Below are 111,956 nucleotides of genomic sequence, written 5' to 3' on the forward strand. Positions count from 1 at the left end.
CTACTTCTTCGACTGGCTCCGGGCCTCGTACGCCGACGATCTGGTCGAGCTGCATCTCACCGCGAACTTTCGGGCCCGCACCGACGAGGCGCGCACCGCCCTCGGCCTCGGCCCGACGCTCCAACGGCTGCCGTCCGAGACCCAGGAGTCGGGCACCGCCGGCGAGGAACTGTACGGAAGACTGTCGGACCTGCTGCGCATGTGTCCTGACTTCGGCCCGCTCGACAGCGAGTTCACCGTCGGGTCACTCAGGGATTTCCCGGGGACGTGCGCGATCCTGTGTCGCGACAACCGGCAGGCCCTCGTCCTGTCGGACACGCTCCACTCCCTGCGGATTCCGCATCGGATGCGACGGTCCTTCCAGGACCGGTCCGTTCCACCGTGGGTGGCGTCCGTCCTACGAGCCACCGGCTCGGCCACCTTGACCGAGGAACGCTTTCTCAGATTGCTCGCCGCCGGTGGGTCGTTGCCCGCCGGGGACGATCCGACCAGGCTCTGGCGATCACTGCGCGACGCGGCGCGCGCGCCGCGTGGCCTCCTCGATGTCTCCGCCGTGCGCCGGCTGGTCACCGAGGGTCGTTTCCCGGACGACCTGGTCCTGGCGGAGCCGGGCGGTCTCGTGGTCTCCACCGTCCACCGCGCCAAGGGGCTCGAATTCGATCGGGTGATCGTGGTGGAGCCGCCGACGACGGCAGAGCTCCGCAGACAGCACACGCATGTCGATCCGGCAGCGGAGTCTCGCGCCTTCTACGTGGCGATGACACGCGCCAGGGACGATCTGTTCCGCATGACCGCGCCGGACACCACACTCATCCGCAAGGACAGGGCGAGCGACCGTTTCTACCTCGGTGGCTGGAAGGCCTACTACCGCGACGGGCTGGCGGCCACCGGTCAGGACGTGTCCACCGAACACCCGCCGGGTACGGACGGATTCGAGGCCGACCCCGTCCGGCTCCAGGACCATCTCGCGACGTCGGTCCGCCCCGGCGACGAACTGGTGCTCCGTCCGCAGCACGAGTTGCCCATGGCCGCCGATCAGAGCCCGCCGTACACCATCTTTCACCGAGACACCCCCGTCGCCGTGGTCTCGGAGGAGTTCCGTCGCGGCCTCCATTCGTCCCTGAAGGTCAACCGGACTTGGGAGATCAACTGGCCGGTGGAGATCGGCGGCTTCAGGGTGGACTGCCTGGAGAGCGTCGCCGGCAGCACGGCCTCGGGGGTGCGGGCCGGCCTCGGTGACCACGGGATCTGGACCGTGCCTCGTATGACGGGGTTGGGACGGTACAGGCGACATGGTACGAACCTTCAGGAGGGTCAGGGCAGATGACGAACGACAGCAGTCCTCACGCCGCGCACTACGCCATGCGCGACGAACTCGCCTCCCGACTGCGCGCCGACCTGCTGGGCCCGGAGGTCGAGGACGAGGTCCTGACCCAGGATCCGCCGATCACGGTGTACCCCGTCGGTGTGTTGTTCCCGCGACCCACGACCGAGGAGGCGGAGAAGGAACTGGCCGCCGCCGCAGCCGTGAACGACGGACCTGACGACGCCCCGATCCTTCGGGGCAGAGACATCGAGGACGCGGGTCCCGATCTCGGCGTCTCCCTCGCCAACGACCGGAGGCCGTCGTCCATGGGGCTGACGTTCGCGGTCGACCCCGCCGTGTCTCCGAGAATCGTCGTCACGACCGAGGCGGCCGTCTACGACCCCGTGGACCCCGAAGGTCGCCCGGTCTCGGCGAAACGAGCAGAAGCCCGAAGCACCTCCGAGCAGTCCGAGCACTGGCGCCGCCGCCCCCTGGAACTACGGCAGGTGACGGTCGACGTCACCCGGCCGGGCATGTACCGACCGGACCCCGTTCACGACGGGGTGGAGATCCGCGCGCTGGTCCGCCGTCCTGCGGGCCCCGAGCGCACCGTCACCGTCACCGTCACGCTGATCAACACCCGACGGGTGGGTGAACGGGAACTTCAGGACGCCTTCTCCCTCTATCAGCCTCGGCTCACCGTGACCGCGCCCGCCGGTGAGCAAGCATTCGTGGAGCGTCCGGCGGCGCACGGACCCGTGGACGCGGAGCAGGGCGCGAGCCGTTTGCTCCATCGGTACGCACCGACCTTCGCCGTGGGCCACGGCTGCGCGGCCGACTGGGACTGGACCCCGCCCCCCGTGGGTGCTCCCCCTCCCGGGCGGGCAGCGGTCTCCGAGGTACGCAGTGAATTCATCCCGACCCATGACGTGTTGTTGACGGATTCCAATCCGGAGATCGACGACTCCGCGCTCACGATGCACGGTTTGGCGACGAAGCGGGACGCCGAGGTGATAGCGGCCCTCGACGACCTGATGGCGGGATACGAGGAGTGGATCGAACGCAAACATGGCGAGGCCACGGATCTCGGCGGTACGACCTTCGAGGTTCCCGCCCTGGAACAGGTCGAGCAGTGTCGTGTCGCGTTGGGTCGTATGCGTGCCGGTATTCGCGTACTGGCCGACGACACGCATGCCATGAACGCCTTCCGCCTCGCCAACCTCGCCATGGCGCGACAACGGGCCAGGGGCGAGTGGATCAAACAGAACCGCGAGGGCAGCCCTGACGACACCGCCGGCCGCTGGCGTCCTTTCCAGGTCTCCTTCATGCTCCTGTGTCTGGAAGGGATCGTGGATCCGAGGCACAAGGACCATGAGGTCGCCGACCTCCTCTGGTTCCCCACGGGAGGCGGCAAGACCGAGGCCTATCTCGGCCTGATCGCCTTCACCACCTTCCTGCGCCGCATGCGACTGGGTGGCCGGGGAGGGGGTGTCACCGTTCTGATGCGCTACACCCTCCGTCTTCTCACACTCCAGCAGTTCGAGCGGGCGACCGCACTGATCTGCGCCATGGAACGCATCCGGCTGGAGGACGAGACGAACCTGGGAGTCGAGCCCATCTCCATCGGGATGTGGGTCGGCCAGTCGGCGACACCCAACACGCTCTCCGCCGCAGCCGCCGGACTCGCCGAGCTACGACGCGGCCGAGCCCTCCAGGAGAAGAACCCCGTCCAACTCCATTCCTGCCCCTGGTGCGGCACGCGCCTGGACGCCTGTCAGTACGAGGTGGACGAGCAGGCACGCCGGATGCTTGTCCGGTGCCCCGACACGAGTTGCGACTTCCAGGACGGTCTCCCTGTCCACCTCGTCGACGAGGCCGTCTACGACGCGCGACCGACGCTGGTGATCGCGACGGTGGACAAGTTCGCGGCGATGCCGTGGCGGGAGCGGACAGCCGCGCTGTTCAACCGCGATCGTTCGGACGGCACGCCGCCGCCCGAACTCATCGTCCAGGACGAACTGCATCTCATCTCGGGCCCCCTCGGCACCCTCACCGGCCTGTACGAGACGGCCGTGGACCTGTTGGCCGACCGCCCGAAGGTGATCGCTTCCACGGCCACGATCCGGCGTGCCGCAGCTCAGGGCAAGGCGTTGTTCGACCGCTCGGTGTCCCAGTTCCCACCGGCGGGACTTGATGCGCGCGACTCCTGGTTCGCGGTCGAGACCCCCGCCGAACGGAAGGCCAGTCGGCGGTATATCGGCCTCCTGACACCGAGCACGAGCCAGGCCACACTGCTGATCCGGACCTATGCGACGCTGCTCCACCAGGCGACACGTAGCGACACGACGCAGGAGGTTCGGGACGCCTACTGGACACTCGTGGGTTACTTCAACAGTCTGCGCCTGCTGGCCGCGGCCGAACTCCAGGTCCACGACGACGTGGAGGCGTATCTGGAGTACCTCGCCGAGAAGGACCACGTCGAGGGGCGGAAAATCAAGGAGCAGACCGAGCTGACAAGCCGCGCCAACTCCAGTGAGGTTCCGGCCCGTCTGAAGCAGGTCGAGCGGCGCCTCCCGCACGACGAGACCGTGGACGTCCTGCTCGCCACGAACATGATCTCCGTGGGCGTCGATGTGGACCGCCTCGGGCTGATGGCCGTGATGGGACAGCCACAGACGACCGCCGAGTACATCCAGGCCACGAGCCGGGTCGGTCGAAAACATCCCGGTCTGGTGGCCGTCATGCTCAACTCGGCCCGCTCCCGGGACCGTTCACACTACGAGAACTTTCGCCACTTCCACTCGGCGCTGTACCGCGAGGTGGAGTCGACCAGCGTCACGCCCTTCTCCGCCCGCGCTCGTGATCGTGGTCTGCACGCGGTGATCGTCGCACTGGCCCGCATCCTCATCCCCGCCGCTCGCTCCGACGAGAAGGCGGGCGACATCGACAGGTTCCGGGACGAGCTCGACCGGCTGGTGAGAACCCCTCTGCTCGCACGGGTCGAGCAAGTGGCCCCGGACGAGTACGGCGCGACGGTCGACTCGTTCGACGAGTTCGTCCAGTGGTGGGAGGAACAGGCCGAGATGCACGGAGCACTCACGTACGAACCCGGACGTGGCAGAAGGAACCCCTCGCTCCTCCGCTCGTACGACGACGAGAACAACGGGGGCGCGTGGCCGACCTTGTGGAGCCTGCGTGACGTCGATGCCGAATCCGCACTCTTCATGGAGGCGACCCGATGACCCCGCCCCCCGCCCGTCGTCGCCGAGGCGGCCCTCCGGAGCGGAGCTTCCCACGACGCGGTTCGGTCCGACGCTCCCAGATGATCACCACGTACGGCGCCGGCTCGCTCATCGCGGTCGACAACGAGTCGTTCATCGTGTCCGGCACCGATTCGTGGAACATGAGCGAGGCGCCGACGATCCACGAACACCGACTGGCACGGCTCCTGGGAGTCCGGTCCTTCCGCCTCCCACCCGCATCGGACGACAGGAGCAGGGACGGGGTCCACGTCAGGCGCTTCCCACTCTGGCACTCGTGCCCGGACTGCGAAACGTTGCAGCATGTACGTGCCTTCAACTCCTCTCCCGGCAAGAACGATTGCGGAATCTGCGGACAGGATCTCGTCCCCTCTCGCTTTGTCATGGCCTGTGCCCACGGGCACATCGACGACTTCCCCTACTGGAAGTGGGCACACCGCAGCAACCGACGAGAGGGAGAGACGGGGCTGTGCGGAGGCGAGATGCGGCTTCGTTCCAGCGGCAAGACCGCGTCGCTACGCTCCATCCTGATCTCGTGCACCTGCGGAATCCCCGAGGTGTCCCTGGAGGGCGCCTTTCGCGGCCGAGCGCTGTCGGACCTCAAGGTCCGCTGCGGCGGCAAGCGTCCCTGGCTGAAGGACGCCCCGACCGAGGACTGTTCCGAGGCTCCGCGGACTCTCCAGCGTGGTTCGTCCGTGGCCTGGCAGGCGATCGTGAAGACCTCGCTGTCGATCCCTCCCTGGAGCGGAGGGCTGGCGGCGCGTCTGGCAGAGCATTGGGACGACCTGCGCGCCATGGACCGCACCGGGATCGAGATGTTCCTCAAGATCCTCACGCTCAACGAGAAGTACACGTTCCCGCCGGACGCCGTCATCGCGCTCCTTGAGGCAGAGAGACACGAGGATGCCGGGCCGGACGACGAGGAGAACAAGGACAAGGCCTACGTCGCGCTACGCAAGCAGGAGTACGCGCGGTTGAGGGAGGGGCACCCGGAGAGCGAGGCCGATCACGAGGAGCAGTTCGTCTGCGAACCTCCCAGATCCTCCGCGGCGGAACTCATTCCGTACGGAGTGGCGACGCCCATGTTGGTCAAACGTCTTCGTGAGGTCCGCGCGCTCAAGGCGTTCTCCAGGGTGGACACACCGGACACGCAGGCCGACGTCCACGAGGCACCGTTGTCACTCACGCCCCTCACCTGGTTGCCGGCCATGGAGGTCCAGGGCGAGGGCGTCTTCCTCCGCCTCGACGAAGATCGACTCGACGCGTGGTCTCGGAGCACGTCCGTCGCCGCCCGGGTCGAGCGGATCCGGGCCAACCACCAGAGGCGGCTGCGCGAGCGCGCCAAGGACCCGGGGACAGTGCCGGAGTCACCGGCGACGCCGCGCATGGTGCTGCTCCACACATTGGCGCACGCGCTCATCAACGAATGGAGCTTGGACGGGGGATACCCGACGTCCGCACTGCGCGAAAGGCTCTACGCCGACGACACCATGGCCGGACTGCTCGTCTACACGGCCACCAGCGATTCCGCCGGCAGCCTGGGCGGCCTCGTGGCTCAGGGTGAACCGGAGCGCCTGACGCGTTCCCTTCCAGCAGCCCTGCGACGAGCGCAGTGGTGCTCGGCGGACCCTCTCTGCGTCGAGTCGGAGGCGAGCGGAGCCGGCAGCGTCAATCTCGCCGCCTGTCACGCCTGTGTCCTGCTGCCTGAGACAAGCTGCGAGGTGAACAACGGTCTGCTCGACCGGGCCCTGCTCGTCGGGACACCGGAGGATCCGACGATCGGCTTCTTCCACGACGCCATGCACCTCTGACACGGCACCGGGAAGGGTGGACGAGCTCCCCGGCGGGGCCCCGTCCGTACGAGCCGACCGCTCATGTCCACAAGCCCCAACAACCCATCTGATCACTCTTGTTCACCGGTACAGTCGAGCGATCGATTGAACTCTCTGGAGGTCGACAGACGTGCGGCGATTGCGGCGCCAGACCGCAGTAGGTGTGTGCGCTCTCGCACTTCTCGCATTGGCCGTCGTCCTCCCGGTCGAAAAGGACGACGCGGTCGACGCGACTCAGTTCACGGTCGCGTTCTTCGCCACCCTCCTCACCGGGGAGGCCGTCATCTTCGCGCTCACGTTCTCCGCGGCAAGTTCATGGCCCTCGCTACGTGCCATCGACAAACACATCGCGTTCCGCGAGTGGGTGCTGATCGGCTGGGTGGCCGCGATGTTCACCTCGTGCGGACTACTGGGAAAGAGCGACGTCAGCATCACCTACGGCGCCCTTCTCTTCATCCTCGCCAACTTCTTCGGTGTCTTCTCGTTCATCCGTCTCTTCGGGCTCGCGAGCATCGGCGGCCGCAACCGGTTGCTACGGAAGACTCTCGTCCGGGCGCTCGCCGATCTGCGCGGGCGCCCCCTGATCGACGACCCCGCCGTGGCGGCCTTTCTGGGAGCCCTCGACCAGGCCATCAGCACCAACGACCCCACGGGTGTTCGCAATCTGGTCGGCCAGCTCATCGGGCCGTCCACCCACTCCTTCGCCGGCGCCTCCTCCGTGGCACTCCATCTGGAGGTGCTGCACCGGCTGGCCCGCGCGGCGTTGGTGCGAGGGGCCGATCCCGTGGTCGTCATCGGCTGTGCGGAGTCCCTGATCAGCTCCTTGTTGCGTAGAGTGCGTGAATTGGACGACCCGGCGGTGGTGTTGGGTGCTCTCAGCCGAGATCTCGCGTGGCTCGGCAGCACAGCGAGGATCATGTCCGTACGTGGTATCGCTTCCAGCAGGGCCGCCCGGGAACTCGTCACGATGACCGTGGAATGTCGCATGCGCATTCTTCTCGCCGTCGATCCTGATCCCAAACAGTTCAACAGCCCCGACGAAGTCGGCTCCGTGATCACAGATCCGACCGGAGCACTTCTTTGGGCACGGGACTTCACCGAGTTCCATGGAGCACATCAGGCGAACGGTTTCTACAGCGTCTTCCAGATACTCACCGGATCAAAGTTCATGGGGAACTACTGGGACGGGGATTCCGTGCTCGGCAGGATGCGGCAGGTGCTCTTCGGAGACGATCCGGCCGCCGGCGCGGAGGCCGACGCCGCGCGTGAAGTCTTCGGCGACGTCGCCGGTTTCGACCGCTTCTGGGCCCTCGTCTCGGTCGGCGCGATCGGCACCTTGCGGGACGCCGTCGCCCCGCACCCGCCGGAGCTGGTCCATCCGGAGTTCACGGCGGACGGACAGCTGCTCGGTGCCTACCTGCGTACGTTCGCCACGCATCGCTGGTTCAGTACGGCCCACGAGGCGCACGAGGCTTTGCTCACTCTCGTCAGCCTCGCCGACAGCCCCGACGACCCCTGGGAGCTGATCAACCGTCGCACAGCCCGGTCGGCCTTGCGTACAGCGGTACCTCGGGCCGAGCCCAGGGACCGAGGGGCCGCCTTGATCCTCGCGATCGCCGGCCGACTGGCACCTCTCGAACCGAACGCGTCCGACTCCGAATTGCGAGACTTCCTCGCCGCTCTGCCTGAGCCCGCACTCGCCGAGGCCGGCAAACTCGCATGCCGGATCCTGCCCGGGGCGTCCGCATGTTCCGCCGATCCGGCGAATGCGATAGTCGTCGGCCTCGAAGTGATGCAACTGGTAGGCGCACACACACGCGAGGGACAACGGCATGGATGAACGCGACGATACCTACTGGCGCAGCCGTACAACGCGTCTGCTGGAGCCGTCCGTGCACGCCGCACTGATCGTCCAGTGCGGGCTCGACTGGCTACGTCCGGACAGACTGACGTTGCGCAACGACATCGACGAAGCATTGCTGAAAGCTCAGCTACGTCGCGGCCGTGCACTCCGAATCACACGACTCGTCCTGCACAATCTGCCCGTCTCCGTGAGCCGGGCGAATGACTTCAGGTCGGTGGCCGCGTCGTTCGACGAATGGCAGAACCGCCTGACAGTGGCCAATTGTCTGCTCCGTCGACCGACCCCCCTCATACATCGCTTGATCATCCGTGGTGAAGATCCCGTTACGCCGCCGGAAGATATGGTCGAGTTGCTCACCGACGGCGGATGGACCGACGACGACCGCGCCGAATCCGCCCTTCGGTTCGTCGATACGCCCGGCATCACAACGCCACTGACCAATTACGATGCCGACCTGGCCGGTCCGTTCAGCGACGCGGATCCGTCGGTCCACATGTGAGAAGAGGGAGATTCGGTGTCCTACGCCCAGGAGACCCCGGCAGATCAGCAATTTCTCGAGCAGGCCATCGCCGTTTCACGACACGCCTTGGACGACGAGGGCAAAACACCCTTCGGAGCCGTCGTCGTCGTCGACGGCGAGGTCGTGGGGATCGGTACCAGCTCGGTGATGGAACTCCACGATCCCACCGCTCACGCCGAGATGATGGCGCTGCGTGCCGCAGGGAGAACGCTTCGGCACCACATCATGGAGAACGGTGTCATGTACTCGAGCAGCGAGCCCTGCCCGATGTGCCTCGTCGCCTGCTACTGGGCGCGCATTCCTCGTCTCGTCTATGCCGCTACCAGCCACGATGTGGCGGTCAACGGCTTCGAGGATCTCCAGTTCTACCGGCAGCTGTCCAAGCCCAACAAGGAACGAACTCTTCTGGCCGAGGTGTCGGTGGAAGGCAAGCTCCGCGAAAGCGCGGCCGGCGCGCTGGCGGAGTGGTCATCGGCGCTGCCGTTCACCGTCGAACCGAAGCTCTGACGACTTGCCCGTCCACTCCGGAAATCCGTTCTGCTGCCTCATGGGCGGAGCACCACCGTTGGGCGGGTTGGGGGTGGGGTGGCGAGGTGGAGTTTGGTTTGGATCGCTGTGATCAGTTCCTCGGGGTGGTCGCGGACCAGGGATGGGGTCACGCTCAGGACCGAGACTCCGTGGGATTCCAGGCGGAGGCGGCGGCGGAGGGTGGCGCGGTATTCCGAGATGCCCAGGTGGTATTCCGCCGAGTCGACCTCCAGGGCGACGCCCTCGTCGGGCCAGTAGGCGTCCGGGCGGGCCAGGAAGGTGCCCGACGGGGTGCGGAGTGTGGGGTTCCAGAGGGGCTCCGGGAGGCCGGCGTTGAGGAGGGTGTCGCGGGTTTCGCCCTCGGCGATGGAGTGGACGCCGGCGCGGAGGTCGTCCAGCACCGCGCGGACCGCCGGGTTGCGCAGGGCGTGGGAGGCGTGGAGTTCGGCGCGGAGGTCGTCCGGGTGACAGCGGCCCCGCTGGACCGTGCTCACCAGCAGGGCGCGGACCCTGTCCGGTGAAGGCTCGTGGGCGGCGAAGTCGGAGGCCGCGCGGACCGCGCGGACGCAGGGGATGCCCTCGCCGCGGAGGGTGGGTGGCCAGCGGCGGGTGGGGTGGAGGTGGACGTAGCCGCGGTCGCGGAGTCGGCGGCCCGCGTGGACCAGGACGTCGGCCCGGTCGGCGCGGGCGCCTCGTACGCCGTAGATGGCCAGGACCGCCTCACCGGTCAGTACGGCGGTGGTGCCCGACATCGCGGGGGCGTTCCGGGCCGCCGCGAACAGGACGGCCGCCAGCAGTTGTTGCCAGACGTGCGGCTTGCCCGTCTGTATCAGGACCACCCCCGGCAGCAGCCGTTGCCAGGGGCCGCCCGGTGCGCAGCGGCGTGCGGCCGTGCCGGCGGCCAGGCCCGTGGCGCGCAGTTGGCCGGTGGTCGCCAGCCGCATCTGGGTGCGGGCGAGGCGGTCGATCGCCGTGGTGTCTGCTGTCGTGGGTCGCGGCATGGGTACGTTCTACCCATTCGTGACTCTGTGTAGTGGGCGTCACCGGATGCAGTTCTGGTGAGAACCGTGTCAATGACACGATCATGCCTGGTGGTTGTGATCCGCCCCGCCGTAGCGTGCCAGGACCGGGAGCACGCCGATCCGTTCTTGAAACGAGGGGCCCTTGAGACGCAAGCGGAAGTTGGCAGCGGCACTGACAGCGGTGACAGCCGTGGCGGCTGTGATCGCGGCCGGGGCCGGCGCGGGGGACGGTGGAGAGTTGGTGCCCGCGGCGGCAGCCGCCACGACCCTGAGGGTCCTCGACTGGAACATCCAGGGCGGGAACAGCTCGGACGGGGACGCCAACTGGGACAGCATCGTGAGCACGATCGCCGCCGAGGACCCGGACGTCGTCACCCTTCAGGAAGTGCACAACGACAAGGGGCAGATGGTCGACGGCCGCCCCGGCATCAACCAGTACCAGACCCTGCTGGACACCTTCCCGGCGTACGAAGGGCATTTCGCCAGGAGCGACACCAACGCCTACGGAGGGTCGGCCGGGCAGCTGATCCTCTCCAAGTACCCCATCAACGAGAAGGTCAGCTACATACTGCCGAACGACGACAGTGGTGCCGTCGACCGCAGCATGGGGGGCGTCAACATCGGCGTCGGTGGTACGGCCGTACGCGTCTACAGCACCCACCTCTCCGCCGGTGACGGCGCGGCGGCCGTCGCCCGTCGCGAGGCGCAGGCCAGATACATCCTCGGCAAGCTCCCCGCCGACAAGATGACCACCCCGATGCTGTTCACCGGGGACCTCAATGTGCGGCCGGACGCCCGCATCCGGTCCTGGATCGCCGGTGCGGGGTGGCTCGACACCTGGACGCAAGTGAAGGCCAACACCGGTGCCGACGTGGTCACCCACCCCGGCAGCGGCGACGACGCGCGTATCGACTACGTCTACGGCTCCGGCGCCATCGATGTGTCCGACGCCCGCACCCGCACCACGACCGCCTCCGACCACCGCCCGGTGGTGACCGACGTGACCATCCACAGCCCGTCCGTCGCCAGGTCCGGGTCGGTGCTCGCGGGCGCGGACTCGCTGGCCGGGTCGGCCAACGTCTCGGTGTACTCGGACGCCGCCGCCACTCTCCGGGTGTGCGACAACAAGGCGGACGGCTGGGGCGTACGCGCGTACGTCTACGGAAAGGCCGGCGGACCTGTCGTCGTGACGGGCCACGACGGGGCGTACGCGGATCGCTGCGGGACGTTCGACGCGGCCTCGGGCAGCGCCGGTTCGCCGGTGGTGAAGGTGTGCCTGTACAAGGGGGGCGAGGAGAAGGACTGCCGGCAGAAGACGATCACCTAGGAGCCGGTGTCGGGACGGCCGCCGGGACGGCCGAGCAGCGCCGGGAGCAGGTGTTCCTCCTCGTACGTGAAGTGGTCGTCCAGATCCTTCGCCAGCCGTTCCAGTTCCTCCCGCAGGGCGTCCGGCGTGGTCGGCGGGGCTTCCCGCAGCTTCGTCAACGCCGCCGAGACGGTGCGGTGTTCCGCGCGCAGGCGCTCCAACACCGGCGCCAGCTCGGGGAATTGCCGGTCGAAGGCCGAGAACGCGCCGTCCTCGGCGGTGTGGTGCATGCCCAGCGACTCGCAGAAGCTCAGACAGTGGAGCAGCAGCCCCTCGTGGAGAGAGGGGGCGGCCGAGGGGGTGGCGAGGAGACTCGCCAGCTCGGCCCGCAGATGGGCGTGGACGCGTACGAGCTCCTCGCCTATCGCCCGGTTCCGCGCCGGGTCGGTCAGGTCCAGGGCGTGCAGCGCGATCACCGGGATCGTACGGTCGGTGCCCGCCTGGTACGCGGCGAAGCCCGGGTTCCGGGCCGCCTGGAGGGCGTACTGGTGGTCGCGCTCCTCGCCCCGGAGCGGTTCGGCGCGGGCCGAGAAGGTGTGGACGGTGCCCTCTTCGGTGCCGATCTCGACGGTGACCCGATTGTCGGCGAGCAGGTTGAAGTACCAGCCCGGATGCGCCGGGCCGCCCGCGTTGGAGGCGAAGACCAGCAGGCGTTCGCCGTCACGCGCGTAGGCGGCGGGGGTCGTGCGCCGCTTGCCGGTCCGCGCGCCCAGCGTCGTCAGCAGCACGAGCGGGGCGCCCTCGAACATGCCGCCCACCCGGCCGCCGTTGGCCCGGAACTCCTCGATGATCAGCCGGTTGAATTCCTGGACCCTCTGCCGCTGTTCGGGTTCGGTCATGGGGTGGCCCTCTCCGGATACGCTCGATCAGAAGACGTATTCACTTTGCAAGCAAAGATACTTTGAACTCAAAGCTATTGAGAGGGCGGTACGGATGTCAACCGACGGCCGGCACGACGACGAGGCCGCCGGTCTCGGCGTCGAGGACGGAATCCGTACGTTGTTGCTGCTCATGCCCCGGATGGTCGGGCGCGCGAAGCGGATCAAAATCCCCGCGGAACTGGAGTCGTTCGACCTCGCCCCCCGCCATCTGTCGCTCTTCGCGTTCCTCCTCTTCGACGGCCCGATGACCGTCAACACGCTCGCGGCACGTCTGGAGGTCGCCCCGGCGACGGTGAGTCTGATGGTCGGCGAGCTGAGCCGGCAGGGCATCCTGCGGCGCGAGGCCGACGAGAGCGACCGGCGTCGCACGATCGTCAGCATCAGCGAGGCACACCGGCCCGCCATCGACGGCTGGCTGGCGCGCGGCGCCGGGGCCTGGCGCAGGGCGCTGGAGCCGCTGACACCCGAGCAGCGGCGGATGTTCGTCGACACCCTTGAGGCGTACGAACAGGGGCTGGAGTAGCGGCGGGGGATTCGGTGGCGCACACCGCCGCGCAGGGCGGTTCGGCGGACGTCGTCACGGCTTGAACGGTGATCCGCCGGAGGGCCCCCCGCCTCACGTCGGCGGCAGGAACTCCTTGATCAGCGCGCACAGTTCCGACGGAGCGTCGAGGTGTACGTCGTGACCTGCCCCCGGCACGGCCTCGACGCGCGTCCCCGCCGGGCGGCGTACGCGCATCTCGGTGGCCTCCGACGCCGGCATGGCACCCTTCCCGCCCCGCACCACGAGGGTGGGGCAGCGCACCCGGTCCCACTCCGCCCAGAACGAGCGGACGGCGCTCTCCGCCACGCAGGCCACCATGACGTCCCGGTCGACGCGCGGATACAGGCCGTCGGCGCGTACCTCCAGGCCCGCCGCCCAGGCCAGGCCCGCCGGGCCGCCGCCGAAGAAGTCGGCCGCCGCCTCGGCCGACTCGAACGGGACCGGCCACGAGTCCAGCCAGCGCCCGATCTTGCCGGGCAGTTCGGGGGCCGGGCCCCTCGGTCCGGCCTCCACCAGGACCAGCGCGCGGACGAGGTCGGGGTGTTCGGCCGCGGTAAGCAGGGCCGTGAGGCCGCCGAGGGACTGGCCGATCAGTACCGGGCGGGCCAGGGCCAGTTGCCCGGCGACGGCCACGGCGTCGCGTATGTGCGCCGCCCGCGAGACATCCTCGGGAAGGCGATCGCTCATGCCGTGGCCCCGCGCGTCGTAACCGACCAGGCGGTAGGCGGGGCCGAGCAGTTCCGCCAGGGCGTCCCACTCCCCCGTGTGGCCCGCCAGTCCGTGCGCCAGCAGGACCGGCACCGCCGACTCCCGGCCGGGCCCGGCGGGACCGTACTCCGTACAGGCCAGTCGTACGCCGTCGTCCGTCGTGATCGTGACGGTGGACTTGATCATGGGCATCCTCCCTCCGTCGAAGGTCCGTTGCACCTCCCTCGAACCTCCGCTGAACGCCTCCGTACTCCGGTACGTACCTACAGGCGCTCCCCCATGGTTGCTGAGCGGGTTGACCGGGCGGTCCGGTTCACCCGCTCAGCGCGTGGGAGATCGTGTAGATCAGCAGACCCGCCAGCGCGCCCACCACCGTGCCGTTGATCCGGATGAACTGGAGGTCGCGGCCGATGTGCGCCTCGATCTTCTTGGACGTGTGCTTGCCGTCCCAGCTCGCGACGGTGTCCGAGATCAGGGACGTGATCTCGCCCCGGTACGTCGTCACGACGTAGTCCGCCGCGTCCTCCACCCAGCCCTCCAGCTTCCGCTGGAGCCTGCCGTCGGTGGCCAGCCGGGCGCCGAGCGAGAGGAGGGAGGCGCGGGCGCGCAGACGCAGTTCGCTGCGGTCGTCCTCGGCCGCCGCGATGATCATCGCGCGTACGGAGGACCACGCCGACGCGATGATGTCCTGCACCTCGGGGCGCGCCAGCAGTTCGGACTTGAGGCGCTCGACGCGCGCCCGTGTCTCCGTGTCCGACTGGAGGTCGGAGGCGAAGTCCTTGAGGAAGCGGTCGATCGCGCCGCGCGCCGGGTGCGTCGGCATGTCGCGCATCTCCGTGACGAAGCGCAGCAGTTCCTTGTAGACGCGGTCGCCGATCCGGCGGTCGACGAAGCGCGGAGTCCAGCCGGGGGCGCCACCCTGCACCGCGTCCATGACCGAGTCGCCGTGCTCGACCAGCCAGTCGTGCGCGCGGGCGCAGATCAGGTCGACGGCGCGGTGGTGGGCGCCGTCCTCGACCACGCGCTCCAGCGTCTTCCCTATGCCGGGCGCGATCTCGACGGCGTCCGCGCGGCGGGTGATCGCCTCGCCCACGACCGCCTGGACGTCCCCGTCCCGCAGGACGGTCAGCGCGCCGCGCAGGGCCGTGGCCAGTTCGGCGGTGACCCGGTCGGCGTGGGCCGGTTCGGCGAGCCAGGCGCCGAGCCGGCCGCCGATGCCCAGTCCGCGCAGCCGGGTCCGTACGACGTCGCCGGAGAGGAAGTTCTCTCCTACGAACGAGCCCAGCGAGGCGCCGAGTTGGTCCTTCTTGTTCGGGATGATCGCGGTGTGCGGGATGGGGAGGCCGAGAGGGTGGCGGAAGAGCGCCGTCACCGCGAACCAGTCGGCGAGCGCGCCCACCATGCCGGCCTCGGCCGCCGCCGCGACATAGCCCGGCCAGCCGGTGACGCCGGAGTTCTCCGCCCAGGTGGCGAGGATGTAGATGACGGCGACGAAGAGCAGCAGGCCCGTGGCCGTGGTCTTCATACGGCGGACGCCCCGCCGCTTCTCCTCGTCGGCGGCGGTGAACCCGAGCCCGCCGAGCGGGGAGAACGGCGAGCGTTTGCCGCCCGCGCCTGCGCCCGCGCCGGCGGCTGCAGCGCCGGAGGCCGCGGTACTGCTGCGGGAGCCCGGCTCGGCCCGCGGACCGGCGGTGACGGCCGTCGCCGACTTGCCCGTGCGCCCTGCCGCCCGCGCGGGACCGGCCGCGCCACCGCGCCCGGCCGCGTCCGCCCCGGCCGCGTCCGTCCCGATCGTCTCCGACCCTTCGGCGTCCGACCCGGCCGTGTCCGCCCGTTCGGCGTCAGTCCCGGTGGCCTCCGCCCCTTCGGCGGAACGCCCTGCGGCGTCCCTCCCGGTCTCGTCGCCCCCGGGCACCGGCCCTCCTGCGTCCGGCCCGGAAGCCCCTGCCCTGTCCGGATCAGCCGGATCGCGTCGTTCCATTCACTCCACCCATCTCACTGCACCCAGAACCGGCCCGCCGACGGGATCCTCACCCACCTGTACGCAACCCACCTCTACGCATTGTCCCTACCTCTGGTACTCCCGGGGCGCATCCCGAGTTCCCGCGTCATGCCGGATGATGTCCTTTGTACGTAGGTGAGGGAGTCACGGGGGACATGACCAGACAACGGGGATTCGCCCTGCTCGCAGGTCTTCTGACGGTCGTGGCGCTGGTGTGCGCCACGATATTCGTCGGGGTCGGCACACTGGGCCGCGGTGCGGGCGGGAAAACAGGCAGTGACGAGGGCAGCGGTGATCAGGCCGCCGCGTCCGGGGGCGGTACGGGCGGGCGCGGGCGTACGCCGGTGGGATCCGCGGCCCCCGCCTCCGCCGAATCGTGGATCGGGACCTGGGCCGCCGCGCCGGCCGGGATCGAGCCAGGGGTGCCCAACGGCCACGTCGGACGTTCCATACGCAACGTCGTGCACACCAGCATCGGCGGCACCGCCGCCCGCATCACGCTCTCCAACCTCTTCAGCCGCGAAGCCCTGCTCATCGGGCATGCCTCGATCGCCGTCGCCGACAGCCACCAGGACGCGGGCGCCGTCCCCGGCACCATGCGATCCGTCACCTTCGGTAAGAGGACGTCCGTCGTCGTCCCGCCGGGCGGGCATGTCCTCAGCGATCCCGTACGGCTCCAGGTGCCGCAGGACGCGGACCTGCTGGTGACCGTGCACACGCCCGCGCCCGGCGGTCCGGTCACGTACCACCCGCGTGCGCTGCGGACCTCGTACACGGCCCTCGGCGACCGTACGCGGGACCTCGACGGCGACGCGTACATCGAACGCGCCCCCGTCTGGCGCTACCTCACCGCTGTCGACGTCCTCAACCGGCGGGCGCGGGGCTCGGTCGTCGTCATCGGCGACTCGATCACGGACGGCATCGGCTCCTCGTACGACGCGGACCGCCGCTGGACCGACACGCTGGCGGACCGGCTGCGCGGCAGTGGTCTCGGCGTACTCAACGCGGGCATCAGCGGCAATCGCGTACTGCGGCAGAGCCTGGCCGTCGGCAAGGGCCCCAGCGCCGTCTCCCGCTTCGGACGCGATGTCCTGGGGCAGTCGGGCACCGAGGTCGTCTTCGTCGAGCTGGGCATCAACGACATCATCCGCCGGCCGCAGGAGACCGATCCGGACCTGGTCGTCGCCGGTCTGCGGAATCTCACCCGGCAGGCGCACGCCCGGGGGCTGCGGGTCGTCGGCTCGACGCTGATGCCCTTCGGCGGCAACCCGCGCCACACCGAGCAGTTGGAAGCCGTACGGGACCGGGTCAACGACACCATCCGGTCGGGCGCCGTCTTCGACAGGACCGTCGACTTCGACCGGCTGCTGCGCGATCCGTACGCCCCCGACCGGCTGCGGCCCGACTACGACTCCGGCGACGGGCTGCACCCGAGCGACGCGGGCTACGTGGCCATGGGGCGCTTCGTGGACCTGGAGGACCTGGTGGGTACGGAACCGGCACGGCTCTGAGCATCGGCTCTGAACAGCGGCTCTCAGCAGCGGCGCAGGACAGCGGCTCCGAAGAGGCCGGGGAAGAGAGAAGGCCGGGGAAGTGAAGAGATCGGAGAAGCAGAGACCGGGGAAGGAGCGCGGTCGCCTCGGTCAGTCCAGTTCCTTGCGGAGCCTGTCCTTCTCGAGCTCCGCCTTCTTGCGCTCCTCCTTGAGACGGCGCTTGTCCGCCGTCCTCATCTTGCGCTCCACGCCCACGCCGCCCATCAGCGCGAACCCCGTGATGATCACCCGCGGCGATCCGGGGCTCACGTCCGTCGCCTCGCCGTCCTCCCCGAAGCCGCCCATCAGCCCGAAGCCCCGGACCGTGACGTCCATGTCCGGCGGTACGGACACATGGATGCCGCCCATCAGGACGAAGCAGCGGATGATCACGTCCCGCTGCTCGAACTGCGCCTCGCGCAGGTCGATGTCACCGCCGCCCTGGACGGTGCCCGCGAGGAAGCTCGGCCCCACGGTCCAGGTGCCCCTGCGGCTGAACCCTCCCCAGACGGCGAAGCCGCCCTTGGACGTCGCGCGGCCCCGGCCGATACGGGAGGCCCAACGACTGCCCACGGCGGCGGAATCGGTCGACGGGGCGAGATCAGCCGTCGTACCGGGCACGGGCAAGTCCCTGACCAGCGGCTGGAGTTCACCGTGCGTACGGGCCTTGTACGCCGCGTCGAGGCGGGTGTCGAACTCCTCCATGTCGATGCGCCCCTCGGCCACGGCCTCGCGCAGCAGTTCGGCAACGCGCTCGCGCTCGGAGTCCGAGGCGCGCATCTCAGGAAGTTCGTCGGTCATGTTGTCAGCCTAGTCAAAGGTGAGGCCGACGTCACAGCGGCGCTGCCCCGCAAATGCGGGGACCGCGTCGCGGCGGCGCCGTCCCCGCAACCGCGAGGACCGCGTCACAGCGGCGTGGGCTCCGCCGGCTCCGGGATCTGCCTCCTGGAGAGCATCCGCGCGATGACCGACTCGATGTCCGGCTCCCGCACCGACAGGTCCACCAGCGGATACTCCGCCGCGATCCGCGCCACCAGCGGCGCCGCCGACGCCGCCGCCGGGAAGGCCAGCCACTGCCGCGGCCCCTCCACCTTCACCACCCGCGCTCCCGGCAGTTCCACCGGCGGCAGCTCGCGTTCGAGGTCGACGACCAGGGTCCGCTCGCTCTCGCCCACCTCGTGCAGCCCGGCGAGCGCCCCGTCGTACACGAGCCGGCCGTGGTCGATCACCATGACCCGCCGGCAGAGCTGCTCGATGTCCGTGAGGTCGTGGGTGGTCAGCAGCACCGTCGTACGGCGCTCCGCGTTCAGATCCCGCAGGAACTCGCGGACCCTGGCCTTGGAGATCACGTCCAGGCCGATCGTCGGCTCGTCCAGGTACAGCACCTCGGGGTCGTGGAGCAGCGCCGCCGCGATGTCGCCGCGCATCCGCTGGCCGAGCGAGAGCTGTCGTACGGGGACGTCCAACAGCTCGCCCAGTTCGAGCAGTTCGACGCAGCGGTCCAGGTTCTCCCGGTACCGCTTGTCCGGGATGCGGTACATACGGTGCACCAGCCGGTACGAGTCGATCAGCGGCAGGTCCCACCACAGAGTGGTGCGCTGGCCGAAGACCACGCCGATCCGGCGCGCCAGTCTCGTACGCTCGCGCTGCGGGTCGATCCCGGCGACCCGTAGCCGGCCCGCGCTCGGGGTGAGGATGCCGGTGAGCATCTTGATGGTGGTGGACTTGCCCGCGCCGTTGGGGCCGATGTAGCCGACCATCTCGCCGCGCGCCACCCGGAAGGTGATGCCGTCGACGGCGCGGACCTGGTGCTTCTCGCGGCGCAGCAGGCCCGCCCTGCGCCGTACGTCGAAGACCTTCTCGATGCCGTCCAGTTCGATGAAGCCGGCGCTGTCGGATTCCATCGCGCGTTCCTCCGTCACTTGCCCCACTCCTGCCTCACTTCCCCCAATTACCTAACTCCCCCAATTGCCTAACTTCCCGTGCTCCGGTACCCCCGCAGTCCCGCCCGCCACGCCAGTCCCGCCGCCGCGCAGAACCCCACCGCCACCACCGGCGGCAGGAAGGCCACCCAGTCCGGCAGCCCCAGCGGATCGTCGCGGTCCATCACGTACAGCGCGGGCAGCCAGTTGACGAAGGCCAGCGGCACCACGAAGGTCACCCCGCGCACCAGGTCCTTCGCGAAGATCGTCGGCGGGTACTGGAGCAGGGTCGTGCCGCCGTACGTGAACGAGTTCTGCACCTCGGCGGCGTCCTGCGCCCAGAACTGGAACGCCGCGCCCGCCACGAACACCGCCGAGAAGATCACCGCGCCGCTGAGGACCATCATCGGGATCATCGCCACCTTCAGCGGCGTCCACGCGATGTCCACCGTCGCCAGCGCGTAGCCGAGCACCAGCAGGCCCTGGGTGATCCGGCCCAGCCGGCGCAGCGCGAAGCGGTCGGCCGCGACCTGGGCGAGCACCGGCGCCGGGCGCACCAGCAGGGTGTCCAGGGTGCCGTCCCTGATCCGGCGGCCCAGCCGGTCCGTGGAGCCCATCGCCAGGTCGGCGAGGCCGAAGGACGCGCCCGCCGCGCCGTACAGGAACGCGACCTCGGGCAGCGAGTAGCCACCCAGCCGGTCGACGTGCGAGAACATCATCAGGATCGCGAGGAAGTCGAACGCGGTCACCGCGAAGTTCCCGAAGGCCGTCATGGCGAACGACGCGCGGTAGGTCATCGTCGACCGCATCCACATGGCCACGATCAGGCCGTACGCGCGCAGCCCCTCGTAAAGAGGCGAGCGCCACCGCGCCTCCTCCACCGAGGTCGTGCCGCCGGTCGTGCCCGGTGCCGTATCCAGGTCCTCAGCCACCCTGCACCACGACCCGTCGCGTCGCCACGGACTGGAGCAGCCGCCCGAGCGCCAGCAGCGCCACCGCCCAGCCGGCCTGGAAGGCGAACGCCCCCACCAGCCCCCACCCGGTGTGCCGCCCGAGGAAGACGTCCGCCGGGACCTGGAGCAGCGACGACCACGGCAGTGCCCGCGCGATCTCGCCCAGCGCGCCGGGGAAGAGCGTCAGCGGCAGCAGCATCCCGGAGAAGAAGAGCCCCGCGAGGAAGGCGATCTGCCCCACGCCCGCGCCGTCCAGCAGCCAGAAGGCCGACAGGGCGACCAGATAGCGCACGGCGAAGCTCACCACTATCCCCAGGAACACGGAGAAGAGGAACGCGAGCCAGACCGCCGGCCGGGTGGGCAGCGCCAAGTCGAAGGCGAGCGCGCCGAACACCATCGGTACGATCCCGCGCCCCAGCAGATGGAACGCGGCGCGCCCCAAGTCGCTGGCCATCCACCACAGTTGGAGATCCGCCGGCCGGTAGAGATCGATCGCGACATCCCCGGTGCGGATGCGCTCCATCAGCTCGTCCTCGAAGCCGCCGCCCATCATGGCGCAGGCCATCAGCAGGGCCTGGCCGAGCCATACGTAGGTGAGGGCCTGCGAGAGGTCGTAGCCGCCGAGGTTGGGCCGCTGCTCCCAGAGGGCGATATAGGTGTACGCCCCGATGAAGCCGAAGACGGTGTTGGTGAACACCCCGGCGGCTGTGGCCGTCCGGTACGTCGCGTAGCGGCGGAACCCACCCGCCGCCACGGCCGCGTACAGACGCACGTCAGCACTCCCCCTCGGTCCCGTTACGTGTGGTCTCCCCGCGCCGTTCCCGCTGTACGGCACCAAAGCGCAGGAGCCTAGCCCAAGGGGGTAAGCCACCGCGAGCGGTTATCCGGTCGGCGGCCTCGCGCCCGTTCGACCGTGTTTCATAGTGCCGCACACCAATCACCCGGATAGCCCGTAACTCCCGATATGACCCGTAATACGACTCGCAGTACGACCGCGAAATGACCCGGCCGAGGAGCCTCCGTACACATGAGCGACGCGCAGCAGCAGGGCTGGGACCCGCGCGACCCGACGGACAACGGCGCCGGCGCCAGGAGCAAGGCCAAGAGCAAGGCCGAGGGCAACGCCAAAGGCGGAGCCAACGGCAGAGGCCGCAAGGGCCGGCGCAAGCGCACCGGCTGGCGCCGGATCCTCCCCACCTGGCGGATGATGCTCGGCGCGTTCCTGATCTGCGCGGTCCTCCTCATCGGGGGCTTCATCACCGGCTACACGCTCGTCAAGATCCCGGCCGCCAACGTCGCGGCCGTCGCCCAGTCCAACGTGTATCTGTACGCGGACGGCGGCCAGCTCGCCCGCGACGGCGAGGTCAACCGCGAGAACGTGCCCCTCAACCAGATCCCGCGCCCCGTCCGCCGCGCCGTACTGGCCGCCGAGGACCGGGACTTCTACAACGAGCCCGCCATCGACCCGCAGGGCATGGTCCGCGCCGCCTGGAACACCGTCACCGGCAAGGGCACCCAAGGCGGCTCGACGATCACCCAGCAGTACGTCAAGAACTACTACCTCGCGCAGGAGCGGACCGTCGTCCGCAAGGCGAAGGAGTTCTTCATCGCGATCAAGCTCAACCGGGAGGAGAGCAAGTCGCAGATCCTGGAGGGCTATCTCAACACCAGTTACTTCGGGCGCAACGCGTACGGCATCCAGGCCGCCGCACACGCCTACTACGGCAAGGACATCCAGCACGTCGACATCGCGGAGGGCGCCTTCCTGGCGGCGCTGCTCAACGCGCCCAGCGCGTACGACGTCGCCCTGCACCCGGAGAACAGACCGCAGGCGGAGGGCCGTTGGAACTATGTGCTCGACGGCATGGTCAAGGAGAAGTGGCTCTCCCCCGACGACCGGGCCGCCCTCGTCTTCCCGGTGCCCGGCAAGGCCAAGCCGTCCACCGGTCTCTCGGGGCAGCGCGGCTACATCGTCCAGGCGGTCGAGGACGACCTCGCCCGGAACAAGATCCTCGACGCCGGCACCCTCGCCACCGGCGGCTACCGGATCACCACCACCATCCAGCGCCCGAAACAGAACGCCCTCGTCGCCGCGGTCGACGAACAGGTGATGTCGAAGGTGGACGAGAAGCGCGCGGCCGACCGCAGCGTACGGGTCGGTGGCGCCTCCATCGATCCCGCCACCGGCGAGGTCGTCGCCATGTACGGCGGGGTCGACTACACCCGGCAGTTCGTCAACAACGCGACCCGCCAGGACTATCAGGTCGGCTCCACCTTCAAGCCGTTCGTGTTCGCCGCCGCCGTCGAGAACGACTCGCACACCCAGGACGGCGAGCGGATCACCCCCAACACCGAGTACGACGGCACCAATAAGCGCATGGTGGAAGGCCCGAACGGATCCACCGGCTACGACCCCGCCAACGAGGACGACGTCTCCTACGGCCAGGTCAGCGTCAGCGAGGCCACCGACAAGTCCATCAACGCCGTGTACGCGCAGATGGCGCAGGACGTCGGACCCGGCCGGGTCCGCGACACCGCTGTCCGCCTCGGCATCCCCGGCGACACCCCCGACCTCACCGCGTCGCCGTCCATCGCCCTCGGCCCGGCGACGGCGAGCGTGCTCGACATGACGGAGGCGTACGCGACGCTCGCCAACCACGGCCGGCACAGCGCGTCCACGATGGTCACGAAGATCACCAAGAACGGCGCGACCGTCCAACTCCCGCGCGGGCGGCCCGTACAGGCCGTCAGCCGCCAGGCCGCCGACACCACCACGGCGATCCTCCAGAGCGTCGTGGAGGACGGCACGGGCACCGCCGCCCAGTCCGCGGGCCGCCCCGCCGCGGGCAAGACCGGCACCGCCGAAGACGACAAGGCCGCCTGGTTCGCGGGCTACACACCCGACCTCGCGACCGTCGTGGCGATGATGGGCGCCGACCCGAAGACGGCTCAGCAGAAGCCGCTGTACGGGGCGCTCGGCCTGGCCCGCGTCAACGGCGGCGGGCCGCCCGCGCAGATCTGGGGCCAGTTCACGGCGGCGGCCCTGGAGGGCACCGACGCCACGGACTTCGAACTGACCCTGGAGGACGGCGTGGACGAGATCACCCCGCCGGACGAGGAGTCCGGCCGGCCCGACGACCCGTCGTCACCGGGGCAGTCGCGGAGCCCCGGCGCGTCGGACCGGCCCGACACACCGGACACCGGCACGGGACAGAGCGAGCGCGCCGACACGGGCGGGAACGGGAACCAGGGCCAGACACAGGGCCGGACGCCCGGCGGGCCGGGCGGCGGTACGGGCGGCGGCGGTACGGACGGCGGCCGGTCCGACGGCGGGACGCAAGGCCGGAGCCAGGGACAGTCGGACGGCCTCACCGACGGCCTCATCGGAGGCGGTGGCGGCGGTGACGGGGGCGGTGGCGGGGGCGGTGGCGGCGCCGCGGACGGAGGTACGGGCAACGGACCGCCCCGCACCTCACGTCCCGGGCAGCAGACGTAGGCGTCGGTCAGTGGCCGGACGTCGCCTTCAGACCCACCACGGCCACCAGCAGCAGACAGACGAAGAAGATCCGGGCGGCGGTCGTCGGCTCGCCCAGCGCCACCATCCCGACGACGGCCGCGCCGGCCGCGCCGATCCCGACCCACACGCCGTACGCCGTACCGATCGGCAGAGTCTTGGCGGCCTGCGAGAGCAGCACCATGCTGACGACGATCCCGGCACCGGTGAACACGCTCGGCCACAGCCGGGTGAAACCTTCGGTGTACTTCATCCCGATCGACCAGCCGACTTCGAGCAGACCAGCGATGATCAGCAGGACCCAGGCCATGACAGCACCTCCGAGCGAAAACGCGGACAAGGGGTGCGTCGTCTTTCACTTGACCCGGTACGGCGCGTCTCGTCGGGGTGTCCCCCCAACGTAGCAAAGAGCGCGCGGAAGGGCCCGGTGACGATGGTCACCGGGCCCTTCCGCGCTGTGCCGCTGGAGACGCCGCTAGAGATAGAGCCCCGTGGAGTCCTCCGACCCCTCGAACCGGTCGGCGGCCACCGCGTGCAGATCCCGTTCCCGCATCAGTACGTAGGCCACGCCCCGGACCTCGACCTCGGCCCGGTCCTCGGGGTCGTACAGCACCCGGTCCGCGGGCTCCACCGTCCGAACGCTCTGCCCGACGGCGACCACCTCGGCCCAGGCGAGACGCCGTCCGACGGCGGCGGTCGCCGGGATGACGATGCCACCGGACGAACGCCGCTCACCCTCCGGGATGTCGGTCCGGACCAGCACCCGGTCGTGCAGCATCCGGATGGGCAGCTTGTCATGGGAGGTGTCGAGGGAGTTGTCGCTCACCCCACGAATTTACCCGCCCGCGTCCGGGCCGTACGCCGGAGGGGTGAGCGATCCCCCGCCCTCAGCAGACCCGGCGGCGGCGCACCGACACCGTGAGCAGACCGACCACACCGACGGCGACCAGCGCCACCGGGACGAGCCGCTCCAGCCGCGGGGCGCCGTCGTCCGAGACGAACCCGCGCCTCACCCCCGACACCGCGCGGTTCACCGCGACAAACGCCTTGCCCGCGGTCTGGTCCACCCGGGAGACCATCCGGGCCTTCGCGTCGCCCACGATCGTCTGCGGGTGCACCCGCACCCCGATCTCGTCCAGCGTCTCGGCAAGCTGGTCGCGCCTGCGGACGATGTCCGCCTCGATCTGCGCAGGGGTCCTGGCATCCGACACCGCGCTGCCTCCGTCGTCGTGTCCGGTTGATTGTCCTTCGATCCTTCGCCTTCGCCGACAGTCTGTCAGCTCGGCGGCCGTCGCACCCCGCGGCGCCCCTACTACGCTCGGCCCGATACACCTGGGCGACCTGCCCGCCCCCGTACCGAGGAGAACCATGAGCGAGCGACTTCAGCCCGGCGACCCGGCCCCCGCCTTCACCCTGCCCGACGCGGACGGCAACGACGTCTCGCTCGCCGACCACAAGGGACGCAAGGTCATCGTCTACTTCTACCCGGCCGCCCTCACCCCCGGATGCACCAAGCAGGCCTGCGACTTCACCGACAACCTCGACGTGCTGGCCGGCGCCGGCTACGACGTCATCGGGGTCTCCCCCGACAAGCCGGAGAAGCTCGCCAAGTTCCGCGACAAGGAGAACCTGAAGGTCACGCTGGTCGGTGACACCGACAAGGCCGTCCTCACCGCGTACGGCGCCTTCGGCGAGAAGAAGCTCTACGGCAAAACGGTGACGGGCGTCATCCGCTCCACCGTCATCGTCGACGAGGAGGGCAAGGTCGAGCGCGCGCTGTACAACGTCCGGGCCACCGGCCACGTAGCGAAGATCATCAAGGATCTCGGCATCTGACAGCCGCGCGGCACCCGGGCCGGAGCCCCCGCCCCACCGCCCACCGGTGGTGGCTCCGGCTTGCGGGCCGCGCGGTGCGGTGCGGAGGCTTTCCCTGCGGACTCACGTCCCCGAGGAAAGGAGCCCGGACCATGGCGGCACCCGAGAGCGACCAGGTTCCCGACTCCCCCGCGGTCCGACGCCACCCGAAACTCTTCCGCGCGGTCCGGCGCCGCAAGAACCCCCCACTGCGCAGGTCGGACATCACCGTCACCGACGAGGCGGCGGTCAGACGGGCGGTGAAGGCGGCCTCGCTGGGCAATGCCATGGAGTGGTTCGACTTCGGCATCTACAGCTATCTCGCCCTCACCATCGGCCATGTCTTCTTCCCCACCGGCAACGACACCACCGAACTCCTCTCCTCCTTCGCGACCTTCGCGGTCGCCTTTCTCGTACGGCCACTCGGCGGCATGTTCTTCGGTCCTTTGGGTGACCGCATCGGCCGCAAAAAAGTCCTGGCCATGACCATGATCCTGATGGCGATCGGCACGGGCACGATCGGACTGCTCCCGTCGTACGCCGCGATCGGCTTCTGGTCCCCCGCGCTGCTGATCCTCTTCCGGCTGGTCCAGGGCTTCTCCACCGGCGGCGAGTACGGCGGGGCGTCCACCTTCATCGCCGAGTACGCCCCCGACAAACGGCGTGGCTTCTTCGGCAGCTTCCTCGAATTCGGCACCCTCGGCGGCTACGTCGGCGCCGCCGGACTCGTCACCGCGCTCACCGCGCTGCTCGGCACCGACGGCATGAACGACTGGGGCTGGCGCGTACCGTTCCTCGTCGCCGCGCCGCTGGGGCTCATCGGCCTCTATCTGCGGCTGAGACTGGACGAGACCCCCGCCTTCGCGAAGATGGAACAGGGCACGGTCCACGCGTCCGAGGCCGCCGATCTGGTCGAGACCAGCACCGCCTCCGACCTCGGCAAGATCTTCCGGGAGCACTGGCCCCGGCTGATCCTGTGCGTCTGCCTCGTCGGCGCGTACAACGTCACGGACTACATGCTGCTGTCCTACATGCCGACGTACCTCTCCGACCAGCTCGACTACAGCGACACCCACGGGCTGCTCATCCTGCTCGGCGTGATGGTCGCCCTGATGGGGATCATCAGCCAAGTGGGCCGCCTCAGCGACCACTTCGGCCGCAAGCCGCTGCTGATGACCGGCATGCTCGGCTTCCTGCTCCTCTCCCTTCCGGCGTTCCTGCTGATCCAGCAGGGCGGCTACCTCGCGATCATCGCCGGGATGGCGATGCTGGGGCTCTCCCTGGTCTGCCTCCTCGGCACCATGTCGGCGTCCCTGCCCGCGCTCTTCCCCACGAGCGTGCGCTACGGCTCCCTGTCGGTCGGCTACAACCTGTCCGCGTCCCTTTTCGGCGGCACGACCCCATTCGTGATCACCGGCCTGATCAGCCTCACCGGCGACAACCTGATGCCCGCGTACTACTCAATGCTCGCGGCCCTGATCGGAGTCGTCGCGGTGGCCTGCATGCGGGAGACGGCACGTCAGCCACTGGAGGGCTCACCCCCGTCGGTGGAGACGAAGGAGGAGGCGGCGGCGCTGGTCCTGGCGCTGGCGGCGGAGCGCCGGATCTGAGGTACGTGGCCCTGCTCTCGCTGGTCATGGGTCCGATCCTGCTCTGTCGCCGCGACGCGTGAGGCGAGCTGTCCACATTGCGGGCGTGACCATCCGATTAACGGCTCGTTGAGCCGTACGGGCCGCGAACGCGCGGCCGGATACGGAGTGGATCATGCCGCCGAGTCCCTACACACGACAGCTCCTCGCCGAAGCGGCAGCCTCGTCGCGGACATTGTCGGAGGCACTGGTCAAGTTGGGCGTGGATCCGAAGAGTTCGACACGGCGCTACATACAGGCGCGTATGAAGTCGATGGGTATCGCGACCTCCCACTTCCAGCGGGAGGGAACGCGGTGGACCAGGGACGTACTCGCGCCCGCCGTCGCAGCCTCGGCGACCATGTGCGAAGTGCTGCGACGTCTTGGACTCGACGTGGTCGGCGGCCATCACACCCACATCACCCGCCGCGTGCGAGCCCTCGGCATCGACACGTCGCACTTCGGTCGACCGTCCGGCACAGAGAGACCGAGGCGCCGGCGGACACCGCGAGAGCTGCTCGTGAAGCAGGAGGCCGCCACCGCGCGCCGTGTGCCAGGCAGCCGGCTGAAGGCGGCGATGGCCGCGCTGGGCGTCCCCGAGCGCTGCGCGTTGTGCGGTACGGACCCCGTCTGGCAGGGCCGACCGCTCCCGCTCGAAGTGGACCACATGGACGGAAACTGGCGCGACAACCGGTTGGAGAATCTCCGTCTCCTGTGCCCCAACTGCCATTCGACGACCGACACTTACCGACGGCGCGCGAAGGAACGCCAGGGAGCGGCAGCCCTTCCCGCACCGCGCGGGGCGGGGTGCCGATGAGCGGGAGTGGCCGCTACACACGCGAGCGGCTGGCCGAGGCGGCGGAGCGATGTGCGGACGTCGAAGAGGTCATAGCCTTCTTCGGCACGCGCCCCTACGGCCGGCTGCGCAGATATCTGCTCAGCCGCTTCGCCCACTTCGGCATCGATGTCTCGCATTTCCGCCGCTGCTCGGACAACAGGCGGGGAGACCCGCGACCGGACCCGGCCGAACTCGGCGAAGCCGTACGCCGGTCCCGGTCCGTCGCCGAGACTCTCCGACGCCTCGGGAGGCCGGACAACAGCCGTCAGCGAGCGCGGCTCCGCGGCTGGGTGGCCGATGACGGCCTCACCACGTCCCACTTCCTGGGGCAGGCGCACGGGCGCGGCAATCCGTCGCCGACCCCGACCGGAAAGCCCGAGGACATTCTCGTCAAGCACGAGCGGAAAACCCGCTCCAGAACCGTTCGTCTGCGCAAGGCACTCATCGACATCGGCGTTGAGATGCGGTGCGCGGGGTGCGGGACCGGGCCCGAGTGGAACGGACAGCCGATGACACTTGAGATAGACCATGTCAACGGCGATCGGAGCGACGACCGTGCCGAGAACCTGCGGCTGCTCTGCCCGAACTGCCACGCGGTGACAGCCACGTGGTGCCGGGGTGCCGGAAAGCGCTCCGGCGACGGCTCGACAGAGGGCGCACAAGGCGCATAGGGCGTTATCGCGTATCGGAACATTCGCAGGCCCGATAGCATGGCTGGCGACCAGCGGCCGTTGCTGAATTGGTATAAGCGCGACACTTAGGATGTCGTGGGAGAAATCCCATGTGGGTTCGAGTCCCACCGGCCGCACCGCACACACCAAGGGCCACCCCGATGGGGTGGCCCTTCGACGTGACCCCTCAGCCCAGCAGCTCCCGCACCACCGGCACCAGGGCCCGGAACGCCTTGCCGCGGTGGCTGATCGCGTTCTTCTCCGCCGGGGTCAGTTCCGCGCAGGTGCGGGTGTCGCCGTCCGGCTGGAGGATCGGGTCGTAGCCGAAGCCGCCCGTGCCCGACGGGGTGGGGCGCAGGGTGCCGTGGAGGCGGCCCTCGACCACTCGTTCCGTGCCGTCCGGGAGCGCCAGGGCCGCCGCGCAGGTGAAGTGGGCCGCGCGGTGCGGGGGTGCGATGTCGGAGAGTTGGGCCAGCAGGAGGTCGAGGTTGGCGCGGTCGTCGCCGTGGGTGCCCGACCAGCGGGCGGAGAAGATGCCGGGGGCGCCGCCGAGGACGTCGACGCAGAGGCCGGAGTCGTCGGCGACGGCCGGGTGGCCGGTCGCGCGGGCCAGGGCGTGCGCCTTGAGCAGAGCGTTCTCGGCGAAGGTGACGCCGGTCTCCTTGACGTCCGGGATGTCGGGGTAGGCATCCGCGCCGACGAGGTCGTGGGTCAGACCGGCGTCGGCGAGGATGGCCTTGAGTTCGGTGAGCTTCCCGGCGTTGCGGGTGGCGAGGATCAGGCGCGTCATGCGCCGATTATCCGCCCACGGCCGGGAGGGCCGTTACGGGGTGCAGACCTTGCCGATCTCGGTGGCCGCGTCCGTGACGGGTGTGAGGTCGGGGGTGGCGTCGCCGTTCTCGATGGACTCGCGGACGGTGCCGACGCCGCTGTTGAGGTCGTCGACCGCCTTGCTGAGGTCGGCGTCGTCGGTCTTGTCCTGGAGCTTCTCGAGCTCGGTGTCGATGTCGTTCAGGGCCTCTTCGGCCTGCGTCGGGTCGTCCGCCGCGGTGGATATCGCCTGTTGGAGCTTGTCCACGCTGGTGGCGATGGCGTCGGCGGTCTGGACGCAGTCGAGGGCCTTGTCGAGTGCGCCACAGCCGGCCGCCCCGGTGAACGTGAGCAGGACGGCGGCTATGGTCACCGCTGTGCGTCGGCGCGAGGCCATGGGTGGGTTCCCTCCCCTTTGGTGCGGAGGGGCGGTACGGGCAGGTCCGTACGCCCCTGAGAGTCGCGACTGTAACGACGCCGCACCAGGCCTCTTGGTTGCCTCTTTACCTGTCGAGGGTCTCTTCCAGGACCGCGGTCTGGAGGGCGGCGAGGTCCGCGCAGCCGGCGGTGGCGAGGTCGAGGAGCGTGCCGAGTTCCTTGCGGTCGAAGGGTTCGGCCTCGGCGGTGCCCTGGACTTCGACGAAGCGGCCGTCGCCGGTGCAGACGACGTTCATGTCGGTGTCGGCGCGCACGTCCTCCTCGTAGCGGAGGTCGAGCAGGGGCGTGCCGTCGACGATGCCGACGCTGACGGCGGAGACGGTTCCGGTCAGGGGCTTGCGGCCGGCCCGGACGATCTTCTTGGTCCTGGCCCACTCGACGGCGTCGGCGAGGGCGACGTACGCGCCGGTGATGGCGGCGGTGCGGGTGCCGCCGTCGGCCTGGAGGACGTCGCAGTCGAGGACGATGGTGTTCTCGCCGAGGGCCTTGTAGTCGATGACGGCGCGCAGTGAGCGGCCGATGAGGCGGGAGATCTCGTGGGTGCGCCCGCCGATCTTGCCGCGTACGGCTTCGCGGTCGCCGCGGGTGTTGGTGGAGCGGGGCAGCATCGAGTATTCGGCGGTGACCCAGCCTTCGCCGCTGCCCTTGCGCCAGCGCGGTACGCCTTCGGTGACGGAGGCGGTGCAGAAGACCTTGGTGTCGCCGAAGGAGATGAGTACGGATCCTTCGGCGTGCTTGCTCCATCCGCGTTCGATGGTGACGGGGCGGAGCTGTTCGGGGGTGCGGCCGTCGATTCGAGACATGGGTGTGAGCCTAGCGGGACATGACTGAGGGACTCGTTCCGGTTCTCCGTCGTACGTAGGGAGGTTGTCCGGATCGAGTCCCTCGGTGCGGGCCGCGCGGCAGTTACATCATGTCTTCGATGTCGGCGGCGATCGGGTCGGCGTCCGTACCGATGACGACCTGGATCGCGGTGCCCATCTTGACGACGCCGTGGGCGCCGGCGGCCTTCAGCGCGATCTCGTCGACCTTGTCCGGGTCCACGACCTCGGTACGGAGGCGGGTGATGCAGCCTTCGACCTCTTCGATGTTCTCGATGCCGCCGAGCCCGGCGACGATCTTCTCAGCCTTGCTGGCCATGTCTTGCTCCCTGCTGTTCAAGGGGTGTCAGGGGGGGGTCGGAGGGTGGTGTCCCGGTGCACCGACCCGGTTCACCGCGCGTGCACCGTGCGTCGGATTTTTCACGTTAACTCACGGTTGGCCCATCTTCGCGGGCGGGTGACCGACCCGTACCGAAAGATAACGGTCACCAGTGGTGTGCCGTCCGGGGCCTGATCTCCGAGCGTATCGCAACTGGTCTACACCACTGTGCCACGGGAGGACGCCGATGAGTTCAACGGGTGCCGACGCCCCGGTCGGTTCCCCGGCGCCCCGGCGACGCTGGTGGAACGGCCTCTTCCAGGGGCTCCAGAAGGTCGGCCGCAGCCTCCAACTGCCGGTGGCCGTGCTGCCCGCGGCGGGGCTGCTCGTCAGCCTGGGCAATCTGTTCGACGCGTATCTGCACGGCGCCTTCTGGGACAAGACGACCAAGGTCTTCCTCCAGGGCGGCAACGCGATCCTGGACGGGAGCTTCGGTCTGCCGCTGCTCTTCTGCATCGGGGTCGCGATCGGCTTCGCCAAGAAGGCGGACGGCTCGACCGCGCTCGCCGCCGTCGTGGGCTTTCTCGTCTACCACAACGTGCTGGTGGCGTTCCCCGCCGACGACACGGTCACCGAGGCGCTGCCGGAGGGCACTCCGCAGAATCCGGGGGTGCTCGGCGGCATCCTGATCGGTCTGCTGACGGCGGTCGTCTGGCAGAGATTCCACCGTACGAGACTGGTGGACTGGCTCGGCTTCTTCAACGGGCGCCGTCTGGTGCCGATCCTGATGGCGTTCCTGGGGGTGATCCTCGGGGTGCTGTTCGGGCTGCTGTGGCAGCCGGTGGGTGACGGGCTGACGTCGTTCGCCAAGTCGCTGATCGATCTGGGCGCGTGGGGCGCGGGCATCTTCGGTGTCGCGAACCGGCTGCTGATCCCGATCGGCATGCACCAGTTCCTGAACACCTTCTTCTGGTTCCAGGCGGGCGAGTTCACGACGAAGGACGGGACCGTCGTCCAGGGCGACCTGACGCGGTTCTTCGCGGGGGACCCGTCAGCCGGTCAGTTCATGTCGGGCTTCTTCCCGATCATGATGTTCGGCCTGCCGGCCGCCGCCCTCGCGATGGCGCACTGCGCGCGGCCGGAGCGGCGGAAGCAGGTGACGGGTCTGATGGTCTCGGTCGCGCTGACGTCGTTCGTGACGGGCGTGACGGATCCGCTGGAGTTCTCGTTCATGTTCGCCGCGCCGCTGCTGTACGGGCTGCACGCGCTGCTGACGGGTGCGTCGATGGCGATCACCTGGGCGCTGGGGGTGCACGCGGGCTTCAGCTTCTCGGCGGGCCTGATCGACTATGTCGTCAACTGGCATCTGGACACGAAACCTTGGCTGATCATTCCGATCGGGCTCTGCTTCGCGGTCGTGTACTACGTGACCTTCCGGTTCGCGATCACGAAGTTCAACATCCCGACGCCGGGGCGGGAGCCGGAGGAGCTGGAGGAGGAAGTGGAGAAGCAGAACATGGGGAAGTGACGCGAGCGGCGCGAAAGCCCCCGGAAGGCCGCCCGAACCCCCGCCGCCCCCGAACCCTGACGCCCGACCCCCGGACCCTCGGTCCGGGGGTCCTTTCGTGCGCCCGCCGCGGGCCGGCCCCGAGTCGGCCGCGAGCCCGCCGCACGCCCTGAGGCTTCGAGTCCGGATCGAGAGATTTAGAAGGTTCCTTATTCAACCCTCACCATGTTACAACTGGTCTACACCACTCAAAGGTGTAGACCACATGGCCGCGCGCCGTGTTCCCTGAGTCGCCGCCACTCCCCATCATCCCTGCTCATGGCGGTGCCTTGTCCTCTGGAGGAAGTTGATGTCCACGGCCAGCGCCGCCCCCGCGGCCAAGAAAAAAGGCTCCGGCGTGATGTCTGTCATGCAGCGCATCGGTCGCAGCCTCATGCTGCCGGTCGCCGTGCTGCCCGCGGGCGCCCTGCTGGTGCGCCTCGGCAACCCCGACATGCTCGGGCGTGAGTCGTTCCCCACCTTCATCACCAAGATCGCCGGATACATGGCGGCCGGCGGCGGCGCGATCCTCGACAACATGCCGCTGCTCTTCGCCGTGGGCATCGCCATCGGCTTCGCCAAGAAGTCGGACGGCTCGACCGCGCTCGCCGCCGTGACCGGCTATCTCGTCTTCCAGAAGGTCCTCGCGACGTTCACGGACGGAAATCTGCCGCAGGTCGCGAGCGTCGTCGACGGCAAGATAGTCATGTCGGACGCCCCGGTGAACGCGGGCGTCCTCGGCGGTGTCGTGATGGGCATCGTGGTCGCCCTGCTCTACCAGAAGTTCTACCGGACGAAGCTGCCCGACTGGGCGGGCTTCTTCGGCGGACGTCGTCTCGTCCCGATCCTCTCCGCCTTCGCGGGTCTGCTCATCGGCGTCGTCTTCGGTCTCATCTGGCCCGTCCTCGGCGCCGGTCTGCACAACTTCGGTGAGTGGCTGGTCGGCTCGGGCGCGGTCGGCGCCGGCATCTTCGGTGTCGCGAACCGCGCGCTGATCCCGATCGGCATGCACCACCTGCTGAACTCGTTCCCCTGGTTCCAGGCCGGTTCGTACGAGGGCAAGAACGGCGACATCGCGCGCTTCCTCGCCGGTGACCCGTCGGCCGGACAGTTCATGACCGGCTTCTTCCCGATCATGATGTTCGCGCTGCCCGCCGCCTGTCTCGCGATCGTCCACTGCGCCCGCCCGGAGCGCCGCAAGGTCGTCGGCGGCATGATGTTCTCCCTCGCGCTCACCGCCTTCGTCACCGGTGTGACCGAGCCGATCGAGTTCACCTTCATGTTCATCGCGCCGGTGCTGTACGCGATCCACGCCGTGCTGACCGGTGTGTCGATGGCACTGACCTGGGGTCTGGGGATGAAGGACGGCTTCGGCTTCTCGGCCGGCGCGGTCGACTTCTTCCTCAACCTGGGCATCGCGACCAACCCGTGGGGCCTGGCGCTGGTCGGGCTCTGCTTCGCGGCGGTCTACTACGTGGTCTTCCGCTTCGCCATCGTCAAGTTCAACCTGCCCACGCCGGGCCGGGAGTCGGACGAGGAACTGGCCGAACTCCAGAAGGCCGAGGCCAAGTAGCCCCCGTACACGCGGCGCGAACGACGGTGCCCCCGGCCTTCCCGGCCGGGGGCACTCCCGCGTTCAGACCTCGTACACCGCGCCGGGGCGGGCCAGTTCGGCCGGGCCGCCGTACACCGCGCGCGCGTCGTTCAGATTCCGCTCGGCGTCCGTCCACGGCGGGATGTGGGTGAGGACGAGCTTGCGCGCCCGCGCGCGGGCGGCGTGCTCGCCGGCCTCCCGGCCGTTGAGGTGCAGGCCCGGGATGTCCTCCTTGCCGTAGGTGAACGCGGCTTCGCAGAGGAACAGGTCCGTGTCCTCGGCCAGCTCCACCAGGGCCTCGCTGACGCCGGTGTCGCCGGAGTAGGTGAGCGCTCTGCCGTCGTGCTCGACGCGGATGCCGAAGGTGTCGACGGGGTGGGCGACCTTCTCCGTACGGACCGAGAAGGGCCCGATCTCGAAGGAGCCCGGCTTGAGCGTGTGGAAGTCGAAGACCTCGCTCATGGACTTGTCCGTCGGGGTGTCCGCGTGCGCGGTGGTGAGGCGCTGTTCGGTGCCGTCGGGGCCGTACACGGGGATGGTGTCGCAGCGTCCGCCGTCGTGGCGGTAGTAGCGGACGACGAAGTAGCCGCACATGTCGATGCAGTGGTCGGCGTGGAGATGGCTGAGGAAGATGGCGTCGAGGTCGTAGAGACCGCTGTGACGCTGCAACTCGCCGAGGGCACCGTTGCCCATGTCGAGGAGCAGCCGGAAGCCGTCGGCCTCTACGAGGTAGCTGGAGCAGGCCGATCCCACGGAGGGGAAGGAGCCCGAGCAGCCGACGACGGTGAGCTTCATGGAGCGTGAACCTCCGTGGCGTGGAAGGGGGGCGACGGGGGTCGTTCGGTCTGTCGAGCGTAAGGCGCTAAACGGCTGGTCGCTCCTCCACACCGGCCCGTTGTGGGGGAACTCACCTGCTCTGTCACCGGTTCGGGCGGACCCTGTCACCGCACGGCGGGCCCGAGATCGCACCGCGCGGGCTACGGTCTGGGGCATGGACACGACCTGGTGGGTGGCTCTGATCGTCGTGGTGGTGCTGGCGCTGGTCGCCACCCTCGTGGACGGGCGCGGTCGCAGCCCCCGTCCGCCTGACGCGCGCTTCCGGCGCTCCCGGTCACGGGCCGGGACGGACCGCAGGCCACGCGGACCGGCCGGGACGAAGCCGGGGGGCGGGGCCGGCGGGCGGAAGCCGAAGCCGGGTGAGATCTGGTGGGCCATGGTGCCGTTCGAGGACGGGGCCGGGGCGAAGGACCGGCCGTGTCTGGTGCTGTCGGTACGGGGCCGTACGGTGCTGGTCGCGAAGATCACCAGTAAGTTCCACGAGGCGCGCCCCGGCGTGATTCCGCTGCCGCCGGAGGCGGTCGGTGACGCGGACGGGCGCCGGAGCTTCCTGGAGACGGACGAGTTGCGGCGGGTGGACTCGCGGGCGTTCCGGCGCCGGGTGGGGCCCGCGGATCCGGAGCTGTGGCGGCAGGTCAGACATCTGGCGCGCTGAGCCGGTGTCCTCGGGCAGGGGGGCTCTCCGGACACGGTCTACGGCAGCGGCGCCGTCGGGTACGGCGGCGGGACATGGCGGCGTGGGGTGCGGCGGGTGAGGGTGATCGCCACCAGTGTGGCCGCCGCGACGGCGAAGGCGCTGGTGATGCTCCAGCCGGTGACGCTGTCCTTGTAGTAGTCGGGGAGCATGCCGTAGTCGATGCCCGCGAGGTCACGGAGTTGGATGTACGCGCTGATGCCGAGCAGCGCGAGCGCCGCGCCCCGGGCGGCCGGGGCGCTCCGCAGCAGCAGGACACCGACGACGAGGAACGCCGCGACGACCGCGCTGTGGTAATAGACGAAACCGGCCGAAGCGCCGTACCCGCCACGGGCGTTGATGTTGAGCGCTTCGTGCCACCACTCGGAGAAGGCCCCCCGGCCGTCGTCCGGTCCGACGACCTCGCTGAACTCCCGCAGGGTGCGCGCGTACCAGAATCCCTGCACCAGGCCGATGAGGATCAGCAGGATGCCCGCCGCGCGCCGGCCGCCGGTCAAGGGTTCGCGCGGCACCTCGTGTTCACGGGCCGTCAGCAGCAGGGTGATCACGGTGGCGGCGGCGAGGAAGGCGAAGACGTACGTGAGCACGATCAGCGTGCCGTGCTCGGAGTTGAACATGACGTCGCTGTAGTCGGTCCTGGTCAGGCCGTTGATCTGGCGGGCGCCGACGCCGAGCAGCAGGAACGCCAGGAGCAGCGCCGCGCCGCGTGCGGTACGGCGCCGGGTGAGGGCGGCGACGCCGACGACGAGCAGGGCGACGGCGAAGGCCCATTCGTACGCGGTGAACCCCGGCAGCATCAGACGCGGGTCGTTCTTGACGAGACCTTCGAGGAGCGCGTCCGTGTCGATACCGACGTTGATCAGCGTGTCGGTGATCCAGGCGGCGAGCGCGCAGGCGAAGACCAGGAGCAGGACGCCGGAGGTGACGTACGCGCCGAGGTGGCGGCGCGCGGCGCGCCCGTCGGGCTCGGGCTCGGGCGGCGGTGCGAAGCCCGGTGCGCCGAAGCCCGGTGCGCCGTAGCCGTATCCAGGGGCGTTTCCGGGGGCGGGGCCGGGGTCGTACGGGGAGCCGGGAGCCTGTCCTGGGACGCCCTGTGCGCCCTGACCGCCGGTGCCCGCCGTGCCCGCCGCGCCGCTCCAGCGGTCGTCCATCTCTGTCCCCCGTGTTCGGTGCGTACGTCGATCGACACCGATCGTCACTCTCGGGAGCGGTGGTGCAACAGCCCCGGGCGGGGACTGTTGCACCACTGTTGCGCCACAAGCGGCGGTGGGCTCAGGCCCAGAGCTGGCCCTGGAGGGTCTCAATGGCCTCTTCGTCCGTGGCCGCCGTGTAGACGCCCGTGGAGAGGTACTTCCAGCCGCCGTCGGCGACGACGAAGACGATGTCGGCGCTCTCGCCGGCCGTGACGGCCTTCTTGCCGAGGCCGATCGCCGCGTGCAGCGCGGCGCCGGTGGAGACTCCCGCGAAGATGCCTTCCTGCTGGAGGAGTTGGCGGGTGCGGGTGACGGCGTCGGCGGAGCCGACCGAGTAGCGGCTGGTGAGGACGGACTCGTCGTACAGCTCGGGTACGAAGCCCTCGTCGAGGTTCCGCAGGCCGTAGACCAGGTCGTCGTAGCGTGGCTCGGCCGCGACGATCCTGACGTCGGGCTTCTGCTCCCGCAAGTAGCGGCCGACTCCCATGAGCGTGCCCGTGGTGCCGAGGCCGGCCACGAAGTGGGTGACGGACGGCAGGTCGGCGAGGATCTCGGGGCCGGTGGTGGCGTAGTGGGCGCCCGCGTTGTCCGGGTTGCCGTACTGGTAGAGCATCACCCAGCTCGGGTTCTCGGCGGCCAGCTCCTTCGCCACGCGCACGGCGGTGTTGGAGCCGCCCGCCGCCGGGGACGGGATGATCTCGGCGCCCCACATGGCGAGCAGCTCGCGGCGTTCCCGCGAGGTGTTCTCGGGCATCACGCAGACGATTCGGTAGCCCTTGAGCTTCGCCGCCATGGCGAGCGAGATGCCGGTGTTGCCGCTGGTGGGCTCCAGGATGGTGCAGCCCGGGGTGAGCCGGCCGTCCTTCTCGGCCTGCTCGACCATGCGCAGCGCCGGGCGGTCCTTGATGGAGCCGGTCGGGTTGCGGTCCTCCAGCTTGGCCCAGAGCCGGACGTCGTCCGACGGGGACAGCCGGGGCAGCCCTACGAGGGGGGTGTCGCCGACGACGGCGAGCGGGGAGTCGTATCGCATCAGAGCGTGGCGGACGCGTCGGGCATGGGCATCCGCCCCGAGCCGCCGGCGACGGCGGGCAGGATGGTGACGCTGTCGCCGTCCGCGAGTTTGGTGGAGATGCCGTCCAGGAAGCGGACGTCCTCGTCGTTGAGGTAGACGTTCACGAAGCGGCGCAGCTGGTCGCCGTTGGCGCCGTCGACGATGCGTTCGCGGATGCCCGCGTGACGGCTTTCGAGGTCGGTGAGCAGCGCTGCGATGGTGTCACCGGTGCCCTCGACGGCCTTGGCTCCGTCTGTGTAGGTGCGGAGGATGGTCGGGATGCGGACCTCGATGGCCATGGCGTGGGCTCCTGTCGGAAAAGAGGCGTGACGGGCGCGCGGCTCTGCCCCCGCGCGGGGGGTGGTGCTCGGGAGGGGCGTACTGCCGCGACTCAGGCGGCAGCGCCGGCCGTACACATGGCGCTGGCGAGTCGGCACAGATCGACGTGCAGGCGCGCCACCAGGAGATCGCCTGGCGTCTTCTCGCTCACGTCGTGGGAAACCATGGGGTCATCGTATCGATTCCCGGTCCGCATCCCGGTATGCGATCTCACAGGATGGACGTTCGGTGTTCGTCAGGTGGACCGGGGCAGATAGACGACCGTCGGGGCACCGGTCCTGGGGTGCGGCGTGACCTCCGCCTCCACCTCGTAGACGGCGGCCAGCAGGGCGGGGGTCAGGACCTCCGCCGGGGTCCCCGAGGCGACGACCGTACCGGCTTTGAGCACGTACAGCCGGTCGCAGTAGTACGCGGCGAGATTCAGGTCGTGCAGGGCCAGCAGATTCGTCGTCCCCAACTCTCCTATGAGGGACAGGACTTCGAGCTGGTGGCGGATGTCGAGATGGTTGGTCGGTTCGTCCAGGACGAAGAGCGCGGGCCGTTGGACCAGGGCGCGGGCGACGAGGGCGCGCTGGCGTTCGCCGCCGGAGAGGGACGGGAAGGCGCGCTCCGCGAGCGGGGCGATGCCCAGGCGGTCCAGTGCGGCGTCGGCGAGCGCGGTGTCGGCCGCCGTGTCCGCCTCCCAGAAGCGCCGGTGCGGGGAGCGGCCCATGGCGACGACCTCGCGGACGGTCAGTTCGAAGTCGGTCTGCCCGTCCTGCGGGACGGTCGCCACGCGCCGGGCGCGCGCCTTGGCCGTCATGGTGTGCAGGTCGTCGCCGTCGAGCAGCGCCCGGCCGTGGGTGGGCCGCAGCGTGCCGTACACGCAGCGCAGCAGGGTGGTCTTGCCGCTGCCGTTGGGGCCGACGAGGCCGACGGTCTCGCCGGGGGCGGCGGTCAGATCGACGGCGTCGACGAGCGGGCGGCCGTCGCCGACCCCGTACGACAGCCCCTCGACGCGCAGAGTGGCGCTGCGGGCGCTCATACCGGGGCTCCTTCGGGGCGGCGGCGCATCAGCCACAGGAAGAACGGGCCGCCGACGAGCGCGGTGAGGACACCCACGGGGATGTCCTGCGGCGCGGCGACGGTCCGGGCGGCGAGGTCCGCGGCGACGAGCACGAGCGCGCCGCCGAGCGCGGCGACCGGCAGCAGCGGCCGGTGCGACGCCCCGACGGCCATCCGCGCCGCGTGCGGCACGAGCAGCCCGACGAAGCCGATGGCGCCGCTCGCGGCCACCATGACGCCGGTGACCAGCGAGGCGAGGACGAACACGGCGGCGCGGAAGCGCGCGGTGTCCAGTCCGAGTACGGTCGCGCCCTCCTCCCCCACCAGCAGCAGGTCCAGCGGCCGGGCGAGCGCCATGAGGACGGCGGTGCCCACGGCGAGGACGACGGCCGGCCCGGCGAGCGTGCTCCAGCGGGCGCTGCCGAGCCCGCCGAGCGACCAGAACAGGGCCTCCTGGAAGTGCTCGGGCCGGGCGGAGACCACCAGGACCAGCGTGGTGAGCGCGGACAGGATGTAGGAGACGGTCACCCCGGCCAGTACGAGCCGCCCGCCGGTCATGGTGGAGCCGCGCCGCGCCAGCGCGTAGACGAGGGTCATCGCGACGAGCGAGCCCGCGAAGGCGGCGGCCGGCATGGCGACGGTGCTGGTGATCCCGCCGGCGATGCCGCCGCCGATGCCGAAGACCAGGACGAGCACGGCGCCGGCGGACGCCCCGGAGGAGATGCCGAGCAGGAACGGATCGGCCAGCCGGTTGCGTACGAGGGCCTGGAGGACCGTACCCACGACGGCGAGTCCGGCACCGACGACCGCGCCGAGCAGCACGCGCGGCAGCCGTACGTCCAGGACGATCGTGCGGAAGGGACTGGGCTCCGCGCCGCCGGTGAGGATGGTGAGGACCTCGCCGGGCGGGATACGGACGGAGCCGAGCGCCAGTGCGGCGACGACGGCGCAGGCGAGCGCCACGGCGAGGCCGCCGAGCACGAGGGCGAGTCTCAGGCGCCGGGCCGGCGGGGTCTCGCGGCTCATCGCGGCGGCCCTACTCGCCCGCCTCCGGGTGGAGTTGGTCCGCGAGGCGCCCGACGGCGGCCGGGGCGCGGACGCCGAGGACGGCGTCGGACAGCGGCAGCACGGCGACGCGCTTGTTCCTGATCGCGGGGACGTCCTTCAGGACGGGGTCCTCAAGGAGCCGCTTCTTCTTCTGCGCGACGGTGGTGGCGCCGTAGTCGTAGATGACGATCATCTCGGGCTTACGGGCCACGACCTGCTCCCAGGTGGCGTCGCCGAAGGATTTGTCGAGGTCGGCGAAGACATTGCGCCCGCCGGCCCGTTCGATCATCTCGTTGCCGATGCCCTTGCCGCCGGCGGTGAACGCGGTCTTGTCGCCGCTGTCGTAGACGAAGACCGGGACCGGCCGCACGCCCGCCAGGCGGGTGGCGGTCGTGTCGAGGGCGGTGCGTGCCCCGGCGGTCCACTTCGCGGCGCGGTCGGGGACGCCGAAGGTGCGGGCGACCTCGGTGACCTCGCGGAAGACGTCGTCCATGGAGGTCTTGCCCTTGGCGCAGTTCTCCAGGTTGAGCCGGGTGTCGATGCCGGCGTCCTTGAGGTCGTCGCGGGTGCGGCCGTCCTTGGCGGCGAAGGCGCTGGCGTAGCCGCCGTAGACGAAGTCCGGATTGGCGGCGAGGAGTTTCTCCTTGGAGGGGTACTCGTCGGCGACGACCGGGACGCTGTCGTACGCCTTCTTGTACTCGGGCAGGACGGCGTCGTCCAGCCAGGCGGTGCCGACGAGCGACTTCGTCAGTCCCAGCTCGATCATGACCTCGGTGACGTGCTGGTTCATCGTGACCACGCGCTTCGGGGGTGCGTCGAAGGTGGTCCTCACACCGCAGTTGGTGACGGTGTACGGGAATCCGTCGGCCGCGGCTTTGGCCTCGCGGACGGGGTCCGGGGTGCTGCCGCACGCGGCGAGCGGGAGCAGCAGGGGAAGCAGGGCCGCCGGTATGAGGGCGTGGCGCCGCAAGGACATGACTGGGCCTCCTCCGGGGGATTTCCGCGTCCCCTGGCATGGTGGGAGAAGGGCGACAGGTCAGTTCCTGGCTTCCGGGGCATCGCTCGCGCGAAGGCCCTGGTCACAGTGGCGGGACCGTGCCGGATTCACACCGGCTTCCTGGGTCCTGCCGCCCTGGGCTGGGGTGCGCCGGAGAAGTGACGTCGTCCGCCCGCAGGCCGGGCGGGACTTCTCCGGGGCGCCCCAAGTGTGTCAGACGACTTCGACGTCTTCCTCGGTGACCTCGCCGTCGACGATGCGGTACGAGCGGAACTGGAACGGGCCCATCTCGTCGGTGTCGGCGGTGGAGACCAGGACGTAGTGCGCGAACGGTTCCATGGCCAGGTCGATGTCCCGGCGGGAGGGGTACGCCTCGGTCGCGGTGTGCGAGTGGTAGATGACCACCACGTCCTCGTCGCGCTCGCGCAGCTCGTTGTCGAGCTGCTTGTGCTCGGTCGAGTCGAACTCGTAGAACGTGGGCGAGCGCGCCGCGTTGAGCATGGGGATGAAGCGCTCGGGCCGGTCGCTGCCCTCGGGGCCCGCGATCACGCCGCACGCCTCGTCGGGGTGGTCGGCCCGTGCGTGGGCGACGATCTGGTCGTACAGCGCCTGGGTGATGGTCAGCATGGGGTGAAGGATAAGCGGGTGGCCTCCGCGAGTGAGATGCGGAGGCCACCTGGTGAGACGGTGCGTGAGACGGGGTGCCGACCTTGGACAGGGTGCGGCGTGGGACGGGGTGCCGGGGTCAGTCGGTCGCCTTGGCGTACTCCGGCTCGTACGGGCCCTCCGGCTCGCCCGGGTCACGCGCGCCGCGCGCCGCCAGCTCGGGGTTGCGGCGCTTGAGCAGCGCCCAGCCGCCGACCAGGAAGAGCGCCCAGACCGCGCCGACGTACAGCGACACCCGGGCCTCGGAGTCGTACGCGATCAGACAGGTCACGAACGACAGGAACACCAGCGCCACCCAGCTCAGCGCCGAGCCGCCCGGGGCCGGGAACGAGGACGCCGGCAGCCGCCCCGCGACCACGGCGGAGCGGTACTTGATATGGCTGATGAGGATCATCATCCAGGTCCAGACACCGGCGGCGGTGGCCACCGAGGTGACGTACAGGAACGCCTTCTCGGGGACGAGGTAGTTGAGGACGACGCCGATGCCCATCAGCGCGACGGACGCGGCGATGCCGAACGCGGGTGTCTTGCGGGAGTTGAGCCTGCCGAGGAGCTTCGGCGCCTCCTTGTTGGCGGAGAGGTCGCGCAGCATCCGGCCGGTGGAGTACATACCGGAGTTGCAGGACGACAGCGCCGCCGTCAGCACCACGAAGTTGACGATTCCGGCGCCGAGCGGGATGCCGATCCTGGCGAAGGCGTGCACGAACGGGCTCTCGCCCTCGCTGAACTCGGTCCACTTCACCACGGCGAGGATGACGGTGAGCGCGCCCACGTAGAAGACGATGATGCGCCAGGGCAGCGTGTTGATCGCCTTGGGGAGGGTCTTCTCCGGGTTCTCGGACTCGCCCGCCGTGACGCCGACGAGTTCGACGGCGAGGTAGGCGAACATCACGCCCTGGAGCGTCATCAGGCTGGAGCCGATGCCGTTGGGGAAGATGCCGCCGTGCTGCCAGAGGTTGCCGGTGGCCGCGGTCTCGCCCGCGTCGGAGAAGCCGAGGGTCAGTACGCCGAGGCCGATGACGATCATGCCGATGATCGCGGTGACCTTGACCATCGAGAACCAGAACTCGACCTCGCCGAAGATCTTGACGGAGATCAGGTTGACGCCGAAGAGCACCACGAGGAAGACCAGGGCGCTGACCCACTGCGGGATCGCGGGGAACCAGAAGTGGATGTAGATCGCGGCGGCCGTGAGTTCGGCCATGCCGGTCACGATCCACATGAGCCAGTACGTCCAGCCGGTGACGTAGCCGAAGAACGGGCCGAGGAATTCGCGGGCGTACTCGGCGAACGAGCCGGAGACCGGCCGGTAGAGCAGCAGTTCGCCCAGTGCCCGCATGATGAAGAAGATCACCACGCCGGCGAGGGCGTACATCAGGATGATGCTCGGCCCGGCCTTGGCGATGTTCGCGCCGGCGCCCATGAACAGGCCGACGCCGATGGCGCCGCCGATCGCGATCATCTGGACCTGGCGGCTGCCGAGTCCGCGCTCGTAGCCCTCCTCGCCCTGCTCCGCGGTCTTGCCGGAGGGGCCCTGCGGGGTGTTGTCGACCTGTGGGGAGGTCATGGTGATGCGCCCTTTCTCCCTGCCTGTGCCGGTGGTCGTGCAGATTTACCACGGGTGCGGCGGCGATCCACGGAGGTCGTTGTGGCGCGGCCCACAGGAAGAAGCGGACAAATCTCACCCCGGATCGCAAAGCATGCGGCGGCGGAGACGCGATCGTTATGCGGAGTTGAGCCTCCATTGAGGAAACGGAAGGTGTCCGTCCGAAGACGGTGTGAAGGCGTTACGCAGGCCCTGTGACGGGTCGCGCCATAGGGCCGGGCCGGGCGGGGACGGACACGTCAGGGCATCATCGTCTCGACGAGCGTCTCCTGGAGCGCCCCGAGCCACAGATACGCCATCACCATCGGCTTGCGCGGGTCGGAGTCCGGCAGCCGGTACAGGCTCTCGCCCTCGTCCTCGTCGGAGACGTCCAGCCTGTTGCCGATCGTCAGGCGCAGGTCGTTGAGCGCGCCGAGCCAGTGCCGGCAGTCGTCGGGGCCGAGTTTCAGTACGGCGCCGCCCTCGCCCGCCGCCGAGAGCGCGTCCAGGGTGCGGACGACGGCGAGGCCGTCCTCGCGCTTGCGGGTCCGCAGGTCGTTCTCGGTGAAGCGCCTGAACTCGGCCGCGTACTCCCGCAGTTCGTCGTCGGTGTCGTCGCCGAAGCCGTACGCGTCCGGGAAGAGCCGGGCGAGCGCGGGGTCGGACGGCGGCTTGCTGGGCCCCTCGGCGAAGAGCGCGGCCAGAGGGTCCTCGCCCTTGGCCGGTTCCTCGCCGGGGCCGATCAGCTCCAGGAGCTGGACGGCCAGGGAGCGCAGGATGGAGATCTCGACCTCGTCGAGCGCGACGGCGGCGCCACCGCCGGGGATCGCCTCGAACTGCCCGGCCATCAGCGGGCGTCCTGGGAGAGCGTGGCCCACAGGCCGTATCCGTGCATCGCCTGCACGTCGCGTTCCATCTCCTCGCGGCTGCCGCTGGAGACGATGGCGCGGCCCTTCTGGTGGACGTCGAGCATCAGCTTGTGCGCCTTGTCCTTGGAGTAGCCGAAGTACGTCTGGAAGACGTACGTCACATAACTCATGAGGTTGACCGGGTCGTTGTGGACGATCGTCATCCACGGCACGTCAGGTTCCGGGACGGTGAACGTCTCCTCGGCCGACTCGGGAAGTTCGATCTCTGTCGGGGCAACACTCACGGTTCGGGACGACCTTCTTCTCCGCCGGGGGTCCCGGGGGTACGCCCCGGGATGCACAGCCTCACAGGCCCCATGCTGCCACCAGGTGGGGCCTGTCGCACAAACGGCGGTCTGAGCGCCCGTTAGATCTCGTCAGTCTGACGAGATCTCCTGTAGCATCGTTGGCATGAACTCTGCGGACCTTGAGAAGGGCCTGGCGAAGGACGAGGGCGGTCGCCGGGTCGGCGTTCCGTCGACTGCGCTCTTCACCGACCAGTACGAGTTGACGATGCTCCGGGCGGCACTGCGGGCGGGCACGGCCGAGCGCCGTTCCGTCTTCGAGGTCTTCACCCGGCGCCTGCCCGAGGGACGGCGCTACGGGGTCGTCGCCGGCACCGGCCGGGTCCTGGACGCCGTCGAGAACTTCCGCTTCGACGCGGACGTCATCGGCTTCCTGCGCGAACGCGGCATCGTGGACGGGCCGACGCTCGACTGGCTCGCCGACTACCGCTTCCGGGGCGACATCTGGGGCTACCGGGAGGGCGAGGTGTACTTCCCCGGCTCGCCGATCCTGCGCGTCGAGGGCTCGTTCGCCGAGTGCGTGCTGCTGGAGACCGTGATCCTGTCGATCCTCAACCACGACTCGGCGATCGCCGCCGCCGCGTCCCGGATGTCGGCCGCCGCCGGAGGACGCCCGCTGATCGAGATGGGCGCGCGCCGTACGCACGAACTGGCCGCCGTCGCCGCGTCGCGCGCCGCGTACGTGGGCGGCTTCGACACCACCTCCGACCTGGCGGCCGGATTCCGCTACGACATCCCGACGGTGGGCACCAGCGCGCACGCCTTCACGCTGCTGCACGACAACGAACGGGACGCGTTCCAGGCACAGGTCGACGCGCTCGGCAGCGGTACGACGCTGCTCGTGGACACCTACGACGTGGCCGAGGCGGTCCGTACCGCCGTGGAGGTCGCCGGGCCCGAACTGGGCGCCGTCCGCATCGACTCCGGCGACCTGCTGCTCGTCGCGCACCGGGTGCGTCAGCAGCTGGACGAGCTGGGCGCGGTGAACACCCGGATCGTGGTCACGTCGGACCTGGACGAGTACGCGATCGCGTCGCTGGCCGCAGCACCCGTCGACGCGTACGGGGTCGGCACCCAGCTGGTCACCGGCAGCGGGCACCCCACCTGCTCGATGGTGTACAAACTCGTCGCCCGTGCCCACTCCGCCGACCCCAAGGCGCCGCTGCACGCGGTGGCGAAGAAGTCGCTCGGCGGCAAGACCTCGATCGGTGGCCGCAAGTGGGCGGCGCGACGGGTGGACGCCGAGGGATACGCGGAGGCCGAGGTCGTCGGCACCGGCCCCGTCCCCGCCGACCTGCTGGACCAGCAGCTGCTGGTGGAGCTGGTCAAGGGCGGCGAGGTCGTCGCACGCGAGCCGCTGGACGCGGTCCGGGAGCGGCACGTGGCGGCGCGGGCGGGACTGCCGATGTCGGCGATCCAGCTGTCGCGGGGCGAGCCGGTCATCCCGACCGTCTACATGTGATGTCCACGAGGCGGGGAAGAGGTGCGGCAGGCATGAACGCGGAGCGACCGGGAACGCCAGGCACCAAGAGGTCAACCGTGGGCGAACGCCTCAAGACACCCCCTAAGCTCAGTCGCCCGCGCCCGCTCCCCACCGAAGGACACCCGCCATGCACCGCGCTTTGATAGTCGTGGACGTTCAGAACGACTTCTGTGAGGGCGGCAGCCTCGCGGTGTCGGGCGGCGCCGACGTGGCCGCCGCCATCACCGACCTCATCGGGCAGACGACAGCCGGTTACCGCCACGTGGTCGCGACGCGTGACCACCACATCGATCCCGGTGACCACTTCTCGGCCCGGCCCGACTTCGTACGCTCGTGGCCGGTCCACTGCGTGGCGGGCACCGAGGGCGTGGGTTTCCACCCGAACTTCGCGCCGGCCGTCGCCTCGGGCTCGATCGACGCGGTCTTCGACAAGGGCGCCTACGCGGCGGCGTACAGCGGTTTCGAGGGCGCCGACGAGAACGGCGTGACACTCGCGGACTGGCTGCGGGCGCGCGAGGTGACGGAGGTCGACATCGTCGGAATCGCCACCGACCACTGCGTACGGGCGACGGCCCTGGACGCGGCACGGGCGGGCTTCACCACGCACGTACTGCTGGACCTGACGGCGGGAGTCGCCGAGGAAACGACATCCCGCGCCCTGGAGGAGCTCCGCACGGCGGGCGTACGCCTGACGGGCAAGCCGGTCGTGTAGGGCCCGGCGCTGTGGGGCCCACGGCGGGGCCTCACAGCCGGGCGCGTGGAGCCCGTCCCCGGCCGGGAGCGCTAGGCCGCGCTTTTGTCTGTGCCGGTCGGTCTGTGGAGCTCCGGGCGTGGGGGCGTGAACGGGTCCGGTGGTGGCGTGGGCAGGCCTGTGAGGGTGTGGCGGGGGTCGGGGGGCCCGTAGCGGCGCGCGGGGCGCAGCAGGGCCCGTATGGGCTGCCAGAGCTCTTGCGCGGCGGTCGGCGTGCCCCGCCAGAGCAGGCCGTCCGGATGGTGCAGGACCGCCGTGATCTCGTCCGGTGTGGGCGGTTCCGCGTTGCCTCGGAGATAGACGGCGCGCAGCCCGAGATTCCGCAGCCTGGTCAGGGCGCGGGCCCGGTTCATCGCGTGCACCAGAATCCGGACCGTACGGCCTTCGGAGACCGGGCTGGGCACGGTCAGTGCCACCACCACGGTGCCGTTCGGGAGCCTGCTGAAGCCTCCACCTGCCATGTGTCCTCAATCCCCCCGTAAGACGTCGTGTCAATAAGAGTCGGTAGGACGCACCTAAACACGATCGGCCGCCGCCCCGCTAGGGGGCGACGGCCGATCATGGCTTGACCTGCGACGATGCCGTTTACTTGGTCGAGCGATCCACCTTCACCGTCATCGTGGAACCGCTGAGCGGCTCGTTCACGATGGAGATCTTGGTGTTGGTGTCAGGAACGTCGACACCGCCGGTGGCGTTCTCCTCGTACCAGTACGTGCCCTTGCGGTCGTCGAAGACCGGCTTGCCCGCCTGCGGCTTGATCCACTGCGCCTTGTCGGCGTTGTGGAGCCGGAACAGGTCGGTCGGGTACTTGCTGAACGACGAGTCGAACGTCTGGATCTTGTTGCGCATCACCGTGCCGTCGGCCCACTTCATGGGCTTGGCGTGCGCGTCGACCGGCAGGATCAGACCCTTGCCGGGGTGGACGCTGGTGTTGTTGTCCTTCTGCGAGGTGTCCCAGAGCCAGACCATGAGGCCGTTCTGGTACGCGTAGTGCTCGACCCAGCCGTCCTTCGGCGCCTTGAAGCCGAAGTTGTACGGGCCCGACTTGAGGGTCTTGTCGTAGCTGACGTACTGCCGGTTCTCCGCGATGTAGAACTGGTCGTAGTCCTGGGTGAACGACTCACCGATGCGCGAGAAGCCCTTCGCGGTCCAGCCCGCGTCGTCCGCCTCGGCGTTGTCGGTGAAGAGCGGGGCGCCGTCGGCGACGACACTGATCGCGTCGGCCGCGAAGCCCTTGCCGCCCGCGCCGCCGTCCGTCTGGTAGCGGAAGCGGAGGTCGACCTTCTTGCCCGCGTACGCGTCCAGCGTGTAGACGAGCTTCTTGTACGCGCCGGAGACACCGGTCAGGGCCGGCTTGTCGCCGGCGTCACGCGTGATGGCCTTGCCGTCGGCGGTGCCGTCGACCGGGGTCCAGTTGGCGCCGCCGTCCTCCGACACCTCGGCGTACAGGTAGTCGTAGTTGGCCTCGATGTCCCACCAGCCGTCCAGTTCCAGCGAGGCCTTGGCCTTGCCGGTGAGGTCGACGGAGCGGGTGAGGGTGTTCTTGAGGTCGTCACCCATGTCGCTCCACCACTGCTTGGAGCCCTCGGCGGGCTTCACGACAGTCGTGGTGACCGGCTTCTTCGGCAGCTCGACGACGAGCGCCTGCGGGTTCTTCGTGTTGTACGCGGAGACACCCAGCTTGTGGGTCGACGCCGTCGCGGCCTTGGCCTCGTCGTAGTCGAGCCAGCCCAGCTGGAGCTTGTCCCACGCGGTCATGTCGCCCGGCAGGTCGCCGATCTCGCCCTTGCCCCGGCCGAGCCAGGAACCGGCGGACATCAGGGACCAGTAGCCGGTGGAGTTCTCGCCGCCGCCCGAGGTGTCGTACAGGTCGGGCAGGCCGAGGTCGTGGCCGTACTCGTGCGCGAAGACACCGAGTCCGCCGTTCTCCGGCTGCATCGTGTAGTCGCCGACCCAGATGCCGGTCTCACCGATCTGCGTGCCGCCGGACTTGTTCTCCGCGGGGCCCGTCTTGCCGGCGTCCGTGCCGTAGGCGTACCAGCGGTGCGCCCACAGGGCGTTCTCACCCTCGGCGCCGCCGCCGGCCGACTCGTCCTCGCCCGCGTGGACGATCTGGAAGTGGTCGATGTAGCCGTCGGGCTCGTTGAAGTTGCCGTCGCCGTCGAAGTCGTAGCGGTCCCACTCGTCGTACGACGCGAGGTCGGCCTTGATCTCCGCGTCCGTACGGCCCTTGGCCTTCTGGTCGGCGGCCCAGGCGGTGGTGCCGTCGCGCACCGCGTCCCAGACGTTGGCGCAGTTGGAGTCGCCGCAGTAGTTCGAGCCGTAACGGGCCTCGTTGTACTTGACCTTGACCCAGTCGGAGACCTCACCGTCGACCGAGTAGCGGCCGGACGAGGTCTTCTCGTAGTAGGTCTTCAGCGATTCCTTGGGCTTGCCCGCGGCGTCCTTGCCCTCGCCGAAGTACAGGTCCTGGAAGTGCTGCTGGTTGTAGTCGGCCTGCCAGGCGGTGGAGTTGTCCACCTTCCGGTCGGGCTCGGCTATCTCGTTGTGCTGCGGGCCGGGCTCGCCGCCGTACTTCTTGACGGGGGCCTCGGGGCCGTCCGCGCCGTCCGGGTCGTACATGGTCGTGTCGTCGACCTCGTCGCCGAACTCGACCAGGATCGTGAAGATCTTGTCGGTCTTCTCGCGGCCCAGCTCGACGTACTTCTTGTCGTCGAGCTTGACGACGTTGGAGCCGCCGCGCTTCATGATCTTCGCGTCACCCGCGACGACCTGTTCCAGGGCGGCCTTCCGCTGCTGCTCCTGCTGCTTGCTGAACGGGCCTTCGAGGTCGTGCTCGACATGGCCCTTCTGCGGCGCCGGATCGCGGCGCTCGATGCTCGCCGGACCCGCTGTGTCGTTGCCCTCGGCCTGCGCCGGGGCGAGCGTCGAGGCCGTCGCGGCGGCGGTGGCGAGGGCCACGAACACCGCGGACGCTCTGATCGCCCGTCGATTGATGGTCACTTGATGTTGTCCTCTCCCCGCACCCAAAGTCCGCGGACCGGATGTGTGGGGATCCGCGCGCGGGGTGCGCGTCACAAGTGACGACATTCGACCGGAGTTGAAGGAGAAAAGACAGTCCTTGACTTGCACAGGCCAAGTGCACTATGCACGAGTCCAGTTCCGGTATCCGGACGTCCGAGGATGTCCGGCGAATGCCCGACGGACGTCCGAGGATGTCCCGCGGAATGTCCGACGCGTACCCCGCTCGCCGATCCCCACTCGTCCCACGGACCGGACGGCGGGCGCATCGATGTGTCATATAGCGGGGGCGCGTGACTCCATGCGCCCCCCATGCTCCGACCCCGTGGGTTAGGTCACGCTTACTGTCGGTTCCTGCCGGGCATTCACCGTCGTAAGGTCGTTCCACAGCGACTCAGCGCAGACGCGAGACACCCCCAACACCCCCGAAATCACTCCCGATTGCCCCGAGGGACGGATCAGCCATGCCGCGTCCGACTGCCGCACAGCTTGCCTACGGTTCCGCCACCGTCGTCCTCACCACACTCGCGATGCTGCTGCTCTCCGGCGTCACGTCGGTCGTCGGCGTCGCGGTGATCGCGCTCGTCGCCCTCTGTCTCGGCCTTCTGGTGTCGGTGAAGGCCGTGCGGCCTCGCCGTACGTCGGTGGCCCACCCGGTCGGTGCGGGCCGTTCGGACCACACCGGCGCCGGCACCGTCGCCTCCTCGTCGGGCCGGCCCGTCGCCGGGGCCCGGATCCCGGCGTCATCGCGCCGCTGACACCACGACCGTCCTCGCCGCCTTGTCGTGCAGACCCTGCCGATAGGGCCGGTCGAGCAGGAGCAGGATCAGCAGAAGCAGCGGCCAGAGGCAGGCGCAGCAGATCAGTGCGGGGACCCACAGCACGACGGCCCGCAGGAACGAGGCACGGGAGTCGGGCACCCGCCCGTCGTTGAGCATCGCGACGCGAGTCTTGAACAGCATTTTGCCGAAGGTCTGGCCGCCCCGTTGCGTCATCACCATGTCGTAGCCGACATACGCCACGATCGTGATGATCCGGAACACCCACTGGCCGCCGCCGTTCATGCCGTTGACCGTGTCGTCCCAGCTGTTGGACTCGTCCGACCAGTGGCGGTAGATGTTGAACGGGATGCCGATCAGGGCCAGCGGGACCGCGACGATGATCCAGTCGACGATGCGCGCGAGGATGCGCTTGCCCACGGACGCGAGCGGCGGCATCCCGCGGAGCGGATCGTTTCCGCCGTACGGGTCACCGGGGGGTGGCGGAGCCGATCCCCCGTACGGGTCACCCGGCGGAGGCGGATCGGCACCCCCGTACGGGTTGCCCGGCGGGGGCGGATTGGCACCGCCGTACGGGTCACCGTAACGAGGCGGCGCACCGTCACCCGGGGGCGGGCCGCCCGGCGACGGCGGCCCGTCGGGCGGCGGCTGCTTGCGGAACGGGTCGTCGTCGGGCGGCTGACCGGGCGTCGGCTGATCGTTGCTCATGGGGGCAGTGCACCGCGCCGTGCGGACGCCCGCAACGGATCAACGGCCGTTCGGAGGAGTCGCCGCCCGGTCCGGCCGCCCCGCCCATGACCCCGCGTCAGCCCACACCGGTCCGCGCCGGCCGGCGTCAGCCCGCGACGAAGGTGTGTGCCGCCTTGTCGTGCCAGCACTGCCGCCACGGCCGGTCGAACACGCACCACAGCACGTTCAGCACCCCGATGACGAGCACGCCGAGCACCCCGTACACCAGCCAGCGGCGCAGCGCCGAGCCGAAGGACGGGGCCTCGAACGACTCGATGTCCCGCACCTCGAGACCGCACAGCTTCTTGCCGAGCGTGCGGCCCCACTTGGCGGTGGGCAGCGCCTCGTACAGGACGCCGATGACCAGCAGCGCGGCGAGCACCCCGCCGAAGTAGCCGGCCGTGGTGCCGTCGATCAGCCAGACGGTGACGGTCTCGCCGGTCTGCTTCGCCGCCTCGACCTTGTCGTCGATGTGCGCGAGTGCCTTGGACACCAGCGGTACGGAGACGGCCCCGACGATCCCCAGGAGCACGACGGTGTCGATGAGCCGGGCGGCGAACCGCTTGCCGAGCCCGGCGGGGCGGGCCGCCGCCTGCGCCTGGGCGGCCCGCAGGAACGGGTCGTCGACCGGCGGCTTCCACGGCACGACCGGCTGCCCGCCGGCGGGGTCGGTGCCGATGACCGGTGCGGGCCCCGACTGCGGTGCGGGCTGGGCGAGTTGGTGGACCTGCTGGGCCCAGGAGGGCGAGCCGCCGCCGGGGCCGGGTGCGAGCGGGTTCGCGGCGGGAGGCTGCATCGAGCGGGACGGCAGACCGTCGGACTGCTGCGGGCCCTGGGGCGAGTGGGGCTGCTGGGGCTGGCGCTGGGGTGCGTGAGGTGTCTGGGGCTGCTGCGTCTGGGGCGGGACGGGCGCCGGGCCGGCGGCGCGGGGACGCATGGCGCGGATGGCCATGGTGCCCTCGGTCTGGCCCGTACGGCCGGTGGCGGGTCCGCCCTGCTGGCCGCCGCCGACCGGGCCGCCGCCGACCGGGCCGCCGCCGACCGGGCGGATGGTGACGGTGCCGTCGGTGGGCGGCGGCGTCTCACCCTCGTCGTTACGGGGGCGGCGTGCGGGGCGCGGGAGGCGGATCGCGACGGTGCCCTCCCGGGGAGGTGAGTCGTCGTCACCCGGGCCCGACCCGGTGTCGGGTCCCAGGGACCGTACGCCGGGCAGCGCGCCCCCGGTGGGGTCCGCCGACGGCTCGGGCGACTGGCCGGGCACCCGGGGGTCGCGGGTGTCACGGGCGTATCGGGGGTCCCTGCTGTCCGCCGGTTCCGGCGCGCTCGTGGCGCCGGAGCCCTGCGCGGCGGGGACTTGGGGGCCGGAAGCCCCCGGACCGTCGCCCCAGGAGACCCGGGCGTCGCGCTCGCCGCCGAAGCCGGTCTGCCTGCGGGTGTCGGCCTGCCAGGCGGAGGCCGGTTCCTGCCGGGGCTCCTCGGCGGGCTCCTCGTCGAAGAACATCGGCCCGGTCTCCTCGACCGCCGGGGTGGCCGGGGCCGCCGGTTCCGGGGCCCGCCGGGCCGCCGGCGAAGGGGCCGCCGCGGCCAGCCCGTGGGGCGCCTCCGGCATGGCCTCACCGGCCCCCGGAGCCGGCCGGCTGGTGCCGGGTACCCAGGACCCGCCGTTCCAGTAACGGACGTATCCGGGGATGGACGGGTCCGGGTAGTAGCCGGGGGAAGGGCTGCCGTCTCCGGTTGCCGAGGTCGGGGCGCTCATCACCGTGGTCCCGTATCTCTTCGATGGGCTCAATTCAAGGGTCCACATCTATCAGACCACCGCATGGCCCAGGGTCCATCCGGCCGTTTGGACCTCGATTCGGTCACGAAAGAGTCACGGTAGGTCGCGGGAGCAAGTTCCTGCCCGAAGTCGCGTAATGACGGCGGGAGTCGGTGCTCTCCATCGGTACGGCCCACTCCCGGGCGTCGTACGAGGAAGGGAAGCACCTGATATGCACACCGTGGTGGAACGCGAGCTGGAGCTGAACCTGGTGCTCTCGCCCGAGCGCAGCGTCCCCGTCCCTGCCCGGCTGACGTACCGCACGGACGATCCGTACGCGGTGCACATCACCTTCCACATCAGCTCGGACACCCCGGTCAACTGGACGTTCGCACGCGAACTGCTGGTCGAAGGGGTGTTCCGGCCGTGCGGTCACGGTGACGTACGGATCTGGCCCACGAAGGTCGACGGCCGCACCGTCCTGTGTGTGGCGCTCTCCTCCCCCGACGGTGACGCGCTCCTGGAGGCGCCTTCGGCGGCGGTGTCGGCGTGGCTGGAGCGGACGTTGCGGCTGGTGCCGCCCGGCGCCGAGACCGACCGGCTGGGCATCGACGACGGGCTGGCCCGGCTGCTCGCCCCGCTGCCCGCCGACGATCTGTGGCTGCGGGACCCGTGGCCGTCCGACGAGTCGGCGGACGGCGAGGCGTGACGCGCGCCGCCCGCCGGTGCCCGGCCGTCCCTCAGTCGATGACGTAGGTACGGGTGATGAATTCGATCGAGTGGCCGTCGGGGTCGTCGAGATAGACACCCCGGCCGCCGAAGAGATGGTTGATCCGCTGTGGCTTCTCGTGCGTCGGATCGGCCCAGTAAGGGAGTTCGCGCTCCGTCAGCCGCCCGAAGATCTCGTCGAACTCGTCCTCGGACACCAGGAACGCCAGATGCTGGCTGACGATCTCCGAGGACGTGTCGAGATAGTCCAGGGTGACCCCGCCGTCGAGCGGCAGGCTCGCGAAGGGTCCGAAGGACTTGGGTCCGGGCTCCCCGATCAGCTCGGCGAGGAAGCGCGCGGACGCGAACCGGTCCCGGCTGTGGACGATGGTGTGGTCAAGACGGGCGGGCACGGAACCTCCCGGGTCGAAGTGCGGTCACCTCACGGCCGACCTGCTCTCTGTCCCATTTACGGTAGACCGCCCCGTCCGGCCGGACCATCGGACCTTGGCCGTACGCCGCGAGCCGTAGGCCGTACGCCACAGTCCGTACGCCGCAGGCCCCGCGCTGCGCGCCCCGCGCCCCGCGTCCCGCGCCCGCCCGGATCAGAACAGCTTGCCGGGGTTCAGCAGATCCAGCGGGTCGAACGTCTTCTTGATGCCGCGCTGCAACTCCATACCGACCGGGCCCAGTTCGCGGGCGAGCCACTCCTTCTTCAGGACGCCGACCCCGTGCTCGCCGGTGATGGTGCCGCCCAACTCAAGCCCCAGCGCCATGATTTCGTCGAACGACTCACGGGCGCGCCGGGACTCGTCCGGGTCCGAGGCGTCGAAGCAGACGGTGGGGTGTGTGTTGCCGTCGCCCGCGTGGGCGCAGACGCCGATCGTGAGGTCGTACTTGTTGGCGATACGGTCGATGCCCTCCAGGACCTCGGCGAGCCGTGACCGCGGGACGCACACGTCGTCGATCATCGTCGTGCCCTTGACCGCCTCCAGCGCGACGAGCGCCAGCCGCCTTGCCTGGAGCAGCAGTTCGGACTCGGCCGCGTCGTCGGCGGGGACCACCTCGGTGGCGCCGGCCGCCGTGCAGAGTTCACCGACGGCCGCGAGGTCGGCCGCCGGGTCGGCGGTGTCGAAGGCGCAGAGCAGCAGCGCCTCGGTGGTCTCGGGGAGGCCCATGTTCGCGAGGGAGTTGACGGCGCGGACGGTGGTGCGGTCCATCAGCTCCAGCAGGGACGGGGTGTGGCCGCGCTCCATGATCCGGCAGATGGCGTCGCAGGCGGCGGACGCGGAGGCGAACTCGGCCGCCAGGACAAGCTGTGCCGGCGGCGCGGGCTTCAGCGCGAGGACCGCCTTCACGACGATGCCGAGGCTGCCCTCCGAGCCGACGAACAGCCGGGTGAGGTCGTATCCGGCGACGCCCTTGGCGGTGCGGCGGCCGGTGGTGAGCAGCCGGCCGTCGGCGAGGACGACGTCCAGGCCCAGCACGTACTCGGCGGTGACGCCGTACTTCACGCAGCACAGTCCGCCGGACGCGGTGCCGATGTTGCCGCCGATGGTGCAGGTCTCCCAGCTGGAGGGGTCCGGCGGGTAGTACAGGCCGTGTTCGCCGACGGCGCGGGAGAGCACCGCGTTGACGACGCCGGGCTCGACGACCGCGATCCGGTCGACGGGGCTGATCTCCAGGATCTTGTCCATCTTGATCAGGGACAGCACGATGCAGCCCTCCGAGGCGTTGGCGGCGCCGGAGAGTCCCGTACGGGCGCCCTGCGGCACCACGGGCACGCGCAGGGCCGTCGCGGTACGCATCACGTGCTGGACCTGTTCGACGGTGCGCGGCAGCACGACCACCGCCGGGGCTCCCGCCTCGCAGAAGCTCGCCATGTCGTTCGCGTAGGAGGCCGTGATGTCCGGGTCGGTGAGCAGGGCTTCGGCGGGCAGACCGGCTCGCAGCCGGGCGAGGAGGTCGTCCGTGGCCACGGGGGCGGCGGAGGCTGAGGAGCCGGCGGGCTCTGTCGCGACGAGGTCATCCATGATCCCAGCGTGGCACTCCGGGGCCATCGGTGTGAACCCGTCTGCGATCCACAACCACAAGGCCGGGTGTGGTCTTCGTATTGACGCACAGTAATCACATGAACGCCAAGAACACCTTGAACACGCAGCACATGAGGCACATCAGAAGGGCCGCGCTGGCCACCGGTGTGGGCGCGGTCCTCGTCGCGGGCGTCCTTGTGTTCGTACCGGACGGGGATCAGGGGCCGCCCGCACCCGGCCCCGAGGCGCGGGCGCGGGCCGCCGTCGGCGCGGGCGCGCCCGCCTCGCTGCCGGACGTGGCGGCGCTCATCAGGGACCGGGAGGCGTGGCTGCGGAAGAACCCGAAGGACGCGGCGTCGTGGGCGGTGCTGGGCGCGGCGTACGTGGAGCGGGGCGGGCTGCGGGCGGACACGGCGTACTACCCGAAGGCCGAGCAGGCACTGCGCCGCTCGCTCGCGGTCACACCGGGTGAGCGGCGCAATCCGGCGGCGACGGCGGGCCTGGCGTCGCTGGCGAACGCGCGCCACGACTACGCGGCGGCCAGGAAGTGGGGCGAGGCGGTACGGAAGGCGGACCCGGCGCGCTGGACGACGTATCCGGTCCTCATCGAGGCGTACAACGGGCTCGGCGACTATCCGGCGGCGGGCAAGGCCCTGGACAAGCTGCGGGCGCTGCGCCCCGGCACCCCGCGTGTGCTGTCCGTGTCGTCGGCGGTCTACCGCGACCGGGGGTGGCGCGAGGACGCGACGGCCAAGGCGGACGAGGCGCTGACGAAGGCAGGCACGCCCGCCGAGAAGGCGGGTGCGCTGCACGCTCTGGGCGCTCTGGCGTGGGAGCGCGGGGAGCCGAAGGAGGCGCTGCGGCATTACGACGCGGCGCTGAAGGTCTCGCGCGAGCACCATCCGTCGCTGGCGGGGCGGGCGCGTGTCCTCGCGGCGCTCGGCCGGGCGGACGAGGCCGGCCAGGACTACCAGGCGGCCATCGCGGAGCGCCCGCTGCCCGAATACGCCCTGGAGCTGGGCGAGTTGTACGAGTCGCTGGGGCTGGACGGGGACGCGCGGAGCCAGTACGCGCTGCTGCGGGACCGTACGGCGAGGGCGCGGGCCGACGGTGTGAACGAGGAACTGCTGCTGGCGCGCTTCGAGTCCGACCACGGCAATCCGCGGGCCGCCGTGGAACGGCTGGAGGCGGAGTGGCGGCGCGGGCACCGGAGCATGGGGGTCTCCGACGCGCTGGGGTGGGCTCTACTCAAGGCGGGTGAGCCCGAGAAGGCGCTGCCGTACGCGAAGAGGGCGACGGAGCAGGGGATGCGCAGCGCGCTGTTCACGTACCACCAGGGGGAGATCGAGCGGGTCTTGGGGATGGACGGCCCGGCGCGCCGGCATCTGGAGGAGGCGCTGCGGACGAATCCGAAGTTCTCGCCGCTGCTGGCGCCGAAGGCCCGGGAGGCGCTGGACGCGCTGGGCGAGTTGCCGGACGGCGGTCCCAAGGACGTGTACGGGAACGGCGAGTACACGCCGCTGTCGCCCGCGCCGAGCACGCCGCCGGCGGCCTCGCCCGCGCCCTCGTCGACCGCGCCGACCGCACCGACCGCGTCGGTGGCGCCGTCGGCGCCGTCCGGAGTCGCGTCCGGATCGCGGGCCCCGTCGGAGCCCGTTTCCACACCCACGGCGCCCGTATCGGCCCGATCCGGCGCCCGAAACTGAACAGCCGCCTCCGCTGGGCCCGTAACTGGGCCCCCAGGCCCTGCGACTGGGCCCGCCCTCGTCCTTAGTCTCCACGTCACTCGGTGGAATTTTGAGTGACGGTTGGGTGAGGAGTGCGGATGAGCGGCCCGAAGGAGTGCGTACAGAGGTCGCCGCGGCATCGGCGCGACAGGGGTCAGGGCGGTGTCGAGTACGTCGCGATGATCGGCGTCGTCGCCGCGATCATCGGCGCGATCCTGGCGCTGACCGTCCCCACCGACACGGCGGTGGCACTGGAGGACGCGGTCTGCCGGATCGTCAACGCGGCCGACGGCGGCGAGGGTTGCGACTCCGGTGACGACGGAGGGGACGGCGACGACGACGGGGGTGGTGGCGGGGACGGTGACACTCCCGATGCCCCGCCCGGCGACCCGTTCCAGCCCGCCAAGTGCCTGCTCGCCCAGGACCAGACGAAGACCACGGTCGTCGTCCAGATCGCCTTCATCAAGATCAGCGGGTCCGAGACGGTCAAGCTCCAGCAGTGGTCCGACGGCACCGTCACCCTGGAGCGCGTGGGTGAGTCCTCTCTCGGCGCGACCGCCAGCATCTCCGCCGGTATCCCGGGTCTGAAGGAGTGGGGCGGCAGCGCCTCGCTGAGCGGCAGCTATATGAAGGGCAGCGGCAGCGGCGGTCAGTGGCTGTTCAACGGCAACAAGACCGGCGACCCGCAGAAGGACCTCGAACTCAACCTGGACGACGCCAAGAAGTTCGCCGCGTACCTCAGGCAGAACGACAGCTGCCGCTACCAGAGCGGCTACAACCCCGGGGCCAACATGGGGGCCTGCCAGTCGGACGCGGCTTCCAAGAAGCCCGATCTCGATCCGGAGCTGGCGCCGGACGTCGACATCACCAAGACCACTACCGAGGTGTCGGGAGGGGTGAGTTTCGGCAAGTCCTTCAAGAAGGGCAAGGGCGGCAAGGACAAGGACGGCAAGCCGACCGATCTCGGCAACATCTCCGGCGAGTTCGGCACCGGCACCATGACCGAGGACGTCGTCGTCATGCGCGCCAACACCGGCCCCGACGCCGGGAAGATCACCTTCGTCTACACCTTCAGCGTCGACGCCAAGGGCGGCGAGATAGCCCAGGGCAAAGCCACCCGCATGCAACAGGTCGCCGTCACCTACGACGCCAAGACCTTCGACCAGGAAGAGAAGGACGGCAAGGAACACCGCCCCGAGAAACTCGTCATCACCACCAGCCAGGAGAACGGCGAAGGCGCAGGCATCCAGGCCGGCGCCGGCGCCAACGTCCCCGGCACCCCCGTCACCATCGACGTCGGCGGCGGCGGAGGCACCATCAACTCCCAAATCCACACCGAGTCCGCCGAAGTCGTCCTCGACAACGACGGCGACAGCAAACTCGTCGAGGACTGGCTCCGCGGACGCGGCGACTTCCCCGCCGGCGACGCACTCCCCAGCCCCTCCGACGCCGCCGAGGCACCCGACAGCGACACCGGCCCCCTGGAGCGCCTCCTCCACGACAAGGGCAAACTCTCCCGCCTCGACTACAACGCCAACACCGACTGGTGGAACGCCTCACTCGGCATCGGCTTCGGCATCTCGGCAGGGCAGGTCACCGCGGGGTTCAAACTCTTCGGCATCGACATCACCCATGAAGAGAAGGACCAGACCATCACCGGGGATCCGACATACGCGACCGGTCCCAAGAACGGCGGCGCCCGGCCCTGGGTCGAGTGGAAGAACTGCACCCAGACGAAGCCGATCCCGTAGGAGGGCGAAACCCCACCACACGGACGGCGGACGATCCGCCGTCACGCTGCCGTGACGACCTGGTTAACCACCGCCCCGGTGAGGAGACAACCGGCATCTGCGATGGCAAGATCGGCGCAACTCACACACCATGTGGGCTGTTGTCCGTCCCCCGCCCTGGAGGCGTCTTGTCCCCGCGCACCGCGTTGTCCGCCATAGCCGCCGCAGCCGCACTCGTCGTCATGACGACGGGTTGCACGAGCACCAAGTCCTCCGGGTCCGACGGCTCGACGCTGGAGCTGGTGAACTCCGGCAAGCTCACGACCTGCACCCATCTGCCGTACGAGCCCTTCCAGTCCCGCCAGGACAACAAGATCGTCGGCTTCGACGTGGATCTGGTGGATCTGGTCGCCAAGGAGCTGAAGGTCACCCAGGAGATCGTCGACACGCCCTTCGAGGGCATCCAGACGGGTGAGGATCTCAACGCCCGTAAGTGTGACGTGGCCGCCGCCGGCATGACGATCACCGATGTCCGTGAGGAGAACCTGGACTTCTCCGCCCCCTACTTCGAGGCCACGCAGGCGCTGGTCACCAAGAAGGGCTCCGCCTTCGACTCGCTGGCCGCCCTGAAGGGGAAGAAGCTGGGCGTCCAGCAGGGCACGACGGGTGAGGAGTACGCCAAGAAGAACGGGAAGGACATCGAGACCGTCCAGTTCGAGGACCTGGCGCTGCTGCTCACGGCCGTGAAGACCGGTCAGGTCGACGCCGCCGTCAACGACAACGGTGTCCTGTTCGAGTACGTGCGCAAGAACCCGGACACGGCGGTCACGGCCGAGTTCGAGACGGGCGAGCAGTACGGCATCGGGGTGCGTACCGGAAACGACGCCCTCCGCAAGGAGATCGACAAGGTGATCAAGGCGGCCCGGTCGGACGGCCGTTACGACGCCATATACAAGAAGTGGTTCCCCGCCGCTCCGAAGAGTTAAGGAACCACCACCGATGTCCATGACCCGTCGACAACGGACCCGTCTCGTCCGAAGCGTGCAGTACGCCGTCCTGGCCGTCGTCCTGGTCGTCATCGCCCAGGCCGCCGACTGGGGCGAGATCCAGCGGGCCTTCTTCGATGTCGAGGTCGCCAAGGCGCAGTTCCCCGACATCATCACGACGGCCCTGGTCAACACCGTCATCTACACCCTGCTCGGCTTCGGGTTCGGGCTGACGCTGGGGCTGCTGCTCGCGCTGATGCGGCTGTCGCAGGTGCCGCCGTACCGCTGGCTGGCGATCGTCTACATCGAGTTCTTCCGCGGTATTCCGGCGCTGCTGGTCTTCATCGCGCTCGGGTTCGGTGTGCCGCTCGCCTTCCAGGTGGCGCTGAACCAGTACGTGACGGTGATGCTGGCCCTGGGCCTGGTCGGCGCCGCCTACATGGCGGAGACGATCCGGGCGGGCATCCAGGCCGTGCCCAAGGGGCAGACGGAGGCGGCGCGTTCGCTCGGTATGTCGCAGGGCCGGGCGATGGTCTCGATCATCATCCCGCAGGCGCTGCGGATCGTACTGCCGCCGCTGACCAACGAGTTGATCCTGCTGACGAAGGACTCGTCGCTGGTCTATCTGCTGGGGCTGTCCCTGTCCCAGTACGAGCTGGCCAAGTTCGGCCGGGACGCGCTGAACCAGAACCGCAGTCTCACACCGATCCTGATCGCCGGTCTCTGCTATCTGGTGATCACCCTGCCGCTCGGCCATCTGGTCCGGCGGCTCGAAGCGCGTACGGCAAGGGCGAGGTGAGCGCGGTGAAGGAAGCGGCGGAGTCCGGCCACGAGGCACCGGCCATCGAAGTACGCGCTCTGCGCAAGTCGTTCGGCGCGCTGGAGGTCCTGACCGGCATAGACTTCACGGTCGCGCGCGGCGAGGTGGTGTGTGTCATCGGCCCGTCGGGTTCGGGCAAGTCGACGCTGCTGCGCTGTGTGAATCTGCTGGAGGAGCCGACGTCGGGCACGGTCCTGGTGGCCGGCGCCGAGGTCACCGACCCGGACGTGGACATCGACAAGGTGCGCCGTGGCATCGGGATGGTCTTCCAGTCGTTCAACCTCTTCCCGCATCTGACGGTGCTTCAGAATCTGACGCTCCCTCAGCGCCGGGTGCTGAAGCGCGACAAGGCGGAGGCGGCGCGGGTCGCCCGGGAGCGGCTGGCGCGCGTCGGGCTGACCGACAAGGAGTCGTCGTATCCCGCGCAGCTGTCCGGCGGACAGCAGCAACGGGTGGCGATCGCACGGGCGTTGGCGATGGATCCGCAGCTGATGCTCTTCGACGAGCCGACGTCCGCGCTCGACCCGGAGCTGGTGGGCGACGTCCTCGCGGTGATGCGCTCGCTCGCCGACGAGGGGATGACGATGCTCGTCGTCACGCACGAGATGAGCTTCGCCAAGGAGGTGGCCGACCGGGTCGTCTTCATGGACGGCGGGGTCATCGTCGAGGAGGGCACCCCGGAGCAGGTGATCGGCGCGCCGGGCCACGCCCGTACGCAGTCGTTCCTGTCGCGCCTGCTGGACCCGGCCGCGGCGGGGCTGAACGACGGCGGGACGGCGCCGGCCTCGAAGGAATAGCGGAACAGCGCGACGGCGCAACGGCGGAACGAGGCGCGGCCCCACGGTGAACTCCCGTGGGGCCGCGCCTCGTTCCGCGTACAGCAGCGCCTCAGAGGTTGCCGCGCTTCTCCTGCTCGCGCTCGATCGCCTCGAACAGGGCCTTGAAGTTGCCCTTGCCGAAGCCCATCGAGCCGTGCCGCTCGATCATCTCGAAGAACACCGTCGGCCGGTCCTGGACCGGCTTGGTGAAGATCTGGAGCAGATAGCCGTCCTCGTCGCGGTCCACGAGGATCTTCAGCTCGCGCAGGGTCTCGACGGGCACCCGGGTCTCGCCCGCCCACTCGCCGAGCGTGTCGTAGTACGAGTCGGGGGTGTCGAGGAACTGGACACCGGCGGCGCGCATCGTACGTACCGAGGAGACGATGTCGTTCGTCGCGAGGGCGATGTGCTGGACGCCCGCGCCGCCGTAGAACTCCAGGTACTCGTCGATCTGCGACTTCTTCTTCGCGATCGCCGGCTCGTTGATCGGGAACTTCACCTTCAGGGTGCCGTCCGCCACGACCTTCGACATGAGGGCGGAGTACTCGGTGGCGATGTCGTCACCCACGAACTCCTTCATGTTGGTGAAGCCCATGACCTTGTTGTAGAACTCCACCCACTCGTTCATCCTGCCGAGTTCGACGTTGCCCACGCAGTGGTCGATCGCCTGGAAGGTGCGCTTCTGCGGGGCGGCGACCATCGGCGCGGCGACGGCGTAGCCGGGCAGGTACGGGCCGTCGTAGCCGGACCGCTCGACCAGGGTGTGGCGGGTCTTGCCGTACGTGGCGATGGCGGCGAGTACGACGGTGCCGTGCTCGTCCTTCAGCTCGTACGGCTCCTGGAGCCCGGTGGCGCCGTTCGCGGTGGCGTAGGCGTACGCGGCGCGGGCGTCCGGCACCTCGATGGCGAGGTCGACCACACCGTCGCCGTGCTCGGCCACATGGTCCACGAGGAAGCGGCCGTGGTCGGTGGAGGCCTTGATGACGGAGGTGAAGACGAAGCGGGCGCCTCCGTTGGTGAGGACGTAGCTCGCGGTCTCGCGGCTGCCGTTCTCCGGGCCCGAGTAGGCGACCAGCTTCATGCCGAACGCCGTCGAGTAGTAGTGGGCCGCCTGCTTGGCGTTGCCGACGGCGAAGACGACGGCGTCCATTCCCTTGACCGGGAAGGGGTCGGCGTCGCGCGCGGTGGACGGGGCGGAATCGAGGTTCACCGAGGTATCTGCCATGACCGCAGCGTCTCCCCGTTCCGCAAGGTGCGCAACAGTTCGCGCATTCGCTGAGCACTTTGTACAGCTGGAGGCGAGGATGACCGGACCATCTGCACAGGATGACCACCACGAACCGCCTCGGGAGGCGCCATGGGTATCGACGGGCTCGACGGCAGACTGATCGTCCTGCTGGCCCGGGAGCCACGTATCGGGGTGCTGGAGGCGTCGCGCCGGCTGGGGGTGGCGCGCGGGACCGTACAGGCACGGCTGGACCGGCTCCAGGCGAACGGGGTCATCCGGGGATTCGGTCCGAACGTCGATCCGGCCGCTCTCGGCTACCCCGTTTCGGCCTTCGCAACCCTTGAGATCAAACAAGGCCAAGGGCCGGATGTTCGAACGCATTTGAGCAGCGTTCCAGAGGTGCTCGAACTGCATACCACCACCGGAACCGGGGATATGCTCTGCCGACTCGTCGCCCGTTCGAACGCCGATCTGCAACGAGTGATCGACCGGGTTGTCGGTTTCGACGGCATCCAGCGGGCCTCCACGGCGATCGTCATGGAGAACCCCGTTCCGCTGCGGATCATCCCGCTGGTGGAACAGGCCGCGCGGGACACCGACGGCGACCGGGCCGACCGGCCCGACTGATCAAACGGACGACCGACCGACCGGACCCGACCGACTGCCCGACCGGAACCGACCGACCAGCACCGACCGACCGGAGAGGAGCGCCGTGGACTTCTGGGACTACCTGGCCAACCGCCACCAGCAGTTGCTCACCGACGCGTTCCAGCACGCCAGCGCCGTCTTCCAGTGCATGGTGATCGCCACCGTCCTGGGGGTCGCCATCGGCGTACTGACCTACCGCAGCCCCTGGGGCGGCAGCCTGGCGATCCTGTCCACCGCGTCCATCCTGACCATCCCCTCGCTGGCCGCCATCGGTCTGCTCATCCCGCTGGTCGGTCTCGGTGTCGCGCCCACGGTGATCATCCTGACGCTGTACGGGCTGCTGCCCGTCGTCCGTAACGCCGTGGTCGGACTGCGCGGCGTGGATCCCGACCTGGTGGACGCGGCCAAGGGCATCGGGATGTCACGTACCACCCGGCTGCTCAAGGTCGAGCTGCCGCTCGCCTGGCCGCCGATCCTCACCGGCATCCGGGTCGCCACCCAGATGCTGATGGGGATCGCCGCCATCGCCGCGTACGCCTCGGGGCCCGGCCTCGGCAACGAGATCTTCCGTGGCGTCGCCTCGCTGGGCAGCACCAACGCGCTCAATCAGGTACTCGCCGGCACGATCGGCATCGTCCTTCTCGCCCTGCTCTTCGACGCCGCGTACGTCCTGCTCGGCCGACTCACCATCCCGAGGGGGATCCGTGTCTGAGACCTCCGACCCGAAGACAGCGACCGACCCGAAGACGGTGACCGACCCGGAGACAGCGTCCGAGCGCCAGGCGGAGACGGTGTCCGACCGGCAGCCGGAGACGGTGGGAGCGGCTGCGCCGGACGGTGGTGGCGGCGGCTCCACACGTGGCGCCACCATCCAGCTCGACGGCCTCACCAAGCGCTATCCGGGCAGTGCGAACCCGGCCGTGGACAACGTCTCCCTGGAGATCAAGGCGGGCGAGACGGTCATCCTCGTGGGCCCGTCCGGCTGCGGCAAGTCGACCACCCTCAAGATGATCAACCGGCTGATCGAGCCCTCCTCCGGGCGGATCAGGATCGGCGACGAGGACGTCACCGACATGGATCCGGTGAAGCTGCGACGTCAGATCGGGTACGCGATCCAGTCGTCCGGCCTCTTCCCGCACATGACGGTCGCGGAGAACATCGCGCTCGTACCGAAGATGGTCGGCTGGTCCAAGTCGAGGGTGAAGGACCGCGTCGAGGAGATGCTCGATCTGGTCGGGCTCGACCCGCGCGAGTTCCACGGCCGCTATCCGCGCCGGCTCTCGGGCGGTCAGCAGCAGCGTGTGGGGGTGGCGCGGGCGCTCGCCGCCGACCCGCCGGTGCTGCTGATGGACGAGCCGTTCGGCGCCGTCGACCCGATCACGCGCGACCATCTCCAGGACGAACTGATCCGCCTCCAGCACGAGTTGCACAAGACGATCGTGTTCGTGACGCACGACTTCGACGAGGCGATCAAGCTCGGCGACCGGATCGCGGTCCTGCGCGAGCGCTCGCACATCGCGCAGTTCGACACCCCCGAGGCGATCCTCACCAACCCCGCCGACGACTTCGTGTCGGGGTTCGTGGGCGCGGGGGCGGCGCTGAAGCGGCTGAACCTCACGCGCGTACGGGATGTGGAGATCGCCGAGTTCCCGACGGTGACGGTCGAGGACCCGCTCCAGTCGATCTTCAACAAGCTGAGCAGCGGCCCGCACAACGAGCTGCTGATGCTGGACCGGAACAACCGCCCGTACAAGTGGCTGCGCCGGGGCGACCTGTCGCGCGCCAAGGGCTCGCTCGCCAACGCGGGCCAGCTGGTGCACGACACGGTGACCAGGGACGCCACCTTGCACGACGCGCTGGAGGCGGTCCTGATCGACAGCGGCGGACGGGTCGCGGTGACCGGCAGGCGCGGTGAGTACATCGGCGTCGTCGACATGGCGACGCTGATGACGTCGGTGCAGGAGATGCTGGAGGCGGACCGGCTCACCGCCTTCGAGCACCAGCACGAGCAAGCGGAGCAGCGCAGGGAGCGCACCGGCCCCGAGTCGGCCGGGGGTAGCCGGACATGAGTGCTCCCGCGCAGAAACAGCGCCTGCCTGGCGAGTACGACGTCAAGGGCCACGCCTTCCGGGACGAGGAGTCGGCGCCGGCCACGCCGGCCGCCGCCCCGGAGCGCCGGATCACCTGGCAGAAGCTGGTGACGGTGCCCGCCGTGATCGCGGTCGTGCTGCTGCTGACGTATGTCTGGATCACAAATGTGCACCTCGACCTGATCGCCAGGAACTCGCTCGCCGACGGCAATGTGCGGCTGCGGCTCTGGCAGCACATCGAGCTGACCGCGATCTCCACCTTCTGGGTGCTGATCATCGCGATTCCGCTGGGCATCGCGCTGACCCGGCGCGGGCTGTCCAAGGCGGCGCCCGCCGTCACCGCCCTGGCCAACATCGGCCAGGCGACCCCGGCCCTCGGGCTGCTGGCGCTGCTGGTGATCTGGCTGGGCATCGGCCCGTCCACGGCGATCACCGGCATGGTCATCTACGCGGTGCTGCCGGTGCTCGCCAACACCGTGGCGGGCCTCAAGGCCATCGACCCGCAGTTGGTGGAGGCGTCGCGCGGCATAGGGATGTCCCCGCTCGCGACCCTGCGCAGGGTCGAACTCCCGCTGGCCGTACCGCTGATCCTGGCGGGCGTACGGACGGCGCTGGTGTTCAACGTGGGTACGGCGACCCTGGCCACCTTCGGCGGCGGTGGCGGGCTCGGCGACCTGATCGCCTCGGGGATCCAGACGCAGCGCATGCCGGTCCTGGTCCTCGGCTCGGTGCTGACGGTGACGCTGGCGCTGCTGATCGACTGGCTGGCCTCGCTGGTCGAAGTGGTCCTCACCCCGCGCGGACTGGAGGAGCACTGATGCGCACCATGCGATACCGGAAACTCGCGACGGGCGGGGCGGCGTTGCTGCTGAGCGCCGCGACGCTGAGCGGCTGCGGCCTCAAGAGCGGTTCCCCGATGGTGGACGACGTCGTCCCCGGCTCGGTCGGCCGGGGCGAGCCCCTCAAGGGCGCGTCGCTGACGGTCACGTCGAAGAACTTCAGCGAGAACATCGTCCTCGGCCAGATGATGGGCCTGATCTTCAAGGCGGCGGGCGCGGAGGTCCTGGACCGGACGAACCTGCCGGGCTCGATCAACGCGCGCGAGGCGATCGTCAAGGGTGACGCGGACGCGATGTACGAGTACACGGGCACGGCCTGGATCACGTACCTCGGCAACGCCAAGCCGATCATGGACTCGCGGAAGCAGTGGACGGCGGTACGGGACGCGGACCGCTCGCACAACGTCAGCTGGCTGGAGCCGTCCACGCTCAACAACACGTACTCGCTGGGCATCAGCCAGAAGAACAACGCGAAGTACAAGCTCAAGACGATGTCGGACGTCGCGGCCCTGTCGCAGAAGGAGCCGGGCGCGGTCACGATCTGCGTGGAGAACGAGTTCGCGGCACGGGACGACGGGCTGCCGGGGATGGCGAAGGCGTACGGGATGAAGATCCCGGCGTCCAGCGTGCGGAAGATGGACGCCGGAATCATCTACACGCAGGCCGCGAAGTCCAACTCGTGCCTGGTGGGCGAGGTGTTCACGACGGACGGCCGGATCAAGGCGATGAAGCTGGACACGGTCACCGACGACAAGCACTTCTTCCCGAACTACAACGCGGCGCCGGCGATCCACAGTGCGACGTACAAGAAGTATCCGGAGATCGCCGGGCTGCTCGATCCGCTGAGCGAGCGGCTGAACACCCAGGTCGCGCGGGAGCTGAACGCGAAGGTGGATGTGGACGGCCAGGACCCGCACAAGGTGGCGAAGGACTGGCTGATCGAGGAAGGCTTCATAAAGGAAGGCTGAGCCCGCGGGGCGCTTTGCGAACCGTTCGGGGGGGCGTTCGCGGGGGCATGCAAAGAAGTAGTTGCAAAGAAACCCTTGCAACTACTTCTTTGCATGTCTACGCTTGCCCCATGCCCGAGAACTCCGAGGTACCCGACGCATCCGACACGTCCGACGCGACGAACGTGTCGGATGTTACGGACGTGGCCGGTGAGCCGGCGCCGGACGTCCGCACCCTGGACCCGCGCTCGCTGCGCGGCCTCGCGCACCCCCTGCGGATGCGGCTGCTGATCGCGCTGCGGCACCACGGCCCGGCCACCGCGTCCCAACTCGCCGAGCGCCTGGGCGAGTCGAGCGGCGCCACCAGCTACCACCTGCGCCAGCTCGCCGACCACGGGTTCGTCGTGGACGACCCCGAGCGCGGCAAGGGCCGGGAGCGCTGGTGGAAGGCCGCGAACAAGGGGGTCATGATCGACAGCGCGCTGCACCACGACCCCAATCCCGAGGTACGCGGAGCACTGAACACGTTCATCCACGAGGTCGCCTCCATACACGGCCAGGAGCTGAGCACCTGGCTGGGCACGATGCACGACTGGCCGGAGACCTGGACGACGAAGGCCGACTTCAGCGACTTCACGCTACGGCTCACCCCCGAACTGCTGGCCGAACTGGACGGCCGGATGCATGACTTGATCGACAGCTACCGGGACCTCGCGTTGCCCGAGAGCGACGACTCCGCGGCACAGGTACGGATCCATCTGCACGCCTTCCCGCAGAAGCGACTGGACACCCCGGACGCCTGAGCCCCGCCACTTCCCGAGCACATCCACCCGAGCACCACCCCCGCGCCTCGGCACCCGACGCGCGCGAAGGGACGATTTGTCATGTCATTTTCTGATGTGCACCTCCAGCTCCACTCCATACGCGCGACCGAACTCCGCGCCGAGGCCGCCGACCATCACCCCCGCCCCCACGCCCAGCGCCTCCGCCCCCGACTGGGCTGGCTCCTGGTCGAGTTGGGCCTCCACCTCGTCGAACCCCCGCCCCGGGCCGCCCGCATCCGCCCCGTATGAACGCGGGGCGCGTACGACGACTCCCACTGACCGCCGTCCTGACCGCCAACGCGATCTCCGCCACGGGCCGGACGCTGAGCATGATCGGCATCCCCTGGTTCGTCCTCCAGACCACCGGCAGCGCCGGACGCGCCGGAGTGGTCGCCTTCTGCGCCACCCTCCCGGTCGTTCTCGCGGCGCTCGTCGGCGGGCCCGTCATCGACCGGATCGGCCGGCGCCGCGTCTCGATCGCGTCCGACGTGCTGTGCGCGCTGTCGGTCGGGGCGATCCCCCTGCTGCACCGCGCCGACGCGCTGCCGTTCTGGGCGCTCTGCGCCCTGGTGGCGCTGCACGGCTTCGCCCACACCCCCGGCGACACGGCCCGCTACGTCCTCGTCCCCGACCTCGCCGAACACGCGGGAACCACCCTCACCCGCGCCGCGAGCCTCTTCGACGCCGTCGAACGCGGCGCCCGGATGCTCGGCGCGGCACTCGCCGGCCTGGTGATCGCCCTCCTCGGCGCCGAAGTCGCCCTGCTGCTCGACGCGTTGACCTTCGTGCTGTCGGCGCTGCTGATAGGCGCCGGGCTGCGCGGCGTACGGGGAGCGGCACCGGTCAAGGACATGCGGCCGGTCTCACCACGCACGTACGCCGCCGAACTCCGCGAGGGATACGCCTACTTGGCCCATACCCGGCTGCTGGCGGCGGTCGTCCTCATGGTGATGGTCATGAACGGCATCGACCAGGGCTGGAACGCGGTCCTGCTCCCCGTACACGCCGAACAGAATCTCGGCGGCGCGGCCGAACTCGGCCTGGTCACAGCGGTGTTCGGGGCGGGCGGCCTGCTCGGAGCACTGCTGTACAGCGCCGTGGGCCACCGCTTCACCCGCCGCACGGTCCTCACCGTCACCGTCCTGCTCTGCGGCGCGCCACGCTTCGCGGTGGCGGGTCTCACCGACTCCGTGGTGGCACTCGCCGTGATCCTGGGCGCCGCGGGACTGGCGGGCGGCATGATCAACCCGATCCTGACGACGGTGATGTACGAACGCGTCCCCGCCGAACTCCGCAGCCGGGTGGCGGGAGCGATGACGGCGGGCTGCGAACTGACGATGCCCCTGGGCGGCCTGACAGCGGGCCTCCTCGTCGAGAACACGGGCCTGTCCCCCGCGCTGCTACTGATGGGCGGCGCCTACCTACTGGCAACCCTGAGCCCCCTCCTGCTCCCGGCCTGGCACGACCTGGACACGGCGGGCCTCCCGAACGACACGCACCGACCGGACAGCTCAACTCCAGGCAACGATCACAGCATCGGCTGACGAAGGTCACTCGCCGGTCTTGGGGTCAACGCAACGCTTGGGCGACGCGCCGGCCCAACCTCTCGTCGTGGAGGGCACCGACCGTTCGCCAGGCGGCGTCGGAGACTTCTTCGGCCTGGAGTTCGCCGATGTCGGCGGTGGTGCGGAAGAGGAAGCGGAAGTCGAAGTGCTGGTGGGCGGGCTCGCCCTTGGCGGGGTTGGCGTCGATGGGGTGGATGTCGATGTGGAGCGGAGTATCGCCGTGCGGAGTGACGACGTGGGGCGGGATGCCGGTCTCCTCTGCGAGTTCGCGGCCGGCGCCCTGAAGAAGGGTCTCGTCCGAGGGCTCCAGATGACCGCCGGGCAGAAGCCACCTCTGGGTCACGTTGTGGAGAATGTGCAGGATGCGGCCGTCGGGGCCGACGAGAACGGCCCCCGCGGTGACGTGGCCGGGCAGAGTCTTACGGTTGGTGAGGTCGCTGCCGGCGTCCAAGAGACCGAGGACGACGCCGAGTTCGCGCTTGTCCTCGGGGTGTTCGTCGAGGTAGGTGGCAATAGTGGCTCGGATGTGGTTGGCCGTGATGGTCATGGTGATCACCTGTTGAAGTAGGAGAGCCAGGTCGCCGCGATGGCTTCGCGGTCGGGTGCGGGGACCTCATGGATGCCGGGGGCGAGGTCGCCGCGAGTGAGCATCCTGACCGCGGCGAGGATCTCGGCCTGGACCAGGAAGATGAACGGCCCGACGCCGGCGCCGTGGACGAAGTTGACGGCGTTGCCGCCGTTCGCCAGATAGAAGTAGTGGCCGGTGGTCTGGTAGCGGGTGACGTGGTCGCCGACCTGGGTGCGGGTGTAGACGTCAGGGAGTCCGGCGAGGTCGAGTTCGTCCTCGCTGCTGGTGACGGTGGCGACGTAGGCGCCGTTGCGCAGGTGGGAGAAGTCCTCGCCGCGCAGGGAGACGGCGCCGGTCGCGCAGAGCACCAGGCCGGCCCCGGTCAGGGCGGCTTCGCGGTCGCGGGCGACGGTGAAGCCCCGGGAGAGTGCCTGGGTGCGGCGGACGGGGTCGATGTCGAAGACGGTGACATGGACGCCCTTGGCATGCAGGAGGCGGGCGATCGAGCTGCCGAGCTTGCCGAAGCCGATCACCAGAGCGGGGCGGCCGTGGAGGATGTCACCGCGATCGCGCATGACGGCCTCGGTGGAGAAGACAACGGACTGGCCGACGAGGAAGTCCTCAGGGTCCTTCAGCGGGGATCGGGCGACGGAGACGACGGGGCAGGGCAGTTTGTCGAGGTCCTCGTAGCGGCGGTGCCCGTTCTCGGTGTCCTCGATCACCCCGGCGAGCCGGCCGGTAAAGCGGTTGTGGACGTCGGCGAGGCTGGGGGCGAAGTAGCCGCCGACGTCCAGCAGGGTGACCGTCCGGTCGGCGGCACGGGATTCGAAGTAGTCCAGAGCGTGGTCGGCCTGGGCGAACATTTCGCGGGTGAGGGTGTCGACCATGTGCGTCTGCTCGACCTCGCGCTTCGCGGCCGGGTGGACGGACTTCGGCTTGGGCAGCACCGCGGTGAGCCGGGTCATCGCGGCGACCGCGCGGACGAACGCGGGACGCTCGGCCAGCAGGTGCGTGATGAGGAACGACGCCGTCTGCTCATCCGGGGCGAACTGGGCGGCGATCCGGGCGAAGTAGGCGTCCAGACGGGCGCGTTCGAAGGTTTCCAAGGCAGTTCCCTCTCATCCGTTCCGTCCGGGGTCGTGCGAGGAGATGCGGGTTCAGCGAGTGCGGGCGCGTCCGGACAACAGCCGGGCGGAGTGAGCAGGACGCTCATGTTGTCGTGCCTCCCGTGGCCTTGAAGCAGGACCAGACGATCTTCCCGACCGGAGTGCGGTCCTCGACTCCCCAGCCGTCGGCGAGCGCGTTCACCAGGATCAGCCCGCGTCCGGAGGTGTCCGTGCCGGCGGCCTGTCGGGCTTCCGGGTGCTGGCGGCGGCTGTCGTGTACTTCCAGGCGTACGACATCCACGTCGGCGTCGAGCTTGACCAGGAAGCCGTGTCCGGGGGCAGTCCCGTGGACCAAGGCGTTGGTGGCGAGTTCGGAGACGCAGAGCCGGACGTCCTCGGCGCGGTCCGGCAGACCCCAGTCGGCCAGGGCCTCAGAGGTGAAGGACCGCGCCTGGCCGACCGACTCGGGTCGCGCGTCGAAGAACTGCTGGGTCGTCTTGGTCATCACGGTGGTCCTCATGACTCGGCGTCCAGGACGCGGGTGGTGCCGAGGTGACGGCGGCGGACGGTACCGCTGCCGGAGATGGAGCGGTGGGCCGTACGGGGCTTGCGGACCAGCAGCAGCCGTGAGTCGACCGCCTCGATCCGCCGCCCGCGTTCAGCGGCTGTGCCCTTCGGCCCGAGGTGCGACATGGCCGGGGCGACGACGCCGTATACGTCCGGCAGCGCGAGCACGTCCAGCAGCCCGGTGAACGCCACCGAGACGGGCCCGGCGGACGCCTCGCCGTCGGTGAAGACGCCGGACAACTGCAGTTCGTGGCTGCGGCAGTACTCGGTGAGCGAGGCGACCAGGGCGTCCTGCCGCGCTCGGGAGACCCGTACCAGCCGCAGGAAGCCGTAAACGACCGGGCCGCTGACAGGGCGATGCTCCGTGAGGGGTTCCATGCTCAGGACCGTCCCAAAGGCTCGACAAATGGTGACTCTCCGATCGTGGCGTCCGGCCAACTCGCCGCCAATCACCGGCCGTTCTACTTCCGTTCCACTTCCGTCCCACCGACTGCACGGATCTGCTTCGATGACCGGTGGAAGGGAGCGACGCGTGGCGACCGTGCACCACTGGACCGGCCTGGAGGCCAGGGCCCTGCGGCTCGCCCTGCGACTGAGCGTGCGGGCCTTCGCCCAGCAGCTCGGTCTGGCCGTCGCGACCGTTTCCAAGTGGGAGAGCAAGCTCGCCGACACCGAGCCCAGACCCGACACCCAGGCCATCCTCGACACCGCCCTGGGCCGCGCGGACGCCGCTGTCCACCTGCGGTTCGAAACGCTCCTGTCCGAGATGACCAGCCCGGTGCGGAACGCGGGCCGACGCCGCGTCACCACCTCCGGCCCCCGGGCCTGGGAGTACGAGTCCTGGGCCGACGACCTCGACCGCGTCGTGGTCGCCCTGTCCCGGCAGAACTTCGCCTTCGCCGACAGCCTCCTCACCCGGTGGCTGGGCCGGTTCAAGGCCCCCGAGCTGGACGAGAAGGGCCTGTATCTCTTCGCCCGCTCCACCGCCCTGTTCGGCGACCTGAAGCGCGACCAGGGCGTTGTCCTGGGCCCGCTGTCCGCCCAGCACTCCTATACCGGCGCCCGCTCCGTCTTCACCCAGCTCGACATCCCCCGCCGCGTCGCCCAGCTCGACCTGTCCCTCGCGGTCGTCACCGAGATGTCCGGGAAGCTGGAGATCGCCGCCCGCGACTACGAGACGCTCGCCGTCGATGACCGGCTCTCACCCCGCGACCGGGCCCGCGCGAGGCTGTGGGTGGGGACCGCGCTGAGCAAGGACGGCCGGCACGACTGTGCGACCCGCGTCATGCGGGTGGCGACCCGCGGCTTCGAGGACCTCGCCGAACCGGACGACTGGTCGGTGGCCCACCAGAAACTCGCCCTCGCCCGCCGCGGCGCCGGCGACCTCACCCAGGCCCTGCACTTCATCGACATCGCCCGCAGCAGCGGGACGCCCGACTCACCTATGCAACGCGTGCGACTGGACACCGCTCATGGCCACATCCTGCTCTCCGATGCGGCGACCCGGGATGATGGACACCTCGTCCTCGACCAGGCCGCCAAGGTGGCCGCGCAGTACGGACTTGTGCACCAACTGCGCAGCATCGACGGCATCAAGGCCATGAGCGAGGGGCCGGTCGGCCTTCGGCAACGATGACCAGGGAGAAACGCGTGAGCAACGACCAGCAGGGCATCACCGAGGACCAGTGGCGCCAGGCCAAGCTGATCTGGAACCACCACCGGATGCAGCACGAACTGCGGCCCGTCGACGTCGCGATCGGGCTGGGCAGCCACGACCTCGGCGTCGCGGCCCACTCCGCCGAGCTGTACCGCTCCGGGCTCTTCCCGACCCTGGTCTTCACCGGCGGCAACAGCCCCACCACCGCCAAGGTCTTCCCGCGCGGGGAGGCCGTCCACTTCCGCGAGCACGCCATCGACCTCGGCGTCCCTGCCGAAGCGATCCTGCTGGAACCGAACGCGGGCAACACCGGACAGAACATCATCTTCTCGCGTGAAGTCCTCGCCGCCGCAGGCATCACCCCGGCGTCGGTCCTGCTGGTCTCCAAGCCCTACATGGAAAGGCGGTCGTTCGCGACCGCCCGCAAGCTGTGGCCCGGCGTCGAGATCCTGTGCGCGTCGGAGCCGCTGGAGTTCGACGACTATCTGAAGTCCATCGGCGACGAGAAGCTCGTCCTGGACATGCTCGTCGGCGACCTCCAGCGGGTCATCGAGTATCCAAAACTCGGATTCGCCATCGAGCAGGAGGTCCCGGAGGACGTGCACGCCGCGTACGAGTCCCTCATCCGCGACGGCTTCACCAGCCGCCTCATCAACCCCTGAGCTGCCCGCACCGGGCGGGTTGTGTGCCATCCACTGGATCGTCCTGAACGACGTGCAGTTCACCCGCCGCCACTACCAGCACCGAGCCCGCCTCGCGCCCCTCGACGCCCCCGCCGGTCAGCGGTGGCTCACCATCCCCACCCGTCTGCCGAGCGGACAGCCCACCCTCATCCGCGACGCCGTGATCGACGCCCCGGACCTGGCCCGCCGCAGGACCGAGGGGATGCCGCGGCAGCACTACGGGGCCGGCCCTCACTGGCGCGCCCATACCCCGCGTCAGCAGCTTCGGACCTTGCCGCCCCTGTCCAGTGCCTTCAGTGAGGACACCGCGTCCTTCAGGGTTCTGACCGGGATCAGTCGCATGCCGTCGGGGAGTTCGGACTGGGCGTCGGCGCACTCCGCCTCCGGGACCAGGAAGACCGTCGCGCCGTCGCGGGCCGCCGCCTGGGTTTTGAGGGAGACGCCGCCGACCGCGCCCACGGTGCCGTTCTCCTCGATCGTGCCGGTGCCCGCGATGTCCCGGCCGCCGGTGAGGTCGCCGCCCGAGCCGTCGCCTTCGAGCAGGTCGACGATGCCGAGGGCGAAGAGGAGGCCCGCGCTGGGGCCGCCGACGTCCGCGAGGTGGAGGGTGACGTCCACCGAGTCGCGCTCACGGCCGAGTTGGTCGAGGGCCGCGTCGACGGCGACGTTCTGGGACTTCACCATCTCCTCGGTGTTGTGCTTCTGGATCTCCTTGTCGGACTGGCCCGCCGGGTAGACGGAGTCGCGCGGCAGTACGGCGCGGTCGGTGCGGAACCAGCCGTCGAGGACATCGGCGAAGTCGACGTCGGCGGACGGTCCCGTCGCCAGGATCGTCGTCATCCGCAGCTGCCCCTCCGGCTCACGGACCTTCGCGCCCTTGATCGTGATGACGGGCGTGTCCTTGTAGTCGCCGAGGACGTTCGCGGTCAGACCGGGCTGGGCCACCGCGTACGGCAGCGGGGCCACTCCGACGACGACGAGCAGCGCGACGACGGGGACCGCCGAGAGGGCGAGGGTGCGGGGGCGCGAGAGGCCGGCGAGACGAGAGAGCACAGCGCCAATCTATCGGCCGCCCGCGGGGCGGGGTCCTCGGCCCTCAGCGCAGTGCGTCGGCCACCTCGCGCGCGGCGTCGACCACCCGGGGGCCCACCCGCTCCGGCACCGAGTCGGCGAGCATCACCACGCCCACGCTGCCCTCGATCCCGGTCACCCCGACGAGCGCGGCGGCGGCGCCGCTGGCGCCCGCTTCCAGTTCGCCGTGGGTCAGCGTGCACCGTGCCTCGGTGTACGAGCCCTGCCGGGCGGCCAGGATGGCCTTGCCGGCGGCGCCCCGGTCCAGCGGGTGCCGGAAGCCGGCGCGGTACGCGACGTGGTAGTCCGTCCAGGTCGGCTCCACGACGGCGACGGCCAGCGCCTCGGCGCCGTCCACGAGCGTGAGATGCGCGGTGGCGCCTATGTCCTCGGCGAGCGAACGCAGCGCGGGCAGCGCGGCTTCCCGTACGAGCGGATGCACCTGGCGGCCCAGACGCAGCACCCCCAGGCCCACCCTGGCCCGGCCGCCGAGATCGCGGCGGACCAGCGCGTGCTGTTCGAGGGTGGCGAGAAGTCGGTAGACGACGGTGCGGTTGACGCCGAGTTTGTTGGACAACTCGGTGACGGTCAGCCCGTGGTCGGTGTCGGCGAGCAGTTTGAGGACGCGCAGTCCCCTGTCGAGCGTCTGGGAGGTCTCCGCGGTCACGACGCCCTCTCCTTCGGAGTTTCGGAGTGAGTGACGACGGCCCTCACGGAGTCTGCGGCGCCGGTCCCATCGGCGACGCACGGAGAGGCCGCCGGCAGGCAGGCCATGGCGCACCGGCTGCGCTCCGCGGCGGCGCTGCCACGGCGCGTATGTATTGCCGGGACATTAGCGATCCGTACCGCTCAGCGGAAGACCTCGTCCAGAATCCGGTCATGCGCGGTCAGTTGCTCCCTGTTCGCGCCGGAACAAGCCCCGAAAAGGGATTCGCGCCTACCAATCACACGATTTCCCACGAATGGACGCGCGTAGAAACGCCTCGGAGACGTCGTTGAGACGTCTCCGAGGCGAGAGAAAAGGCGGAAAGAGAACGAGAAAAATGTTCGCGCGCGGTGCGCGGGCGCCGGGCTCAGCGCATCCGGGTCGCCCATTCCTGGACCTTTTTGATCCGCTCGCGCAGTTGTCCCCCGGTGGCCTCCGCGCTGGGCGGCCCGCCGCACACGCGGCGCAGCTCCGTGTGGATCACCCCGTGCGGCTTGCCGCTCTGGTGGACGTACGCGCCGACCATCGTGTTGAGCTGCTTGCGCAGCTCCAGCAGTTCCTTGTGCGAGACCACGGGCCGCCGGTCGGCGGGCAGCTCCAGCAGATCGGCCTCCGCGTCGGGCTTCTTGCGGCTGTGCGCGATCTGCCGGGCCTGCCGCTTCTGGAGGAGCATCTGCACCTGGTCGGGTTCGAGGAGGCCGGGGATACCGAGGTAGTCCTGCTCCTCCTCGCTGCCGGGGTGCGCCTGCATGCCGAACTCGGCGCCGTCGTACAGCACCCGGTCGAAGACCGCGTCGGACTCCAGCGCCTCGAAGGGCAGCATGTCCTGTTCGCCGGTGTCCTCGTCGAGTTCGCGCTCGGCCTCCGCCATCTCCTTCTCGGACTCGGCGTACGGGTCGTCCTCGCCGGCCTTCTTGGGCTTGTCGAGTACGTGGTCGCGCTCCAGCTCCATCTCGCCCGCGAAGCCGAGGAGTCCGGGGATGGTGGGCAGGAAGACGGAGGCGGTCTCGCCGCGCCGGCGGGAGCGGACGAAGCGGCCGACGGCCTGTGCGAAGAACAGGGGGGTGGAGATGGTGGTGGCGTACACACCGACGGCGAGACGCGGCACGTCGACGCCTTCGGACACCATGCGCACGGCGACCATCCAGCGCTCCTCGCTCGCGCTGAAGTCGTCGATGCGCTTGGAGGCGGCGGCCTCGTCGGAGAGTACGACGGTGGCCTTCGTGCCGGTGATCTCGCGGATGAGCTTGGCGTACGCGCGGGCCTGGTCCTGGTCGGTGGCGATGACCAGTCCCCCGGCGTCCGGCATGGACTTGCGCACCTCGGTGAGCCGTTGGTCCGCGGCGCGCAGCACGTTGGGCATCCAGTCGCCGCGCGGGTCGAGCGCGGTGCGCCACGCCTGTGAGACGGCGTCCTTGGTCATGGGATCGCCCAGCTTGGCGGCGACCTCGTCACCGGCCTTGGTGCGCCAGCGCATGTTGCCGCTGTAGCTGAGGAAGATGACGGGGCGCACGACGCCGTCGCCGAGGGCGTTGCCGTAGCCGTAGGTGTAGTCGGCGGAGGAGCGGCGGATGCCGTCGTTGCCCTCCTCGTACGCGACGAAGGGGATCGGGTTGGTGTCGGACCTGAAGGGCGTACCGGTCAGCGCGAGGCGCCTGGCGGCCGGCTCGAACGCCTCAAGGCACGCCTCGCCCCAGGACTTGGAGTCACCGGCGTGGTGGATCTCGTCGAGGATCACGAGGGTCTTGCGCTGCTCGCAGCGGTTGCGGTGGAGCATGGGGCGTACGCCGACACCCGCGTACGTCACGGCGACCCCGTGGTACTCCTTGCTCAGCGCCCCCGCGCTGTAGTCCGGGTCGAGCTTGATCCCTATCCGCGCGGCGGCCTCCGCCCACTGCTTCTTCAGATGCTCGGTCGGCGCGACGACGGTGATCTGCTGCACGACGTGGTGGTGCAGCAGCCAGGACGCGAGGGTCAGCGCGAAGGTGGTCTTCCCGGCGCCGGGGGTCGCGACGGCGAGGAAGTCACGCGGCTGCTCCTGGAGATAGCGCTCCAGCGCCTTCTCCTGCCAGGCACGCAGCTTGTTGGCCGTGCCCCAGGGCGCGCGGCCGGGGAAGGCGGGTGAGAGGTGGTGGGAGGCGGTAGTAGTCACGGTCTCCGGTTCACGGACGCTCGGGTACACGGACTGCACGGCGGGGCCGGGCTCAGATACGACAACCGGGCCACCCTACCGGCGCCCCGGCCCCATCCTCGTACGAACAAGCCGGGCCCGGGAAGGTGCGACCCGGGTCACACGCCCTCCCCGCGCACCCCGCACCCGCGTCACCCGCCGTCGCGCGCGGCCCGCACCCGTGTCGCCACCCAGACCCCCGCCAGCGCCACCGCCGCCATCGGGAGGAACACCGCCGCGAACGCCGCCGGATGGGAGGCGCTAGCCGCGGTGAGGTCGTGGGCGCCCACCGCGCCGCCGCCCAGGGCCGCGAACGCCGCGCCGCCCGCCGCCAGCAGCAGGACGTTGGACAGGCCGTCGGATATCTGGAGCGCGGCGGAGTTCGTGCCCGCCTCCTCAGGAGGCGAGAGCTTCAGCAGCAGCACGCTGGTGGACGCGATCACCGCGCCCATGCCGAGGCAGCCGACCGCCCAGGCGACGCCCACGACCCAGACGGGGACCGATTCGATCAGCACGCTCGGCGCCGCGGCGATGGCGGCGGCGACCAGCACCATGCCGCCCATCAGCAGGCGTTCGCGGTGGGGTTCCATACGCGGGCGGGACTGGATGTACGAGCCCAGTGCCCAGGTCGCGCCGCCGACGGCCAGCGAGAGGCCCGCCAGCGTCGGGGAGAGGCCGCGCTGGGTGACGAGCATCAGCGGGACGAAGCTCTCCGCCGCGATGAAGGAGCCGGCGGCGACACCGCGCAGCAGGACGACCGACGGCATGCCCCGGGCCGCGCGGTAGGTGCCGCGCGGCAGCAGCCCGAGGACGGCGGGGACGATCAGCGCGGCGCCCGCGACGCCGGGGAGCAGGGACCACCAGTTGAGGTCCTGGCCCGCGTATTGGAGCAGTCCCGCGCCGAGCGAGATCGCCAGCGCGAGGCGGATCCGGCGCCGGTCGAAGGCCGGTACGGGCTCCGAGGGGTCGGCGGAGGGGGCGGGTCCGCCCGCCATCTGCCGGATCGCGGGCAGCGCGGTCGCCAGCGGCAGTATCACCAGGACGGGGATGCCGATGAACACCCAGCGCCAGCCGAGGTGTTCGGTGACCGTGCCGGAGGCGAGCGGTCCGACGACCGACGGGATCACCCAGCTCGCGGCGAACGCGGCCATGATCGCGGGCCGCAGCCGCTCCGAGTAGGCGCGGCTGACGACGACGTACAGCGCGACGATCACCAGCCCGCCACCGAGCCCCTGGACGGCCCGGCCCGCGATGAACAGCCACATGGCACCGGCCGTGCCGGAGAGCAGCAGCCCGAGCGCGAAGGCGGTGATCCCGGTGACGAGCGGCCTCAGCGGGCCGCTGCGGTCGGCCCACTGCCCGGAGAGCACCATCGCGAAGAGGCTGGTGGTGAAGTACGCGGAGAAGGCGAACGCGTACAGCGAGACGCCCCGCAACTCGCGTGCGGCGACCGGCATCGCGGTACCGACCGCCGTGGCCTCGAAGGCGATCAGCAGGACGACGCAGATGATACCGATGCTGAGGGCACGGTGGGTCCTGCCGAGAATGCCGTCCTGGCCGGGGTCGGTGTCGAGGGCGACGGGCGTGGCGGGTGAGGCGGGTGAGGCGACCTCGGCGTCGCTCGGTTCCAGGGCGGTCATGGACTCAGCGTAAGGGGCATGCACCCTGTTGAACCCTGTCGCTGGTCGGTGCGGACCTCGTCCCTTGGTCGTACGACCGTGAACGGCGTGTGGCAGTCGCGTTGCGGGGTGCCCGGCGCCCTTGAGGCCGTACGCCGCCGCGCCTACGGTCGAGGCATTGGTACGCACGGCCGTGTGCCCGAGTGGTTCAGGGGCTCGACTGCAAATCGAGTTACGTGGGTTCGATTCCCGCCACGGCCTCTTCAAGAAGTCCCGTGAGAAGTCCTGTGAGTCACGTAACAGGTCGCTGTCGAAGCCCTCGCCGAAGTTCCTTCGGGGAGGGCTTCGCTCATCCCGCCGTCACCACCGCCGACTGCGGCCTGATCGGCAGCCGGTTGACGGGGCGGCCCGTCGCCGCGCGTACCGCAGCCGCCACCGCCGCCGGGGAGGTCACGACCGGCGCCGCGCTCGCCGGCTTCGCGCCGAACGGGGCCACCACGTCGCGCTCCTCGACCAGCTTGACGATGCGGATGTCCGGCGCGTCCAGGGACGTCGGCAGCGCGTAGCCGGTGAGGTCGGGACGGCGTACGAGACCGCGGGTCGTACGGAGGTTCTCCGTCAGGGCCGTACCGATGCCCTGGGTGACGCCCGCCTCGATACGGGTCGCGAGCTGCGCCGGGTTGAGGACCCGGCCGACGTCCTGCGCCACGGCCATCTCCACCACGCGGATCGAGCCGAGTTCGATGTCGACGTCCACGACCGCGCGGATGGCGCAGAAGGCGAGCCCGACGAACGCGTCGCCCTGGCCGGACCCGTCGAGCGGTTCGGTGGGGTGCGGGCGGCACTGGGCCGTCGCCCACAGCTCCTTGCCGTCCATCGCCTCGGTGACGGTGGTCGACAGCACACCGTCGTAGGAGGTGATCTTTCCGTCGGTGATCTGGAGCAGTTCCGTGGACATGCCGAACTTGTGCGCCAGCGGCTGGAGCAGCTGTGTACGGACCATCTTCGCCGCCCGCTCGACCGCGCCGCCGGAGACCCAGGTGTGGCGGCCGTGCGTGGCGGGGCCCGCCGGGGGCTGGTCGGTGTCGACCGACGCGACGTGCACCTCTTCGATGCCGAGCGTCTCCTGGACGATCTGGCGGGCGAGGGTGGAGAAGCCCTGGCCGGTCTCGACGGCCGCGCAGATGACCGTGGCGACGCCGTCGTGGACCTTGACGGTGGCGGTGGAGACCTCGTCGGCGCCCTCGGCGCCGAGCATGTGGACCATGCCGAGCGCGTAGCCCACACCACGGCGTACGGCGCCGGGCTCGCCCGCGCCCTCGGGCCCGCCCGGCAGCAGCCAGGACGACTCGGGGATGTCCTTGGGCAGCGCGGGGAGCGGGAAGTCCCGTACGGCGCGCAGCAGTTCGGCGACGGGCGCCGGGCAGGTGACGGTCTGCCCGGTGGGCAGGATGTCGCCGGTCGCCAGCGCGTTGCGCAGGCGCAGCTCGGCCGGGTCGATGCCGATCTTGGCCGCGAGCTTGTCCATCTGGCCTTCGTACGCGGCGCAGACCTGCATCGCGCCCTCGCCCCTGACATGGCCGGAGGGCGGGTTGTTGGTGCGTACGGCCCAGCCCTCGATGAAGGCGTGCGGGACGATGTACGGGCCGCAGGCGAACGCGACGGCCGCCGCGAGGGATTCGGACGAGGCGTCCGCGTACGCGCCCGCGTCGAGCAGGATCTGCGCCTCGACCTTGACGAGCCGGCCCTCGCTGTCGGCGTGGTGCCGGTAGCGCAGCAGCGTCGGGTGCCGGTGGGCGTGCCCGAGGAAGGACTCCTCGCGGGTCGCGGCGAGCTTCACCGGGCAGCCGGTGTGCAGGGCGAGCAGGCCGAGCGGGATCTGGAAGCCGGGGTCCTCGCGGTCGCCGGTGGCGCCGGGGACGCCGGTGACGACGACCTTCACCTGGTCGGGTTCGAGGCCGAAGCAGGCGGCGGCGAGGTCGCGGTCGGTGTGCGGGTCGGTGGAGCCGGTGTAGATCTCCACGCCGCCGTCGGGGCGCGGTACGGCGAGTCCGGCCTCGGCTCCGATCGGGGCCGGGTCCTGGCGGCCGATGCGGTACAGGCCCTCGACGACCACCTCGCCCATGAGGTCGGGGTCGCCGTAGCGCAGCGGGATGTGCCGGATCAGATTGCCGTCCGGGTGCAGCGGCTCGGCCTCGAAGGCCTTCTCCGGGTCGGTGACGGGGTCCAGGATCTCGTACTCGACGGCGATGGCGGCGGCGGCCATCCGCGCGGTGTCCGGGTGGTCGGCCGCGACGGCGGCGATGGCCTCGCCGTGGTGGCGTACGACGTCGGAGGCGAAGACGGGGCGGTCGGCGACGAGCCTTCCGTAGGAGGGGTCGCCGAGGACGTCGAGATGGGTCACCACGGCCCGTACGCCCGGCATTTCGGCGGCGGCGGCCGTGTCGATCGACAGGATGCGGGCGTGTGGGTGCGGTGAGCGCAGCAGCGCCGCCCACAGCAGGCCCTCGGCCCAGAGGTCGGCGGCGTACGGGAAGGTGCCCTCGGTCTTGGCGCGGGCGTCGGCCGGGGGGAGGGACGCACCGAGGCCCAGCGCGGGCGGCTCCTGCCGGGGGCCGTCGAGTGCCTGGGTCTCGGTGGCCGCGTCGTTGCTCACGCCATGCCTCCGTCGTGCGGGTCGAGAGGTGCGGGGTGGGCGCCGCCGGCGCCCGGTGGTGCCTGGTGCGGGATACGGGCCTCGTCGGCGGCCTCGGCGCTGGCCGCGCGTTCGGCGACGACCTCGCCGACGGCGTCGAGCACGCCCCGGTATCCGGAGCAGCGGCAGAGGTTGCCGCACAGCGCCTGGCGGGTCTCCAGCTCGCTGGGGTCGTGGTTGCCTTCGAGGAGGTCGTGGACGGTCATGGCCATGCCGGGGATGCAGAAACCGCACTGCACGGCCCCGCAGTTGGCCAGGGCGCGCTGGACGTCGGACGGTTCGCCGTCGGCGGCCAGGCCCTCGACCGTACGGACCTCGGAGCCGGCCGCCGTGGCCGCCGGGACGAGGCAGGAGGCGACGAGCCGGCCGTCGACCTGGACGTTGCAGGCACCGCATTCGCCCTGCGAGCAGCCGTCCTTGGCGCCGGCGAGGCCGAGGCGCTCGCGCAGGACGTAGAGCAGGGATTCGCCGATCCAGGCGTCGGTGACGGGGCGGTCGCCGCCGTTGACGCGCAGGACGTAGGAGTCGGCGGGGTGTTCGGCGCTGTCGTTGCTGGTAGTGAGCGGGGCGGCTGCCGGTTCCGGTTCGGGTGCGGGTTCCGGTGCGGCTGGTTCCGGTTCGGGCTCCGGTCGCGACGCGGGCGGCGCTTCCGCAACCGCTTCGCTCACGGTTTCCGGTACGGGCTCGGCGTCCGCCTCCGGCGCCACCGCCTCCGGCGCCACCGCCTCGGGCACGGCCTGCGGGGCCGGTTCCGGCGCATGCTCCGGCCCGTGCTCCGGCGCGAATTCCCGTACGGGCTCCGATGCCGGTTCCGGTTCCGGTTCTGGTTCCGGTTCTGGTTCCGGCGCCCACGGGGCGCGCGCACCACCCGGAAGGGTGGCGGGCGGCGCACCGCCCGACCACTGCGACGTGGTGGGCATGGACGTGGTGAACTCGCCCGACTCGTCGGGAAGCTCGTCCCCGATGACCGGGATCACCCACTGCCCGGTGGGCTGCGGCGGGGCCGGGGGGCCCTGCTCCGTACGGGAGTCGGCGGGTCCGGCGGCTCCGGCGCCACCGGTCGTGCCGGACCCGTCGGTGAAGGTCCACTGTCCGGTCGCCTGCGGTTCGTGCGGCAGGTCCGGGGCGACGGCCCCCTGCGGGGCGTAGCCGTACGGATCGTGCTGCGCCTGCGGCGTGTGCGGCGCCCACTGTCCGACGCCCGCCGGATCCGCGTGCCCCACGGCGCCGTCGGCGGGCCGTTGGTCGATCGTCGGTGGTACGTACCCGTGTCCGCGCGCCGCCAGCGGCGCGTCCGCCCGGTCCTCGGGCGGCAGTTGGACGAACGCGGTCGCCTCCGCGTCGTACTCGCCGCCCTGCGGGATCGGCTGCCACGCGCCGCGCCCCTGCGGGTGCCCTTGCGCGGGGTCGTGCGGATGGTCGGGCCGACGCCCCTCCGGAGTCCCGGAGTTCTCGTTCTCGTCGGTGGTCACGGCAGCGCCCTCCCCAGTGCTCGTCGAGCCAGCGTGGCGACGGTACGCCTCAGGTGCAGCACGGCGGGCGGCAGGGCGGGCGGCTCGCTCCCGTCCGCCGCCGGTTCCGGGTCGGGGATACAGGCCGCGGCGACGTACTCCCCGAAGGCCGCCAGTGCCTCGGGCGCCAGCCCGCGGTCGGCGTCCCAGTCGATCAGCGAGGCGATCCAGCGCTCCGCCTCCAGCGGGCGCAGCGGCATCGGCGCGATGGCGCCGACCGCGCAGCGCACGCCCCGGCGCGCCGGGTCGAGCACGACGGCGACGGACGCGGTGGCCCGGCCGGGGCCGGTGCGTCCCGTCGCCTTGAGGTAGACCTGCGGGGCGTGCAGCAGGGGAACCCGTACGAAGCCGATGAGTTCGGCGGGCGCCAGCATCTCGCGGCCCGCCAGCAGATGTGAGACGGGGATCTCACGGCGCGCGCCGCCGGGGCCCGCGACGACGAGGTCCGCCTCCAGGGCCGCCAGGACGGGCAGTGAGTCGCCGGTGGGGGCCGCGCTGGCGATGTTCCCGCCGAGCGTGCCCGCGTTGCGGATCTGGGGCGGTCCCGCGGCGCGCGCGGACGCGGCCAGCGCGGGGATGAGGGCGGCGAAGTCGGGCCGTCCCATGCGCGCGTGGGTGAGTCCGGTGCCCAGCAGGGCGTGTCCGTCCTGGTAGTGCCAGCCGCGCAGTTCGCTGATCCGGCCGAGACCGACCAGACCCGCGGGCCTGAGAAGGCCCTTGTTGACGGCGGCCATCAGATCGGTGCCACCCGCGACGGGCACGGCGGCAGGCATGGCGCTCAGCGCCGCCACGGCCTCGTCGAGCGAGGCCGGCAGCGTCACGGACTGCGCCGTCTGCGGTGCGTGCGTGGTCAACCCAGCTGCCCCTTCCCGGTGTCCCGGCTGTCCGCCTGTGTTGGCCGTACCGTACGTGCTCACAGGCCGGACGAGGCAACTCTGGCACATCTTCCGGGCCCACCGGTCCGAGGGTCCATGAAGCACGCTTCCGTCCCCGAACGAGGGGAAGGTCCGTTTTCACGCCTCTTCACCGACACATACGGAATGCCATTGTTCGGCACTCCTTGTACGACTTCTCCGTACGGACAGCCCCGGTCGGGGGGTCACACGATCGGGGGTGATCCTTCGATCGGACGTCCGAGAACGGCCGAGTCGCCGTTCGGTCCCGGACGCTTGTGCCAGGGCAACGGGCCGCCGGGCGGCCGGTATTCGACCCCCAGGGCGTCAAGGCGCTTGTAGTGCGCGGTCATTCGGCGTTCGAAATCGGCGAAGTCACGGTCCGGGGACTCGGGCAGGGTCGACCAGGCGACCTCGGCGAAGGCGGACAGACGCGGGAAGAGCTGGTAGTCGACGCGGGATCTGTCCTGCATCACCTCGGTCCAGACGTTGGCCTGGGTGCCGAGGACATGGGCGGCGTCGGCGCCGGTCAGCTCGGGCGGTACGGGCTCGAAGCGGTAGACGTCCTCCAGTGTGCGGACGTAGCCGATGGGCATCGGCTCGTCCTCGCCCGCCGACTGACGGTGGTCCAGATACACCTGCTGTTCGGGGCACATGACGACGTCGTGGCCGGCCTTGGCGGCGGCGATCCCGCCCGCGTAGCCGCGCCAGGAGGAGACGGCGGCGCCGGGGGCGAGCCCGCCCTCCAGGATCTCGTCCCAGCCGATGAGGCGCCGGCCGCGCGCGGAGAGCCAGCCGTCGAAGTGCCGGATGAACCAGGACTGGAGCTCGTCCTCGTCGGCCAGGCCGAGTTCACGGATCCGCTCCTGGGCGGCGGGTGAGCGCTTCCACTGGTCCTTGGGGCACTCGTCGCCGCCGATGTGGATGAACGGCGAGGTGGCGGCCGGGAAAAGGTCGAGCAGTTCCTCGAAGACGCCCTCGAAGAAGCGCAGGGTGTTGTCGGTGGGGGCGAGCACGTTCGGGTTGACGCCCCAGGTGTCCCAGACGTCCAGCGCCGCGGTGTCCACGACGTCGGTGTTGCCCAGCTCCGGGTACGCGGCGATGGCGGCCTGCGAGTGGCCGGGGATGTCGATCTCGGGGACGACGGAGATGTGCCGCTCGGCGGCGTACGCGACGATCTCGCGGATGTCGTCCTGGGTGTAGAAACCGCCGTGCGGCTTCTCGTCCCAGATGTCCGAGAACCGGTGGCCGTACTTGGTCCGCGAGCGCCACGCGCCGACCTCGGTCAGCTTCGGATGGCGCTTGATCTGGACGCGCCAGCCCTGGTCGTCGGTGAGATGGAAGTGGAAGACGTTCAGCTTGTGCGCGGCCATCAGGTCCAGGAAGCGCAGCACACCGTCCTTCGGCATGAAGTGCCGTGACACGTCGAGCATGACGCCGCGCCAGCCGAAGCGGGGGTGGTCCTCGATGACCTGACGGGGGATCTCCTGCCGTACGCCGGGGGACACGGGGGCGCGGCGGAACGCCTTGGGGCCGAGCAGCTGACGGAGCGTCTGGGCGCCCCAGAAGACTCCGGCCGCGCTGCCGCCGTGGATCTCGGCGCCCCACTCGGCGGTGATGTCCAGCCTGTACGCCTCGGGGGCCATGGACTCGTCGATGCGCAGCGAGACGGCGTTGCTGCCGCCGGCCGGGCCGGGGGCGAGCGGCAGCCCCAGGGCCGCGCCGACGGTGGCGCGCAGCCAGCGCTCGGTGCCCTCGGTCCCGGGCGCCGCCCAGAGCGTGGTGGCCGAGTCGGGGACGAAGCCGCCGCTCTTCGGGCCTTCGACACTGACGGGCGCCGGGATCAGGTCCATCACGTGAATCCTCAGTCCTCGTTCGGCTGGCATATGCCGGAGTCAATGGGTCGTTGAGCGTCCAGCTGGACACTAGGCCCGGCCCGGACGTACGGACAAGTGGTCTCAACCAATCGGTGACCAGGCACACGTGTACGCGGCATCCGTCTCGGGACCTCCGCCTACCCGCTCACGCCGGGCGCACGCGAACGGCTCCGGGGCGCGCGTGTGCGCGCCCCGGAGCCGTTCAGCGTCCGAGCGTCCGAAAAAGAACGACGGGCCCCCGGTCCGGGCCGAGGACCCGGACCGAAGGCCGGGGGCTCAGCTCTTGCCCTTGCCGCTCTTGTCCTTGCCGCCCTTGTCCTTGTCCCCGCCGGGGCCCATGGACTCGTAGATCTCCTTGCACATCGGACAGACCGGATACTTCTTGGGGTCGCGCCCCGGTACCCAGACCTTTCCGCACAGTGCCACCACCGGAGTGCCGTCGAGGGCACTCGCCATGATCTTGTCCTTCTGGACGTAATGGGCGAAGCGCTCGTGGTCGCCGTCGCCGTGCGACACCTTCGGTGTCGGCTCCACGAGGGTGCCCGTACCTGCCCCGCGCTCGGGCTCAAGAGTGCTCATAACCGCCAAGGGTACCCACGCCCGACCCGTCCCGAGGGCCCCGGTCGCTCACGCATCGCGTCGACGCAGCGTCACGAGCCCTCCGCGGAGCGCTGCGGCCGTCCACAGCAGCGGTACGCCGAGCCCGCCCCAGGCGCCCACATCGATCCGGTCGTCCGGGACGACCCGCAGAATCCGGGCCCCGGCGACGTCAGTTGAGCGAGGGGTCGTCCGGATAGGTGGCCACCATGGCGAGTTCGCTGCGCTGCCGGCGCAGCACGGCGCGCCACAGGCTCTCGGGGCGCGGCGACGACACGTCCCCGGGCTCCGACTCGACCACGTACCAGGCGCCTTCGGTCAGTTCGTCCTCCAGCTGGCCGGGTCCCCAGCCCGCGTATCCGGCGAAGATCCGCAGGGAGCCGAGCGCCCGCGCGAGCAGTTCGGGCGGTGTCTCCAGATCGACCAGGCCGATCGCGCCGTGCACCCGGCGCCAGCCGAGCGGCCCCTCGTCACCGGGGATGACGGCGAGGCCGAGCGCCGAGTCGAGGGAGACGGGGCCGCCCTGGAAGACGACACCGGGGTCCCCGGCGAGCCCGCCCCAGGACTCCAGGATGTCCCCGACGTCCACGGGGGTGGGCCTGTTGAGGACCACGCCGAGCGAGCCCTCCTCGTCATGGTCGAGCAGGAGCACCACCGCGCGGTCGAAATTCGGATCCGCCAGGGCCGGGGTCGCGACGAGCAGCCGGCCTGTGAGCGAGGACACCTCGGTCATGGCAGACATGATCCCGCACATTCGCCTTCAGCGGGGGCCGCGCGGCAGAGTGTGCGTGATCGCAGCTCAGGCGCACGGCGGCACGGGGAGCGCAAGGACGCGCCGCGACACGGAACGAAGTGGACACAAAGAGAAGGGTGACTCAACGCAAGGGGTGACGAACAGAAAGTGTTCTGTCACCCTTCTGACGGCTCCAGGGCGCCCGATGCCTTACGGGAGAGCGGCTTCAGCCCCTTACCCTTTTGCTTTGGCCCCCTGTCCGACGACTCCCGGAACGCGAGATTCATGACCGGCACAGACGATGTAATGCTTGTCCACGGCGGAACCCCGCTGGAGGGCGAGATCCGCGTCCGCGGCGCGAAGAACCTGGTGCCGAAGGCCATGGTCGCCGCCCTCCTCGGCAGCGGGCCCAGCAGACTGCGCAACGTGCCCGACATCCGTGACGTACGGGTCGTCAGGGGCCTGCTCCAGCTGCACGGTGTGACCGTGCGCCCCGGTGAGGAACCGGGCGAGCTGATCCTCGACCCGTCGCACGTGGAGAGCGCCAACGTCGCCGACATCGACGCCCACGCGGGCTCGTCGCGCATCCCGATCCTGTTCTGCGGCCCGCTGCTGCACCGCCTGGGCCACGCCTTCATCCCGGGCCTGGGCGGCTGCGACATCGGCGGTCGGCCCATCGACTTCCACTTCGAGGTGCTGCGCCAGTTCGGCGCGACGATCGAGAAGCGCGCGGACGGGCAGTATCTGGAGGCCCCGCAGCGGCTGCGCGGCACGAAGATCCGGCTGCCGTATCCCTCGGTCGGCTCGACGGAGCAGGTGCTGCTGACGGCCGTACTGGCCGAGGGCGTCACCGAGTTGTCGAACGCCGCGGTGGAGCCGGAGATCGAGGATCTGATCTGCGTGCTCCAGAAGATGGGCGCGATCATCTCGATGGACACCGACCGGACGATCCGGATCACCGGTGTCGACAAGCTCGGCGGCTACAACCACCGTGCCATCCCGGACCGCCTGGAGGCCGCCTCCTGGGCTTCGGCGGCGCTGGCGACCGAGGGCAACATCTATGTCCGCGGCGCCCAGCAGCGGTCCATGATGACGTTCCTGAACACCTTCCGCCGGGTCGGCGGGGCGTTCGAGATCGACGACAAGGGCATCCGCTTCTGGCACCCGGGCGGCCCGCTCAACGCGATCGCCCTGGAGACCGACGTACACCCCGGTTTCCAGACCGACTGGCAGCAGCCGCTGGTCGTGGCCCTGACGCAGGCGGCGGGGCTGTCCATCGTCCACGAGACGGTGTACGAGTCCCGTCTGGGCTTCACCTCCGCGCTCAACCAGATGGGCGCGCACATCCAGTTGTACCGGGAGTGCCTGGGCGGCTCCGACTGCCGCTTCGGCCAGCGCAACTTCCTGCACTCGGCGGTCGTGTCGGGCCCCACGAAGCTCCAGGGCGCCGATCTGGTCATTCCCGACCTGCGGGGCGGTTTCTCGTATCTGATCGCGGCGCTGGCGGCGCAGGGCACCTCACGGGTGCACGGCATCGACCTGATCAACCGGGGCTACGAGAACTTCATGGAGAAGCTGGTCGAGCTGGGCGCGAAGGTCGAACTGCCCGGCCGCTCCCTCGTCTGACACCCCGTCCGCGGCGGCCCCGTCCGCGGCGGACGGACGAGCACACCGGACATGACGGAAGGGCGGTCACCCCGATCGGGGTGACCGCCCTTCCGCTCTGCCTGAGGGTTACTTGCCCTTGGCGGCTTCCTTGAGCTTGGAGCCCGCGGAGACCTTCACGCTGTAGCCGGCCGGGATCTGGATCGGGTCGCCGGTCTGCGGGTTACGAGCGGTGCGAGCGGCACGGTGGGTGCGCTCGAAGGTCAGGAAGCCGGGGATGGTGACCTTCTCGTCACCCTTGGCGACGATCTCGCCAACGGTCTCGGCGAGGGCGGCCAGCACGGCGTCGGCATCCTTGCGAGTCACCTCGGCGCGGTCGGCCAGGGCGGCCACCAGCTCACTGCGGTTCATGTTGTTACTCCCGTGTTCTTCTTGCGTGTGAGGCGTGAGATCGAAGCCGATGCTGCCAGGACCCTCTGACAGTCCCGGTGAGCGGGTCCGTCCTTCAGGTCTTCGCGCCCCAGTGGGGTATCCCCCGGACATAGTCCTTGAGAAAGCATCCTGCCCCCACCAGCGGCGGGAAAGCCAATCCGGGCCCTGAAACCCCCTTGGAGCAGCGGGCTCATGGTCCGCCACCCTAGAGGGGGGTTCACGGTGCCGCGAATCGCGACGCGCCGGGCGTCAGACGGACGTGGTGCCTGTCACAACGGTGCCGGCGGCCTTGGCGGCGGTGCGTACGGCGCCCGCGACGGCGCCGGCGACCTTGTCGTTGAAGACCGAGGGGACGATGTAGTTGGGGTTGAGTTCGTCACCCGTGACGACGTCCGCGAGGGCCGCCGCGGCGGCCAGCATCATGTCGGTGTTGACGGTGCGTGACTGCGCGTCGAGGAGGCCCCGGAAGACGCCGGGGAAGACCAGGACGTTGTTGATCTGGTTGGGGAAGTCGGAGCGTCCCGTGGCCACAACTGCCGCTGTCTCGCGGGCGATTGCGGGATCGACCTCGGGGTCGGGGTTGGCCAGCGCGAAGACGATCGCGCCGTCCGCCATGGCCGCGACGTCCGCGCCGTCGAGCACGTTCGGGGCCGATACGCCGATGAAGACGTCGGCGTCGACGACGGCCTCCTTGAGGGTGCCGGTGACACCCTCCGGGTTGGTGTTGTCGGCGATCCAGCGCAGGGGCGATTCGGCCGCCGCGGACACCAGGTCGGCGCGGCCCGCGTGCACCACTCCGTGGATGTCGGCGACGACGGTGTGCTTGACGCCGGCCGCGATAAGAAGTTTCAGAATCGCTGTACCGGCCGCACCCGCGCCCGACATGACGACCCGTACGTCACCGATCGCCTTGCCGACGACACGCAGCGCGTTGGTCAGCGCGGCGAGCACCACGATGGCCGTGCCGTGCTGGTCGTCGTGGAAGACCGGGATGTCCAGGGCCTCGCGCAGCCGTGCCTCGATCTCGAAGCAGCGGGGGGCGGAGATGTCCTCCAGGTTGATCCCGGCGAAGCCCGGCGCGATGGCCTTGACGATCTCGACGATGGCGTCGGTGTCCTGGGTGTCGAGGCAGATCGGCCAGGCGTCGATGCCCGCGAAGCGCTTGAAGAGGGCCGCCTTGCCCTCCATGACGGGCAGCGCGGCCATCGGGCCGATGTTGCCGAGGCCCAGCACCGCGGAGCCGTCGGTGACGACCGCGACGGAGTTGCGCTTGATGGTGAGCCGGCGGGCGTCCTCGGGGTTCTCCGCGATCGCCATGCACACGCGTGCCACACCCGGCGTGTAGACCATCGAGAGGTCGTCACGGTTGCGGATGGGGTGCTTGGACTGCATCTCGATCTTGCCGCCGAGGTGCATCAGGAACGTACGGTCGGAGACCTTGCCGAGGGTCACGCCCTCGATGCCCCGCAGTTCCTCGACGATCTCGTCCGCGTGGCTGGTGGAGCTGGCGGCGATCGTGACGTCGATCCGCAGCTTCTCGTGGCCGGACGCGGTGACGTCCAGACCGGTCACCGAGCCGCCGGAGGATTCCACGGCTGTGGTCAGCTGGGAGACCGCGGTGCCACTCGCGGGCACCTCCAGCCTGACCGTCATCGAGTACGAGACGCTTGGCGCCGTTGCCATGACCGTGTTCCTCTGCTTTCCCTGGCTTGACTTGCCGCACCACCTCGCGCCTGGCGTCCGGCGGGACCGTCCGATGTTCGCACCTACCTGCTGGTAGGCGGTAACGGGGGTGATGTACCGGGGGACACGGAAAGCACGAGCGGGTCCGCGTCAGTGTGTGACGCGGACCCGCTCCTGTGAAGACGTTGGCCCGTCAACGAAAAGAACTCAACGGGAAAGACCTACTCCTCGTCGCCCGTCTTGACCTCCGTGGTGCTCCCGACGTCGCCCGGAGAGTGCCGCAGGGCGCGCATGTGCAGGACGTCACCGATGAACAGGTCGTAGAGCAGGACGCCGACCACACCGCCGACGAGCGGCCCGACGATCGGGATCCACCAGTAGGAGCTGAAGGACCCGGCGAGGTTGCCGGGCATCGCGAGGTCCGACCAGCCGGCCGCCCAGGTGAGCAGGCGTGGGCCCAGGTCACGGGCGGGGTTGATGGCGTAGCCGGCGTTCGCCCCGTACGACATGCCGACGGCCGCGACGATGAATCCGACGATCAGCGGGCCGAGGTTCGCCTTCACGGCGGTGTTGCGGATGTCGTTGACCGCCGCGATCAGCATCACCAGGAATCCGGTGCCGACGATCTGGTCCACCAGCGGTCCCCAGATCCCGCCGTGGAAGTACGGTGCGGGGAACGTCCCGAAGATCGAGAAGGTCGCCAGTGTGTGGCCGTTGGTCTTCGGCCCCTTCATGGCGAGGTCGAAGGCGCTGATCGCGTCGTGGTAGACGCCGAACACCAGCGCGGCGCCGACGAACGCCCCGGCCAGCTGCGCCGCCCAGTACGGCAGGACCTTGGCCCACTCGAACCTGCGGCGTACCGCGAACGCCAGCGTCACCGCGGGGTTGATGTGCGCCCCGCTGACCCCGCCGGCCACGTACACACCGAAGACCACGGCCATCGCCCAGCCCCAGGTGATCAGGAGCCAGTCCCCGGAGCTGATGAAGAAGGTGGTCGGCCCCTCGGTACGGCCCGAGCCGGGCAGACCGGCGACCGCCATGGCCGTCACGCCGCACCCGAAGGAGATGAGGACGAACGTCCCCAAGAACTCCGCCATGATTTCGCCCCACAGACCTCCCCGGCTTCTGAGCCGGGACGGCTTCACCAAGGGCGCGATTTCCACTGCCATGTTGACCCGATCGAAGAGTGGTCCGACCGGCGCCGGCGCGGGCCGGAACCGGGTTGTCCCGGGCATCTCTACCCGAATCAACCCATTTCGAGGAGAACGTCACTCGTCCGGCACAGCGAAGGCCCCGCCTCCCGGGTGACCGGGAGGCGGGGCCTCATGACGCTGAAAGTGGCACCGACCCGCCATGCTCGCCTCGCGGCAAGTGGTCGCTCGAAGCGACGAAGGTTGGGCCCGGGGGCTTGGATCGAGCCGGTGCCGATACCAGGCTAACAAACGACCCAGGAAAGCGATTCCCGTACGCGCGCCGACTTGACGACCGGTCCCCGGGGAGCCTGCCGGTCAGTCCCTGAGAAGGTCCGGGACTCCCCGCTCGTCGGGGTCGTCACGGTCCGCCGAGACGACCGTCAGCTGTTGCGTCGCACGGGTGAGAGCCACGTACAGCACCCGCAGTCCGGCCGGGGACTCGTCGGCGATCTCCGCCGGTGAGACGACCACCGTCGCGTCGTACTCCAGCCCCTTCGCCTCCAGGCTGCCGAGCGCCACCACCCGGTCGCCGAGCCCCGCCAGCCAGCGTGCCGCCTGTTCGCGGCGGCCCATCGCGACGACCACGCCGATGGTGCCGTCGACGCGCTCCAGCAGGCGCGCCGCCTCGTCCCGTACGACCTGGGCCAGGTCACCGTCCCGTACGGCGCTGAAGCGCGGCTCGACGCCCGTGGAGCGGACGGCGGCCGGGGACTCCATGCCCGGCATCGCGAGGGCGAGCACCTTGGCGGCGAGCGCCGCGATCTCGGCCGGGTTGCGGTAGTTGACGGTGAGGGTGAAGTGGCGGCGCGGGCGGTTGCCGAGGGCCTCGTCGCGGGCCTGGGCCGCCTCGTCCGGGTCCGACCAGGACGACTGGGCGGCATCGCCGACGACCGTCCAGGTGGCGTGCCGGCCGCGGCGGCCGACCATCCGCCACTGCATCGGGGTGAGGTCCTGCGCCTCGTCCACGATGACGTGGGCGTACTCGGTGCGTTCGGCCGCCAGCCGCTCGGCGCGCTCGCGCTGCGACTCCTCGCGCTGCGGCATCAGCTCCTCCAGCCCGGTCAGCTGGTCCAGCGGGTCCAGCTCGCGGCGTCTGCGCGGGCGGACCGGGGTGCCGAGCAGCTGCTCAAGCTCGTCGAGGATCGCCACGTCGTGGACGGAGAGCGGGCCGGTGCCGTCGGGGCCGACGCGGCGCAGCGAGCGGGCGACCTTCCTGGTCTCGTTCGGATTGAGGATGCGGCGCGCCCAGCGGCCGAGCCGTCGTTCGTCGGCCATCGCGGCGAGCACACCGCGCGGCGTGAGTTCGGGCCACCAGGCGTCCAGGAACTCGATGAAGCTGTCCTCGGTCGTCACGTCGTCGTCGAAGCCGCCGCGCAGTTCGGCGGCCAGTTCGGCGTCGCCCTTGGCGGCGTGGTCCACGGCCCGGGCCGCGGCGCCGGACTTCGCCCACAGCGCGTCGAGGAGCAGTTTGCGGGCGCGCGGGCGCAGCAGGTTGACGGGCGCGGTGCCGCCGAGGACCGACTGTCTGATGCGGTGCAGCTCGTCGGAGTCCAGCTCCAGCCGGCGGCCGAGGGCGACCACCCGCAGCCGGGTGGGTGTGGCGGCGCGGCCCGGTGCGGGCGTACCGCCTCGCGCGGCGCCGGTGGCGGCGTTGCCCGTGTCCGGCCCGTCGTCGCCGAAGGCGAGCTGGCCGGTGGCGCCCTGTCCGGAGCCCTGCCCTGCGGCCGTACGGCTGCCGCCCCGCCCGCCGCGTCCCCCGGCGGGCGCCCGGTCCCCCTCCAGCGCCCCGCGTGCCGCCTTGCGCAGCACCTTCAGCATGCGCGCCGAGCCCTTGACGCGGGAGACGGCCGGCTCGTCGTACGCGGTGGCCTCCGCGCCGTCCACGAGCGACCCGACCGCGCGGATCGCGACCTGTCCCTCCTCGCCCAGGGACGGCAGCACGCCTTCGGTGTACGCGACGAGCAGCGGCGTCGGCGAGACGACGAGGATGCCGCCCGCGTACCGCCGTCTGTCCTGGTAGAGCAGGTACGCGGCGCGGTGCAGCGCGACGGCCGTCTTGCCGGTGCCGGGCCCGCCGGACACCTCGGTGACGGACGCGGCGGGCGCCCGGATCACCAGGTCCTGCTCGGCCTGGATGGAGGAGACGATGTCGCGCATGGTGTGGCTGCGGGCCTGCCCGAGGGCCGCCATCAGCGCGCCGTCGCCGATGACGGGCAGCGTGGCGCCGTTCAGGGTGGCGGTCAGCTCGGGGCGCATCAGGTCGTCCTCGACGCCGAGGACCTTGCGGCCCTTGGAGCGGATGACCCGGCGCCGTACGACCCGGCCGGGGTCGACGGGTGTCGAGCGGTAGAACGGCGCGGCGGCGGGCGCGCGCCAGTCGATGACCAGCGGCGAGTAGTCGGAGTCCAGGACCCCGATCCGGCCGATGTGCAGGGTCTCGGCGATGTCGGCGGTGTCGTCGTCGCGTACGGCGTCGTCGGCGGGTTCGACGGAGGTGTAGGCGCCGTCCGGGCCCTTCTTGCCGTCCTTGCCGGGCAGCAGGTCGACCCGTCCGAAGAGGAAGTCCTCGAACTCGTTGTTGAGCCGGTTGAGATGGATCCCGGCCCGGAACACCTGCGCGTCGCGTTCGGCGAGCGCGCCGGGCGTGCCGACCTGGCCGCGCTTGGCGGCGTCGTTCATCAGGAACTCGGCCTCGTGGATCTTCTCCTCGAGACGGCGGTAGACCTGGTCGAGATGTTCTTGCTCGACACCGATCTCACGGTCACGGACGGAGTCGGCCGCCGCGCCGCGCGCGGGGTCCTTCCACGTCCCGCGGGCGGGGTCGCTTATGGCGTCGTTTCCCTTGTCGCGTACGGGATCGACAACCGATCCGGCGGATTCAACAGCGGCATCCTGCGCGGCCACCGAGGCCCCCTTCTGACGTGCACTGGGCAGCCGTCAACCGTACGCGAAGGGGGCCGGTATGTCAGGCCTCGACCTCCACCAGACGCTTGCCGTCAAATGTCCGGACCTCGAAGTGGTCGATGTCGTTCCGGTCCATGGCGGAGCCGCCGTGCACGTACAGCGGGTTCTTCGCGACGTCGTGGGTGCTCTCGGGGAGGCCGTAACCCCACTTCGGCACGGCCCACGAGGTGACGATCTCCTCCTCGCCGGTCTTGGACACGGCGACGAGGCTGCACTTGAGCGGCCCCTTGACGTTCTTCAGCTCCAGCGCGGCGTGGGTCCCCCAGCCCTTGGGCTCCAGGCCGACGGTCGCGCTGACCTTGGTGACCGGGTCGGTCGCCTCGACCTTCTCCGGCATGTGCTCCATGAAGGCGTCCTCGGCGGGACTGGTGGGGTGCGGATCGGCGGCCCGGTTGCTCGTGCCACCGTCACCGGAGGTGGCGACGACCGCGACGGCGGGACCGCCGACGACCAGTGCCGCCGCGGCGGCGACCAGATACATCGAGCGGCGCCGGCGCTTGGCGCGCTTGACCGCGACCTCGTCGACGAGCCGGTCGAGGAGGCGCGGACTGGGCTGCACGGTGACGGCGGGCGCAGGTGGCGGCGCGGGCGTGGCGGCGCGCCCGAACGGGGAGGCGGCCGGCGCCGCGGCCGACTGCGCGAAGGGGTCGGTGCGGCCGAACGGTGACGACTGCCCGAAGGGGTCGGGATTGTCCGCCAGCATGGCCAGCATCGGCTCCATCCCGGCGAACTCCTCCAGATGGAGCGCGCAGATGTGGCAGCCGGCCAGATGCGCCTCGAAGGCGGTGGCGTCCGCCTCGTCCAGGATCCCCAGCACGTACGCCGCCGCCGCGTCGTGCGCGGTCGTGCCGTCGCCCTGCCCTGACTGCTCGTACGTCGTCATGCCGAGACCCCCCTCTCCTCCAGAGCGAGCTTCATGGAACGAAGCGCGTAGAACACACGCGACCGCACGGTCCCACTGGGTATGCCGAGCGTCTCGGCCGCCTCGTTGACCGTACGTCCCTTGAAGTACGTCTCCACCAGAACTTCCCGGTGGGCGGGGGTCAAATCATCGAGGGCATCAGAGAGCGTCATCAGCCACAACGCCTTGTCGATCTCGTCCTCCGCGGGCATGACCTCCAGCGGCGACGGGTCGACCTCCTGCGGCCGGGCCTGCCGGCTGCGGTGACCGTCGATGACGATACGTCGGGCGACCGTCACCAGCCAGGGTCGGACAGAGCCGGTCGCCCGGTTGAGCTGGCCGGCGTTCTTCCAGGCACGGATGAGCGTCTCCTGCACGACGTCCTCGGCCCGTTGGCGGTCACCCGCGACGAGTCGCAGGACATAGGCGAGCAGGGGTCCGGCGTGTTCCCGGTAGAGGGCTCGCATCAACTCCTCGTCCGGGACGGAGATGTTGGTGCGCGGTGCCTCGCTCCGGTGCCTGGCCCGGTGAGGTCGGTCGTCGGCCACGGCCGCATCCTTGCGCACCTGAACCTCCCGGTCGAGACCTTGTGACGGCTGCTTGTTCCCATCACTGAGGACTTACGGACCGGTGCGGAGATCTGCTCAACCGCGCGGCGGAAATCTTTCAAGATCTTTTCGGGAAGTGCCGGGCTCGCGTCAGGCGGGGCTCGGGCGTGAGGCTCGGACCCGCGTCAGGCGCGGGCGACCGCCGCCCGGCGCCGGTGCCGGGCGACCCGTTCCCTGTTGCCGCAGACCTCGCTGGAGCACCAGCGCCTGCGCCGCCCGCGCGAGGTGTCCAGATACACCCGCCGGCAACTGTCGCCCTCGCACTGCCGCAGCCGCGCCCGCGCGACGGGGTCGGTCAGCAGGTCCACGGTGTCCCGGGCCACGACCGCGAGCAGCGCGCCGCACTCGGGCTCGTCGCTGAGCGTACGGACGAGGCCGCCGCCCGGTTCGCGTACGGCCCTGATGCCGGGCGGGGCGCCGGCGGCGATGGCGTTGACGCGCTCCAGCGCGGCTGCCGCGTACCGCCCGTCGATCTCGGCGCGCACCAACTGGCCGACACAGTCGCGCAGTTCGGCGAAGCGCTGGACCCAGCCGGTGTCGACGCCGGTGAGCGGGGTACCGGCTGGTACCAGACCGCAGCCGGTGAGCCATCGGCCGAGGAGTCCGGCGTCGTCGCCCCGTGGCCCTTCGTCGAACCCCCTGGGGGCCGGTTCCCCGGTGGCGACCAGATCCAGGCAGACGCGCCCGGAGTCGAATCGCCACTCGTACGAGCCCACGCCCGTAGTCATGTGCCTGTCACCGCCTCGGTCACCGTGCTGCCGCGTATCTCCCAGAGTGCCTGCCCCGGAACCTGTCCGGAACCCCTCCGGCGCCCCCTCAGTTGAACCTCGGCCGGTGAATTCTCCGTACGGCAGCCAACCCCGGCCCCCGGAACGCCGTCTTACGTTTCCACGGCCCCTCCTAGGGCGCGGTGTTCGGCGGGCCGTCGTGCAGGATCCGCTGGAAGAGATGGTGGTCGCGCCACGCGCCGTCGATGTGGAGATAGTTCGGCGCCGTGCCGATCAGCTCGAACCCGCATTTGCGCAGGACCCGCTGCGAGCCGGTGTTGGAGAGCATCGTGCACGCCTCGATCCGGTGCAGCCCCAGATCCTCCAGGGCGGCCCGGCAGACCTCCTCGGTGGCGCGGGTGGCCAGTCCGCGCCCGGTGTACTCCGCGTCGATCCAGTAGCCGAGGCTGGCGCTGCGGAACGGCCCGAGGACGATGGTGGAGAGGGTGGCCTGGCCGACGATGTCGCGTCCGTCGACGAAATGCCAGCGCAGATGGGCGGGGTCGGCCAGCAGCTGGGACTGCGCCTCCGGCGTGTAGTAGTCGGCCGTACGGTGCGGCGACCAGGGGCCCATGTGGACCCTGTTGCGCAGATGCGCCTCGGCGAGCGGGCCGGCGTCTTCCGCTCTCGCGGGCCGGAACGGAAGGGAGTCGTTGACCATCCGATAAAAATAGACGGCCCGGTTCCGGTTCGATACCGCAGCGGTGACCTCGATCGACGTACGGTCACGCCGTGCCGGTCACCCGCCCCCGTACGGTCACCCGCCCCCGTACTTCGTACCGGCCGCCGGGTCCAGCGCCAGCCGGTAGCCGCGCTTGACGACGGTCTGGATCAGCTCCGGGGCGCCCAGTGCCGCGCGGAGCCGGGTCATCGCCGTCTCGACGGCGTGCTCGTCGCTGCCCGCCCCCGGCAGGGCCCGCAGCAGATCGGCCCGCGAGACCACCCGGCCGGGCCGCTTGGCGAGCGCGTCGACCAGGGCCATTCCGGCGGGCGGTACGGGCTTCAACTCGCCGTCCAGCAGCACCGCGTGGCCCCGGATCTCGAAGCGGCGGCCCGCGACCGTCAACGCCCTGGTGCGGCCGGGCAGTTCGACGCAGAGGACCTGAACGAGCGGGCCCAGCCGGAAGCGTTCGGGCTGGACGGTGTCGATGCCGTGCTCCTGGAGCGGCAGCGCGGTGACGGGCCCGACGCAGGCGGCGAGCACATCGTGGTGCAGGGCCTCGACCAGACCGTCCAGCAGACCGCGTTCACGGGCCCGGGAGAGCAGCGAGGCGACGGCGGGCGCGCTGGTGAAGGTGACGGCGTCCAGGCTGCGCGCGAGGGTCGCGTCGATGAGCCGGTCGACCGGCGCGATGTCCTCGGGCGGCATCCAGCGGTAGACGGGTACGACGACGACGTCGGCGCCCCCGGCCCGCAGCGCCTCCACGAAGCCGGGCAGCGGCTCGCCGTGCAGCTGGAGCGCGACCCGGCGCCCCTCGACGCCCTCGGTCAGCAGCCGGTCCAGCACCTCGGCCATGGACTCGGAGTCCGGCGACCACTCCTCGGTCAGCCCGGCGGCGCGGATCGCGCCCTTGACCTTCGGTCCGCGCGCCAGCAGTTCGGTGCCGCGCAGACAGTCGAGCAGATCCTGGCCGTGCCCCCAGCCGTCGGCCGCCTCCACCCAGCCGCGGAAGCCGATCGCGGTCGTCGCGATCACCACATGGGGCGGGTTGCCGATCAACTCCTTGGTGGCGGCGAGGAGTTCGGTGTCGTCGGAGACCGGCACGATACGCAGGGCGGGCGCGTGCACGACGGCGGCGCCGCGCCGGATGAGCAGCGCCCCCAGCTCGTCGGCGCGCCGGGCGGCGGTGACCCCGACCGTGAATCCGGCGAGGGGGCCGTGCTGCTGCTGATCGGACATGGTCTTCCCGTCCCGCTCTCTCGTCCTACGGCTGCGAGGCGGTACCGGCCCGGTCTCCGGGCCCGGCTCCGCCTCGTCGTACCGGCTCACGCCGTGGCATACCGGCTCACCCCGTGGCGTGGCGGTGCGCCGCCTCGTACCGGCTCATACCTCGGCGTAGTCGAGCCTGCGCGCCACGCCCGCCCCGGCCCCGGGGTCCGCCTCCGTCGCCGGTCCGGCCGCCTGCTTCCGAAGGTATACCGCCCAGGTGAGCGCCGAGCACACGCCGTAGAAGCCGAGGAAGGCGACGAACGCGGCGGTGCCGGTCCCCGCCGCGCCCTGGAAGGACTGCCGGAATGCGAGGTTGACCCCGAGTCCGCCGAGCGCCCCGACGGCGCCGATGAGCCCCATGGAGGCGCCGGAGAGCCGGCGCCCGTAGCGGGCCGCCGCCTCCCCCGTCAGCCCGCCGGCCAGGGCCTTCGTCCGGAAGATGCCGGGGATCATCTTGTACGTGGAGCCGTTGCCGATGCCGCTGAGCAGGAACAGCGCGGTGAAGCCGACGAGGAAGACGGGCAGCGACTCGGTCACCGAGGCGAAGATCACAACGCCGGTCGCCGCCGCCATCCCCGCGAAGTTCCCCAGCGTGATGCGGGCGCCGCCGTACCGGTCGGCGAGCCTGCCGCCGACCGGCCGGACCAGCGATCCCAGCAGCGGACCCAGGAAGGTCAACGAGGCGGCCTCCAGGGGCGTACGCCCGAATTGCGTCTGGAGCACCAGCCCGAAGGCGAAGCTGTAGCCGATGAAGGAGCCGAACGTCCCTATGTAGAGGACGGCCATGATCCAGGTGTGCCGGTCGCGTACGGCCTCCCTCGCCGCCCCGGTGTCGTTCCGCACCGGCGCCAGGTTGTCCATGAACAGCGCGGCGCACAGGGCGGCGACGACGATCAGCGGCAGATACACCGCGAGGACGATCCGGGGGTACGCGGCGCCCGCGGTCCCGATCACCAGCAGTCCGACGAGCTGCACGACCGGCACACCGATGTTGCCGCCGCCCGCGTTGAGCCCGAGCGCCCAGCCCTTCTCGCGCAGCGGGAAGAAGGAGTTGATGTTGGTCATCGACGAGGCGAAGTTGCCGCCGCCGAGTCCGGTGAGCGCGGCGACGGCCATGAAGGTGGTGTACGAGGTCCCCGGCTCCATCACCAGATACGCGGCGCCGGTCGGCAGGAGCAGCAACAGGGCGCTGACGACGGTCCAGTTGCGGCCGCCGAAGCGGGCGACGGCGAAGGTGTACGGGACCCGGACGAGCGCGCCGACGAAGGTCGCCATGCCGATGAGGAAGAACTTCCCGGCCGGGTCGACCCCGTACTCGGGCCCCATGAACAGCACCATCACCGACCAGAGGGTCCAGACGGAGAACCCGATGTGCTCGGAGAGTACGGAGAAGAGCAGATTGCGCCGCGCGGTCCGGCGGCCGGTCCGCTCCCAGAAACCGGGGTCCTCGGGATCCCAGTGCTCGATCCATCGCCCCCGTCCGGCGCCGTGTGCCGCATCGGTGATCGTCGGGCCAGTCATCGCGCCTCCACTGACGGTGCGGTTCGGTGACTCCCGACGGTAGGGACACCGCGTTTCACCGGGGTGCCCCGAGATGACCGGCGCGCAACCTTGCTCTCACCGGGGCGCGGGCACGGCTGTGAGCCGTTGGCTATGCTGTTGATGGCGACTGTTGTTCATAAACAGAAGGAGTCCCGATGAGCCTGACGACTATCGACCTCGACGACGAGGCCCTGGCCGACGCCATGCGGGTATCAGGCATAAGGACGAAGAAGGAGGCGGTGAACACCGCTCTTCGCGAGTTCACCGCCCGCCACCGGCGCATCGCGGCGCTGGAGGAGTACGCCTCGCTCGCCGAGGGCTGGGACTACGAGTCCTGGGAGCGGCAGCGGGCCTCGGAGAAACGGGGCGAGCGGTGATCCGCTACGTGATCGACTCGTCCGCCGTGTGGCGGATCCTTCGCGACAAGGAGCTGCGCGCTCCCTGGAGCGAGGCGATCAGCGGTGGCGCGGTCGGGTCCTGCCACCCCCAGCGGGTGGAGTTCAAGCGGTCCGCACGCGACGTCGACGAGTACGAGCGCATGACGGACATGTTCGCCGAGCTGCACCCCGACATCTCCGTACCGAAGAATCCGTGGCCCTGGATCGAGACCGCCCAGTACCGGCTGGCCGGGCGGGGCCGGCATCAGGCCCTCTCGGTGACCGACTGGCTGATCTGCGCGACGGCGGCGCATCGCGACGTGATCGTCCTGCACGACGACAACGACTTCAGGTCCGCCGCCTCGCTCCTGCCCGACCTGCGCGAACGCCGTATCCACGAGATCCCCCACTGAGCGCGGGCGCGGGCGCGTTCGCCGGCGCGTCACCGTGAAGTCGACCGGCCTTGTTTCTCGTCGCCGGAGGCCGTCTCAGGGGCCCGCGTGGCACTCCGCTTTTGGTGCGTACATGACACTGTTGGCGCCCACGACGAGCCGCGCCGCGCCCCCGCCGGGCGCCTCCAGCCAGACCCGTACCCGCCCGCAGGCACAGCGCGTGTAGACGACCGTCCCCTCGGCGACGGCATGGCGCGACGCCTCCTGGAGCGGGGCCTCCACCGGCCAGCCGCAGTCGGCGCAGACGGCGATGTCTCTCGGATCAGCTTCCATACCGCCCAGCGTCCGCCCCTGCGACCGTGCGCGTCCATCGCATCTTTCGGCACGGATCCATGCCGAAACTCTGTACGGATGACGCACCATGGAGTGCGTGATCAATCTGCGCCTGCTCCAGACGCTGCGCGTCATGAACGCGCAGGGCACCGTCGCGGCCACCGCCCGCGCGCTGAACCTCTCGCCGTCCGCCGTCTCCCAGCAACTGCGCCAGCTCTCCCGGGAGGTGGGGTCCGAACTGTGGGAGCCGGACGGCCGGCGGATCCGCCTGACCACGGCCGGCTGTGTCCTGCTGCACCACGCGGACCTGCTCAGCGCCCAGTGGGAACGGGCCAGGGCCGATCTCGCCGACCACGGCGGCGGCTCGTACCGGACACTGCGCCTCGGCGGCTTCGCGACCAGCATCGGCCCGCTCCTCGCGCCCGCCGCGCAGGAGTTGCGGGAGGCCGCGCCGTCGACCCGTACGACGGTCGCCGACGTCGACACCCGGCACTGCTACGAGCAGCTGCTGGCCGGCAAGCTCGACATCGCCGTCCTCACGCCGCTGCCCGGCAGCCCCACCATGGACGATCCCCGGTTCGACCAACAGCCCCTGATGGACGACTACCTGGACCTGGTCGTCCCGGCGGAGCACCCGCTGGCCGGCCGTGAGCGCGTCGAGCTGTGCGAGGCCGCCGACGACGACTGGATATCCCCGCACCACGACCAGAGCCGCCTCATCGAGGCGCTCTGCACCGCCTCCGGCTTCGCGCCGCGCATGGTCCACCACGCCGACGAGTGGTCGGCGGTGCTCTCGCTGATCAGCCACGGCCTCGGCGTCTGCCTCGTACCGCGCCTGGTCTCCCTCACCACCCACCCGCAGCTCACGCGCCTCTGCGTCGGCGGCGACCCGCCGCCCTTCCGGCGCGTCCTGACCTGCGTACGCAGCGGCAGCGGGAGCCAGGCGACGATCAGGGACGGTCTGACGAGCCTGCGCGCGCGGGCGGCGCTGAGCCCGTGGACGTGAGGTCCCGCGCGCCATCGGGGCCGCTCGGCCAGAGCCTCGGCCGCCGCTTCGCCGCGATGTCCTCGACCCATCCGAAGGCGAGGATCGCCACCGCGAGCAACGGCCAGACGAGCACCAGCGGCAGCACCGGATACGCCATGTCCACCAGATCACCGTGGGCGTACAGCGCGGGGACGTCGTAGAGCAGGTCGATGACCGGGAAGGTCGCCATGATGAGCAGGTTGTGCCAGAGATAGATCGTCACGGCGCGGTTGTTGGCGAGCGTGATCGTGGAGTCGAACCGCGCGAACCTGCCCGGGAGTTGCCGCCAGGACGGCGCGTACTGGAGCAGGATCACACAGAAGCCGAGCGACCAGGTCGCCTGCGCCAGCGGGATCTCGTCCAGATTCCAGCCCTCCTCGGTGAGATGCCCCGAGGCCCACCAGATCCCGAAGGCCATGACGAACGCGGCCAGCGAGACCGTGAGATACCGCGGCACCTTCGTGAACAGGCCGTCGTGGTGGGCAAAACCGAGAATCCAGCACGCGCCGTAGACCGCGAAGTCCGTCAGCGCCTCGCCGCTCTCGCCGGGGATCTCCACCAGACCGGTGCCGATGACGGCCGTCAGCGCCAGCGGCGCCGCCAGCGTCGCCCAGGGCACCCGCCGGAACGCCCACAGCAGCAGCGGGGACGCCAGCACGAACCAGAGATACGCGCGGATGTACCAGAGCGGCCCGACCGCCTGCTCCGCCCAGGACGTCTCCAGCAACCCGCCGTCGGCGCCGCTCTCCCACGGATACGGCGGCGCCCCGACCGGGAACAGATAGTTGGCCAGCCTGAGGAACCACCACACCCCCTCCTCCCTGACCGGCCGCCAGCCCATCGCGAAGATCATCGGAACGACGACCACCGCGAACGCCCACATCGGCGGCAGCAGCCGCCGTATCCGGCCCCGGACGACATCCAGCGACGGCCGGGCCAGCGAGCGCGCCATCAGTGAGCCCGCCAGCGCGAACATCACGCCCATGGACGGGAAGAGGATCGTCAGCCAGGCCCAGCCGAAGATGTGGTAGATCACCACACGTCCCAGCGCGACCGCCCGCAGCAGGTCGAGATAGCGGTCCCGGCCGGAGGGCCGTACGGCCGCCTCCGCTTCCGGTGCCTTGTGCCTGGCGCGCGGAACGCCCGTCGTGCCCAGGGGAACGCCGCTCATGCCACCGGCCTCCGGCTGTCGTCGCTCCGCCGGCCCGTGGTGGCCCCCGGCGCCTCCACCGCGCCCGTGCGGCGCAGCTTCTGCCAGCGCAGCCGGCCACCGGTGAGGGCCGTGATCCAGGACTGGAGCAGTACGACGTACATGAGTTGGCGGTAGAGGATCTGCTGGAGCGGCAGCGAGAGCAGATGGATCATGCGCTCGCCGTCCAGCCGGAAGGCGTACGCGGCACAGACCGCCTGCACGGCGAGCACACCCAGCCACGCCAGGACCGTGTTCCCCGTGGGGCCGAACACCAGCCCGTACAGCAGGAATACGTCGATGAGCGGCGCCAGCAGCGGGAACAGCACCATGAACAGCGAGACCAGCGGCAGTCCGACCCGGCCGAAGCGCCCCGACGGGCCGCTCTCGACCACCGCGCGGCGGTGCTTCCAGATCGCCTGCATCGTGCCGTAACTCCAGCGGTAGCGCTGGGACCACAGCTGCTGCACGGACTCCGGCGCCTCGGTCCAGGCGCGGGCCCGCTCCGCGTACACGACCCGCCAGCCGTCGCGGTGCAGGGCCATGGTGACGTCGGTGTCCTCGGCGAGGGTGTCCTCGCTCATGCCGCCGACCCGCTCCAGGGCCGTGCGGCGGAAGGCGCCGACCGCGCCGGGGATGGTGGGCATGCAGCCGAGCACGTCGTACATACGGCGGTCGAGGTTGAAGCCCATGACGTACTCGATGTGCTGCCACGCGCCGATGAGGGTGTCGCGGTTGCCGACCTTGGCGTTGCCCGCGACGGCCCCGACGCGCGGGTCGCCGAACGGCTGGACCAGCTCACGCACGGTCGATGGCTCGAAGACGGTGTCGCCGTCCATCATCACGACGAGATCGTGACTGGCGTGCGCCAGGCCGTTGTTGAGCGCGGCCGGCTTGCCGCCGTTGACCTGCCGCACGACATGGACGCCCGGCAGCCACATCGCCTCGACGATGTCCGCCGTACCGTCCGTCGACCCGTCGTCGATGACGATGACCTCGATCGGATGGTCGCTCTGCGTCAGGGAGCGGACCGTGCTGGCTATGCACTCGCGTTCGTTGTACGCGGGCACCAGCACCGTCACCGGTTCGGTGACCGGCTCTCCCCAACGGAAGCCGCGCCCGCGCACCTTGCGCGCGTGGGCGAAGGACAGCACCAGCATCAGCCCGAACCGTCCGATGACCAGCACACCGATCACGGCGAGACCGGCCACCAGCACGGTGGTGGTGCCCTCCGAGACGGCGACGGCGCCGACGAAGGCCTTGCCCTGGAGCAGTTCGACTCCGGAGGCGGGCGTGTGGGCGCTCGGGGCGCCAAGCGCCTCGGTGAGGTTGGTGAACTCGTACCCCCGCTCCTTCATCTGCGGCAGGAACGTACGCAGCGCGGTCACGGTCTGCGAGCGGTCGCCGCCGGAGTCGTGCATCAGGACGATGGAGCCCCGGGTGCCCTTCGGGGTGGCCCGGTCGATGATCGCGGAGACCCCGGGACGCTTCCAGTCCTCGCTGTCGGTGTTGTTGAGCACGGTGATGTAGCCGAGGCTGCCGATGTACTCGGTGACCGGCCAGGACTCGTCGTCCATCGCGTCGGCGAAGGAGGAGTACGGCGGCCGGAACAGCGAGGTACGGATACCCGCCGCGCCCGCGAGCACCAGCTGGTTCTGGGTCAGCTCCCAGTCGATCCGGGACCTGGACTGGTAGGCGAGGTCGGGGTGGTTGAAGGTGTGCAGGCCGATCTCATGGCCCTCGTCGACCATCCGCCGCACCAGGCCGGGATGGCGCGAGGCCATCGTGCCGGTGACGAAGAAGACGGCGTGCGCGTCGTACCGCTTCAGCTCGTCGAGGACCTTCGGTGTCCACTCCGGATCCGGTCCGTCGTCGAAGGTCAGCACGAGCTTGTGGTCGGGGACCCGTAGCGCCTTGGGCGTGGTCGTCCCGCGCGCGTCGATGACCGGTCCGCCCTTGAGGATCCGGTCCGGCACCTGCTCGGTGCCGGCCGGCGGGCGTACGCGATGGTCGGCCAGGATCTCGCTGTGTACGTAGCCCCGCAGCATCAGCATCGCGAGGAGGGCGACGAGAAGCAGTGAGGGAAGCAGATAGCGCATGGGCAGTCTGCGTCTGGCGACGCGCCCCGGTCTCCGTCTCTGCTTGTGCGACGGGGCCTGTCTGCCGGAAGAAGTCATGTGTTACTCGGCGCCTTCCGCGACTGCCTGCCGGCCGTCCTGTGTAACGGGTGAATCGGTCGGTGTGTCCGACGGGCTCGGTTCCGGTTCGGGGTCCGGTCCGGGGTCGACCGGGCCCGGGTCGGGATCACCGGTGCCGGGCTCGGGGTTGGGCTCCTCCGGTCCTGGACCGGGGTCGTCGGGGTCCGGCTGCGGCTTGGGGCCACCCGGTCGCGGGTCCGGGTCGGGCTTGTCGGAGACCGAGGCGGAGGGTTCCGGTTCGCCGGAGGGGACACCGCGGGCGTCGGACGTGGCCGGTGAGCCGGAGACGGAGTCCGAGGGGCTGGGGCCGGCGTCGTCCGCGCCCGGTGGGGCGACCACGGTGGGCCGTTCCTTCGGGGGCGGCTGTATCTCGACGTTCTGCGAGTCGCGTTTGTCGCTGACGCCGGGTATCCGGAGCAAGGGGGCGGTGGAGTTACCGCCGATCAGGGCCGCGACCAGGGCCACCGCGTAACAGGCACTGGCGATGGCCAGCACCCAGCCCAGACGCCGGAGTTTCTTGCTCCGACGGCCGCTGGCGTCGACGAAGACGGGCCCGTCGGAGCTGTCCGTGGCGCGTGCCGCGGGTATGCCGGTGATTTCCGTGGCCGGGCCTGGCAGCTCGGAGAGCTGCCGCCCCAGGCCGTCGAGCTCGACGGTGACGTCCATCGACTCATGCGTGTGCCCCTTTTGGGCATCTTCTCGCCAATTGTCCACTGCTGTACGCACATCCCCCCACAGGATTACCGGGTGCATACATGAAACTGGCTGAAATCCGGCCGTCGCCCGGGCCCCCACCCGAACCGAACGCCCCCCACCACTTGCACCCGGACCCAGAATGTAGCGCACGCTGACCAGGCCCGTGCCCACCCTTCACCAGTTGATAGGCATGTGTACATCTTCGTTGCCGAACGGCCGATCTTGAGGGAATCATTCCGGCCACCCGTCTCCTTCCGGTCACCGGGCGGCACGACAAAGGCCCCGCTGCCTGGGCAGCGGGGCCTTCGCCTCACATGGGGTGGTGGAGATGGCGGGAATCGAACCCGCGTCCAACGGTGCGGAACCAGGGCTTCTCCGAGTGCAGTTCGCTACGTTTTTACTCGGCCCCGGAGGTCACGCGAACAAGCCTCCGACAGGCCCAGTCACTGTTTGATTTCCCACCGTGTCCCGTGACCGAACGCGGTGGTTTAGTTCCCTAGTTGATGCCAGGATCCGGGTCGGGAACACTCCCGGGCTGACACTCCACGGAGTCTTCGCTAGCTGCTAATTAAGCAGCGAGAGCGAAGGTGGAGGAATCGCGCTTGGAATTGGCGATTATTGTTTGCGACATATGGTTAACGAGATCATTGCCGCTTCCTCGACTCGCTTCCCCTGCCTCGACATCCGCTGTCGAAACCGATCATCCCCATGTTGATTTTTCAAACGCCGTCCCTGCTCTGCGGGACAGCTCCCATCCTACGTGAACAGCACGGGACGGGGCCACCTTATTCCGCCCCGCCGGCCACGGGACGGTCAGGCCCACGGGGCGGTCAGGCCCGCTGACGCCGGCGGACGGCCGAGACCGCGCGCTCCGTCTCCCGCCGGTCCTGCTTCTCGCGGAGCGTCTGGCGCTTGTCGTACTCCTTCTTGCCCTTCGCCAGCGCGATCTCGATCTTGGCCCGGCCGCCCTTGAAGTAGAGAGCCAGCGGGACGATCGTGTGGCCGGATTCGTTCGACTTCTGCTCCAGCTTGTCGATCTCCATCCGGTGCATCAGCAGCTTCCGCTTCCGCCGAGCCGAGTGGTTGGTCCAGGTGCCCTGGGTGTACTCGGGCACATGCACGTTGTGCAGCCATGCCTCGTGGTCGTCGATCTGTACGAAGCCGTCCGCCAGGGAAGCGCGTCCCTGGCGCAGCGACTTGACCTCCGTACCCGTCAGCACGAGACCGCACTCGTAGGTGTCGAGAATGAGGTAGTCGTGCCGCGCCTTCTTGTTCTGCGCGACCAGCTTGCGCCCTGTGTCCTTTTCCTTAGCCATAGTGCGTTCATTTTCGCACTACGACCCACCCCCGAGGCCACTCAATACCGTGCGGGCCCGCTCCTGGGCCCGTTCGTCCACCACCAGGTCGGGAGTGATGCCCTTGTCGTCGACCTGGTGACCGGCCGGAGTGCGGTAGTGCCCGACGGTCAGCTCGGCCACGGAACCGTCCGGCAGCCGGCTCGGCATCTGTACGGAGCCCTTGCCGAAGGTCGGGGAACCGACCGTGATCGCCCGGCCGCGGTCCTGGAGTGCGCCGGTGACCAGCTCGGCAGCGCTCATCGTGCCGCCGTCGACGAGCGCCACCACGGGCCGCTCGGTGTCGCCGCCCGGGTCCGCGTACAGGGCCCGCTGCTCACCTCGTATGTCGTAGGTGGCGACCAGGCCGCCGTCCAGGAAGGCGGAGGCCGCCTGGACGGCCTCGGTGACCAGCCCGCCCGCGTTCCCCCTCAGGTCGAGCAGGACTCCGGTGCCTCTCGGCGCTTCCAGGACGGCGTTCCTGATCTGCTTGCCGGTGCCCTTGGTGAAGGCGGCGACCTTGATCACGAGCGCGCCGTCGGCGCCGGTCTCCAGCGTGACGGCGTCCGTACTGAGGCTGGCCCGGCGCAGCGTCTCGGTCCACTCGTGGCCGCCGCGCGCCAGACCGACGACGACGGTGGTGCCCGCGGAGGCGTCCTGGGGCCGGCCGGTGTCCTGGTCCTTGCCGTCGCCCCGCAGCAGCGCGACGACCTCGGTCACGGGGCGCGAGCCCACCGGCTCGCCGTCGATCGTACGGAGTATGTCGCCGGCCCTGATCCCGGCCAGTGCGGCGGGACCGCCCGGCTGGACCTTGCTCGCCGCGATCCGGCCGTCGGCCAGCCGCTTGGCGGAGAGGCCCACCCCGGTGTACTTGCCGTCGAGGGCCTGCTCGAACTCCTCGTACTCACCCTTGTCGTAGACCGCGCCCCAGCGGTCACCGCTGCGGCTGACGACGTCCTCGGCGGCCTCGGTGCCGGACTTGCCGTCGGCCATGGCCTCGGCGGCGGCCCGCGCGACTTCGTCCTTGTCGGCCGTGGAGGCGACGGAGCGCGTGCTTATGCGCTCGGCCTCCTCGTCCGCGCGAGGCAGCGAGCCCGTGGCCGCGGCGGTGGCGAGCACGCTCGCGAACAGCAAGGTCAGGGCCGCCCCGCGGTAGAACCCGTGGGGCCTGAGGCGATTTTCGTGGCCCGGCATGGCGACGAGTCTAGGACAACCCCCGGCGCCGCAGAGCGGCTTGGCGAGACGACGCCAGGGGCGATTGTCACACCTTGAGGTACTTGCGCAACACGACCGAAGCCGCAACCGCCGGCATGAGCAACCCGATCACCAACACCAGCGGGAGGATGGCCAGTACGGCGTCCCAGCCGATGAAGTTGATGAGCTGCATCTTCTCCTCGAGCGCGATTCCGCCGTCGATCAGGAAGTAACGCCCGGCGAGCAGAAGGACGCAGGCGACGACACCGCCGATCAGTCCGGCGAACGCGGCCTCCATGATGAACGGCATCTGGATGTAGAAACTCGACGCGCCCACCAGCCGCATGATGCCGGTCTCCCTGCGTCTGCTGAACGCGGACACCCGGACGGTGTTCACGATCAGCATCAGGGCAATGACGAGCATCAGCGCCATCACTCCGAGCGCGGCCACGTTCATACCCTGCATCAGGTTGAAGAGGTTCTCCAGGATGTTGCGCTGGTCCGCGACGGACTGCACACCGTCCCGGCCCTCGAAGGCGGTCGCCACCACCTTGTACTTCTCCGGGTCCTTGAGCTTGACCCGCAGCGACTCCTGCATCTGGTCCGGGGTGATCATCCCGGCGATGGGGGTCTCGCCGTACTGCTCGCGGTAGTGCTTGTACGCCTCGTCGGCCGTCTCGTGGTAGACGTCGTCGACGATGTCCATCTTCTTGAGAT

General features: G+C 70.1%; 105 protein-coding genes, 2 tRNA genes, 1 other RNA gene, 1 pseudogene and 2 riboswitches (2 of these 111 running past the window's edge). Of the genes and pseudogenes, 43 read left to right on the top strand and 66 right to left on the bottom strand.

What is annotated here, in order from left to right; all coding sequences use genetic code 11:
* From ACFYNU_RS01870 to ACFYNU_RS01895, 6 genes are all read left to right on the top strand, one after another.
* Positions 1–1,327 carry the 3' portion of a UvrD-helicase domain-containing protein gene (locus tag ACFYNU_RS01870; protein WP_356590184.1) on the top strand. It extends 590 nt beyond the left edge of the window, so only the last 1,327 of its 1,917 coding nucleotides appear in the window; its start codon lies off the left edge, out of view; its stop codon occupies positions 1,325–1,327.
* The gene (locus ACFYNU_RS01875) at positions 1,324–4,548 is read left to right on the top strand and encodes a helicase-related protein (protein ID WP_356590182.1); all 3,225 of its coding nucleotides are present in this window, start codon (positions 1,324–1,326) and stop codon (positions 4,546–4,548) included. Before ACFYNU_RS01870 ends, ACFYNU_RS01875 begins: the two co-directional genes overlap by 4 nt.
* Complete coding sequence (locus tag ACFYNU_RS01880) at positions 4,545–6,377, top strand: DUF1998 domain-containing protein (protein WP_356590180.1); 1,833 nt, start codon at positions 4,545–4,547, stop codon at positions 6,375–6,377. Before ACFYNU_RS01875 ends, ACFYNU_RS01880 begins: the two co-directional genes overlap by 4 nt.
* 208 nt (positions 6,378–6,585) lie before the next feature.
* On the top strand, positions 6,586–8,238 hold the full coding sequence (locus ACFYNU_RS01885; protein ID WP_356590178.1) for a hypothetical protein: 1,653 nt from the start codon (positions 6,586–6,588) through the stop codon (positions 8,236–8,238).
* Entirely contained in the window at positions 8,231–8,761 is a 531-nt protein-coding gene (locus ACFYNU_RS01890) for a hypothetical protein (protein WP_356590176.1), read from the top strand. The genes ACFYNU_RS01885 and ACFYNU_RS01890 overlap by 8 nt, the downstream gene beginning before the upstream one ends.
* Positions 8,762–8,776: 15 nt before the next feature.
* A complete protein-coding gene (locus tag ACFYNU_RS01895) occupies positions 8,777–9,289 on the top strand; it encodes a nucleoside deaminase (protein ID WP_356590174.1) in 513 nt (170 codons plus the stop codon).
* A 38-nt stretch (positions 9,290–9,327) separates the two neighbouring features.
* Here ACFYNU_RS01895 and ACFYNU_RS01900 read toward each other — a convergent pair whose 3' ends face one another.
* A complete protein-coding gene (locus tag ACFYNU_RS01900) occupies positions 9,328–10,311 on the bottom strand; it encodes a hypothetical protein (protein ID WP_356590172.1) in 984 nt (327 codons plus the stop codon).
* 211 nt (positions 10,312–10,522) lie between these two features.
* Here ACFYNU_RS01900 and ACFYNU_RS01905 point away from each other — a divergent pair, with 211 nt between their 5' ends.
* Positions 10,523–11,659 carry an endonuclease/exonuclease/phosphatase family protein gene (locus tag ACFYNU_RS01905; RefSeq protein ID WP_388764777.1) on the top strand — a complete coding sequence of 379 codons (1,137 nt, stop codon included), beginning with the start codon at positions 10,523–10,525 and terminating at the stop codon, positions 11,657–11,659.
* On the opposite strand, the gene ACFYNU_RS01910 is transcribed toward ACFYNU_RS01905, so the two are convergent.
* On the bottom strand, positions 11,656–12,537 hold the full coding sequence (locus ACFYNU_RS01910; RefSeq protein WP_356590168.1) for a nitroreductase/quinone reductase family protein: 882 nt from the start codon (positions 12,535–12,537) through the stop codon (positions 11,656–11,658). The two genes, ACFYNU_RS01905 and ACFYNU_RS01910, sit on opposite strands and share 4 nt — an antisense overlap.
* 94 nt (positions 12,538–12,631) lie before the next feature.
* Between ACFYNU_RS01910 and ACFYNU_RS01915 the strand changes: the two genes are divergently transcribed.
* Entirely contained in the window at positions 12,632–13,102 is a 471-nt protein-coding gene (locus ACFYNU_RS01915) for a MarR family transcriptional regulator (protein ID WP_356590166.1), read from the top strand.
* A 93-nt stretch (positions 13,103–13,195) separates the two neighbouring features.
* On the opposite strand, the gene ACFYNU_RS01920 is transcribed toward ACFYNU_RS01915, so the two are convergent.
* Both ACFYNU_RS01920 and ACFYNU_RS01925 read right to left on the bottom strand, forming a co-directional pair.
* Positions 13,196–14,023, bottom strand: coding sequence for an alpha/beta fold hydrolase (locus ACFYNU_RS01920; protein WP_388764781.1), 828 nt, complete (start codon positions 14,021–14,023; stop codon positions 13,196–13,198).
* A 121-nt stretch (positions 14,024–14,144) separates the two neighbouring features.
* Complete coding sequence (locus ACFYNU_RS01925; RefSeq protein ID WP_388764783.1) at positions 14,145–15,812, bottom strand: DUF445 domain-containing protein; 1,668 nt, start codon at positions 15,810–15,812, stop codon at positions 14,145–14,147.
* Between the two features lie 176 nt (positions 15,813–15,988).
* On the opposite strand from ACFYNU_RS01925, the gene ACFYNU_RS01930 reads away from it, so the two are divergent.
* Positions 15,989–17,344, top strand: a complete 1,356-nt coding sequence (locus ACFYNU_RS01930) for an SGNH/GDSL hydrolase family protein (RefSeq protein WP_356590160.1) — start codon at positions 15,989–15,991, stop codon at positions 17,342–17,344.
* Between the two features lie 132 nt (positions 17,345–17,476).
* Here the strand turns inward: ACFYNU_RS01930 and ACFYNU_RS01935 are convergent, their stop codons facing one another.
* The 4 genes from ACFYNU_RS01935 to ACFYNU_RS01950 all read right to left on the bottom strand — a co-directional run bounded on the left by ACFYNU_RS01935 (position 17,477) and on the right by ACFYNU_RS01950 (position 21,012).
* Positions 17,477–18,166 carry a DUF1707 domain-containing protein gene (locus tag ACFYNU_RS01935; RefSeq protein ID WP_356590158.1) on the bottom strand — a complete coding sequence of 230 codons (690 nt, stop codon included), beginning with the start codon at positions 18,164–18,166 and terminating at the stop codon, positions 17,477–17,479.
* A gap of 104 nt (positions 18,167–18,270) precedes the next feature.
* Positions 18,271–19,269 (bottom strand): ATP-binding cassette domain-containing protein, encoded by a 999-nt coding sequence (locus tag ACFYNU_RS01940; protein WP_356590156.1) that lies wholly within the window; start codon positions 19,267–19,269, stop codon positions 18,271–18,273.
* 68 nt (positions 19,270–19,337) lie between these two features.
* Positions 19,338–20,168 (bottom strand): ABC transporter permease, encoded by an 831-nt coding sequence (locus ACFYNU_RS01945; protein WP_356590370.1) that lies wholly within the window; start codon positions 20,166–20,168, stop codon positions 19,338–19,340.
* 43 nt (positions 20,169–20,211) lie between these two features.
* On the bottom strand, positions 20,212–21,012 hold the full coding sequence (locus ACFYNU_RS01950; protein WP_356590154.1) for an ABC-2 family transporter protein: 801 nt from the start codon (positions 21,010–21,012) through the stop codon (positions 20,212–20,214).
* Between the two features lie 255 nt (positions 21,013–21,267).
* Between ACFYNU_RS01950 and ACFYNU_RS01955 the strand changes: the two genes are divergently transcribed.
* Positions 21,268–23,736 carry a transglycosylase domain-containing protein gene (locus ACFYNU_RS01955; protein ID WP_356590152.1) on the top strand — a complete coding sequence of 823 codons (2,469 nt, stop codon included), beginning with the start codon at positions 21,268–21,270 and terminating at the stop codon, positions 23,734–23,736.
* A 7-nt stretch (positions 23,737–23,743) separates the two neighbouring features.
* Here the strand turns inward: ACFYNU_RS01955 and ACFYNU_RS01960 are convergent, their stop codons facing one another.
* From ACFYNU_RS01960 to ACFYNU_RS01970, 3 genes are all read right to left on the bottom strand, one after another.
* On the bottom strand, positions 23,744–24,064 hold the full coding sequence (locus tag ACFYNU_RS01960) for a multidrug efflux SMR transporter (protein WP_078077152.1): 321 nt from the start codon (positions 24,062–24,064) through the stop codon (positions 23,744–23,746).
* 32 nt (positions 24,065–24,096) lie between these two features.
* A riboswitch (guanidine-III (ykkC-III) riboswitch) is annotated at positions 24,097–24,164 on the bottom strand.
* A 65-nt stretch (positions 24,165–24,229) separates the two neighbouring features.
* Positions 24,230–24,532: a co-chaperone GroES gene (locus tag ACFYNU_RS01965; RefSeq protein ID WP_189107154.1), complete on the bottom strand. Its 303-nt coding sequence runs from the start codon at positions 24,530–24,532 to the stop codon at positions 24,230–24,232.
* Positions 24,533–24,641: 109 nt separating this feature from the next.
* On the bottom strand, positions 24,642–24,965 hold the full coding sequence (locus ACFYNU_RS01970) for a DUF3618 domain-containing protein (protein ID WP_356590150.1): 324 nt from the start codon (positions 24,963–24,965) through the stop codon (positions 24,642–24,644).
* Positions 24,966–25,122: 157 nt separating this feature from the next.
* Between ACFYNU_RS01970 and bcp the strand changes: the two genes are divergently transcribed.
* The 5 genes from bcp (at position 25,123) to ACFYNU_RS01995 (ending at position 28,882) form a co-directional block, all read left to right on the top strand.
* Positions 25,123–25,590: a thioredoxin-dependent thiol peroxidase gene (gene bcp / locus ACFYNU_RS01975; protein ID WP_356590148.1), complete on the top strand. Its 468-nt coding sequence runs from the start codon at positions 25,123–25,125 to the stop codon at positions 25,588–25,590.
* Between the two features lie 131 nt (positions 25,591–25,721).
* On the top strand, positions 25,722–27,218 hold the full coding sequence (locus ACFYNU_RS01980) for an MFS transporter (protein WP_356590146.1): 1,497 nt from the start codon (positions 25,722–25,724) through the stop codon (positions 27,216–27,218).
* A 154-nt stretch (positions 27,219–27,372) separates the two neighbouring features.
* The gene (locus ACFYNU_RS01985; protein ID WP_356590144.1) at positions 27,373–28,053 is read left to right on the top strand and encodes an HNH endonuclease signature motif containing protein; all 681 of its coding nucleotides are present in this window, start codon (positions 27,373–27,375) and stop codon (positions 28,051–28,053) included.
* Positions 28,050–28,745, top strand: coding sequence for an HNH endonuclease (locus tag ACFYNU_RS01990; RefSeq protein WP_356590142.1), 696 nt, complete (start codon positions 28,050–28,052; stop codon positions 28,743–28,745). Before ACFYNU_RS01985 ends, ACFYNU_RS01990 begins: the two co-directional genes overlap by 4 nt.
* A gap of 53 nt (positions 28,746–28,798) precedes the next feature.
* Positions 28,799–28,882: transfer RNA gene (locus ACFYNU_RS01995), tRNA-Leu, on the top strand.
* 50 nt (positions 28,883–28,932) lie between these two features.
* Here the strand turns inward: ACFYNU_RS01995 and rdgB are convergent.
* The 4 genes from rdgB to ACFYNU_RS02015 all read right to left on the bottom strand — a co-directional run bounded on the left by rdgB (position 28,933) and on the right by ACFYNU_RS02015 (position 31,133).
* Positions 28,933–29,535, bottom strand: a complete 603-nt coding sequence (gene rdgB, locus ACFYNU_RS02000; protein ID WP_356590140.1) for an RdgB/HAM1 family non-canonical purine NTP pyrophosphatase — start codon at positions 29,533–29,535, stop codon at positions 28,933–28,935.
* 33 nt (positions 29,536–29,568) lie between these two features.
* A complete protein-coding gene (locus tag ACFYNU_RS02005) occupies positions 29,569–29,952 on the bottom strand; it encodes a hypothetical protein (protein WP_356590138.1) in 384 nt (127 codons plus the stop codon).
* 106 nt (positions 29,953–30,058) lie between these two features.
* On the bottom strand, positions 30,059–30,796 hold the full coding sequence (gene rph, locus ACFYNU_RS02010; RefSeq protein ID WP_356590136.1) for a ribonuclease PH: 738 nt from the start codon (positions 30,794–30,796) through the stop codon (positions 30,059–30,061).
* A gap of 103 nt (positions 30,797–30,899) precedes the next feature.
* Positions 30,900–31,133, bottom strand: a complete 234-nt coding sequence (locus tag ACFYNU_RS02015) for a PTS glucose/sucrose transporter subunit IIB (protein WP_356590134.1) — start codon at positions 31,131–31,133, stop codon at positions 30,900–30,902.
* A 247-nt stretch (positions 31,134–31,380) separates the two neighbouring features.
* Between ACFYNU_RS02015 and ACFYNU_RS02020 the strand changes: the two genes are divergently transcribed.
* Together ACFYNU_RS02020 and ACFYNU_RS02025 are read left to right on the top strand one after the other, a co-directional pair.
* The gene (locus tag ACFYNU_RS02020; protein WP_356590132.1) at positions 31,381–32,661 is read left to right on the top strand and encodes a PTS transporter subunit EIIC; all 1,281 of its coding nucleotides are present in this window, start codon (positions 31,381–31,383) and stop codon (positions 32,659–32,661) included.
* Positions 32,662–32,989: 328 nt separating this feature from the next.
* Positions 32,990–34,252, top strand: a complete 1,263-nt coding sequence (locus tag ACFYNU_RS02025) for a PTS transporter subunit EIIC (protein WP_356590130.1) — start codon at positions 32,990–32,992, stop codon at positions 34,250–34,252.
* A 63-nt stretch (positions 34,253–34,315) separates the two neighbouring features.
* On the opposite strand, the gene ACFYNU_RS02030 is transcribed toward ACFYNU_RS02025, so the two are convergent.
* On the bottom strand, positions 34,316–35,068 hold the full coding sequence (locus ACFYNU_RS02030) for an MBL fold metallo-hydrolase (RefSeq protein ID WP_356590128.1): 753 nt from the start codon (positions 35,066–35,068) through the stop codon (positions 34,316–34,318).
* A 196-nt stretch (positions 35,069–35,264) separates the two neighbouring features.
* Between ACFYNU_RS02030 and ACFYNU_RS02035 the strand changes: the two genes are divergently transcribed.
* On the top strand, positions 35,265–35,765 hold the full coding sequence (locus ACFYNU_RS02035; protein ID WP_356590126.1) for a type II toxin-antitoxin system PemK/MazF family toxin: 501 nt from the start codon (positions 35,265–35,267) through the stop codon (positions 35,763–35,765).
* Positions 35,766–35,803: 38 nt separating this feature from the next.
* Here the strand turns inward: ACFYNU_RS02035 and ACFYNU_RS02040 are convergent, their stop codons facing one another.
* The 11 genes from ACFYNU_RS02040 to clpS all read right to left on the bottom strand — a co-directional run bounded on the left by ACFYNU_RS02040 (position 35,804) and on the right by clpS (position 44,879).
* Positions 35,804–36,955, bottom strand: a complete 1,152-nt coding sequence (locus ACFYNU_RS02040) for a hypothetical protein (RefSeq protein WP_356590124.1) — start codon at positions 36,953–36,955, stop codon at positions 35,804–35,806.
* 121 nt (positions 36,956–37,076) lie between these two features.
* Entirely contained in the window at positions 37,077–38,027 is a 951-nt protein-coding gene (locus ACFYNU_RS02045) for a cysteine synthase (RefSeq protein ID WP_356590122.1), read from the bottom strand.
* Positions 38,027–38,347: a MoaD/ThiS family protein gene (locus ACFYNU_RS02050; protein ID WP_356590120.1), complete on the bottom strand. Its 321-nt coding sequence runs from the start codon at positions 38,345–38,347 to the stop codon at positions 38,027–38,029. Before ACFYNU_RS02050 ends, ACFYNU_RS02045 begins: the two co-directional genes overlap by 1 nt.
* Positions 38,348–38,439: 92 nt before the next feature.
* A complete protein-coding gene (locus ACFYNU_RS02055; RefSeq protein WP_329078691.1) occupies positions 38,440–38,553 on the bottom strand; it encodes a putative leader peptide in 114 nt (37 codons plus the stop codon).
* 69 nt (positions 38,554–38,622) lie between these two features.
* Positions 38,623–39,411 (bottom strand): ABC transporter ATP-binding protein, encoded by a 789-nt coding sequence (locus ACFYNU_RS02060; protein ID WP_356590118.1) that lies wholly within the window; start codon positions 39,409–39,411, stop codon positions 38,623–38,625.
* Positions 39,408–40,457 carry an iron ABC transporter permease gene (locus ACFYNU_RS02065; RefSeq protein WP_356590116.1) on the bottom strand — a complete coding sequence of 350 codons (1,050 nt, stop codon included), beginning with the start codon at positions 40,455–40,457 and terminating at the stop codon, positions 39,408–39,410. Before ACFYNU_RS02065 ends, ACFYNU_RS02060 begins: the two co-directional genes overlap by 4 nt.
* 10 nt (positions 40,458–40,467) lie before the next feature.
* A complete protein-coding gene (locus ACFYNU_RS02070) occupies positions 40,468–41,454 on the bottom strand; it encodes an ABC transporter substrate-binding protein (protein ID WP_356590114.1) in 987 nt (328 codons plus the stop codon).
* Between the two features lie 40 nt (positions 41,455–41,494).
* A riboswitch (cobalamin riboswitch) is annotated at positions 41,495–41,645 on the bottom strand.
* A gap of 43 nt (positions 41,646–41,688) precedes the next feature.
* A complete protein-coding gene (locus tag ACFYNU_RS02075) occupies positions 41,689–42,102 on the bottom strand; it encodes a M67 family metallopeptidase (protein WP_356590112.1) in 414 nt (137 codons plus the stop codon).
* A gap of 118 nt (positions 42,103–42,220) precedes the next feature.
* Positions 42,221–43,708, bottom strand: a complete 1,488-nt coding sequence (locus tag ACFYNU_RS02080; RefSeq protein ID WP_356590110.1) for an amino acid permease — start codon at positions 43,706–43,708, stop codon at positions 42,221–42,223.
* A 278-nt stretch (positions 43,709–43,986) separates the two neighbouring features.
* Positions 43,987–44,574 (bottom strand): DUF2017 domain-containing protein, encoded by a 588-nt coding sequence (locus ACFYNU_RS02085; RefSeq protein WP_356590108.1) that lies wholly within the window; start codon positions 44,572–44,574, stop codon positions 43,987–43,989.
* Positions 44,574–44,879 (bottom strand): ATP-dependent Clp protease adapter ClpS, encoded by a 306-nt coding sequence (gene clpS / locus ACFYNU_RS02090; RefSeq protein WP_356590106.1) that lies wholly within the window; start codon positions 44,877–44,879, stop codon positions 44,574–44,576. Before clpS ends, ACFYNU_RS02085 begins: the two co-directional genes overlap by 1 nt.
* 166 nt (positions 44,880–45,045) lie before the next feature.
* On the opposite strand from clpS, the gene ACFYNU_RS02095 reads away from it, so the two are divergent.
* Positions 45,046–46,401: a nicotinate phosphoribosyltransferase gene (locus ACFYNU_RS02095; RefSeq protein WP_356590104.1), complete on the top strand. Its 1,356-nt coding sequence runs from the start codon at positions 45,046–45,048 to the stop codon at positions 46,399–46,401.
* A 148-nt stretch (positions 46,402–46,549) separates the two neighbouring features.
* Entirely contained in the window at positions 46,550–47,134 is a 585-nt protein-coding gene (locus ACFYNU_RS02100; RefSeq protein ID WP_356590102.1) for a nicotinamidase, read from the top strand.
* A 71-nt stretch (positions 47,135–47,205) separates the two neighbouring features.
* Here the strand turns inward: ACFYNU_RS02100 and ACFYNU_RS02105 are convergent, their stop codons facing one another.
* Complete coding sequence (locus tag ACFYNU_RS02105; protein WP_356590100.1) at positions 47,206–47,634, bottom strand: hypothetical protein; 429 nt, start codon at positions 47,632–47,634, stop codon at positions 47,206–47,208.
* Positions 47,635–47,758: 124 nt separating this feature from the next.
* Positions 47,759–50,176, bottom strand: a complete 2,418-nt coding sequence (locus tag ACFYNU_RS02110) for an immune inhibitor A domain-containing protein (protein ID WP_356590098.1) — start codon at positions 50,174–50,176, stop codon at positions 47,759–47,761.
* A gap of 482 nt (positions 50,177–50,658) precedes the next feature.
* Here ACFYNU_RS02110 and ACFYNU_RS02115 point away from each other — a divergent pair, with 482 nt between their 5' ends.
* Entirely contained in the window at positions 50,659–50,952 is a 294-nt protein-coding gene (locus ACFYNU_RS02115; RefSeq protein ID WP_356590096.1) for a hypothetical protein, read from the top strand.
* Here the strand turns inward: ACFYNU_RS02115 and ACFYNU_RS02120 are convergent.
* Positions 50,938–51,681, bottom strand: coding sequence for an RDD family protein (locus ACFYNU_RS02120; RefSeq protein WP_356590094.1), 744 nt, complete (start codon positions 51,679–51,681; stop codon positions 50,938–50,940). The genes ACFYNU_RS02115 and ACFYNU_RS02120 overlap by 15 nt on opposite strands.
* A gap of 127 nt (positions 51,682–51,808) precedes the next feature.
* Positions 51,809–53,458 carry an RDD family protein gene (locus ACFYNU_RS02125; protein ID WP_356590092.1) on the bottom strand — a complete coding sequence of 550 codons (1,650 nt, stop codon included), beginning with the start codon at positions 53,456–53,458 and terminating at the stop codon, positions 51,809–51,811.
* A gap of 232 nt (positions 53,459–53,690) precedes the next feature.
* On the opposite strand from ACFYNU_RS02125, the gene ACFYNU_RS02130 reads away from it, so the two are divergent.
* Positions 53,691–54,167 carry an SsgA family sporulation/cell division regulator gene (locus ACFYNU_RS02130; RefSeq protein WP_356590090.1) on the top strand — a complete coding sequence of 159 codons (477 nt, stop codon included), beginning with the start codon at positions 53,691–53,693 and terminating at the stop codon, positions 54,165–54,167.
* A gap of 31 nt (positions 54,168–54,198) precedes the next feature.
* Here ACFYNU_RS02130 and ACFYNU_RS02135 read toward each other — a convergent pair whose 3' ends face one another.
* On the bottom strand, positions 54,199–54,579 hold the full coding sequence (locus ACFYNU_RS02135) for a VOC family protein (RefSeq protein ID WP_356590088.1): 381 nt from the start codon (positions 54,577–54,579) through the stop codon (positions 54,199–54,201).
* Positions 54,580–54,771: 192 nt separating this feature from the next.
* Complete coding sequence (locus ACFYNU_RS02140; RefSeq protein WP_356590086.1) at positions 54,772–56,199, bottom strand: FAD-linked oxidase C-terminal domain-containing protein; 1,428 nt, start codon at positions 56,197–56,199, stop codon at positions 54,772–54,774.
* A 98-nt stretch (positions 56,200–56,297) separates the two neighbouring features.
* Between ACFYNU_RS02140 and ACFYNU_RS02145 the strand changes: the two genes are divergently transcribed.
* The 5 genes from ACFYNU_RS02145 (at position 56,298) to ACFYNU_RS02165 (ending at position 62,259) form a co-directional block, all read left to right on the top strand.
* The gene (locus ACFYNU_RS02145; protein ID WP_356590084.1) at positions 56,298–57,905 is read left to right on the top strand and encodes a tetratricopeptide repeat protein; all 1,608 of its coding nucleotides are present in this window, start codon (positions 56,298–56,300) and stop codon (positions 57,903–57,905) included.
* A 119-nt stretch (positions 57,906–58,024) separates the two neighbouring features.
* Entirely contained in the window at positions 58,025–59,677 is a 1,653-nt protein-coding gene (locus ACFYNU_RS02150) for a hypothetical protein (protein WP_356590082.1), read from the top strand.
* A gap of 167 nt (positions 59,678–59,844) precedes the next feature.
* Positions 59,845–60,642, top strand: coding sequence for an ABC transporter substrate-binding protein (locus ACFYNU_RS02155; RefSeq protein ID WP_356590080.1), 798 nt, complete (start codon positions 59,845–59,847; stop codon positions 60,640–60,642).
* Between the two features lie 13 nt (positions 60,643–60,655).
* On the top strand, positions 60,656–61,441 hold the full coding sequence (locus tag ACFYNU_RS02160) for an amino acid ABC transporter permease (RefSeq protein ID WP_356590078.1): 786 nt from the start codon (positions 60,656–60,658) through the stop codon (positions 61,439–61,441).
* 5 nt (positions 61,442–61,446) lie between these two features.
* Entirely contained in the window at positions 61,447–62,259 is an 813-nt protein-coding gene (locus ACFYNU_RS02165) for an amino acid ABC transporter ATP-binding protein (protein ID WP_388764806.1), read from the top strand.
* 91 nt (positions 62,260–62,350) lie between these two features.
* Here ACFYNU_RS02165 and hppD read toward each other — a convergent pair whose 3' ends face one another.
* Positions 62,351–63,505 (bottom strand): 4-hydroxyphenylpyruvate dioxygenase, encoded by a 1,155-nt coding sequence (gene hppD, locus ACFYNU_RS02170; protein ID WP_356590074.1) that lies wholly within the window; start codon positions 63,503–63,505, stop codon positions 62,351–62,353.
* 132 nt (positions 63,506–63,637) lie between these two features.
* Here hppD and ACFYNU_RS02175 point away from each other — a divergent pair, with 132 nt between their 5' ends.
* From ACFYNU_RS02175 to ACFYNU_RS02210, 8 genes are all read left to right on the top strand, one after another.
* Positions 63,638–64,135, top strand: coding sequence for an Lrp/AsnC family transcriptional regulator (locus ACFYNU_RS02175; protein WP_356590072.1), 498 nt, complete (start codon positions 63,638–63,640; stop codon positions 64,133–64,135).
* Positions 64,136–64,220: 85 nt separating this feature from the next.
* Complete coding sequence (locus tag ACFYNU_RS02180) at positions 64,221–64,868, top strand: ABC transporter permease (RefSeq protein ID WP_356590070.1); 648 nt, start codon at positions 64,221–64,223, stop codon at positions 64,866–64,868.
* Positions 64,869–64,971: 103 nt separating this feature from the next.
* Positions 64,972–66,225: a betaine/proline/choline family ABC transporter ATP-binding protein gene (locus ACFYNU_RS02185; RefSeq protein WP_356590367.1), complete on the top strand. Its 1,254-nt coding sequence runs from the start codon at positions 64,972–64,974 to the stop codon at positions 66,223–66,225.
* Entirely contained in the window at positions 66,222–67,064 is an 843-nt protein-coding gene (locus ACFYNU_RS02190; protein WP_356590068.1) for an ABC transporter permease, read from the top strand. Before ACFYNU_RS02185 ends, ACFYNU_RS02190 begins: the two co-directional genes overlap by 4 nt.
* Positions 67,065–67,072: 8 nt before the next feature.
* The gene (locus ACFYNU_RS02195; RefSeq protein WP_356590365.1) at positions 67,073–68,053 is read left to right on the top strand and encodes a glycine betaine ABC transporter substrate-binding protein; all 981 of its coding nucleotides are present in this window, start codon (positions 67,073–67,075) and stop codon (positions 68,051–68,053) included.
* Positions 68,054–68,163: 110 nt separating this feature from the next.
* Positions 68,164–68,835, top strand: coding sequence for a winged helix-turn-helix domain-containing protein (locus ACFYNU_RS02200; RefSeq protein ID WP_356590066.1), 672 nt, complete (start codon positions 68,164–68,166; stop codon positions 68,833–68,835).
* Positions 68,836–68,916: 81 nt separating this feature from the next.
* The gene (locus ACFYNU_RS02205; protein WP_356590064.1) at positions 68,917–69,105 is read left to right on the top strand and encodes a hypothetical protein; all 189 of its coding nucleotides are present in this window, start codon (positions 68,917–68,919) and stop codon (positions 69,103–69,105) included.
* Positions 69,102–70,400 (top strand): MFS transporter, encoded by a 1,299-nt coding sequence (locus ACFYNU_RS02210; RefSeq protein WP_356590062.1) that lies wholly within the window; start codon positions 69,102–69,104, stop codon positions 70,398–70,400. Before ACFYNU_RS02205 ends, ACFYNU_RS02210 begins: the two co-directional genes overlap by 4 nt.
* Before the next feature lie 25 nt (positions 70,401–70,425).
* Here ACFYNU_RS02210 and ACFYNU_RS02215 read toward each other — a convergent pair whose 3' ends face one another.
* The 4 genes from ACFYNU_RS02215 to ACFYNU_RS02230 all read right to left on the bottom strand — a co-directional run bounded on the left by ACFYNU_RS02215 (position 70,426) and on the right by ACFYNU_RS02230 (position 73,040).
* On the bottom strand, positions 70,426–70,968 hold the full coding sequence (locus ACFYNU_RS02215; RefSeq protein WP_356590060.1) for an NUDIX domain-containing protein: 543 nt from the start codon (positions 70,966–70,968) through the stop codon (positions 70,426–70,428).
* Positions 70,969–70,973: 5 nt separating this feature from the next.
* Complete coding sequence (locus ACFYNU_RS02220) at positions 70,974–72,095, bottom strand: adenosylhomocysteinase (RefSeq protein WP_356590058.1); 1,122 nt, start codon at positions 72,093–72,095, stop codon at positions 70,974–70,976.
* A gap of 103 nt (positions 72,096–72,198) precedes the next feature.
* Positions 72,199–72,600 carry an ATP-binding protein gene (locus ACFYNU_RS02225; RefSeq protein WP_356590056.1) on the bottom strand — a complete coding sequence of 134 codons (402 nt, stop codon included), beginning with the start codon at positions 72,598–72,600 and terminating at the stop codon, positions 72,199–72,201.
* 11 nt (positions 72,601–72,611) lie between these two features.
* A complete protein-coding gene (locus ACFYNU_RS02230) occupies positions 72,612–73,040 on the bottom strand; it encodes a hypothetical protein (protein WP_356590054.1) in 429 nt (142 codons plus the stop codon).
* Positions 73,041–73,194: 154 nt separating this feature from the next.
* On the opposite strand from ACFYNU_RS02230, the gene ACFYNU_RS02235 reads away from it, so the two are divergent.
* The 3 genes and pseudogenes from ACFYNU_RS02235 to ACFYNU_RS02245 all read left to right on the top strand — a co-directional run.
* Positions 73,195–74,298 carry a hypothetical protein gene (locus tag ACFYNU_RS02235; protein WP_356590052.1) on the top strand — a complete coding sequence of 368 codons (1,104 nt, stop codon included), beginning with the start codon at positions 73,195–73,197 and terminating at the stop codon, positions 74,296–74,298.
* 14 nt (positions 74,299–74,312) lie between these two features.
* Positions 74,313–74,981: a YdcF family protein gene (locus ACFYNU_RS02240; RefSeq protein ID WP_356590050.1), complete on the top strand. Its 669-nt coding sequence runs from the start codon at positions 74,313–74,315 to the stop codon at positions 74,979–74,981.
* 19 nt (positions 74,982–75,000) lie between these two features.
* Positions 75,001–75,240, top strand: a pseudogene (locus tag ACFYNU_RS02245) (WbqC family protein); the annotation flags it as partial.
* 17 nt (positions 75,241–75,257) lie between these two features.
* On the opposite strand, the gene ACFYNU_RS02250 reads toward ACFYNU_RS02245, so the two are convergent.
* The 4 genes from ACFYNU_RS02250 to ACFYNU_RS02265 all read right to left on the bottom strand — a co-directional run bounded on the left by ACFYNU_RS02250 (position 75,258) and on the right by ACFYNU_RS02265 (position 80,589).
* Positions 75,258–76,055: a S16 family serine protease gene (locus ACFYNU_RS02250; protein ID WP_356590048.1), complete on the bottom strand. Its 798-nt coding sequence runs from the start codon at positions 76,053–76,055 to the stop codon at positions 75,258–75,260.
* Positions 76,056–76,098: 43 nt separating this feature from the next.
* On the bottom strand, positions 76,099–76,740 hold the full coding sequence (locus ACFYNU_RS02255) for an IclR family transcriptional regulator (protein WP_023541417.1): 642 nt from the start codon (positions 76,738–76,740) through the stop codon (positions 76,099–76,101).
* A gap of 406 nt (positions 76,741–77,146) precedes the next feature.
* On the bottom strand, positions 77,147–78,931 hold the full coding sequence (locus ACFYNU_RS02260) for a DEAD/DEAH box helicase (protein ID WP_356590046.1): 1,785 nt from the start codon (positions 78,929–78,931) through the stop codon (positions 77,147–77,149).
* A gap of 170 nt (positions 78,932–79,101) precedes the next feature.
* Positions 79,102–80,589, bottom strand: a complete 1,488-nt coding sequence (locus ACFYNU_RS02265) for an MFS transporter (protein ID WP_356590044.1) — start codon at positions 80,587–80,589, stop codon at positions 79,102–79,104.
* A gap of 168 nt (positions 80,590–80,757) precedes the next feature.
* On the opposite strand from ACFYNU_RS02265, the gene ACFYNU_RS02270 reads away from it, so the two are divergent.
* Positions 80,758–80,829 (top strand) — tRNA-Cys (locus tag ACFYNU_RS02270).
* 88 nt (positions 80,830–80,917) lie between these two features.
* On the opposite strand, the gene ACFYNU_RS02275 is transcribed toward ACFYNU_RS02270, so the two are convergent.
* The 6 genes from ACFYNU_RS02275 to ACFYNU_RS02300 all read right to left on the bottom strand — a co-directional run bounded on the left by ACFYNU_RS02275 (position 80,918) and on the right by ACFYNU_RS02300 (position 88,874).
* On the bottom strand, positions 80,918–83,224 hold the full coding sequence (locus tag ACFYNU_RS02275; RefSeq protein WP_356590042.1) for a xanthine dehydrogenase family protein molybdopterin-binding subunit: 2,307 nt from the start codon (positions 83,222–83,224) through the stop codon (positions 80,918–80,920).
* On the bottom strand, positions 83,221–84,735 hold the full coding sequence (locus tag ACFYNU_RS02280) for a 2Fe-2S iron-sulfur cluster-binding protein (RefSeq protein WP_388764819.1): 1,515 nt from the start codon (positions 84,733–84,735) through the stop codon (positions 83,221–83,223). Before ACFYNU_RS02280 ends, ACFYNU_RS02275 begins: the two co-directional genes overlap by 4 nt.
* A complete protein-coding gene (locus tag ACFYNU_RS02285) occupies positions 84,732–85,628 on the bottom strand; it encodes a xanthine dehydrogenase family protein subunit M (RefSeq protein WP_023541412.1) in 897 nt (298 codons plus the stop codon). The genes ACFYNU_RS02280 and ACFYNU_RS02285 overlap by 4 nt, the downstream gene beginning before the upstream one ends.
* A gap of 245 nt (positions 85,629–85,873) precedes the next feature.
* On the bottom strand, positions 85,874–87,520 hold the full coding sequence (locus ACFYNU_RS02290; protein WP_356590040.1) for a beta-N-acetylhexosaminidase: 1,647 nt from the start codon (positions 87,518–87,520) through the stop codon (positions 85,874–85,876).
* Positions 87,521–87,820: 300 nt separating this feature from the next.
* Positions 87,821–88,123, bottom strand: coding sequence for a DUF3039 domain-containing protein (locus ACFYNU_RS02295; protein WP_031231446.1), 303 nt, complete (start codon positions 88,121–88,123; stop codon positions 87,821–87,823).
* 190 nt (positions 88,124–88,313) lie between these two features.
* On the bottom strand, positions 88,314–88,874 hold the full coding sequence (locus ACFYNU_RS02300; protein ID WP_356590037.1) for a YqgE/AlgH family protein: 561 nt from the start codon (positions 88,872–88,874) through the stop codon (positions 88,314–88,316).
* A gap of 285 nt (positions 88,875–89,159) precedes the next feature.
* On the opposite strand from ACFYNU_RS02300, the gene murA reads away from it, so the two are divergent.
* Positions 89,160–90,500 carry a UDP-N-acetylglucosamine 1-carboxyvinyltransferase gene (murA, locus tag ACFYNU_RS02305; RefSeq protein WP_356590035.1) on the top strand — a complete coding sequence of 447 codons (1,341 nt, stop codon included), beginning with the start codon at positions 89,160–89,162 and terminating at the stop codon, positions 90,498–90,500.
* 108 nt (positions 90,501–90,608) lie between these two features.
* Here the strand turns inward: murA and ACFYNU_RS02310 are convergent, their stop codons facing one another.
* The 10 genes from ACFYNU_RS02310 to ACFYNU_RS02355 all read right to left on the bottom strand — a co-directional run bounded on the left by ACFYNU_RS02310 (position 90,609) and on the right by ACFYNU_RS02355 (position 102,478).
* Complete coding sequence (locus ACFYNU_RS02310; RefSeq protein ID WP_003954777.1) at positions 90,609–90,890, bottom strand: HU family DNA-binding protein; 282 nt, start codon at positions 90,888–90,890, stop codon at positions 90,609–90,611.
* A gap of 270 nt (positions 90,891–91,160) precedes the next feature.
* A complete protein-coding gene (locus ACFYNU_RS02315) occupies positions 91,161–92,594 on the bottom strand; it encodes an NAD-dependent malic enzyme (protein WP_356595068.1) in 1,434 nt (477 codons plus the stop codon).
* A 221-nt stretch (positions 92,595–92,815) separates the two neighbouring features.
* Positions 92,816–93,763, bottom strand: a complete 948-nt coding sequence (locus ACFYNU_RS02320; protein WP_356595069.1) for an MIP family channel protein — start codon at positions 93,761–93,763, stop codon at positions 92,816–92,818.
* Between the two features lie 339 nt (positions 93,764–94,102).
* A complete protein-coding gene (locus ACFYNU_RS02325; RefSeq protein ID WP_388764825.1) occupies positions 94,103–96,691 on the bottom strand; it encodes a HelD family protein in 2,589 nt (862 codons plus the stop codon).
* A gap of 61 nt (positions 96,692–96,752) precedes the next feature.
* Entirely contained in the window at positions 96,753–97,634 is an 882-nt protein-coding gene (locus ACFYNU_RS02330) for a zf-HC2 domain-containing protein (protein ID WP_356595071.1), read from the bottom strand.
* Positions 97,631–98,218, bottom strand: a complete 588-nt coding sequence (locus ACFYNU_RS02335; protein WP_023541398.1) for a sigma-70 family RNA polymerase sigma factor — start codon at positions 98,216–98,218, stop codon at positions 97,631–97,633. The genes ACFYNU_RS02330 and ACFYNU_RS02335 overlap by 4 nt, the downstream gene beginning before the upstream one ends.
* Before the next feature lie 167 nt (positions 98,219–98,385).
* Positions 98,386–98,988, bottom strand: a complete 603-nt coding sequence (locus ACFYNU_RS02340) for a CGNR zinc finger domain-containing protein (RefSeq protein ID WP_356595073.1) — start codon at positions 98,986–98,988, stop codon at positions 98,386–98,388.
* A 172-nt stretch (positions 98,989–99,160) separates the two neighbouring features.
* The gene (locus tag ACFYNU_RS02345; RefSeq protein ID WP_356595075.1) at positions 99,161–99,688 is read right to left on the bottom strand and encodes a GNAT family protein; all 528 of its coding nucleotides are present in this window, start codon (positions 99,686–99,688) and stop codon (positions 99,161–99,163) included.
* Between the two features lie 96 nt (positions 99,689–99,784).
* Positions 99,785–100,927 (bottom strand): uroporphyrinogen-III synthase, encoded by a 1,143-nt coding sequence (locus ACFYNU_RS02350; protein ID WP_356595077.1) that lies wholly within the window; start codon positions 100,925–100,927, stop codon positions 99,785–99,787.
* A 144-nt stretch (positions 100,928–101,071) separates the two neighbouring features.
* Positions 101,072–102,478 (bottom strand): nitrate/nitrite transporter, encoded by a 1,407-nt coding sequence (locus tag ACFYNU_RS02355; protein WP_356595079.1) that lies wholly within the window; start codon positions 102,476–102,478, stop codon positions 101,072–101,074.
* 176 nt (positions 102,479–102,654) lie between these two features.
* Between ACFYNU_RS02355 and ACFYNU_RS02360 the strand changes: the two genes are divergently transcribed.
* Together ACFYNU_RS02360 and ACFYNU_RS02365 are read left to right on the top strand one after the other, a co-directional pair.
* Positions 102,655–102,876, top strand: a complete 222-nt coding sequence (locus ACFYNU_RS02360) for a type II toxin-antitoxin system VapB family antitoxin (protein WP_356595081.1) — start codon at positions 102,655–102,657, stop codon at positions 102,874–102,876.
* Entirely contained in the window at positions 102,873–103,289 is a 417-nt protein-coding gene (locus ACFYNU_RS02365; protein WP_356595083.1) for a PIN domain-containing protein, read from the top strand. Before ACFYNU_RS02360 ends, ACFYNU_RS02365 begins: the two co-directional genes overlap by 4 nt.
* Positions 103,290–103,364: 75 nt before the next feature.
* Here ACFYNU_RS02365 and ACFYNU_RS02370 read toward each other — a convergent pair whose 3' ends face one another.
* Complete coding sequence (locus ACFYNU_RS02370) at positions 103,365–103,601, bottom strand: hypothetical protein (RefSeq protein WP_388764831.1); 237 nt, start codon at positions 103,599–103,601, stop codon at positions 103,365–103,367.
* A gap of 97 nt (positions 103,602–103,698) precedes the next feature.
* On the opposite strand from ACFYNU_RS02370, the gene ACFYNU_RS02375 reads away from it, so the two are divergent.
* Complete coding sequence (locus ACFYNU_RS02375) at positions 103,699–104,607, top strand: LysR family transcriptional regulator (RefSeq protein WP_356595085.1); 909 nt, start codon at positions 103,699–103,701, stop codon at positions 104,605–104,607.
* Here ACFYNU_RS02375 and ACFYNU_RS02380 read toward each other — a convergent pair.
* The 7 genes from ACFYNU_RS02380 to ftsX form a co-directional block, all read right to left on the bottom strand.
* A complete protein-coding gene (locus ACFYNU_RS02380; protein ID WP_356595087.1) occupies positions 104,552–105,799 on the bottom strand; it encodes an acyltransferase in 1,248 nt (415 codons plus the stop codon). The two genes, ACFYNU_RS02375 and ACFYNU_RS02380, sit on opposite strands and share 56 nt — an antisense overlap.
* A complete protein-coding gene (locus ACFYNU_RS02385; protein WP_356595089.1) occupies positions 105,796–107,916 on the bottom strand; it encodes a glycosyltransferase in 2,121 nt (706 codons plus the stop codon). The genes ACFYNU_RS02380 and ACFYNU_RS02385 overlap by 4 nt, the downstream gene beginning before the upstream one ends.
* Positions 107,917–107,997: 81 nt before the next feature.
* Positions 107,998–108,681 (bottom strand): hypothetical protein, encoded by a 684-nt coding sequence (locus ACFYNU_RS02390; protein ID WP_356595091.1) that lies wholly within the window; start codon positions 108,679–108,681, stop codon positions 107,998–108,000.
* A gap of 350 nt (positions 108,682–109,031) precedes the next feature.
* Positions 109,032–109,419: a transfer-messenger RNA gene (gene ssrA, locus ACFYNU_RS02395) on the bottom strand.
* Positions 109,420–109,541: 122 nt separating this feature from the next.
* Positions 109,542–110,027: an SsrA-binding protein SmpB gene (gene smpB, locus ACFYNU_RS02400; RefSeq protein ID WP_356595093.1), complete on the bottom strand. Its 486-nt coding sequence runs from the start codon at positions 110,025–110,027 to the stop codon at positions 109,542–109,544.
* Positions 110,028–110,045: 18 nt separating this feature from the next.
* On the bottom strand, positions 110,046–111,239 hold the full coding sequence (locus ACFYNU_RS02405) for a S41 family peptidase (protein WP_356595095.1): 1,194 nt from the start codon (positions 111,237–111,239) through the stop codon (positions 110,046–110,048).
* Between the two features lie 67 nt (positions 111,240–111,306).
* Positions 111,307–111,956, bottom strand: partial view of a permease-like cell division protein FtsX gene (gene ftsX / locus ACFYNU_RS02410; RefSeq protein ID WP_356595097.1) — the 3' portion only. Its footprint extends 268 nt past the window's final position; only the last 650 of its 918 coding nucleotides appear in the window; the start codon falls outside the window, past its right edge; it ends in the stop codon at positions 111,307–111,309.

The organism is Streptomyces sp. NPDC006643, assembly GCF_042870175.1.
Lineage (GTDB): Bacteria > Actinomycetota > Actinomycetes > Streptomycetales > Streptomycetaceae > Streptomyces.

Coding starts and splice junctions, on each gene's coding strand:
- ACFYNU_RS01875 (WP_356590182.1), top strand. CDS start 1,324: ATGACGAACGACAGCAGTCCTCACGCCGCGCACTACGCCATGCGCGAC.
- ACFYNU_RS01880 (WP_356590180.1), top strand. CDS start 4,545: ATGACCCCGCCCCCCGCCCGTCGTCGCCGAGGCGGCCCTCCGGAGCGG.
- ACFYNU_RS01890 (WP_356590176.1), top strand. CDS start 8,231: ATGGATGAACGCGACGATACCTACTGGCGCAGCCGTACAACGCGTCTG.
- ACFYNU_RS01900 (WP_356590172.1), bottom strand. CDS start 10,311: ATGCCGCGACCCACGACAGCAGACACCACGGCGATCGACCGCCTCGCC.
- ACFYNU_RS01910 (WP_356590168.1), bottom strand. CDS start 12,537: ATGACCGAACCCGAACAGCGGCAGAGGGTCCAGGAATTCAACCGGCTG.
- ACFYNU_RS01915 (WP_356590166.1), top strand. CDS start 12,632: ATGTCAACCGACGGCCGGCACGACGACGAGGCCGCCGGTCTCGGCGTC.
- ACFYNU_RS01920 (WP_388764781.1), bottom strand. CDS start 14,023: ATGCCCATGATCAAGTCCACCGTCACGATCACGACGGACGACGGCGTA.
- ACFYNU_RS01925 (WP_388764783.1), bottom strand. CDS start 15,812: ATGGAACGACGCGATCCGGCTGATCCGGACAGGGCAGGGGCTTCCGGG.
- ACFYNU_RS01930 (WP_356590160.1), top strand. CDS start 15,989: ATGACCAGACAACGGGGATTCGCCCTGCTCGCAGGTCTTCTGACGGTC.
- ACFYNU_RS01935 (WP_356590158.1), bottom strand. CDS start 18,166: ATGACCGACGAACTTCCTGAGATGCGCGCCTCGGACTCCGAGCGCGAG.
- ACFYNU_RS01940 (WP_356590156.1), bottom strand. CDS start 19,269: ATGGAATCCGACAGCGCCGGCTTCATCGAACTGGACGGCATCGAGAAG.
- ACFYNU_RS01955 (WP_356590152.1), top strand. CDS start 21,268: ATGAGCGACGCGCAGCAGCAGGGCTGGGACCCGCGCGACCCGACGGAC.
- ACFYNU_RS01960 (WP_078077152.1), bottom strand. CDS start 24,064: ATGGCCTGGGTCCTGCTGATCATCGCTGGTCTGCTCGAAGTCGGCTGG.
- ACFYNU_RS01965 (WP_189107154.1), bottom strand. CDS start 24,532: ATGCTGCACGACCGGGTGCTGGTCCGGACCGACATCCCGGAGGGTGAG.
- bcp (WP_356590148.1), top strand. CDS start 25,123: ATGAGCGAGCGACTTCAGCCCGGCGACCCGGCCCCCGCCTTCACCCTG.
- ACFYNU_RS01980 (WP_356590146.1), top strand. CDS start 25,722: ATGGCGGCACCCGAGAGCGACCAGGTTCCCGACTCCCCCGCGGTCCGA.
- ACFYNU_RS01985 (WP_356590144.1), top strand. CDS start 27,373: ATGCCGCCGAGTCCCTACACACGACAGCTCCTCGCCGAAGCGGCAGCC.
- ACFYNU_RS01990 (WP_356590142.1), top strand. CDS start 28,050: ATGAGCGGGAGTGGCCGCTACACACGCGAGCGGCTGGCCGAGGCGGCG.
- rdgB (WP_356590140.1), bottom strand. CDS start 29,535: ATGACGCGCCTGATCCTCGCCACCCGCAACGCCGGGAAGCTCACCGAA.
- ACFYNU_RS02005 (WP_356590138.1), bottom strand. CDS start 29,952: ATGGCCTCGCGCCGACGCACAGCGGTGACCATAGCCGCCGTCCTGCTC.
- rph (WP_356590136.1), bottom strand. CDS start 30,796: ATGTCTCGAATCGACGGCCGCACCCCCGAACAGCTCCGCCCCGTCACC.
- ACFYNU_RS02015 (WP_356590134.1), bottom strand. CDS start 31,133: ATGGCCAGCAAGGCTGAGAAGATCGTCGCCGGGCTCGGCGGCATCGAG.
- ACFYNU_RS02020 (WP_356590132.1), top strand. CDS start 31,381: ATGAGTTCAACGGGTGCCGACGCCCCGGTCGGTTCCCCGGCGCCCCGG.
- ACFYNU_RS02025 (WP_356590130.1), top strand. CDS start 32,990: ATGTCCACGGCCAGCGCCGCCCCCGCGGCCAAGAAAAAAGGCTCCGGC.
- ACFYNU_RS02030 (WP_356590128.1), bottom strand. CDS start 35,068: ATGAAGCTCACCGTCGTCGGCTGCTCGGGCTCCTTCCCCTCCGTGGGA.
- ACFYNU_RS02035 (WP_356590126.1), top strand. CDS start 35,265: ATGGACACGACCTGGTGGGTGGCTCTGATCGTCGTGGTGGTGCTGGCG.
- ACFYNU_RS02040 (WP_356590124.1), bottom strand. CDS start 36,955: ATGGACGACCGCTGGAGCGGCGCGGCGGGCACGGCGGGCACCGGCGGT.
- ACFYNU_RS02045 (WP_356590122.1), bottom strand. CDS start 38,027: ATGCGATACGACTCCCCGCTCGCCGTCGTCGGCGACACCCCCCTCGTA.
- ACFYNU_RS02050 (WP_356590120.1), bottom strand. CDS start 38,347: ATGGCCATCGAGGTCCGCATCCCGACCATCCTCCGCACCTACACAGAC.
- ACFYNU_RS02055 (WP_329078691.1), bottom strand. CDS start 38,553: ATGGTTTCCCACGACGTGAGCGAGAAGACGCCAGGCGATCTCCTGGTG.
- ACFYNU_RS02060 (WP_356590118.1), bottom strand. CDS start 39,411: ATGAGCGCCCGCAGCGCCACTCTGCGCGTCGAGGGGCTGTCGTACGGG.
- ACFYNU_RS02065 (WP_356590116.1), bottom strand. CDS start 40,457: ATGAGCCGCGAGACCCCGCCGGCCCGGCGCCTGAGACTCGCCCTCGTG.
- ACFYNU_RS02070 (WP_356590114.1), bottom strand. CDS start 41,454: ATGTCCTTGCGGCGCCACGCCCTCATACCGGCGGCCCTGCTTCCCCTG.
- ACFYNU_RS02075 (WP_356590112.1), bottom strand. CDS start 42,102: ATGCTGACCATCACCCAGGCGCTGTACGACCAGATCGTCGCCCACGCA.
- ACFYNU_RS02080 (WP_356590110.1), bottom strand. CDS start 43,708: ATGACCTCCCCACAGGTCGACAACACCCCGCAGGGCCCCTCCGGCAAG.
- ACFYNU_RS02085 (WP_356590108.1), bottom strand. CDS start 44,574: ATGGCCGGGCAGTTCGAGGCGATCCCCGGCGGTGGCGCCGCCGTCGCG.
- ACFYNU_RS02095 (WP_356590104.1), top strand. CDS start 45,046: ATGAACTCTGCGGACCTTGAGAAGGGCCTGGCGAAGGACGAGGGCGGT.
- ACFYNU_RS02100 (WP_356590102.1), top strand. CDS start 46,550: ATGCACCGCGCTTTGATAGTCGTGGACGTTCAGAACGACTTCTGTGAG.
- ACFYNU_RS02105 (WP_356590100.1), bottom strand. CDS start 47,634: ATGGCAGGTGGAGGCTTCAGCAGGCTCCCGAACGGCACCGTGGTGGTG.
- ACFYNU_RS02115 (WP_356590096.1), top strand. CDS start 50,659: ATGCCGCGTCCGACTGCCGCACAGCTTGCCTACGGTTCCGCCACCGTC.
- ACFYNU_RS02120 (WP_356590094.1), bottom strand. CDS start 51,681: ATGAGCAACGATCAGCCGACGCCCGGTCAGCCGCCCGACGACGACCCG.
- ACFYNU_RS02125 (WP_356590092.1), bottom strand. CDS start 53,458: ATGAGCGCCCCGACCTCGGCAACCGGAGACGGCAGCCCTTCCCCCGGC.
- ACFYNU_RS02130 (WP_356590090.1), top strand. CDS start 53,691: ATGCACACCGTGGTGGAACGCGAGCTGGAGCTGAACCTGGTGCTCTCG.
- ACFYNU_RS02140 (WP_356590086.1), bottom strand. CDS start 56,199: ATGGATGACCTCGTCGCGACAGAGCCCGCCGGCTCCTCAGCCTCCGCC.
- ACFYNU_RS02145 (WP_356590084.1), top strand. CDS start 56,298: ATGAACGCCAAGAACACCTTGAACACGCAGCACATGAGGCACATCAGA.
- ACFYNU_RS02150 (WP_356590082.1), top strand. CDS start 58,025: ATGAGCGGCCCGAAGGAGTGCGTACAGAGGTCGCCGCGGCATCGGCGC.
- ACFYNU_RS02160 (WP_356590078.1), top strand. CDS start 60,656: ATGTCCATGACCCGTCGACAACGGACCCGTCTCGTCCGAAGCGTGCAG.
- hppD (WP_356590074.1), bottom strand. CDS start 63,505: ATGGCAGATACCTCGGTGAACCTCGATTCCGCCCCGTCCACCGCGCGC.
- ACFYNU_RS02175 (WP_356590072.1), top strand. CDS start 63,638: ATGGGTATCGACGGGCTCGACGGCAGACTGATCGTCCTGCTGGCCCGG.
- ACFYNU_RS02190 (WP_356590068.1), top strand. CDS start 66,222: ATGAGTGCTCCCGCGCAGAAACAGCGCCTGCCTGGCGAGTACGACGTC.
- ACFYNU_RS02195 (WP_356590365.1), top strand. CDS start 67,073: ATGCGATACCGGAAACTCGCGACGGGCGGGGCGGCGTTGCTGCTGAGC.
- ACFYNU_RS02200 (WP_356590066.1), top strand. CDS start 68,164: ATGCCCGAGAACTCCGAGGTACCCGACGCATCCGACACGTCCGACGCG.
- ACFYNU_RS02205 (WP_356590064.1), top strand. CDS start 68,917: ATGTCATTTTCTGATGTGCACCTCCAGCTCCACTCCATACGCGCGACC.
- ACFYNU_RS02210 (WP_356590062.1), top strand. CDS start 69,102: ATGAACGCGGGGCGCGTACGACGACTCCCACTGACCGCCGTCCTGACC.
- ACFYNU_RS02215 (WP_356590060.1), bottom strand. CDS start 70,968: ATGACCATCACGGCCAACCACATCCGAGCCACTATTGCCACCTACCTC.
- ACFYNU_RS02225 (WP_356590056.1), bottom strand. CDS start 72,600: ATGACCAAGACGACCCAGCAGTTCTTCGACGCGCGACCCGAGTCGGTC.
- ACFYNU_RS02230 (WP_356590054.1), bottom strand. CDS start 73,040: ATGGAACCCCTCACGGAGCATCGCCCTGTCAGCGGCCCGGTCGTTTAC.
- ACFYNU_RS02265 (WP_356590044.1), bottom strand. CDS start 80,589: ATGACCGCCCTGGAACCGAGCGACGCCGAGGTCGCCTCACCCGCCTCA.
- ACFYNU_RS02290 (WP_356590040.1), bottom strand. CDS start 87,520: ATGGACCTGATCCCGGCGCCCGTCAGTGTCGAAGGCCCGAAGAGCGGC.
- ACFYNU_RS02295 (WP_031231446.1), bottom strand. CDS start 88,123: ATGAGCACTCTTGAGCCCGAGCGCGGGGCAGGTACGGGCACCCTCGTG.
- ACFYNU_RS02300 (WP_356590037.1), bottom strand. CDS start 88,874: ATGACCGAGGTGTCCTCGCTCACAGGCCGGCTGCTCGTCGCGACCCCG.
- murA (WP_356590035.1), top strand. CDS start 89,160: ATGACCGGCACAGACGATGTAATGCTTGTCCACGGCGGAACCCCGCTG.
- ACFYNU_RS02310 (WP_003954777.1), bottom strand. CDS start 90,890: ATGAACCGCAGTGAGCTGGTGGCCGCCCTGGCCGACCGCGCCGAGGTG.
- ACFYNU_RS02315 (WP_356595068.1), bottom strand. CDS start 92,594: ATGGCAACGGCGCCAAGCGTCTCGTACTCGATGACGGTCAGGCTGGAG.
- ACFYNU_RS02320 (WP_356595069.1), bottom strand. CDS start 93,763: ATGGCAGTGGAAATCGCGCCCTTGGTGAAGCCGTCCCGGCTCAGAAGC.
- ACFYNU_RS02330 (WP_356595071.1), bottom strand. CDS start 97,634: ATGACGACGTACGAGCAGTCAGGGCAGGGCGACGGCACGACCGCGCAC.
- ACFYNU_RS02340 (WP_356595073.1), bottom strand. CDS start 98,988: ATGACTACGGGCGTGGGCTCGTACGAGTGGCGATTCGACTCCGGGCGC.
- ACFYNU_RS02345 (WP_356595075.1), bottom strand. CDS start 99,688: ATGGTCAACGACTCCCTTCCGTTCCGGCCCGCGAGAGCGGAAGACGCC.
- ACFYNU_RS02350 (WP_356595077.1), bottom strand. CDS start 100,927: ATGTCCGATCAGCAGCAGCACGGCCCCCTCGCCGGATTCACGGTCGGG.
- ACFYNU_RS02355 (WP_356595079.1), bottom strand. CDS start 102,478: ATGACTGGCCCGACGATCACCGATGCGGCACACGGCGCCGGACGGGGG.
- ACFYNU_RS02360 (WP_356595081.1), top strand. CDS start 102,655: ATGAGCCTGACGACTATCGACCTCGACGACGAGGCCCTGGCCGACGCC.
- ACFYNU_RS02370 (WP_388764831.1), bottom strand. CDS start 103,601: ATGGAAGCTGATCCGAGAGACATCGCCGTCTGCGCCGACTGCGGCTGG.
- ACFYNU_RS02380 (WP_356595087.1), bottom strand. CDS start 105,799: ATGAGCGGCGTTCCCCTGGGCACGACGGGCGTTCCGCGCGCCAGGCAC.
- ACFYNU_RS02385 (WP_356595089.1), bottom strand. CDS start 107,916: ATGCGCTATCTGCTTCCCTCACTGCTTCTCGTCGCCCTCCTCGCGATG.
- ACFYNU_RS02390 (WP_356595091.1), bottom strand. CDS start 108,681: ATGGACGTCACCGTCGAGCTCGACGGCCTGGGGCGGCAGCTCTCCGAG.
- smpB (WP_356595093.1), bottom strand. CDS start 110,027: ATGGCTAAGGAAAAGGACACAGGGCGCAAGCTGGTCGCGCAGAACAAG.
- ACFYNU_RS02405 (WP_356595095.1), bottom strand. CDS start 111,239: ATGCCGGGCCACGAAAATCGCCTCAGGCCCCACGGGTTCTACCGCGGG.